Annotated in this window: 134 protein-coding genes and 1 tRNA gene (2 of these 135 cut by a window edge); 107 read left to right on the top strand and 28 right to left on the bottom strand. The window is 31.6% G+C overall.

What is annotated here, in order from left to right; all coding sequences use genetic code 11:
- The 4 genes from AC2TDS_RS06095 to ettA all read left to right on the top strand — a co-directional run.
- Window positions 1–691: the 3' end of an oxidoreductase gene (locus AC2TDS_RS06095; protein WP_484738228.1), read on the top strand. The gene continues 1,337 nt to the left of window position 1, outside the view; 691 of the gene's 2,028 nt are visible here — the last part of the coding sequence; its start codon lies beyond the left edge, outside the window; the stop codon is at window positions 689–691.
- Between the two features lie 577 nt (window positions 692–1,268).
- The gene (locus tag AC2TDS_RS06090) at window positions 1,269–3,893 is read left to right on the top strand and encodes a response regulator (protein ID WP_484738227.1); all 2,625 of its coding nucleotides are present in this window, start codon (window positions 1,269–1,271) and stop codon (window positions 3,891–3,893) included.
- A gap of 165 nt (window positions 3,894–4,058) precedes the next feature.
- Complete coding sequence (locus AC2TDS_RS06085) at window positions 4,059–4,235, top strand: CAL67264 family membrane protein (RefSeq protein WP_484738226.1); 177 nt, start codon at window positions 4,059–4,061, stop codon at window positions 4,233–4,235.
- 29 nt (window positions 4,236–4,264) lie between these two features.
- Entirely contained in the window at window positions 4,265–5,956 is a 1,692-nt protein-coding gene (ettA, locus tag AC2TDS_RS06080) for an energy-dependent translational throttle protein EttA (RefSeq protein ID WP_484738225.1), read from the top strand.
- A gap of 37 nt (window positions 5,957–5,993) precedes the next feature.
- Here the strand turns inward: ettA and AC2TDS_RS06075 are convergent, their stop codons facing one another.
- From AC2TDS_RS06075 to AC2TDS_RS06065, 3 genes are all read right to left on the bottom strand, one after another.
- Window positions 5,994–7,235 (bottom strand): radical SAM protein, encoded by a 1,242-nt coding sequence (locus tag AC2TDS_RS06075; RefSeq protein ID WP_484738224.1) that lies wholly within the window; start codon window positions 7,233–7,235, stop codon window positions 5,994–5,996.
- Between the two features lie 73 nt (window positions 7,236–7,308).
- Entirely contained in the window at window positions 7,309–7,536 is a 228-nt protein-coding gene (locus AC2TDS_RS06070) for a tumor necrosis factor receptor family protein (protein ID WP_484738223.1), read from the bottom strand.
- Window positions 7,537–8,855: 1,319 nt separating this feature from the next.
- A tRNA-Ser gene (locus tag AC2TDS_RS06065) sits at window positions 8,856–8,940 on the bottom strand.
- A 289-nt stretch (window positions 8,941–9,229) separates the two neighbouring features.
- Here AC2TDS_RS06065 and aroC point away from each other — a divergent pair.
- From aroC to AC2TDS_RS06045, 4 genes are all read left to right on the top strand, one after another.
- Complete coding sequence (gene aroC, locus AC2TDS_RS06060) at window positions 9,230–10,303, top strand: chorismate synthase (RefSeq protein WP_484738222.1); 1,074 nt, start codon at window positions 9,230–9,232, stop codon at window positions 10,301–10,303.
- Window positions 10,304–11,062: 759 nt separating this feature from the next.
- Window positions 11,063–13,876 (top strand): glycoside hydrolase family 19 protein, encoded by a 2,814-nt coding sequence (locus AC2TDS_RS06055; RefSeq protein WP_484738221.1) that lies wholly within the window; start codon window positions 11,063–11,065, stop codon window positions 13,874–13,876.
- A 92-nt stretch (window positions 13,877–13,968) separates the two neighbouring features.
- Window positions 13,969–14,505 (top strand): Crp/Fnr family transcriptional regulator, encoded by a 537-nt coding sequence (locus AC2TDS_RS06050; protein ID WP_484738220.1) that lies wholly within the window; start codon window positions 13,969–13,971, stop codon window positions 14,503–14,505.
- Between the two features lie 52 nt (window positions 14,506–14,557).
- On the top strand, window positions 14,558–15,106 hold the full coding sequence (locus AC2TDS_RS06045) for a DinB family protein (RefSeq protein ID WP_484738219.1): 549 nt from the start codon (window positions 14,558–14,560) through the stop codon (window positions 15,104–15,106).
- Window positions 15,107–15,433: 327 nt separating this feature from the next.
- Here the strand turns inward: AC2TDS_RS06045 and AC2TDS_RS06040 are convergent, their stop codons facing one another.
- From AC2TDS_RS06040 to AC2TDS_RS05995, 10 genes are all read right to left on the bottom strand, one after another.
- Entirely contained in the window at window positions 15,434–17,068 is a 1,635-nt protein-coding gene (locus AC2TDS_RS06040) for a pyruvate dehydrogenase complex dihydrolipoamide acetyltransferase (RefSeq protein WP_484738218.1), read from the bottom strand.
- 25 nt (window positions 17,069–17,093) lie between these two features.
- Window positions 17,094–18,083, bottom strand: a complete 990-nt coding sequence (gene pdhA / locus AC2TDS_RS06035; protein ID WP_484738217.1) for a pyruvate dehydrogenase (acetyl-transferring) E1 component subunit alpha — start codon at window positions 18,081–18,083, stop codon at window positions 17,094–17,096.
- Window positions 18,084–18,226: 143 nt separating this feature from the next.
- The gene (locus tag AC2TDS_RS06030; RefSeq protein WP_484738216.1) at window positions 18,227–18,898 is read right to left on the bottom strand and encodes a hypothetical protein; all 672 of its coding nucleotides are present in this window, start codon (window positions 18,896–18,898) and stop codon (window positions 18,227–18,229) included.
- A 66-nt stretch (window positions 18,899–18,964) separates the two neighbouring features.
- Entirely contained in the window at window positions 18,965–19,630 is a 666-nt protein-coding gene (locus AC2TDS_RS06025) for a M15 family metallopeptidase (RefSeq protein WP_484738215.1), read from the bottom strand.
- Window positions 19,631–19,674: 44 nt separating this feature from the next.
- A complete protein-coding gene (locus tag AC2TDS_RS06020) occupies window positions 19,675–19,812 on the bottom strand; it encodes a hypothetical protein (protein WP_484738214.1) in 138 nt (45 codons plus the stop codon).
- A gap of 238 nt (window positions 19,813–20,050) precedes the next feature.
- Window positions 20,051–20,503 (bottom strand): ankyrin repeat domain-containing protein, encoded by a 453-nt coding sequence (locus tag AC2TDS_RS06015; RefSeq protein WP_484738213.1) that lies wholly within the window; start codon window positions 20,501–20,503, stop codon window positions 20,051–20,053.
- Between the two features lie 29 nt (window positions 20,504–20,532).
- Window positions 20,533–20,997, bottom strand: a complete 465-nt coding sequence (locus AC2TDS_RS06010; RefSeq protein ID WP_484738212.1) for a nuclear transport factor 2 family protein — start codon at window positions 20,995–20,997, stop codon at window positions 20,533–20,535.
- A 74-nt stretch (window positions 20,998–21,071) separates the two neighbouring features.
- A complete protein-coding gene (locus tag AC2TDS_RS06005; RefSeq protein ID WP_484738211.1) occupies window positions 21,072–23,045 on the bottom strand; it encodes a PspC domain-containing protein in 1,974 nt (657 codons plus the stop codon).
- A 7-nt stretch (window positions 23,046–23,052) separates the two neighbouring features.
- Window positions 23,053–23,382, bottom strand: a complete 330-nt coding sequence (locus AC2TDS_RS06000) for a PadR family transcriptional regulator (protein WP_484738210.1) — start codon at window positions 23,380–23,382, stop codon at window positions 23,053–23,055.
- Between the two features lie 18 nt (window positions 23,383–23,400).
- The gene (locus tag AC2TDS_RS05995) at window positions 23,401–23,829 is read right to left on the bottom strand and encodes a DUF4870 domain-containing protein (protein WP_484738209.1); all 429 of its coding nucleotides are present in this window, start codon (window positions 23,827–23,829) and stop codon (window positions 23,401–23,403) included.
- A 155-nt stretch (window positions 23,830–23,984) separates the two neighbouring features.
- Here AC2TDS_RS05995 and AC2TDS_RS05990 point away from each other — a divergent pair, with 155 nt between their 5' ends.
- Together AC2TDS_RS05990 and AC2TDS_RS05985 are read left to right on the top strand one after the other, a co-directional pair.
- Window positions 23,985–24,440 (top strand): DUF4442 domain-containing protein, encoded by a 456-nt coding sequence (locus AC2TDS_RS05990; protein ID WP_484738208.1) that lies wholly within the window; start codon window positions 23,985–23,987, stop codon window positions 24,438–24,440.
- A gap of 43 nt (window positions 24,441–24,483) precedes the next feature.
- Window positions 24,484–25,284 (top strand): TIGR00266 family protein, encoded by an 801-nt coding sequence (locus AC2TDS_RS05985; RefSeq protein WP_484738207.1) that lies wholly within the window; start codon window positions 24,484–24,486, stop codon window positions 25,282–25,284.
- Between the two features lie 97 nt (window positions 25,285–25,381).
- Here the strand turns inward: AC2TDS_RS05985 and AC2TDS_RS05980 are convergent, their stop codons facing one another.
- On the bottom strand, window positions 25,382–26,764 hold the full coding sequence (locus tag AC2TDS_RS05980; protein WP_484738206.1) for a TlpA family protein disulfide reductase: 1,383 nt from the start codon (window positions 26,762–26,764) through the stop codon (window positions 25,382–25,384).
- A gap of 1,184 nt (window positions 26,765–27,948) precedes the next feature.
- On the bottom strand, window positions 27,949–28,098 hold the full coding sequence (locus AC2TDS_RS05975) for a hypothetical protein (RefSeq protein ID WP_484738205.1): 150 nt from the start codon (window positions 28,096–28,098) through the stop codon (window positions 27,949–27,951).
- A gap of 2,497 nt (window positions 28,099–30,595) precedes the next feature.
- Between AC2TDS_RS05975 and AC2TDS_RS05970 the strand changes: the two genes are divergently transcribed.
- The 7 genes from AC2TDS_RS05970 to AC2TDS_RS05940 all read left to right on the top strand — a co-directional run bounded on the left by AC2TDS_RS05970 (window position 30,596) and on the right by AC2TDS_RS05940 (window position 37,493).
- Window positions 30,596–30,814 (top strand): RDD family protein, encoded by a 219-nt coding sequence (locus AC2TDS_RS05970; RefSeq protein WP_484738204.1) that lies wholly within the window; start codon window positions 30,596–30,598, stop codon window positions 30,812–30,814.
- A 1,282-nt stretch (window positions 30,815–32,096) separates the two neighbouring features.
- On the top strand, window positions 32,097–32,636 hold the full coding sequence (locus AC2TDS_RS05965) for a helix-turn-helix domain-containing protein (protein WP_484738203.1): 540 nt from the start codon (window positions 32,097–32,099) through the stop codon (window positions 32,634–32,636).
- Window positions 32,637–32,756: 120 nt separating this feature from the next.
- On the top strand, window positions 32,757–34,403 hold the full coding sequence (locus AC2TDS_RS05960) for a serine hydrolase domain-containing protein (RefSeq protein WP_484738202.1): 1,647 nt from the start codon (window positions 32,757–32,759) through the stop codon (window positions 34,401–34,403).
- Window positions 34,404–34,605: 202 nt separating this feature from the next.
- Window positions 34,606–35,190, top strand: coding sequence for an RDD family protein (locus AC2TDS_RS05955; RefSeq protein ID WP_484738201.1), 585 nt, complete (start codon window positions 34,606–34,608; stop codon window positions 35,188–35,190).
- A gap of 129 nt (window positions 35,191–35,319) precedes the next feature.
- The gene (locus AC2TDS_RS05950; protein ID WP_484738200.1) at window positions 35,320–35,904 is read left to right on the top strand and encodes an HXXEE domain-containing protein; all 585 of its coding nucleotides are present in this window, start codon (window positions 35,320–35,322) and stop codon (window positions 35,902–35,904) included.
- Window positions 35,905–36,063: 159 nt separating this feature from the next.
- Window positions 36,064–36,498 carry a hypothetical protein gene (locus AC2TDS_RS05945; protein ID WP_484738199.1) on the top strand — a complete coding sequence of 145 codons (435 nt, stop codon included), beginning with the start codon at window positions 36,064–36,066 and terminating at the stop codon, window positions 36,496–36,498.
- A 101-nt stretch (window positions 36,499–36,599) separates the two neighbouring features.
- A complete protein-coding gene (locus AC2TDS_RS05940; RefSeq protein WP_484738198.1) occupies window positions 36,600–37,493 on the top strand; it encodes an alpha/beta hydrolase fold domain-containing protein in 894 nt (297 codons plus the stop codon).
- A 127-nt stretch (window positions 37,494–37,620) separates the two neighbouring features.
- Here AC2TDS_RS05940 and AC2TDS_RS05935 read toward each other — a convergent pair whose 3' ends face one another.
- Window positions 37,621–37,809, bottom strand: coding sequence for a hypothetical protein (locus AC2TDS_RS05935; protein WP_484738197.1), 189 nt, complete (start codon window positions 37,807–37,809; stop codon window positions 37,621–37,623).
- Between the two features lie 2,000 nt (window positions 37,810–39,809).
- On the opposite strand from AC2TDS_RS05935, the gene AC2TDS_RS05930 reads away from it, so the two are divergent.
- Window positions 39,810–40,928, top strand: coding sequence for an aminotransferase class I/II-fold pyridoxal phosphate-dependent enzyme (locus tag AC2TDS_RS05930; protein ID WP_484738196.1), 1,119 nt, complete (start codon window positions 39,810–39,812; stop codon window positions 40,926–40,928).
- 247 nt (window positions 40,929–41,175) lie between these two features.
- Here the strand turns inward: AC2TDS_RS05930 and AC2TDS_RS05925 are convergent, their stop codons facing one another.
- Window positions 41,176–41,388 (bottom strand): hypothetical protein, encoded by a 213-nt coding sequence (locus tag AC2TDS_RS05925; protein ID WP_484738195.1) that lies wholly within the window; start codon window positions 41,386–41,388, stop codon window positions 41,176–41,178.
- Window positions 41,389–42,782: 1,394 nt separating this feature from the next.
- Between AC2TDS_RS05925 and AC2TDS_RS05920 the strand changes: the two genes are divergently transcribed.
- From AC2TDS_RS05920 to AC2TDS_RS05890, 7 genes are all read left to right on the top strand, one after another.
- Window positions 42,783–43,163, top strand: coding sequence for an outer membrane beta-barrel protein (locus tag AC2TDS_RS05920; protein WP_484738194.1), 381 nt, complete (start codon window positions 42,783–42,785; stop codon window positions 43,161–43,163).
- 116 nt (window positions 43,164–43,279) lie between these two features.
- The gene (locus tag AC2TDS_RS05915; RefSeq protein WP_484738193.1) at window positions 43,280–43,609 is read left to right on the top strand and encodes a hypothetical protein; all 330 of its coding nucleotides are present in this window, start codon (window positions 43,280–43,282) and stop codon (window positions 43,607–43,609) included.
- 184 nt (window positions 43,610–43,793) lie between these two features.
- Window positions 43,794–44,096, top strand: coding sequence for a hypothetical protein (locus AC2TDS_RS05910; protein ID WP_484738192.1), 303 nt, complete (start codon window positions 43,794–43,796; stop codon window positions 44,094–44,096).
- A gap of 95 nt (window positions 44,097–44,191) precedes the next feature.
- Window positions 44,192–44,413, top strand: coding sequence for a hypothetical protein (locus AC2TDS_RS05905; RefSeq protein ID WP_484738191.1), 222 nt, complete (start codon window positions 44,192–44,194; stop codon window positions 44,411–44,413).
- Between the two features lie 537 nt (window positions 44,414–44,950).
- Complete coding sequence (locus tag AC2TDS_RS05900; RefSeq protein WP_484738190.1) at window positions 44,951–45,598, top strand: SLATT domain-containing protein; 648 nt, start codon at window positions 44,951–44,953, stop codon at window positions 45,596–45,598.
- Window positions 45,599–45,940: a hypothetical protein gene (locus AC2TDS_RS05895; protein ID WP_484738189.1), complete on the top strand. Its 342-nt coding sequence runs from the start codon at window positions 45,599–45,601 to the stop codon at window positions 45,938–45,940.
- Window positions 45,941–46,147: 207 nt separating this feature from the next.
- The gene (locus tag AC2TDS_RS05890; RefSeq protein ID WP_484738188.1) at window positions 46,148–46,849 is read left to right on the top strand and encodes a hypothetical protein; all 702 of its coding nucleotides are present in this window, start codon (window positions 46,148–46,150) and stop codon (window positions 46,847–46,849) included.
- 125 nt (window positions 46,850–46,974) lie between these two features.
- On the opposite strand, the gene AC2TDS_RS05885 is transcribed toward AC2TDS_RS05890, so the two are convergent.
- Window positions 46,975–47,181, bottom strand: a complete 207-nt coding sequence (locus AC2TDS_RS05885) for a hypothetical protein (protein WP_484738187.1) — start codon at window positions 47,179–47,181, stop codon at window positions 46,975–46,977.
- A 320-nt stretch (window positions 47,182–47,501) separates the two neighbouring features.
- Here AC2TDS_RS05885 and AC2TDS_RS05880 point away from each other — a divergent pair, with 320 nt between their 5' ends.
- From AC2TDS_RS05880 to AC2TDS_RS05845, 8 genes are all read left to right on the top strand, one after another.
- Entirely contained in the window at window positions 47,502–47,912 is a 411-nt protein-coding gene (locus tag AC2TDS_RS05880; RefSeq protein ID WP_484738186.1) for a hypothetical protein, read from the top strand.
- Between the two features lie 9 nt (window positions 47,913–47,921).
- Window positions 47,922–48,380, top strand: a complete 459-nt coding sequence (locus AC2TDS_RS05875) for a hypothetical protein (RefSeq protein WP_484738185.1) — start codon at window positions 47,922–47,924, stop codon at window positions 48,378–48,380.
- Between the two features lie 629 nt (window positions 48,381–49,009).
- Complete coding sequence (gene ltrA / locus AC2TDS_RS05870; protein WP_484736656.1) at window positions 49,010–50,380, top strand: group II intron reverse transcriptase/maturase; 1,371 nt, start codon at window positions 49,010–49,012, stop codon at window positions 50,378–50,380.
- A 159-nt stretch (window positions 50,381–50,539) separates the two neighbouring features.
- The gene (locus AC2TDS_RS05865; protein ID WP_484738184.1) at window positions 50,540–50,914 is read left to right on the top strand and encodes a hypothetical protein; all 375 of its coding nucleotides are present in this window, start codon (window positions 50,540–50,542) and stop codon (window positions 50,912–50,914) included.
- Window positions 50,915–51,166: 252 nt separating this feature from the next.
- Window positions 51,167–51,715 carry a hypothetical protein gene (locus AC2TDS_RS05860; RefSeq protein WP_484738183.1) on the top strand — a complete coding sequence of 183 codons (549 nt, stop codon included), beginning with the start codon at window positions 51,167–51,169 and terminating at the stop codon, window positions 51,713–51,715.
- Between the two features lie 187 nt (window positions 51,716–51,902).
- Window positions 51,903–52,676 (top strand): hypothetical protein, encoded by a 774-nt coding sequence (locus AC2TDS_RS05855; RefSeq protein ID WP_484738161.1) that lies wholly within the window; start codon window positions 51,903–51,905, stop codon window positions 52,674–52,676.
- 188 nt (window positions 52,677–52,864) lie between these two features.
- The gene (locus AC2TDS_RS05850) at window positions 52,865–53,314 is read left to right on the top strand and encodes a DUF4844 domain-containing protein (RefSeq protein WP_484738182.1); all 450 of its coding nucleotides are present in this window, start codon (window positions 52,865–52,867) and stop codon (window positions 53,312–53,314) included.
- On the top strand, window positions 53,307–53,627 hold the full coding sequence (locus tag AC2TDS_RS05845; RefSeq protein WP_484738181.1) for a hypothetical protein: 321 nt from the start codon (window positions 53,307–53,309) through the stop codon (window positions 53,625–53,627). The genes AC2TDS_RS05850 and AC2TDS_RS05845 overlap by 8 nt, the downstream gene beginning before the upstream one ends.
- A gap of 182 nt (window positions 53,628–53,809) precedes the next feature.
- On the opposite strand, the gene AC2TDS_RS05840 is transcribed toward AC2TDS_RS05845, so the two are convergent.
- Window positions 53,810–54,016: a hypothetical protein gene (locus AC2TDS_RS05840; RefSeq protein WP_484736598.1), complete on the bottom strand. Its 207-nt coding sequence runs from the start codon at window positions 54,014–54,016 to the stop codon at window positions 53,810–53,812.
- A gap of 324 nt (window positions 54,017–54,340) precedes the next feature.
- Between AC2TDS_RS05840 and AC2TDS_RS05835 the strand changes: the two genes are divergently transcribed.
- The 10 genes from AC2TDS_RS05835 (at window position 54,341) to AC2TDS_RS05790 (ending at window position 63,066) form a co-directional block, all read left to right on the top strand.
- On the top strand, window positions 54,341–54,616 hold the full coding sequence (locus AC2TDS_RS05835) for a hypothetical protein (RefSeq protein WP_484738180.1): 276 nt from the start codon (window positions 54,341–54,343) through the stop codon (window positions 54,614–54,616).
- A 267-nt stretch (window positions 54,617–54,883) separates the two neighbouring features.
- Window positions 54,884–55,303: a hypothetical protein gene (locus AC2TDS_RS05830; protein ID WP_484738179.1), complete on the top strand. Its 420-nt coding sequence runs from the start codon at window positions 54,884–54,886 to the stop codon at window positions 55,301–55,303.
- A 294-nt stretch (window positions 55,304–55,597) separates the two neighbouring features.
- Entirely contained in the window at window positions 55,598–56,017 is a 420-nt protein-coding gene (locus tag AC2TDS_RS05825) for a hypothetical protein (RefSeq protein ID WP_484738178.1), read from the top strand.
- Between the two features lie 104 nt (window positions 56,018–56,121).
- Window positions 56,122–56,331, top strand: coding sequence for a hypothetical protein (locus tag AC2TDS_RS05820; RefSeq protein WP_484738177.1), 210 nt, complete (start codon window positions 56,122–56,124; stop codon window positions 56,329–56,331).
- Between the two features lie 10 nt (window positions 56,332–56,341).
- A complete protein-coding gene (locus AC2TDS_RS05815) occupies window positions 56,342–56,503 on the top strand; it encodes a hypothetical protein (protein ID WP_484738176.1) in 162 nt (53 codons plus the stop codon).
- A gap of 369 nt (window positions 56,504–56,872) precedes the next feature.
- Window positions 56,873–57,310, top strand: a complete 438-nt coding sequence (locus tag AC2TDS_RS05810) for a hypothetical protein (RefSeq protein WP_484738175.1) — start codon at window positions 56,873–56,875, stop codon at window positions 57,308–57,310.
- Between the two features lie 666 nt (window positions 57,311–57,976).
- Window positions 57,977–58,846 carry a hypothetical protein gene (locus AC2TDS_RS05805; RefSeq protein WP_484738174.1) on the top strand — a complete coding sequence of 290 codons (870 nt, stop codon included), beginning with the start codon at window positions 57,977–57,979 and terminating at the stop codon, window positions 58,844–58,846.
- A 532-nt stretch (window positions 58,847–59,378) separates the two neighbouring features.
- Window positions 59,379–59,870 (top strand): DUF4274 domain-containing protein, encoded by a 492-nt coding sequence (locus tag AC2TDS_RS05800; protein ID WP_484736624.1) that lies wholly within the window; start codon window positions 59,379–59,381, stop codon window positions 59,868–59,870.
- A 1,047-nt stretch (window positions 59,871–60,917) separates the two neighbouring features.
- Window positions 60,918–61,352, top strand: coding sequence for a hypothetical protein (locus tag AC2TDS_RS05795; protein ID WP_484738173.1), 435 nt, complete (start codon window positions 60,918–60,920; stop codon window positions 61,350–61,352).
- A gap of 199 nt (window positions 61,353–61,551) precedes the next feature.
- Window positions 61,552–63,066 carry an IS1182 family transposase gene (locus AC2TDS_RS05790; protein WP_484737691.1) on the top strand — a complete coding sequence of 505 codons (1,515 nt, stop codon included), beginning with the start codon at window positions 61,552–61,554 and terminating at the stop codon, window positions 63,064–63,066.
- A gap of 268 nt (window positions 63,067–63,334) precedes the next feature.
- Here the strand turns inward: AC2TDS_RS05790 and AC2TDS_RS05785 are convergent, their stop codons facing one another.
- Complete coding sequence (locus AC2TDS_RS05785) at window positions 63,335–64,189, bottom strand: IS3 family transposase (protein ID WP_484738920.1); 855 nt, start codon at window positions 64,187–64,189, stop codon at window positions 63,335–63,337.
- A gap of 41 nt (window positions 64,190–64,230) precedes the next feature.
- On the bottom strand, window positions 64,231–64,542 hold the full coding sequence (locus AC2TDS_RS05780) for a transposase (RefSeq protein ID WP_484735911.1): 312 nt from the start codon (window positions 64,540–64,542) through the stop codon (window positions 64,231–64,233).
- 184 nt (window positions 64,543–64,726) lie between these two features.
- On the opposite strand from AC2TDS_RS05780, the gene AC2TDS_RS05775 reads away from it, so the two are divergent.
- The 3 genes from AC2TDS_RS05775 (at window position 64,727) to AC2TDS_RS05765 (ending at window position 68,160) form a co-directional block, all read left to right on the top strand.
- Entirely contained in the window at window positions 64,727–66,097 is a 1,371-nt protein-coding gene (locus tag AC2TDS_RS05775) for an IS110 family RNA-guided transposase (RefSeq protein ID WP_484738172.1), read from the top strand.
- Between the two features lie 135 nt (window positions 66,098–66,232).
- Window positions 66,233–67,342, top strand: coding sequence for a pyridoxal phosphate-dependent aminotransferase (locus AC2TDS_RS05770; protein WP_484738171.1), 1,110 nt, complete (start codon window positions 66,233–66,235; stop codon window positions 67,340–67,342).
- A gap of 236 nt (window positions 67,343–67,578) precedes the next feature.
- Window positions 67,579–68,160, top strand: a complete 582-nt coding sequence (locus AC2TDS_RS05765) for a hypothetical protein (RefSeq protein WP_484738170.1) — start codon at window positions 67,579–67,581, stop codon at window positions 68,158–68,160.
- A 108-nt stretch (window positions 68,161–68,268) separates the two neighbouring features.
- Here AC2TDS_RS05765 and AC2TDS_RS05760 read toward each other — a convergent pair whose 3' ends face one another.
- Window positions 68,269–68,475, bottom strand: coding sequence for a hypothetical protein (locus tag AC2TDS_RS05760; protein WP_484736598.1), 207 nt, complete (start codon window positions 68,473–68,475; stop codon window positions 68,269–68,271).
- Window positions 68,476–68,734: 259 nt separating this feature from the next.
- On the opposite strand from AC2TDS_RS05760, the gene AC2TDS_RS05755 reads away from it, so the two are divergent.
- The 4 genes from AC2TDS_RS05755 (at window position 68,735) to AC2TDS_RS05740 (ending at window position 71,371) form a co-directional block, all read left to right on the top strand.
- Window positions 68,735–69,304 carry a hypothetical protein gene (locus AC2TDS_RS05755; protein ID WP_484738169.1) on the top strand — a complete coding sequence of 190 codons (570 nt, stop codon included), beginning with the start codon at window positions 68,735–68,737 and terminating at the stop codon, window positions 69,302–69,304.
- Between the two features lie 168 nt (window positions 69,305–69,472).
- A complete protein-coding gene (locus AC2TDS_RS05750) occupies window positions 69,473–69,973 on the top strand; it encodes a hypothetical protein (protein ID WP_484738168.1) in 501 nt (166 codons plus the stop codon).
- 217 nt (window positions 69,974–70,190) lie between these two features.
- Entirely contained in the window at window positions 70,191–70,640 is a 450-nt protein-coding gene (locus AC2TDS_RS05745) for a hypothetical protein (RefSeq protein WP_484738167.1), read from the top strand.
- 179 nt (window positions 70,641–70,819) lie between these two features.
- Window positions 70,820–71,371 carry a hypothetical protein gene (locus tag AC2TDS_RS05740; RefSeq protein ID WP_484738166.1) on the top strand — a complete coding sequence of 184 codons (552 nt, stop codon included), beginning with the start codon at window positions 70,820–70,822 and terminating at the stop codon, window positions 71,369–71,371.
- Between the two features lie 116 nt (window positions 71,372–71,487).
- On the opposite strand, the gene AC2TDS_RS05735 is transcribed toward AC2TDS_RS05740, so the two are convergent.
- The gene (locus AC2TDS_RS05735; RefSeq protein ID WP_484738165.1) at window positions 71,488–71,694 is read right to left on the bottom strand and encodes a hypothetical protein; all 207 of its coding nucleotides are present in this window, start codon (window positions 71,692–71,694) and stop codon (window positions 71,488–71,490) included.
- Between the two features lie 222 nt (window positions 71,695–71,916).
- Here AC2TDS_RS05735 and AC2TDS_RS05730 point away from each other — a divergent pair, with 222 nt between their 5' ends.
- The 6 genes from AC2TDS_RS05730 to AC2TDS_RS05705 all read left to right on the top strand — a co-directional run bounded on the left by AC2TDS_RS05730 (window position 71,917) and on the right by AC2TDS_RS05705 (window position 77,092).
- Complete coding sequence (locus tag AC2TDS_RS05730) at window positions 71,917–72,576, top strand: hypothetical protein (protein ID WP_484738164.1); 660 nt, start codon at window positions 71,917–71,919, stop codon at window positions 72,574–72,576.
- Between the two features lie 406 nt (window positions 72,577–72,982).
- Window positions 72,983–73,402: a hypothetical protein gene (locus AC2TDS_RS05725; RefSeq protein ID WP_484738163.1), complete on the top strand. Its 420-nt coding sequence runs from the start codon at window positions 72,983–72,985 to the stop codon at window positions 73,400–73,402.
- Window positions 73,403–73,413: 11 nt separating this feature from the next.
- Entirely contained in the window at window positions 73,414–73,908 is a 495-nt protein-coding gene (locus AC2TDS_RS05720) for a hypothetical protein (RefSeq protein ID WP_484738162.1), read from the top strand.
- 175 nt (window positions 73,909–74,083) lie between these two features.
- Window positions 74,084–74,857: a hypothetical protein gene (locus AC2TDS_RS05715; protein ID WP_484738161.1), complete on the top strand. Its 774-nt coding sequence runs from the start codon at window positions 74,084–74,086 to the stop codon at window positions 74,855–74,857.
- Window positions 74,858–75,043: 186 nt separating this feature from the next.
- Window positions 75,044–76,036, top strand: coding sequence for a hypothetical protein (locus tag AC2TDS_RS05710; RefSeq protein ID WP_484738160.1), 993 nt, complete (start codon window positions 75,044–75,046; stop codon window positions 76,034–76,036).
- Between the two features lie 186 nt (window positions 76,037–76,222).
- Window positions 76,223–77,092, top strand: coding sequence for a hypothetical protein (locus AC2TDS_RS05705; RefSeq protein ID WP_484738159.1), 870 nt, complete (start codon window positions 76,223–76,225; stop codon window positions 77,090–77,092).
- A gap of 184 nt (window positions 77,093–77,276) precedes the next feature.
- Here AC2TDS_RS05705 and AC2TDS_RS05700 read toward each other — a convergent pair whose 3' ends face one another.
- Window positions 77,277–77,483 carry a hypothetical protein gene (locus tag AC2TDS_RS05700; protein ID WP_484738158.1) on the bottom strand — a complete coding sequence of 69 codons (207 nt, stop codon included), beginning with the start codon at window positions 77,481–77,483 and terminating at the stop codon, window positions 77,277–77,279.
- A gap of 473 nt (window positions 77,484–77,956) precedes the next feature.
- On the opposite strand from AC2TDS_RS05700, the gene AC2TDS_RS05695 reads away from it, so the two are divergent.
- The 4 genes from AC2TDS_RS05695 (at window position 77,957) to AC2TDS_RS05680 (ending at window position 79,828) form a co-directional block, all read left to right on the top strand.
- Window positions 77,957–78,223, top strand: a complete 267-nt coding sequence (locus AC2TDS_RS05695; RefSeq protein ID WP_484738157.1) for a hypothetical protein — start codon at window positions 77,957–77,959, stop codon at window positions 78,221–78,223.
- 517 nt (window positions 78,224–78,740) lie between these two features.
- Window positions 78,741–78,920 carry a hypothetical protein gene (locus AC2TDS_RS05690; RefSeq protein WP_484738156.1) on the top strand — a complete coding sequence of 60 codons (180 nt, stop codon included), beginning with the start codon at window positions 78,741–78,743 and terminating at the stop codon, window positions 78,918–78,920.
- 19 nt (window positions 78,921–78,939) lie between these two features.
- Window positions 78,940–79,638: a hypothetical protein gene (locus tag AC2TDS_RS05685; protein ID WP_484738155.1), complete on the top strand. Its 699-nt coding sequence runs from the start codon at window positions 78,940–78,942 to the stop codon at window positions 79,636–79,638.
- Between the two features lie 19 nt (window positions 79,639–79,657).
- A complete protein-coding gene (locus AC2TDS_RS05680) occupies window positions 79,658–79,828 on the top strand; it encodes a hypothetical protein (RefSeq protein WP_484738154.1) in 171 nt (56 codons plus the stop codon).
- 112 nt (window positions 79,829–79,940) lie between these two features.
- Here the strand turns inward: AC2TDS_RS05680 and AC2TDS_RS05675 are convergent, their stop codons facing one another.
- Window positions 79,941–80,342: a hypothetical protein gene (locus AC2TDS_RS05675; RefSeq protein ID WP_484738153.1), complete on the bottom strand. Its 402-nt coding sequence runs from the start codon at window positions 80,340–80,342 to the stop codon at window positions 79,941–79,943.
- A gap of 99 nt (window positions 80,343–80,441) precedes the next feature.
- Here AC2TDS_RS05675 and AC2TDS_RS05670 point away from each other — a divergent pair, with 99 nt between their 5' ends.
- The 41 genes from AC2TDS_RS05670 (at window position 80,442) to AC2TDS_RS05470 (ending at window position 109,445) form a co-directional block, all read left to right on the top strand.
- On the top strand, window positions 80,442–80,606 hold the full coding sequence (locus tag AC2TDS_RS05670) for a hypothetical protein (protein ID WP_484738152.1): 165 nt from the start codon (window positions 80,442–80,444) through the stop codon (window positions 80,604–80,606).
- Between the two features lie 30 nt (window positions 80,607–80,636).
- On the top strand, window positions 80,637–80,858 hold the full coding sequence (locus tag AC2TDS_RS05665) for a hypothetical protein (RefSeq protein WP_484738151.1): 222 nt from the start codon (window positions 80,637–80,639) through the stop codon (window positions 80,856–80,858).
- 151 nt (window positions 80,859–81,009) lie between these two features.
- Window positions 81,010–81,216, top strand: coding sequence for a hypothetical protein (locus AC2TDS_RS05660; RefSeq protein ID WP_484738150.1), 207 nt, complete (start codon window positions 81,010–81,012; stop codon window positions 81,214–81,216).
- Between the two features lie 266 nt (window positions 81,217–81,482).
- A complete protein-coding gene (locus AC2TDS_RS05655) occupies window positions 81,483–81,629 on the top strand; it encodes a hypothetical protein (protein ID WP_484738149.1) in 147 nt (48 codons plus the stop codon).
- 232 nt (window positions 81,630–81,861) lie between these two features.
- Entirely contained in the window at window positions 81,862–82,134 is a 273-nt protein-coding gene (locus AC2TDS_RS05650; RefSeq protein ID WP_484738148.1) for a hypothetical protein, read from the top strand.
- Window positions 82,134–82,877 (top strand): hypothetical protein, encoded by a 744-nt coding sequence (locus AC2TDS_RS05645; RefSeq protein WP_484738147.1) that lies wholly within the window; start codon window positions 82,134–82,136, stop codon window positions 82,875–82,877. The genes AC2TDS_RS05650 and AC2TDS_RS05645 overlap by 1 nt, the downstream gene beginning before the upstream one ends.
- 13 nt (window positions 82,878–82,890) lie before the next feature.
- Window positions 82,891–84,261 (top strand): replicative DNA helicase, encoded by a 1,371-nt coding sequence (locus AC2TDS_RS05640; RefSeq protein WP_484738146.1) that lies wholly within the window; start codon window positions 82,891–82,893, stop codon window positions 84,259–84,261.
- On the top strand, window positions 84,261–84,569 hold the full coding sequence (locus AC2TDS_RS05635) for an HNH endonuclease signature motif containing protein (RefSeq protein ID WP_484738145.1): 309 nt from the start codon (window positions 84,261–84,263) through the stop codon (window positions 84,567–84,569). The genes AC2TDS_RS05640 and AC2TDS_RS05635 overlap by 1 nt, the downstream gene beginning before the upstream one ends.
- Window positions 84,570–84,672: 103 nt before the next feature.
- The gene (locus AC2TDS_RS05630) at window positions 84,673–85,164 is read left to right on the top strand and encodes a P27 family phage terminase small subunit (RefSeq protein WP_484738144.1); all 492 of its coding nucleotides are present in this window, start codon (window positions 84,673–84,675) and stop codon (window positions 85,162–85,164) included.
- A gap of 6 nt (window positions 85,165–85,170) precedes the next feature.
- Window positions 85,171–86,904: a terminase large subunit gene (locus AC2TDS_RS05625; protein WP_484738143.1), complete on the top strand. Its 1,734-nt coding sequence runs from the start codon at window positions 85,171–85,173 to the stop codon at window positions 86,902–86,904.
- 42 nt (window positions 86,905–86,946) lie between these two features.
- Window positions 86,947–87,579, top strand: a complete 633-nt coding sequence (locus tag AC2TDS_RS05620; RefSeq protein ID WP_484738142.1) for a recombinase family protein — start codon at window positions 86,947–86,949, stop codon at window positions 87,577–87,579.
- Window positions 87,580–87,605: 26 nt separating this feature from the next.
- The gene (locus AC2TDS_RS05615) at window positions 87,606–87,899 is read left to right on the top strand and encodes a hypothetical protein (RefSeq protein WP_484738141.1); all 294 of its coding nucleotides are present in this window, start codon (window positions 87,606–87,608) and stop codon (window positions 87,897–87,899) included.
- Window positions 87,900–87,910: 11 nt separating this feature from the next.
- Window positions 87,911–88,039 carry a hypothetical protein gene (locus AC2TDS_RS05610; RefSeq protein ID WP_484738140.1) on the top strand — a complete coding sequence of 43 codons (129 nt, stop codon included), beginning with the start codon at window positions 87,911–87,913 and terminating at the stop codon, window positions 88,037–88,039.
- An 18-nt stretch (window positions 88,040–88,057) separates the two neighbouring features.
- The gene (locus AC2TDS_RS05605) at window positions 88,058–88,780 is read left to right on the top strand and encodes a DUF2786 domain-containing protein (RefSeq protein WP_484738139.1); all 723 of its coding nucleotides are present in this window, start codon (window positions 88,058–88,060) and stop codon (window positions 88,778–88,780) included.
- A gap of 380 nt (window positions 88,781–89,160) precedes the next feature.
- Window positions 89,161–90,003 (top strand): hypothetical protein, encoded by an 843-nt coding sequence (locus AC2TDS_RS05600; RefSeq protein ID WP_484738138.1) that lies wholly within the window; start codon window positions 89,161–89,163, stop codon window positions 90,001–90,003.
- A gap of 69 nt (window positions 90,004–90,072) precedes the next feature.
- Window positions 90,073–90,717, top strand: a complete 645-nt coding sequence (locus tag AC2TDS_RS05595) for a hypothetical protein (RefSeq protein WP_484738137.1) — start codon at window positions 90,073–90,075, stop codon at window positions 90,715–90,717.
- Window positions 90,718–90,885: 168 nt separating this feature from the next.
- Window positions 90,886–91,092 (top strand): hypothetical protein, encoded by a 207-nt coding sequence (locus AC2TDS_RS05590; protein WP_484738136.1) that lies wholly within the window; start codon window positions 90,886–90,888, stop codon window positions 91,090–91,092.
- Between the two features lie 10 nt (window positions 91,093–91,102).
- Window positions 91,103–91,321 (top strand): hypothetical protein, encoded by a 219-nt coding sequence (locus AC2TDS_RS05585; RefSeq protein WP_484738135.1) that lies wholly within the window; start codon window positions 91,103–91,105, stop codon window positions 91,319–91,321.
- A 9-nt stretch (window positions 91,322–91,330) separates the two neighbouring features.
- Window positions 91,331–91,486 (top strand): hypothetical protein, encoded by a 156-nt coding sequence (locus AC2TDS_RS05580; protein ID WP_484738134.1) that lies wholly within the window; start codon window positions 91,331–91,333, stop codon window positions 91,484–91,486.
- 499 nt (window positions 91,487–91,985) lie between these two features.
- Complete coding sequence (locus AC2TDS_RS05575; RefSeq protein ID WP_484738133.1) at window positions 91,986–92,300, top strand: hypothetical protein; 315 nt, start codon at window positions 91,986–91,988, stop codon at window positions 92,298–92,300.
- A gap of 3 nt (window positions 92,301–92,303) precedes the next feature.
- Entirely contained in the window at window positions 92,304–92,474 is a 171-nt protein-coding gene (locus AC2TDS_RS05570) for a hypothetical protein (RefSeq protein ID WP_484738132.1), read from the top strand.
- Window positions 92,475–92,721: 247 nt separating this feature from the next.
- Window positions 92,722–93,942: a phage portal protein gene (locus tag AC2TDS_RS05565; RefSeq protein ID WP_484738131.1), complete on the top strand. Its 1,221-nt coding sequence runs from the start codon at window positions 92,722–92,724 to the stop codon at window positions 93,940–93,942.
- 1 nt (window position 93,943) lies between these two features.
- On the top strand, window positions 93,944–94,528 hold the full coding sequence (locus AC2TDS_RS05560) for an HK97 family phage prohead protease (protein ID WP_484738130.1): 585 nt from the start codon (window positions 93,944–93,946) through the stop codon (window positions 94,526–94,528).
- 1 nt (window position 94,529) lies between these two features.
- Window positions 94,530–95,801: a phage major capsid protein gene (locus AC2TDS_RS05555; RefSeq protein ID WP_484738129.1), complete on the top strand. Its 1,272-nt coding sequence runs from the start codon at window positions 94,530–94,532 to the stop codon at window positions 95,799–95,801.
- Window positions 95,802–95,874: 73 nt separating this feature from the next.
- Window positions 95,875–96,060, top strand: coding sequence for a hypothetical protein (locus tag AC2TDS_RS05550; RefSeq protein WP_484738128.1), 186 nt, complete (start codon window positions 95,875–95,877; stop codon window positions 96,058–96,060).
- A 7-nt stretch (window positions 96,061–96,067) separates the two neighbouring features.
- Window positions 96,068–96,619: a head-tail connector protein gene (locus tag AC2TDS_RS05545; protein ID WP_484738127.1), complete on the top strand. Its 552-nt coding sequence runs from the start codon at window positions 96,068–96,070 to the stop codon at window positions 96,617–96,619.
- Complete coding sequence (locus tag AC2TDS_RS05540; RefSeq protein ID WP_484738126.1) at window positions 96,619–96,960, top strand: phage head closure protein; 342 nt, start codon at window positions 96,619–96,621, stop codon at window positions 96,958–96,960. The genes AC2TDS_RS05545 and AC2TDS_RS05540 overlap by 1 nt, the downstream gene beginning before the upstream one ends.
- Window positions 96,961–96,964: 4 nt before the next feature.
- Window positions 96,965–97,423, top strand: a complete 459-nt coding sequence (locus tag AC2TDS_RS05535) for an HK97-gp10 family putative phage morphogenesis protein (protein WP_484738125.1) — start codon at window positions 96,965–96,967, stop codon at window positions 97,421–97,423.
- A 1-nt stretch (window position 97,424) separates the two neighbouring features.
- The gene (locus tag AC2TDS_RS05530; RefSeq protein ID WP_484738124.1) at window positions 97,425–97,790 is read left to right on the top strand and encodes a hypothetical protein; all 366 of its coding nucleotides are present in this window, start codon (window positions 97,425–97,427) and stop codon (window positions 97,788–97,790) included.
- A 28-nt stretch (window positions 97,791–97,818) separates the two neighbouring features.
- Window positions 97,819–98,199, top strand: coding sequence for a phage tail tube protein (locus AC2TDS_RS05525; RefSeq protein ID WP_484738123.1), 381 nt, complete (start codon window positions 97,819–97,821; stop codon window positions 98,197–98,199).
- 1 nt (window position 98,200) lies between these two features.
- Window positions 98,201–98,560 (top strand): hypothetical protein, encoded by a 360-nt coding sequence (locus AC2TDS_RS05520; RefSeq protein ID WP_484738122.1) that lies wholly within the window; start codon window positions 98,201–98,203, stop codon window positions 98,558–98,560.
- Window positions 98,561–98,583: 23 nt separating this feature from the next.
- A complete protein-coding gene (locus AC2TDS_RS05515) occupies window positions 98,584–98,886 on the top strand; it encodes a hypothetical protein (RefSeq protein ID WP_484738121.1) in 303 nt (100 codons plus the stop codon).
- Window positions 98,887–98,901: 15 nt separating this feature from the next.
- Window positions 98,902–101,514, top strand: coding sequence for a phage tail tape measure protein (locus AC2TDS_RS05510; protein WP_484738120.1), 2,613 nt, complete (start codon window positions 98,902–98,904; stop codon window positions 101,512–101,514).
- Entirely contained in the window at window positions 101,514–104,459 is a 2,946-nt protein-coding gene (locus tag AC2TDS_RS05505; RefSeq protein ID WP_484738119.1) for a hypothetical protein, read from the top strand. The genes AC2TDS_RS05510 and AC2TDS_RS05505 overlap by 1 nt, the downstream gene beginning before the upstream one ends.
- Before the next feature lie 133 nt (window positions 104,460–104,592).
- Window positions 104,593–105,531: a hypothetical protein gene (locus tag AC2TDS_RS05500; RefSeq protein ID WP_484738118.1), complete on the top strand. Its 939-nt coding sequence runs from the start codon at window positions 104,593–104,595 to the stop codon at window positions 105,529–105,531.
- Window positions 105,532–105,555: 24 nt separating this feature from the next.
- On the top strand, window positions 105,556–105,735 hold the full coding sequence (locus AC2TDS_RS05495) for a hypothetical protein (protein WP_484738117.1): 180 nt from the start codon (window positions 105,556–105,558) through the stop codon (window positions 105,733–105,735).
- Entirely contained in the window at window positions 105,735–106,028 is a 294-nt protein-coding gene (locus AC2TDS_RS05490; protein ID WP_484738116.1) for a DASH complex subunit DAD2, read from the top strand. The genes AC2TDS_RS05495 and AC2TDS_RS05490 overlap by 1 nt, the downstream gene beginning before the upstream one ends.
- The gene (locus AC2TDS_RS05485; RefSeq protein WP_484738115.1) at window positions 106,006–106,422 is read left to right on the top strand and encodes a TIGR02594 family protein; all 417 of its coding nucleotides are present in this window, start codon (window positions 106,006–106,008) and stop codon (window positions 106,420–106,422) included. Before AC2TDS_RS05490 ends, AC2TDS_RS05485 begins: the two co-directional genes overlap by 23 nt.
- Complete coding sequence (locus tag AC2TDS_RS05480; RefSeq protein ID WP_484738114.1) at window positions 106,419–106,685, top strand: hypothetical protein; 267 nt, start codon at window positions 106,419–106,421, stop codon at window positions 106,683–106,685. Before AC2TDS_RS05485 ends, AC2TDS_RS05480 begins: the two co-directional genes overlap by 4 nt.
- Window positions 106,682–107,311: a hypothetical protein gene (locus AC2TDS_RS05475; RefSeq protein ID WP_484738113.1), complete on the top strand. Its 630-nt coding sequence runs from the start codon at window positions 106,682–106,684 to the stop codon at window positions 107,309–107,311. Before AC2TDS_RS05480 ends, AC2TDS_RS05475 begins: the two co-directional genes overlap by 4 nt.
- A gap of 133 nt (window positions 107,312–107,444) precedes the next feature.
- Complete coding sequence (locus tag AC2TDS_RS05470) at window positions 107,445–109,445, top strand: NACHT domain-containing protein (RefSeq protein ID WP_484738112.1); 2,001 nt, start codon at window positions 107,445–107,447, stop codon at window positions 109,443–109,445.
- 124 nt (window positions 109,446–109,569) lie between these two features.
- On the opposite strand, the gene AC2TDS_RS05465 is transcribed toward AC2TDS_RS05470, so the two are convergent.
- Complete coding sequence (locus tag AC2TDS_RS05465) at window positions 109,570–109,752, bottom strand: hypothetical protein (protein WP_484738111.1); 183 nt, start codon at window positions 109,750–109,752, stop codon at window positions 109,570–109,572.
- A gap of 368 nt (window positions 109,753–110,120) precedes the next feature.
- Here AC2TDS_RS05465 and AC2TDS_RS05460 point away from each other — a divergent pair, with 368 nt between their 5' ends.
- Window positions 110,121–110,777, top strand: a complete 657-nt coding sequence (locus tag AC2TDS_RS05460) for an SH3 domain-containing protein (RefSeq protein WP_484738110.1) — start codon at window positions 110,121–110,123, stop codon at window positions 110,775–110,777.
- Window positions 110,778–110,911: 134 nt separating this feature from the next.
- Here the strand turns inward: AC2TDS_RS05460 and AC2TDS_RS05455 are convergent, their stop codons facing one another.
- Together AC2TDS_RS05455 and AC2TDS_RS05450 are read right to left on the bottom strand one after the other, a co-directional pair.
- Window positions 110,912–112,171, bottom strand: coding sequence for a tyrosine-type recombinase/integrase (locus tag AC2TDS_RS05455; protein ID WP_484738109.1), 1,260 nt, complete (start codon window positions 112,169–112,171; stop codon window positions 110,912–110,914).
- 243 nt (window positions 112,172–112,414) lie between these two features.
- Window positions 112,415–113,137, bottom strand: a complete 723-nt coding sequence (locus tag AC2TDS_RS05450) for a S24 family peptidase (RefSeq protein WP_484738108.1) — start codon at window positions 113,135–113,137, stop codon at window positions 112,415–112,417.
- A gap of 168 nt (window positions 113,138–113,305) precedes the next feature.
- Here AC2TDS_RS05450 and AC2TDS_RS05445 point away from each other — a divergent pair, with 168 nt between their 5' ends.
- The 5 genes from AC2TDS_RS05445 to AC2TDS_RS05425 form a co-directional block, all read left to right on the top strand.
- Window positions 113,306–113,665 (top strand): hypothetical protein, encoded by a 360-nt coding sequence (locus AC2TDS_RS05445; protein WP_484738107.1) that lies wholly within the window; start codon window positions 113,306–113,308, stop codon window positions 113,663–113,665.
- A 25-nt stretch (window positions 113,666–113,690) separates the two neighbouring features.
- Window positions 113,691–113,969 (top strand): hypothetical protein, encoded by a 279-nt coding sequence (locus AC2TDS_RS05440; RefSeq protein WP_484738106.1) that lies wholly within the window; start codon window positions 113,691–113,693, stop codon window positions 113,967–113,969.
- Between the two features lie 213 nt (window positions 113,970–114,182).
- Window positions 114,183–114,554 carry a hypothetical protein gene (locus AC2TDS_RS05435; protein WP_484738105.1) on the top strand — a complete coding sequence of 124 codons (372 nt, stop codon included), beginning with the start codon at window positions 114,183–114,185 and terminating at the stop codon, window positions 114,552–114,554.
- Window positions 114,551–114,817, top strand: coding sequence for a hypothetical protein (locus AC2TDS_RS05430; protein WP_484738104.1), 267 nt, complete (start codon window positions 114,551–114,553; stop codon window positions 114,815–114,817). The genes AC2TDS_RS05435 and AC2TDS_RS05430 overlap by 4 nt, the downstream gene beginning before the upstream one ends.
- Before the next feature lie 312 nt (window positions 114,818–115,129).
- Window positions 115,130–115,343: the 5' end (the start) of a hypothetical protein gene (locus AC2TDS_RS05425; protein ID WP_484738103.1), read on the top strand. 284 nt of this gene lie beyond the right edge of the window; only the first 214 of its 498 coding nucleotides appear in the window; it begins with the start codon at window positions 115,130–115,132; its stop codon lies off the right edge, out of view.

Below are 115,343 nucleotides of genomic sequence, written 5' to 3'. Positions count from 1 at the left end.
CAATACAAGAGTAACGGCAGAAGATCTAGCAAAAGAGAATTTTGACGAAATTATTCTAGCAACAGGAATTCTTCCAAGAACCCCAAAAATTCAAGGAATAGAGCATGAGAAAGTGCTAAGCTATATTGATGTGATAAAGCATAAAAAGAACGTAGGGAAGAGAGTAGCAGTAATTGGAGCTGGAGGAATCGGGTTTGACGTATCTGAATACTTATCTCATGAAGGTGAAAGTACGAGTCAAAACATTGATGCTTGGCTTCAAGAATGGGGTATTGATAAAACGATGAATTCAAGAAGTGGTATTGAAGGGTATACTAGTAAGATAGATCCTTCTCCTCGGGAAATTTTTATGTTTAAGAGAAGTAAAGGTAAATTTGGTGGAAATTTAGGGAAAACCACGGGTTGGATTCATAGAGCAACGCTAAAAAAGAAGAAAGTACAGTTTATAAATGAAGTTCAATATACTAAGATTGACGATAAAGGATTGCATTATATACAGAATGAAGAAGAGAAGATCTTAGAAGTTGATAATGTCATTATCTGTGCAGGTCAAATACCTTTTAAAGCATTGTATGAACCTTTAATGGACAAACAGGCAACAGTACACGTTGTAGGTGGTGCGGACGTTGCCTCCGAGTTAGATGCGAAAAGAGCCATTAACCAAGGAAGTAGATTGGCTGCTAAGCTATAAAACGTTTGTTTATAGCGGATTGCCTAACGTTTATTATACGGCATAATTTTCATAAAAAAAGCCCCCATCGTACCGTTCAATAAAGGTAATGATGGTGGGCTAATTGCACTTGGGGGGAACAATTATATGTAACTATTGTCATTTTGTTTTCGATTACAAAGAAACTACCATTATACTTTTTTCCATATCTCGTTTACGACAGATTTTTCAATGATTCGGATTATATGTGTTGCAAATACGTCATTTTTTTATCAAGACTGTGAAATGTTATAAAATGTGTGTGAAACTCTTTAAATAGCTATGGTATTGGTTCATATTTTAATATAGAGGAGTGGATTTATACAAAAACACTATAGATATATAAATCACTACTTTGTTGATGTAGCTATGGTTGTTTAATGAGTTTCAAGTCAATGGTTTGAGTATGTTTATGCACCTATTTGAACTATTGTTTTCAGTTTTTACAAATAGTTATTGTTTCAAAAACGACAAATCGTATCTTATTTTGTTAATTATTTGTTATTTTGCTGGTTTAAAGCAAGTTAAAACATTGTTTTTGAATTTTAAAAGAACGCGCATGAACTTTATACAAATAAGGAATAAACTATATGTTCATCATAACTTAGTGGTGGTAGCATGCACTCTGTTATTAATGAGTTGTCAATTTAGTAGTGAAAAAGTGAGAGCAACTAAAAATAGTATCGAATTAAATGAAAAAGAGTTTGATTCGATACATAATATTCTCCTCGGAAAAAATAAACCTTCCCAAGTATCTGAAACCATCTACACATTAATTAAAGAAACAGAACAGCTAAAAGATTCAGAAGACCTGATTAAGCGCTACCGTCTGATAGTACCTTATTATATGCTGATTTATGATTACAAAAATGCAGATAGATATATAAATAAATTAAGAACTATTTACAAAGAACATAATACTTGGAAGGAATACGTAAGCCTAAGTAAAAGCATAGCGATGTCGTATCGAGATCAAAAAAGATACGATGAAATGGAACGCATTTTGAAAGATGGAATTAGAGTTGCACGAGATAAAAATGTTAAAGTGTATGACTTATTACCTATTCATGAATTGGCTGTTTTTTATAGCTATGATGTAAATGATCATAATAAGGCAATCAAGTATGGAGAGATGTTTTTTCAAAAGCTTAACGAATATGATTCTTTAAACATTGAAAGAAAAATAATAAATACCATAAAGAAGGAAGAACCCTATGTAATGAATCTTGTATTAGGGAAGTCCTATATAGAAACGAATCAATTAGATAAGGCGTATTTAAACTTATCGAAAGCAAAAGAAGAGTATGCCAAAAGAAGAGATTATGAAAAGTTAGAACGTGTTCATAGTAACTTTATCGATTATTATTTAAAAGTTAATAATGTTATAAAGGTAAGTGAACATAAACGTGAATATATTCAATTTCATAGAAGACATAAAGATTCATTAATATCAAGTTTTAAGAAAATAACAGAAGCAAAACTGAATTTGGCAGAGTCAGAAAGAAAAGTTTTTGCATTAGAGGAAGAAAATAAGAGAGAACTTCTTCTAATTGGTTCTATTGGGGCATTCTTAATACTAATAGTAATATTTCAGAGATACTTTTTAAAATTAAACTATCAAAAGAAAAAAATTACTATGGAACTTGAGAAAGAACACGAATTCAATAAATTTAGAGCATCATTGTTTATTAATATTGCTCATGAAATAAGAACACCTATTTCATTGATTTTAGGGTATCTAGAGTTGTCTTCGCAAAAAGGAGTGGGAAAAGGTGAGGTTCAGAGATACTTTAATGAAATTAAAAGAAATAGTAATAAGGTAATAAACAATATATCAGATATCATCTATTTATTGAAAGAAGGAAAGGATAGTGAGGATTTAAAACTTGAGAATATTATCATAGAGCCATTTTTACAACAACAATTTTTCTCTTTTGAAAGTATAGCAAAAATTAAAAATATAGAATTGAGTTATAAAATTAAACTTCCATCAAATTATGTTCTGAAAACAAACGCAGGCAAACTTGAAAGTTTAATTAATAATTTAATAAGTAATGCTATTAAGTTTTCTCCGAAAAATACGAAAGTTACTTTTTTAGCATTCCTAAATAATGAATATTTAAATATAAGAGTTTTAGATGAGGGTAGAGGAATTAGTTTGGAAAATCAGAATACTATTTTTAGCAAATTTTACCAAGAAAATAAAACAGGTAAATCTGAAGGATTTGGTATTGGGTTGGCCATAGTTAAAGATATTGTAGATAAGCTTAATGGAAAAATTACCTTAGACAGTAAGCCGAATGAAGGAACAACTTTTAATGTTTTACTGCCAATATATAATAAGGAAGACTATGACGAACCTGAAGTAATAACTAAAAAGTATAAAAGTGATTCGAGTATGGAGGTTACACATCATAAATTTTCGAAGAAAGATTATAAACTATTGATTGTAGAAGATAATCCTTATATGGTTGATTATTACGAAAAAATATTGACGCCATTATATGATTGTGAATTTGCTTTTAACGGAGAAGACGCCTTAGTTGTATTACAAGATAAAACTTTCGACATGGTTATTTCTGATGTGATGATGCCTAAAATGAATGGGATTGAGTTTAGAAAAAGATTGAAACAAATGCCTGTTTATGATGATATACCTTTTATTATGATTACTGCGCTAGGATATGAAAAAAATAAAATAGAAGCTTTTAATATCGGAGTTGATGACTATATCGTAAAGCCTTTTGGTAAGAATGAATTGATCGCAAGAATTAACTGTTTGATTGATAACAAGAAAAAAAGACAAACTTGGAAGGAGACACAACCTGAAAACGAAAATGAGAAAGAGATTGAAACTTTCGATCAAAAAAATATTAATAGATTACATACAATAGTTCTTGATAATATTGAAAAGGAAGATTTTTCGGTAGGAAGCCTGGCAAAAGAAGTTAATTTTAGTCAGAGAAAACTGGAAAGAATGATTAAAAATTTAACAGGGCTAACCCCTGTTAAGTTCATCCTTGAAGTGAGATTACAGGAAGCTTATAAAAAGATTAAAAATAGAGAAGAGGCAGATATTAACAGCGTAAGATATGCGATAGGAATAAAAAGTGCTTCGTATTTTTCAATTAAGTTTAAAAGTCGTTTTGGAGTGAGTCCTAGAGATTTGTTAAAACAAAATTAAATTGTTTTCTCCTAGAAAAATGCGATAACACCAGTGGTGAAAAACTAAATATTAGCTTTTCTATTTTTCTTGTTTAAATAATTACGATATTTGCGTTTCACTTTATGCAAAGAGATTCTAATAAAATGGATCTTTTTACGATTAAAAATCTAAATAATTATGGCAATGAATAAAAACACAGTTCTTGGTTGGGCTACATTAATAATGATTTTGATGGGGATTTTACTTGTGGTCTTGGCAGTATTTAAATATGATGAAATAGCAGGATATGGATTTGGTGCTGTTGGTCTTGGTTTTTTTGCAAATGCATGGGTGTTTAATGCCCTTAAAGGAAGAGTTTAATAACGTAGAGAAAATTAAAGAATACAATAATGAGTGACGATAAGAAAGTCATCTTTTCGATGAATAAGGTTTCTAAGACCTATCAAAGTACAGGAAAACAAGTTTTAAAAGATATCTACCTAAGTTTTTTTTACGGAGCTAAAATAGGAATTTTAGGACTTAATGGATCGGGAAAATCTACACTGTTGAAAATTATAGCAGGAGTAGAGAAGAATTATCATGGAGATGTTGTTTTTTCACCAGGGTATAAAGTTGGATATTTAGAACAAGAACCCCAACTAGATGAAGAGAAAACGGTTTTAGAGGTTGTTAAAGAAGGGGTTGCTGAAGTTGTTGCTGTATTAGATGAGTACAACAAGATAAATGATATGTTTGGTTTGGAAGAAGTGTATTCTGATGCAGATAAAATGCAGAAGTTAATGGACAGACAAGCTGAACTACAAGATAAAATTGATGCTTCTAATGCATGGGAGTTGGATACAAAGTTAGAAATCGCCATGGATGCATTACGAACACCTGACTCCGATAAAAAAATAGGGGTTTTATCTGGAGGTGAGCGTCGTAGAGTCGCTTTGTGTAGGTTGCTACTACAAGAGCCAGAAATTTTGTTGTTAGATGAGCCTACAAACCATTTAGATGCTGAATCAGTTCACTGGTTAGAACATCACTTAGCACAATATAAAGGCACTGTAATTGCGGTAACTCACGACCGTTATTTCTTGGATAATGTAGCTGGTTGGATTTTAGAGCTAGATAGAGGTGAAGGAATTCCATGGAAAGGAAATTATTCATCTTGGTTAGATCAAAAGTCAAAAAGATTAGCACAAGAAAGTAAAACAGAATCTAAAAGACAGAAAACATTAGAACGAGAGTTAGAATGGGTTCGTCAAGGAGCAAAAGGACGTCAAGCAAAATCAAAAGCTCGTCTTAAGAATTATGATAAACTTTTGAATCAAGATCAAAAGCAAATAGAAGAGAAATTGGAAATTTTCATACCCAATGGACCTCGTTTGGGAACGAATGTTATAGAAGCTAATGGGGTTTCTAAAGCATACGGAGATAAATTACTTTATGAGAATTTAGAGTTTAATTTACCTCAAGCAGGGATAGTTGGTATTATTGGTCCTAATGGAGCTGGGAAAACTACTATTTTTAGAATGATCATGGGAGAGGAAAACCCTGATGCAGGAACTTTCTCAGTGGGTGAAACGACCAAAATAGCCTATGTAGATCAAAGTCACTCGAACATTGATTCAAATAAAAGTATTTGGGAGAATTTTTCTGAGGGACAAGATCTAGTAATGATGGGAGGTAAGCAAGTCAACTCAAGAGCCTACTTAAGTCGCTTTAATTTCTCTGGAAATGAGCAGAATAAGAAAGTTTCCGCCTTGTCAGGAGGAGAGCGTAATCGATTGCATTTAGCAATGACTTTAAAAGAAGAAGGGAATGTACTTCTCTTAGATGAGCCAACGAATGATTTAGATGTAAATACCTTAAGAGCTTTGGAAGAAGGTTTAGAAAATTTTGCTGGCTGTGCCGTAGTTATATCGCATGATAGATGGTTTTTAGACAGAATATGTACACATATTTTAGCGTTTGAAGGTGATAGTCAAGTGTATTTTTTTGAGGGATCATTTTCTGAGTATGAAGAAAATAAGAAAAATCGACTCGGAGGTGATTTAATGCCTAAACGAATTAAGTACAAAAAACTAATAAGATAATAAAGAAAAAAAGCGGTCGATAAAAAGATCGCTTTTTTTATGAGCTTAGGGTATCCTGTAAATGTGTCTGTGAAAAAGATTCTAATTCATTCACTGTTGATTTTTCTGGTTTTTCGGATAGCGAATTTAAATATTCGATAACTTTTGTAGCATCGATTGCTTCAATATTTTCTTTTTCATGTAAATCTGGTAGACGCTTCATAAAGTAATTTTGTAGATGAGCTATGAGGTAAACTAGGTCATTGCAATATATAGAAGGGTTGTTGAACCCATTTTTCTTACTATACCTGTGTACAAGCCTTCCTCCCATACAAATTTCATTTAACGGGCATTGTGTACACTTGTAGCATAATTTGTCGTTATAGTTTCCAAAATATAAGTTTCCAAGCGGGGAGTTCTGTATATCAGAAAAATAGTTTTTATTTATATTTAAACCAGTTTTTGTGAAGCCATTGCCACAAGCTTTTAATGAATCAACCGCTTCGATTTCTCCGTTAGTTTCTATAATCAATACTTTTGATTCGTTTTTAACCTGTTCATTAACTCTTAAAAGACTATTTAAAAACCCAACGAACATTGGGATTTTGAACCTATCAATATCATTGATCCAAATGTCAAATAATGTAATGAGCCAGTTAGCCATTATGTTTTTATCTTTTTCGAATGGAAAATTATCATGAGTATAGTCGGGAATAAGAAAGTTAACTGAAGTGGCATTCATTTTTTTAAAACTGTCGTAAATTTCTTTAGGGCTTTCGGTTGTATTGATAACGCAAGCAATATCTGCATGCCCCAGTTCTTTTTTTAGTAATGAAACACCTTTAAAAACAGTATGGTAACTTCCATTGCCTTTGTGGTCAACTCTGTACATGTCATGGGCTTTCTCAGTCCCATCTACACTAATACTCGGATAAATATTTAGTTGTTGGAAGAGCTGCAACCAAGAATTGTCTATGAGTACTCCATTTGTTTGCATTTCATATGAAAACGTTACATTATTTAGCTCTTTCTCTAGTAAGTTAGCATTTTTGATAAAATAAGAGTAAAAGTCTTTAGGTGCTAATAGAGGTTCCCCTCCATGGAAAATAAATGAAAAATGATTTTTGTTATATTTTTGGATATATAATTTAACCTTTTCTAAAATAGCATCAACGGTAGTGTACGACATAAACTTTGGCTGTTTTTTATACGTTGTATCGCCAAGGTTGTACATAAAACAATATGAACAGTTTAAGTTGCACCTGCTAGCAACTTTTATAATTAGAGCATCAAAAACCATAGTGTAAAGAATTATATGAAAGGAAAGGAATTATATCAAGTTGTTAGACAAGATATAATTCCTGTGTGTTAGTTTATACAGACAAAGAGTGTGCTCTTGTATCTGCAACAGCAATCGAAATGCATTTACCTAATCTGTCAGACCATACTTGACCATTAGGGCAACGTTTCCCGCCTCCTGTTGGATAATAGATGTCATCAACTGGTATATCTTGGGCCCCGCCTTTAACATTCTCTAAATTTTCAATTTGTAAATCAGAAAATTTCTCTAATCCTTTTGGTAAAAAAAAGTTAGTTTTCATTGTTTAATATTTAATAATTATGCCTACTCTATTATGATTTTCGGCTTCCTCAGTTATTATGATACGCGCATCTAAATAACTCATGTTTTTTATGTAGTGTTTATAATAGGTAATCATTACCCAAAAAAAATATGGAGATGTATTTTATATAGTAAAGTTTACGAGTATATACCTGTCTTTCTTTGAGAGGATTATGATTGATTGCATGTTGTTAATGTGCAGTATGTGAGTGTTTAGTGGGGTTTTGTTATAGGTTTGTTTTATTATTTAGCATTATTTGTTTAGGAGACCTTTACTTTAGCTTGTTGGTATCATGTCATGTTTTGGTTCCGTTTTATTTGCCGCGATATTGGTATTTAACTATAGTAGTAGTAGCTTTACTGTGTATTGGGTTTTGTAATTAGAGAATACGCAGTTTTTAGTCTTACGCTACTTTAATTAGTATTGAATGATGTGTTTAATTTGGTAGTGCGTGGAGTAAAATTTCTAATTATTAGTTAAATGAAATAACGAATTACTTGGATATGATTATTTAGATTTTACACTATTTGTAAGTGTCTCAAATTAATACCTTTTGACTATTTCTATTCCTGTTAACAATGGGTTAAATATATGTTGTAGTGGGCTAGGTTATTTTTCTAGAGATTTGTTTTTTCTAGAATATCAGTCATTTTTAGACCTGAAGTTTTATTCTTTTAAGAATTTATTGTATCTTTGAAACCTCTTAGGAGACGTCCTAAGATCTTTTTCATAGCAATTTTCCCACTCAATCTTTGAGTGGGTTTTTTTATATAGGTCGATTATGTTAAAAATGGTATTTACTAACGTGTATTATAATGGTTTATACTTACTTAATTTTTAGTATTTTCACCTATTGTTTATTACGATTTAATGTTGTAATATCGTGAACCGGTTATAATGAGATTTAAAATAAGCATAAGATAGATACTTATAAAGCTATAGTATATCTTCAATATTCAATTATAAAGGGTTTAAAGGCTGTTTTTGTGATAGCCATTAAAAGAGTAGGGTTGATACAGGTTTAGCGTATTCTCTTTTTAGTTTTATTGACAAAGAATTAAACTTACAAAGTAAGATCATAAACAAACCATAAAAAATATTTTATTTTTTTGGAAAAGAAAGTTTGCTCCTTCGGGAGCATTTTTTTAGTGAAAGAGTTGGCTAAAAATCAATCTTGAAAAATTGTTGCTAAACCACAATAACGGATCTTGATGTAAAAACAGCGCATAAAAAAACTTGCTTTCACAAGTTTTTCTTTAATCCCCTAAAAAAAATCCGAAGCCTTCACTTCGGATTTGCGGAGAAAGAGGGATTCGAACCCCCGGTCCTGTTACAGACAACGGTTTTCAAGACCGCCGCATTCGACCACTCTGCCATTTCTCCTTTTTGCCTCATCAGATATTTCCTGATTGCGGGTGCAAATATAGAACCTTTTTTTAATTATCAGGAGTTTTTTTAGGCTTTTTTTTTGATTATTTTTAGTGTTACAGTATAATCGTTTTACTATCAGGTAGTTTTAGGTTTAAAAAAAATATGATTTTATTTTATATAAATAAAGAAGTTAGAATAGATACACTAAAAAGAAAACAGAAGAGAAAATGAGCTGTAATTATTGCCATTTAATTGTGTACTTCTAATAAATAATTCTACTTTCGTTTCTAAATTAGTTGATATGTTTAATTCATTCGGAAATATTTTAAAATTGACCACTTTCGGTGAGTCGCATGGAGCTGCAATTGGAGGGATAATAGATGGTTTCCCTGCAGGGGTAAAAGTAGATTTTGAGGCAATTCAAAATGAATTAAACAGACGGAAACCAGGTCAATCAAAGATTGTAACCCAACGAAAAGAACCAGATCAAGTTGAGTTTTTATCTGGTATATTTGAAGGGATTACTACTGGAGCGTCAATTGGATTTAGAATTCAAAACACCAACCAAAAGAGTAAAGATTATAATCATAATACGAATGTATACCGTCCATCTCATGCAGATTATACCTACGACAAGAAATATGGATTTAGAGACCATAGAGGAGGAGGAAGAACCTCTGCTAGAGAAACGGCAAATTGGGTGGTAGCAGGAGCTTTGGCGAAGCAATTAATAGCACATATAGATATCAATGCGTTTACATCTTCCGTTGGTGATATTTTTATGATGAAACCTTATCAGGAGATTGATTTTTCAAAGACAGAAAGCAACATTGTTAGATGCCCTGACAATGCAGTAGCCCAGACAATGATCGAAAGAATTAAGCAGATAAGAAAAGAAGGAGATACCATTGGAGGAACCGTCACATGTGTTGTTCAAAAAGTACCTGTTGGATTAGGAGAACCAATATTTAATAAATTACATGCAGAGCTTGGGAAAGCAATGCTGTCTATAAATGCTGTTAAAGGATTTGAATTTGGTAGTGGATTTTGTGGTGCCAAAATGAAAGGGTCTGAACATAACGATATATTTAATTCAGATGGAACTACACAATCGAATTTATCTGGAGGTATTCAAGGTGGAATTTCAAATGGAATGGATATTTATTTCAGAGTGGCTTTTAAACCAGTGGCAACTATCATGCAAAACCAGTCAACAATTGATTCGGATGGAGAGACAACCGAAATACAAGGAAAAGGAAGGCATGACCCTTGTGTTGTGCCAAGAGCCGTTCCTATCGTAGAAGCATTAACGGCATTAGTTTTAGCTGATTTTTGGTTGCTTCATAAAACGAGAACAAATAACGAGAGTTTTTAGTTAGCTCTTTTCTGTTATAATTAGCGCTTAAAGCATTTTATTCCGATGACTAAGCACATAGGTGTAGATCGTTCCAGAAAGCGCTTATATGCGCTTAAAATGGCGTTTAGAAAATCCAGTAGTTCTTTTTGTGTCAATAAAATTAACTATAACTCAGGAAACTTCTATTTCTGAAGTTGATGTATAGTATATTGCCAATAAGTTAGGAGGTTTTCTAAAGTTTCAAACGAATACATTTGAGACATCAAATACAATAGGCCTTATACCGTATTTTAGGTAAAATTACACAATTATTTCCTTGCGGTCATGCTTCTGTTTTATAGTGTTGGTCATTTGAAACTAATAGAGAAGTCAGTATTAAAATACGATCACCTATAGATCGGCATTTACCATAAATAATTATGGTTGGTAAATAAACCTCAGAATTGTATTATTCCATTTACCATTTTCTTTTACAGTAAGTTCAAACAATTACTGGTATAAGATACTCAACAACCTTACAATAGTAATCACATGATTCTTTTAAAACTTCGAATAATTGTTTTGAAAATACGATAGAAAAAGTAATTCTAAGAATTTACAAAACGGACTTCTTGTCTTCTGGAGGTGTATTAAGGTTCTTTAGCTATTATTTTTTCGTAAACAAAAAACTAATAGGTATTTCAATGATTGTTAAGTAGTAAGGTGTTTGTTTAGAGTGATATAGTTCATTTAGATATAGCCTTTACAACTTAAAAATAACCTTCTAAAACTTTAAAGATGATACAAAAATTGAAAGTACCGTTGCTCATACTAATATTTTTATTAGTAAGTACTAATTATTGTGTGCATGCACAGCGCGACATAAGCAGTAATTCCGTTGAAAAATGGAAAAAACAAAGCTTAGATTTACATAAAACAAAGAGATTTCGGAAAATCGAAAACCTAGATAAAAAAGAAAGTAACAAAGTTGTAGATGCCCATCCACTAGTGACTAAGAGCCTTTGGGATACCTTATTTCCTTATCGATTCGGTGCTAGGGATATTGGAGGGGGAGTATGGGTATTGGATCCTAAAGATGATTTTTACACTTATGAGTCTTTTGTAGAGGCGATTCATAGAATGGGAAAAATTAAAGTCAATTTTGAGAGAAGATGTGGTACTAATGCCTACAAAATTACTCGTATTGATAAAACCACTGGGGAATCAAAGCTAATTAGATTTGATGCTGATTTTGAGGCTCCAAGAAATGTGGACAAAGAGATTATAACGGAGGAAGTAGATTATGGTTCGTTTTTAGAACTCGGAAGTATTGAAATTCGGAAAAGGGAGCTTATGGCATTTTTTGCTAATATATCACATGAAACCACAGGGGGGTGGGAAACAGCTCCTGGAGGAAGATTCTCATGGGGTTTACATTTTAGAGAAGAGCCAACGATGGCCTCATATGCATACCCTGATATAAACTATCCACCAACACCAGGGAAATCGTACAAAGGAAGGGGGCCTATTCAATTGTCGTATAATTATAATTACGGTCCTGCAAGTGAATTTATATTTGGCGATAAGCAAGTTTTATTAGATAACCCAGAAAGAGTTATAGAAGATGCAGCACTAGCCTTTCAAACAGCTATATGGTTTTGGATGACACCCCAGTATCCAAAACCATCAGCTCATGATGTTATGACAAAGAAATGGATACCAAATGATTTGGATAAAACTAAAAATAGAGTAGCTGGATTAGGAATGACGGTGAACATTATTAATGGAGGCGTAGAATGTGGGCAAGGAGCAGAGAAACCACAAGTTATTGATAGGATCGGTTATTACGAGCGTTATGCTACAATTTATAATGTTGGTACAGATATGGATGGTGTTCATGATTTATCTGATTGTGGTTGCAAAGACATGAGCAAATACGGTGGAGATTCTTCAGATTTAACCGCTGAACCTTGCGCCCAAATACCTAGAGTTACATTTATTTCACCCATAGATAATCAAGTAGTGAAACAAGAGGTCTTTTCAGCTATTAATGTTAGTTTGGAAGTGGATGAGAAAAATTCAGTATTACAAACATTAACTACTAAAATCGGAACTGATATATTCAATGGAAAATTATTTACTTGGATACCTGACAGCTATGGAGTTCATACGTTGGCAACCAATGCTAATTTTAAAAACGGAGACAGTGCATCTGCATCGGCAAAACTTATTATATGGGATGGTGTAACTATTGATTGTGCAGGTATTCCTGAATGGAAATCCACGAAAATTTATGATACAGCAGATAATTATGTAAAGTACAACAATGTAATCTATAGAAATAAGTGGTATGCTGCAAATGGTTCAGTACCTGAGAGCAATGAAGTTTGGGAGAAAGTTAAAGATTGTGAAATCAATACTGGAAATCCACCTGTTGTTACTTGGCAAACCCCAACGCAAAATCAAGTGATAGAAATGACAACTTTATCACCAATAGCATTAAAAGCAGAGGCTACTGATAAAGAGGGTTCAATAGTGTCTTTTTCATTTAAATACGGAACAGTGATAATTTCATCTACAAAAATAGGTAATGAATATATAGCCGAATTCACACCTGCTGCCTTCGGAGAAGCTACATTAATTGCGATGGCTACCGATAATAATAACACAACAACGAGTAAAGAAGTGTCATTTACTATTCAAAAAACAGGACGGAATACAACACCAGTAATTTCTGGTATTATACCGAAAGATGTTGCCGTAATTGAACAAAATGAATTGACAGCTATAGACCTAAAAGCAAAAATAATAGATAATGTTTCTGTAGAGTCAGTTGAATTTATGGTTAATACTGAGGGAGTATCGGTCACATCAGAAGCATCTGATATCTACTCAGCTGTTTGGATGCCTGCTTATTTTGGGAGTGCTACCTTTAACATAGTTGCAGTAGATAATGAAGGAGCAAGTGTTTCGAGTACTACTACTTTCGTTATTAAAAAGAAAGGTGTTGGAACTATTTGTGATACTATTCCTGCTTGGGAAGCAAAGATATACGCAAAGGCTGGTACGGAGGTCGTTCATGATGGAATTAAATACAAAAACAAATGGTATGCTTCAAGTACAGAAATTCCGGGTAGTAGTGATGTTTGGAATTATGTGCAGTCATGTAGTGATGCAGGTACTACGTATTGTGGCTTATCGGCTTGGGTTGCCAGTAAAATCTACGATACTGGTGATAAAGTGTACTATGATCAAAAAATATATAGAGCCAAATGGTGGACACAGAGTAGTATTCCGAGTGAAGTAAACGAATGGAGTTTTGTATCTGATTGTATTCAGAATAGAGAGAAATCAAGTGTGAAGAGATTCGAATTTTCAACCTTAGTAAAGGACAAAATTACTATGAAGATTGATATAGAAGAACAATTAATAGTGAGAGTAGAGTTGCATAATCTTTCCGGTCAATTAGTGAAAACTTTAATAAGAGAAAAAAGTTTTAAAGGTTTGAAAGAATTTGAAGAAAGTGTATCGGATTTAAAAAGAGGGTTTTATGTGTGTAGAATTCGGATAGGGAGTGAGGTGTTCACAGAAAAAGTGATATTAATAAAGTAATAATTGAAGTTCAAATGTAAAGACGGTAAGGAATTACCGTCTTTTTGTTTTAAAATAAAAATCAAATTGTTAAATTCGAAAAAAGGAAAGAAATGAGTGGTTACGAGCGAATATTGGAAATTTTAACCGACAACTGGGAAAATGAAATTTCGATTAAAAGGAATGAGTTTCTTGTTAATGCTGGCGATATTGAAACCAATTTATATTTAGTAACTAAAGGAAGTATACATGTTTTTATTGATGATGGAATCGAGCAGCATACCATTCGGTTTGGATATCGCAACTCGGTGATTACCGCACTCGATAGTTTTTTGACCGAGAAGCCAACAACATTTTATATACAAGCGATTAAACAAAGTGAACTGAAAGTAATATCGAAAAAAACATATTATAATTTAATAAACTCTCAAGAAGAGTACCTAGTTGTATGGAATAAGTTATTAGAAGAATTTGTTTGCCAACAAATAGAAAGAGAAATTGATTTAATTACGTTTTCACCACAAAAAAGATTTGAGCGACTTATCAAAAGAAGTCCACAAGTATTTCAGGAAATTCCTCAAAAATACATTGCGTCGTATTTGCGAATGACGCCTGAAACTTTGTCTAGAATAGTTAAAAGTCTTGATTAGAATCAATAATTATGTAATTTAAAATAGTCATTTTTGACCCAAACAGTATATAATGATTTTTACAACGAACCAACTAATAGCAACATTAAAAGGTCATACGAGGGCACATATAGAATATGTGATTTCGTTAAAAACAGTACCAGAAGCAGTATTACAACAAAAGGAAGCGGTGACTGTATGGTCTGTATTAGATTGCGTGGAACATCTAAATAGGTACGCTAAATTTTATAATAGAGAAATCAAAAAAAGGATTGAAACGGCTAATGGGGCAACATCTACATCATTTAAAACAGGGTATTTTGGAAATAAATTTGCATTAGCTATGCTGCCAAAAGAAGGAATGACGAAAATGAATACCTTTAAAAGTAAAAACCCAATCTACTCAAAATTAAGTAAAGATGAGGTGCTGAGTGATTTTGTCAATTATCAAAATGAACTACTTTGTTTACTGGAATTAGCCAAAGAAAAGAATCTATCAAAAATAAAGACCTCGATTACCTTACCACTTTTGAAATTTAGATTGGGAGATACTTTACGTTTTGTTATTTATCATAATGAGCGACATATTGAGCAAGCGAAGAATATATTATGCCATGTCTAATACGATTTACAAATAAATATTTCGCATATCTATTATTTCTTTTGTAGGTATTTTTGCGTTATAAAACTTAACCATAGCTTGGCTATGCTAAAGTTTTATGCCTTAAACTAACTTAAAATAATTCAATACCTATACACGAAATATTTATCTGTAAATCGTATAATATTAATTTATCGACCGTAGTTGTTTATGGTAACTGCTGGTTTATAGGTAAGACAAAAGCGTGACTGAAAGGAAACAATAACCTGCATAACTTAAGAATCGGTATTACAACAAATAAAAAAAGCCAGCGTTTTTACGCTGGCTTTTTTTATTTGTTTGTAAATATTAGGCTAGCATTGTAACCGGGTTTTCTAAATACATTTTTAACGTTTGTAAGAATTGAGCTCCTACAGCGCCATCAACAGTTCTATGGTCACAAGCTAAGGTTAACTTCATGGTGTTACCAACTACGATTTCTCCATTTTTAACGACTGGCTTTTCTACAATAGCACCTACCGATAAAATGGCAGAATTAGGCTGATTGATTATAGATGTAAAGCTCTCAATACCAAACATACCTAAATTAGAAACCGTAAAGGTACTTCCTTGCATTTCATTTGGAGCTAATTTTTTATTTCTTGCTCTAGTGGCCAAATCACGAACCCTAATGTCAATTTCATTAATGTTCATATAATCAGTGTGTTTTAGCACTGGCACAACTAGACCATCGGGTACGGCTACGGCTACGCCGACATGAATGTGTTTGTTATATATAGTTACATTCTCATTCCAAGTAGTATTTACTTGCGGATGTCTTTTCAATGCCATAGCACAAGCCTTCACTACCATATCATTAAACGACACTTTAGTTTCAGGCATTTGGTTAATGATTTTACGTGATTCTATAGCGTTGTCCATCGTTACTTCTATATTCAAGTAGAAGTGAGGCGCACTAAATTTAGAGTTGCCTAGCGATTTAGCAATAGCCTTACGCATTTGAGAGTTTTTAACTTCTTCTGTGCTTTCTTCTCCAGCAATAGCAAAGCTTGTAATTCCAGGTGTAGTGTTTGCTACTTGTTTAGGTGTCGCTTCTGTTTTCGCTACAGGTGTAAAGTTTTCGACATCTTTCTTTATGATTCGTCCATTTTCACCAGAACCTTTGATGTCAGCTAAATTGAAACCTTTGTCTTTTGCTATTTTCTTAGCTAAAGGAGAGGCTAAAATACGTCCATCTACCGAAACAGTAGGAACTGTTTCTTCTGAGGGGGTTTCAGTAGCTGAAGAAACGGGAGTGTTATTTTGTGTGTCTTCTTTTTTATCTGAAGCCTCAGTAGTATTACTAAAGCTTCCAGATTTATAAGCATCAACCAGTGCACTCACATCTGTTCCAGTAGTGCCAACAATGGCTAATAAACTGTCAACAGCAGCTGTTTCTCCTTCCGCTACACCAATGTGTAAAAGCGTTCCTTCATAAAAAGACTCGAACTCCATGGTAGCTTTATCTGTTTCGATTTCAGCTAAAATATCTCCTTCTTCAATCTTATCTCCAACTTTTTTTAGCCATGAGGCCACGGTTCCTTCGGCCATCGTATCACTTAAACGAGGCATGGTTATCACTTGAATTCCTTCAGGAATAGTCACCTTTGTGGTTTCTGCGTTAGTTTCTTTTTCGCTAGGAGTTGTGTCTTCAGGTTGTGCAGCGTCAGTAGTATTAGGACTTAATAATGACGAAAAATCTTCACCTTCTTCTCCAATAATAGCTAATAAGCTATCAACGGGAGCTGTTTCGCCTTCCTGAACACCGATATGTAATAAAGTACCTTCATGGAACGATTCGAACTCCATAGTAGCTTTATCTGTTTCAATTTCAGCTAAAATATCTCCTTCTTCAACCTTATCTCCAACATTTTTTAACCATTGTGCCACAACACCTTCTTCCATAGTGTCGCTTAAACGAGGCATGTTAATTACTGTAGCCATATTTTAATAAGTTTTGTTGGATTTATTATTTTATAAATGGATAATCTTCTTGTTCGTACACCATATCATGCAATAGATTCAGGTCTGGGTACGGTGAATCTTCTGCGAATTTTTCACATTCTTTCACTAAATCTTTCACCCCTTTATTAATTGCTTCGATCTCTTCGTTTGAAGCATATTTTTTATCCTTTATAATATCAAGAACTTGAGTTATAGGATCTATTTTTTTATATTCTTCTACTTCTTCTTTTGTACGATAGTGTTGTGCATCAGACATAGAGTGACCTCTATATCGGTAGGTTTTCATTTCTAGGAAAGTAGGACCATCACCTCTACGAGCACGTTCTATGGCTTCGTCTACGGCCTCAGCAACTTTTATAGGGTTCATGCCATCTACAGGTCCGCATGGCATTTCATACCCTAAACCAAGTTTCCATATATCAGTATGGTTGGCTGTTCTTTCAACAGAAGTACCCATAGCATACCCATTGTTTTCAACAATAAATACTACTGGTAATTTCCAGTTCATTGCCATGTTAAAAGTTTCATGTAAAGAGCCTTGACGCGAAGCGCCATCACCGAAATAACATAAGGTTACGGCATCACTTCCTTTATATTTGTCACCAAAAGCAATACCTGCTCCTAGTGGAATTTGCCCTCCAACAATACCATGACCACCATAGAAACCATATTTCTTTGAAAATATATGCATAGAGCCTCCCATGCCTTGCGAAGTACCAGTAGCCTTACCATACAATTCAGCCATAACCCTTCTTGGGTCTTCTCCCATACCAATTGGTTGAACATGGTTACGATAAGCGGTAATCATTTTGTCCTTACTTAAGTCCATTGCATGAATTGATCCCGCCAAAACAGCCTCTTGACCGTTATATAAGTGTAAAAAACCTCTTACTTTTTGTTGAATGTAAACCGCAGCCAATTTATCTTCAAACTTTCTCCAAAATAACATGTCTCTATACCAGTTGATATAGGTATCTTTGGTGATTTCCTTCATTATATATTAGTTGTTTATTTATAGTTTGTTTGTTTTGATTGTTTCAAAACGTAACCACAAAAGTAGTAGTTTTTAATAATTTAAAAAAAGGTTCTTGCTAAAAGTTGCTTAAAGGGTTTCGTTGTTTTAAATTAGGGGCGCGACTATTTTTCTTTTGCTATGATAATAGACGCTTTGGCTCCAGTTGCCAAATTCCATTCATTGGAAGATATTAGCATACCAGTATCATTATAAATTTTAAAGGCAGCCGTATTTGGCCCTGAAGTTCCTTGGTTTAAGGCTAAGATTTCAATGGTGTTAACTCCTTCGTCAAGAGGGATATTGAATGATTGGAATCGTTGTCGAAGTGTAATATTAGAAACTACGGGTATGCTATTGATTAAGATAGTAACTTTATCTCCATCTGGGTATTGAAAGTCTCTACAAATAATAGTTACACTTTTTGATTTGGTGCTAAAGCTTCCTAAATCTTGATCTATCACAGGATATTGAAACAAACCATTTATTTTCTTAAACGATTTTAAGTATTGCTCTTCAGCCACTTTTGCTTTTGTTAAAATACCTTTATTCTTATAGGCTTCATCCGCTTGTTTTTGCTTTCGTTTTTTTTGTTGTTCTGTGTGGGCATTTTTAAAACCAGCGTCATTCTTAAAGTCCAATGCTTTTGGCTTTTGAACTTCTTTTGCGGGAATATTAAAGTTGCCTAAAGATGTATTTCCTTTGTTATTTCCACCTAAAGAACCATCTAATTGAGCAAAACTCATGGTAGATATACCCATTAAAAGCAACGAAAAATATTTAATTTTCACAATCATAATTTATAGCTAAGCAAAGATAATGCCGATTTTATACGGTTTGTCCAAATAAATCGTTAAAAAGTACTATTTTATTTTGAAATCAAAATAAGTACTAGGAAAAGGCTCGTTTCGCAAAGTAAAGTGCCACCATTCACTTTTATAGGGACGAAATCCGTGTTTCGACATAACCTTTTGTAACAGTTTGCGATTTTTTTGCTGTTTGTATGTTAGGTTTTTAAAGTTTATATGTGATGAAATACCAAAAAAATCATATGGACTCCCCATATCCAATTCTTTACCAGTGGTTAAGTTAACAATGGTTAGGTCAACGGAACTACCTCTTGAATGCCCAGATTTAGAGGCTATATAACCCAGTTTAAATAAATGGCGTTTGTTTACATTCGGATAGTATTGTTTTTTCATTAATGTATCCGTTGTAACTTTTGCCCATCTCACAAAATGATTCACAGCGGTTTGCGGGCGGTAGGCATCATAAATTTTTAGGCTTAATTCTTTTTGTAAAAGCTCATTCTGAACTTTTTTTAAAGCCTGGGCGGTTAGTGTAGAAGTTACAACTACATTATTTTCATAACCATCAATGGGAACACCGACAAAATTATTGTGATTGCAATAGCGTAATTCACTTAATATACTTGGAGCAACATCGTTTAAATAAGAAAAGCCTTCAGGTAAATTTTGACTTTGAACAAATGAGATGAAGAATAAAAACAAAGGAAGTACTCGTATCATGACGTAAAAATACGAAATCGAATAAAATTCAATGTGTGAAATGGTTATATTTTAATTAATACCATTTTACCATTTGAATTTACCGAAGTAAAACGTCCTTTTTCCCTTTTTATTTCAATATAAAAAGAAATCATAGCTACTGCTATTATTGACTTTTCTTTCTTATATAAAGAAAAGAACACTCATTTTCTTTTATAGTAAATCCAAACAATAACTAGTATAAAGCAAAAAAACAGGTTCTTTACATAATTATATGATGAATACACAAAAGCCAAAACTTTTCAGTTTTGGCTCGTAAACTAATAAAACCAAGTATTAGTGTCACTAGATGTTAGCTAGCTAATGCACTAATGTTTTTCATGTTAAATGTTGTAATTAAAGCCTTAAGCTTGAAGCAACTTTTTAACATTTTTATTACCGCTACATTTTACTGTATTGGATGAGATATTTTTCTATTTCTGATTGTTCGTATTTCTTAGCATAATCTAAGGCTGTTCGTCCATTGTTTTTAGTGTTTAAGCTTGCTCCATTTTTAAGTAAGAGCTTTACGGCTTTGAATTGCCCGTACTTCACTGCATACATTAGGGGTGTTTTACCGGTGCATTGTTTTTCTAGATTGACATTCCTTCCAATGAAATATGCAAGAGACTCAAGTGATTTCATTTTTATAGAAATAGCCAAATAATTATATGAACTTCCTCTAACTTCATGGCATTTGTTGAGGTCGTCATTGGAAATAAATTTATTTAAAGATTCAATATTAGATTCCTTAATTGCCAGAAGTATGTCCTTTGAGGTCTCTTGTCCAAATGTAATATTACTAGAACTTAATGTAAGTAGGAGTATGGTGATTATTTTAAATGTGTATTTCATATTTTGCTCGTTTGTTTTTGATACTATCTTTAGTGTAGGCTTACAACCTTTGTCATTTTCCATTGATGATTGTCTTTTTTCCAAATGGCAACGAATTTACTTGGGTTGGCTTTCGCATTGGGCTCTAGTGAATTAAAAAACGTATGGTATCCTATTTCGACAGCCCCGTAGTCATGAATTGGATAGACCTCGATACTTCCTTCAATTAAGATGCGTTTTACCTTGTTGCAAATATTCTTTTCTATAGAAGATAAAATATTCTTTTTAGAAGTTAATAGCCCGCCTTTGTCATGAAAAAACTCAATATCCTCGCTTAAAATTTCAGCTTGTGTTTTCATGTCGCAACTATTATAGGCAGTAAAGTAAAGGTTGTCCATTTTTACAATTTCATCATGTAATTGAATGTCAGTAGGGGTGTATTTCGGGATTTCTTGAACTTGCCCATTCATAACCCATGAAACCAACAAGGCCCAAACCAATGATAAAAGCTTCATAAAAAAATTACCTTTAAAAAAGAAGTCGAAGAAAGAAGTCATAGTTTTATTTTAAGTATTTATTTTTAAGTTGATTACCAGATTTTAAAATCTATCGTGCCGTCATTGTCATAACTCCTAACGAAGCCATGTTTACCGCCATCAATAGTAAAACCTTTAGAGGAAGACTTTCCTTTAAATCCGTCATTACAGTTAACTTCAATAGCATAGTGCTTTATTTTTCCGTTGTCATAAAAGGTAGATTCAGAGAAATCGATATCAATATTTTTACGTTTTTTAAACCAACTAGTTAGTTTTACTAACTCGTTTTTGGTAGTTTCTTTGGTGATGGTAAGCTCTGCTTTGATATCGTTAATGGTACTGTCAAATAAAAAGCTAATTTCATCATCATTATCCGAATCTCCATCATCATGAGTCTGGTTGTTTTTTGATTCATTTTCATTATCGCAATCAATACAGTCAAGACCTCTCGATGTCATTTTAAAATGGTGGTTGGCCATATTTCTATCGTATATATTGTCAATATTATCGATATCGTATAAAAAATTTCGAGAAGACCCTTCAAAATAAATGGTAGTTCCTTCAGGAATAAATATGGTGATGGTAACTTCTTCATTTTTCCACATATTTTGAAAATCACTTAAAAAGAAAGCATCAAAAACAATGATGTTGTTATTGGATCTAAAGTTATATTGAATAGCATCGGCATTTTTATTTGCTTTAGTGCGCTTTCTTCCTTCTGAGGTTTTCTTTACTTGAATATATGCATTGCCAGTTTCACTTTTGGTTACATCAATATGTACATCATTAGAGTACTTCATATCCTTATTATCAGCTTCAACAGTTATAGCATTATTTCTATTGCGTAGATTGTGCAGGTAATAAAGATTATCATCATTTACGACTCTAATTTTTAAAGGACTTTCTTGATTGTAAACAATACTGTGTTTATCAACATTTGTTCCATTATAAGCTCTAGAAGTTTCAAAATCGATAGCAGAAAAGACAACCCCTAAAAGAGCGACTAACCAAAGTCCTAATAAGGTTAAGCCGGCAAATGTGCTTAGTTTTTTTACATTTGGAGATATAATTCGCAAGCCTAAAATAAACAGTACAACAAAAGGAATACCGATGAGAACAAAAAAGAGCATCCCTAGTAACCATTTTGGTAAAATGGAATCATAAAAGAAGGGCGGGTACTGCGTAATCTCATTATCAAAACTTAATATTTCAAAACTTCCTATAGAAAATGTGGCTATTAATAAAGAAACAAGAGTAACTCCCGCAATAAATATTAAAAGAACGCCCATGAATTTCCCGAGAACTTTAAATACGGCTAATAAAATTTTACCCATAGTATCTATAAAGTCTTGAATTCCTGATTTCGTTTGCGTACGCAATTTGTCGTAATCAGCGCTAGAAATTTTGTCGGAAAGTTCATGGGCACCATCTTTTATTTTAGTTGATAAGCTTTCAAACTCGTTACGAATTTTTTTTTCAATGTTATCGATATTTACAGCTTCACCTTCCATTTGTAGTTTTTCGGAAGTAGTTTTGGCTTCAGGTAGTAAAACCCAGAGAATGATGTATACCAAAGGAGAGAAGCCGCTGGCCAATAATATAATAAAAGCTAATCTAATCCAAATAGTATCAACACCGATAAAATGCCCTAATCCGGCACATACACCGCCTAAAAATTTATCATCTCCATCTCTAAATAATTTTTTAGAGTTACTTCTTTTACGTTTTGTATAAGAAGTATCGTCATTGTATATTTCTTCGGTTTCTGCATAATCTTCTGGTTGTCCCATGATTGCAATGATTTCTTCAATATCGCCTTCATTTACCACTTGACGGGCATCGGTAATTCTTTCAGATAAAAGTTCACTAATACGAGCTTCAATATCTGCAATTATTTCATCTTTTCCTTGCGGGTCGTTACTTAGAGAACGAGAAACAGCTTCTAAATAACGCTTTAATTTTTGATAAGCAGTTTCATCTATGTGGAAAAAGAATCCGCCTAAATTTATGTTGATTGTCTTATTCATGATTAGTTTATTTTGTACTTGTTACTTGGTTTACTGCATTTACTAAATTATTCCATGTTTTATCTAGTTCTTTTAAAAACAATTGACCATTTTCCGTTAGAACATAATACTTTCTTGGAGGGCCAGAGGTTGATTCTTCCCATCTATAGCTTAATAAGCCTGCGTTTTTTAATCGTGTGAGTAATGGGTAAATGGTACCTTCAACCACAATCATTTCTGCATTTTTTAAGGTTGAAAGAATTTCTGAAGTGTATGCATCTCCATTTTGTAGAATAGATAAGATACAGTATTCTAACACACCTTTACGCATTTGAGCTTTTGTGTTTTCTATCTTCATTGAGCGTGGTTTAAGTGGTTATTTTATAAAATTTATAGTGAAAGGATACTTATAGTTTTCTCCTTTGTTTGCTTTCATAGCGGCAATAATAACAAGAGCTATTTTAATTAAACTTACAATACTTACTAAAGAGGCGATTCCTAGAAAACTAAAAAAACCTCCAAAAGAACGGTGACCTCCAAAATCGATATTGATTCCATTAAAAACATCTAAAATGTTACCAAAAAAGAAAGAGAAGAAAGAAGCACTTAATATAAAAATATACAAGCCAAAGCTAATATTAAAATTGACAGCTTCTTTTCCATGTTCATCTAAAAAAACACTCTTATCTTTTAACGTTTGCCATATAATAAGTGGTGTTATAATACTTCCTAAAGGAAATAAATATCCTGTAAAAGCGGATATATGTATTAAAAAAGCATTGGTGTTGTCGTTGTTATGTTGCATAAATAAATAGAGTTATATAATACCTTACAATGCAAATATATATCTTTTAGATAGTATTATGTAATACATAGTACTATAATTAACATTTTTTTAACAATTAAAACAATATACATTATTGCTTAAAATGTTGTAAATTGCCCATAAACACTAACTAAATGAAGTTCACACCACTAAAGATTAATACGTTTTTATTTTTCAAACTTCCATCGGCTTTTTTAACTGGAATAAGAGTAAAATCAATTTCAGAAGACTGTTCAAGTGTCTTTGTTAAGTACAAATGGATAAATAAAAACCCTTTTAAATCAATGTTTTGGGCTGTTCAAGGAATGGCTTCAGAGTTGTCAACCGGAATATTAGTAATGAAGGCAATAAGTGATTCAGGTAAAAATTTATCTATGCTGGTCACTAATATGAACGCTGTTTTTACTAAAAAAGCCATAGGGAAAATTCGATTTGAATGTAATGATGGAGAAATGATAAGAATAGCTATTAATAAGGCTATTGAAACAGGAGAAGGGCAAACGGTCCTTGTGAAGTCTGAAGGTATAAACGAAGAAGGAGTTTCGGTGTCTAGGTTTGAATACGAATGGAGTTTAAAGGTGAAGTCGTAACAAAATAGGATTGTTTGAGTCTAATAAAAAAAAACTAATTAATATGAATGCACACGAAATTGATTATTGCATATATGGTGAAGAAATGCAATACGTCGAAATTGAGTTAGACCCACAAGAAGGTGTAGTTGCCGAGAGCGGTAGTTTTATGATGATGGATACCGATGTAAATATGAATACCATTTTAGGAGATGGTTCCAATCAAGAGAAAGGTCTTTTAGGGAAGATTTTTTCTGCCGGAAAAAGAATCCTTACGGGTGAGAATTTATTTATGACAGTGTTTACAAATATTGGTCATGGTAAAAAACAAGTGTCTTTTGCTTCGCCCTACCCAGGGAAAATTATACCCATTGACTTAACCGAGTTTGGAGGCAAGTTTGTTTGTCAGAAGGATGCTTTTTTATGTGCTGCAAAAGGAGTCTCAATCGGAATAGAGTTTTCTAAAAAAATTGGTAGAGGATTGTTTGGAGGAGAAGGGTTCATTATGCAAAAAATGGAAGGAGATGGAATGGGGTTTATACACGCTGGTGGAACGATGGCGAAAAAAGTACTGCAACCTGGAGAAGTTTTAAAAGTTGATACAGGTTGTATCGTTGGATTTACGCAAGACATTGATTATGACGTCGAATTTGTAGGTGGAATTAAAAACACCATATTTGGAGGCGAGGGGCTGTTTTTTGCTTCTTTGCGCGGACCTGGAACGGTCTATATCCAATCATTACCCTTTAGTAGGTTAGCGGGTAGAGTTTTGTCGATGGCACCTCAAACAGGAAGAGGTGATAGAGGAGAGGGAAGTATTTTAGGTGGAATTGGAGATCTTTTGGATGGAGATAATCGATTTTAAACAAATGGTTTTCATTAATAGAACATAAAAAAAATCCGCAAATTTGCGGATTTTTTTTATGTTCTATATATTTTCTACAATCTAGAAAGAGTGAGTGTTAGATCCCTAATTCATCCAACATATTTATTAATTTTTGCCCATCTGATGGTCTAGGAGCATTTCGACTGACGATATTACCATCAGGATCAACCATTATAAATCTCGGTAATCCTTTTATGGCAAATTTCTTTATAAAGTCAGATCCAAAAGACTTATCTGCAAATAGTTGAACTCCACCCATTTCTTTTTCCTCAATTGTTTTTTTCCATTTATCCTTAGCGTTAAGATTGTCTACACTAATACTAACAAATTCAATATTTTTATCGTGATATTGTAATTCAAGTCTTTTTAATAATGGGGTCTCACGTTTACAGAACCCACACCAAGTAGCCCAAACATCAATATATAAATACTTCCCTTTATTTAATAAATCATCTATGGAGGTACTTTCTCCATCGTAGTTCTCATAATTATCAAATTTAGGGCAAGGTTTACCTTTTGCTGTTAATTTTAAAGAATTGTATATATCAGCAATTCTATCTTTATGGGTTTTATTAGTAGAGTATGCCATGAATTTTTTATAGTACTCTTCTAGGTCATCAGCATAGGTAATGCCGTTTTTACCCGTTTCATGAAATAATAGATCGTTCTTAATTAAAGTGTCAGTGATTTCGGTTTGAATCGTTTCTAAATAAGTCAGATAAAAATTATCGTTTTCCGTCGTTTTTTTATTTACTTTTTTCTTTAATTCATCAATTAAAATAGTTCTGTAATATTCAAAATTAACGTAGTCATTGGCATTGTTGAAATTTATTTCATCTAAAATTGAAGGGAAATTTTCCGAAACAACAAACTCTTTATCTCCACTTAACACAGGGTAGTAAGTAGGATAATAATTTAAATCTCTTAAATATTCATATTCGATGTTCTTTATTTCTTTTTTTAAGAAAGATTCGGGCAGTTTACTATCTATAGCTAAGTCTGTTAAATAGTTTTTGTAGTTTTCAACTTTTTCCAAGAAACTATCTTCTTCATGAGCTAACAATTCTCTAAGATTACCAAATTCAGTTTTGAAAACTTCGGATTTCTTAATGAAATAATTATTGATAGCTGCATTTGCTCCCTGAAATATAATATTGTCAGGATTTTTATAATCAAGTATCACTTTTAGATCATCGGTTTTTGTCAAGTAAACCTTAAACTTCCTTTTGTAAAATGTAAGGGTGTAATACCCGTCCTTGTCAATTTTTAAAGTATCGACAAATGTTTTTGTTTTTTTATCGAATTTGATTTTTTTTTCAAAACGAAAGCTCTCCAATTTGACATCTCTTTTTTTAAAGTTGTCAATAGAACCAGAAATAACTAAATAATCTTTAATCGGCTCTTTTTTACATGAAAGCATAATACCTCCTATGAGGGCCAAAAGTACTAATTTTTTCATTCTTGTGTATTTAAGTAAATGTAGTGTTCAGAAGCCGAAAGTACTTTATTTCGTCATTTTTTCAAAGAAATAAACCAAATATTTCAGGTCTACCCTACAATTAACGTTCTTTTCGGGTTTTTTTAGATACTAAAAAGAAATATTTTCACGATAAAGAGAAGAAGTAGGCGTAACAGATTAGGGGGCAAAAAACAAAAACTGAAGTTAATACTTCAGTTTTTACTTTCTTTTTCAATAACAATTATCCCCTCAAGATTTTCTTAATAAATAGTAGATGTTTTTTCATATTGAAAATATTTAATTGTTGAGATTCTTGATTACAAGAATTATGCCGAAATTTTGTATTTTTAAATGTAAAAATGATTGCTGTGCTTTTTTTGGGGGAGTTGGATATGTTGTGTAAAAGAAGTTATGCCTATATTTTATGGGCTCTATATAGGTAAATAAGGCTGCGTGATTTGTGTCAAAAAAAATGGGAGCTTCATAAAAGCTCCCATACTATGTACTTAAAAACCCTTCTTACAAATTAATAAGTTAAATAGTATGACAAAAGTCGGTATAAAAATGGTAATTACCTATGCGTAAAATACCTAGGATTGCCTTAGGGATTTTACGTATAGGTTATACGTAATAACCATTAACTAGATCATATTATTTTTCTACTTGGTACTGTAGTAAAGTGAAATGATACAAGGCTTAAAAACTAGATTAATAAAAATTGTGATACTGGTTAGTATAAAAATTAATTAGATATTTTATTGAAATGATGCGTGTTGTACATGAAAGTGTTTACAACGGCAATGAGCAAATTTTTTAACTATATTGTAATTGTCTTCTTAGGATGAATTGTGATATATTTGACCAAAAGCCAGTGAAAGAATGAATAAACTTAAGGAAAAATGATAAATTTAGGTTTGATCTTTTTGCAAATAAGTAGAATGGAATTAAAAATTCCTACTCGTATTTGAGTAGGAATTTTCCCCTTGAAATATTAAGCTGTCCGAAATATAGATTTCAAACTTACTGCAATTTAAAACAAATCTATATCACTGGCAATAAGGGATACCCCTAGACACAATCTAATGGTTTTTATCGTGTTAAATGAATGTTAACCATGAGTGTGTTATTGCTGGAACTTCTGTTAAAGAGTACTATTGTTTCAGTAAGAAAATGGTTGGTTTATTTTAAATAAACTTAAATTCCTTAGGGCTATTGACCATTTTTTCATAGTAATATCTATCTATAGTTAATGGTTCTTTTAGATTAGGGAATTTGATTTCGTATTGATTACCATAACTCTTTATGAATTTAACGATGGTAAGTTTAGGTTTCATGATAATTAACATTTGATATGCTAAAGTTAACAAGCTTTTTAGGTTAAATGTTGATAATTATTTAAAATCAAAAAAATTGTCGATGAAATAATAAGAAACTAAGTTTAACTGTGTTTTATATGGTTAACCATAGTTCCATAAGCTTACGTATTAAAAAAGTATTCTTTTTTCAAAGAATACTTTTCTATTCAAACTAACTAAACAATGTAAATAAGCTTTTATGCTCAGTATAAATTTACTTTATGTATGAACAAATAATACAGTAAAAAGGTAAAAGGTAGAAAAAGTGAGGTTTATTGACTCTAAACCTGCGATCAGTGTTTTTGTATATCTTTCGGAAAGAGTATTGATTGGTATATACCATCAGCATCCTGTGAATAATTGTAAATAAAAAGCTCACAAAGTTAATGATAAGGGGGGTGTCACTGGGGGGAACTTTGGAAGCTTGTTATTTTTGAGACACAAAAAATAATAAAGGTCACATATTTCAAGAATTAGAATAAATAAATAGTTTAGAGGAATGATCAAAAATGTGTCTGATAAATAGTTTAAAATGAGTTTGTAGGGGGTGTTTTAAAGTTGTTATTGGGGCAATAAAAAAAACCGTCCAAAAGATTGAACGGGAAAATTGCTATGAAAAAGAACTTAAGACGTCTCTTAAGCGATGACAGATATAAATTAAATAAGTGCAGTAAGAAAATGAAATATAAAAAATAAAATAAATTGATATTTTGAGATAAAAACTAACTGCGCTTATTTAAAACAAATAGAATGAAAGACTGAAAAAAAATAAGGTAACGCAGTTAGCTATACACTAATGTTTGTAAAAATTATGGTGTAAAAATAACACATAAATACATTTAAAGAAATAAGTGGAGGCCCTGAAACTTATATCAGGGAAAACCATTAAAACAACGATGCCAGAAGTGTATGTTTTGTTTTTAAGGTGTTGTTATATAGTGCTTTGACTTGTTTTTGGGTTTTGTTTACCAATATAATATTTTGTCAAATAGATGTAAGATTAAGAGTATTGAAAGAAGAAAGGAGCTTTTAAAAGCTCCTTTCAAAACGAACAATTAATTTATTTAATTTGATTCAAATTAAAATAAACAATACGCATATGTGTTTGGAAACAATTAATTCTATAAGTCACATTTAGAAATTGTGGCATAAGCTACAATGGCATTTTTGATGTTAATTTAAGAGGCATAATCATTAATTCCATTTACCATTTTCTTTTACAGTAAATTCAAGCTATAACTGGTATAAGGTAAAGGTCGATCTATAGATGATAGTATTTTAATTTTGACTGCAAGGAAATGGTTGTGTAACTTTAGTTAAGAATCGGTATAACTAGTAAATATTATTTTTTTTCTTGTATAGAGAATTAGTAAGGTTTAATAATTGACTTATAAAGTACTTATTAAAAATAAATTTACGGTATGTTAGGGAGATATAAAAAGATAGCTCCTGTGAAGGAGCTATCTTAAAGTATAATAAAATTATTTTAAATGCAGAAAAAAGTAAATTAATCGTTATTTCTTGTGCTTTTTTCTTCAAACGTCAAATAGACATGATAAAGGTAATTATTTTTAGACACTATAAAACAGGAAAAATCCTGAGATCAAGTTTCGATAAAATAAAAAGAAGCATTCCTTTCAGAATACTTCTTTTCTCCAAACTATTTACTACAAATGAAAAATCGAGTTTAAAACTATATCGGAAAGATATTTTAATAAAGGGAAATAAAAATAAGAATTAGATGAGGTGAGTGTTCGTTGGGATAGATGGTATGATACTGCCTTTAAAATGAGAAAAATAAGATAATCTTTTTAAATAGATCAATATTTTGATATGAGTAATGAAGTATTGTAAAAAATAGAAAGAGGAAAGGCCAACTCTTAGTAAGAAAACCTATCCTCTCAAAAATGTCTTTATATCTTAAAGAAGAATAACTCTTGATTTTGTTACAAAGGGTATATATTAAATAGTAGTAGAAAGTGAATTAAGCGAGTTATGTTTTAATGAAATTCAATTTTGATCGTATAGAGAAAAATGAATAGGAGTGCCTTGATGCTAATAATGAAATATCGTAAAAATAGAAAGAGGAAAGGCCAACTTCTAGTAAGAAAACCTATCCTCTCAAAAATGTCTTTATATCTTAAAGAAGAGTAACTCTTGATTTTGTTACAAAGGGTATATATTAAATAGTAGTAGAAAGTGAATTAAGTTAGCCATAGTTTTAACAAGATATAGTAAAATGAATTGTATTAACTAGTTGTACTAAATTATTAGGGAGACATTAAAACAACGTATAAAAATGTGTGAAAATAATCTATTGGGTTGCTTTTACTTTTTTACACTAAATAATATTAAAATATGAAAAAGACAGATTATATCGTGGGAGTAACAGATTTGTTTTCATGATTTTAGAATGTGCCAGACTGCGCAAAAATGATTGCGTTCACATTAATTTTTATATTAATGTGATCCATTGATGATTTCATTGATTGGATCAACGGTTGGTCACAGATTTAGCAGGATAAAAGTTCAACAATTAGATAACGGTAAAAGAGTACATATTGGATTAGCTATGGTTCGATTTATAATAAAGGTAGCTCTGGGGAGGGTGTCCTTTTTTACAGTTTCAACAAATGAAAATAAACAAGCGATTCACGATTGGATAGTAAATTCGGTTGTGGTTTATGATGATTAAATGAATCATATATTGAATAAAAAGATATGAAATAAAAAGAAGCTCCCTAAAGAGCTTCTTTATCCACATAACGTTATAAGCCCCCCAACTTATAATAATGCAATGCAAACATAGGGCGTTATTTGAGATTAAAAATAAGAAAGGAATAGATATCTCTTATTCCTAAATAAGGAATTAATATTGAGAATGTTAGGGGGTGTGCATATGAAAATTAAAGATATTGTCTCAGAGGTAATATGTATATAAGAAAGAAACAGAAAAGGTAAAAAAGGATTGAATTATTTTTTATCTTGTATAGTTTGCCTTTTAAAGGTTTTTCTTTTTTCATATAATGTGAGTTCAACGTAATTTCACGTTACATCTTTTTGAAAACCTGCTAGTCAATTCGAAAAAACGTAGTATTATGCAGTTTTTGTGTTAGTATCTTCATGCGAAACGATTGCTTTAGCCTGCAAAAGAATTCGTAATGATTTGTTTTATTGATTTTTTAGTTGTTTTATATCGAAGTCAGCTTTGTAAGAAGCATACTGTAATTAACGTATTAATTCCGAAAGCTCGATAAAGAAATCTATCGGTAAGCTTATAAGGGGAAATTCACGTACGGTTTGATGAGGCGGCACTGATAGCTAGTTTGTTTTTGTATATTTGGTAAAACAAGTAACACAAAAGCATAGAGATGGTTATTAGGCTCTATTTTACGTTGAAATCAAGAAATATACACAAATAATTGGAAGTCAAGATAGAAATTATTGAAACCATAGGTAAGATTGTTGTTTTTATAATGATACTTCTTTTTGTTTTTCTTTTTACAGTTAAAACAAAAAATAAACAATCCAACAGGCTTTTTGGCATTTATTTACTGGTCATCGCATTTGACTTAATTGGTTTTTTTACAAACCAGACTTCAAAGTATCCGATTATCCAAAGCATAAAAGTTTCTTCTAGTCTACTACAATTACCTTTATTTTATCTATACGTATTATCAGCCTGCTACTCCAATTTTCAGATTAAAAAAACACACATACTTCATTTCATATTATTTATATTATTTCTTATTATTTTCAATATAACAAACCTCTCAAGTCAAAGCTTATTTCTTTATGAAGTAGTTGGAGAGGTACAATACATAATTTATATTGTCGCTATATTTATCGTTTTAGAAAAATATAAAACTGTATATCTTGAAAATTATTCAAATGCAAATTATGCTATTTATAAATGGTTATTTCAGATAACAACTTTCTCTTGTATAGCGCATTGCTTTGTAATTATAAGATGGTATATGTCTAATTCTATGCTTCAAGAGTATGTTTTAAATATAAACATCTTAATAAGTTTTTCTGTTTTATCGATAACTGTATTTTTTGTTCTGAAAGCGTTATACCAACCTGCGCTTTTTACAGGTATAGATATAGAGTTAAATCCAGTAAAATCATTTCTTGAAAAGAAAACCACTAAAACTAATACCCAAATAAATAAAGCTGAAAATGAATATCTAGAAAAACTAACTTTAGTAATGGAAAAGGAAAAGCCTTATTTGGATTTTGGGTTAACATTACAAAAATTAGCTCTTCAAGCCGATATTCCAGAAAAAGAATTATCACTATTAATCAATCATCATTTAAAGAAACATTTTTTTGACTTCATTAATGAGTATAGAATAAATGATGCAAAAACACTACTACAAGACCCTACCAAAAGAGAACTTACTGTTTTAGAAATCTTGTATATGGTTGGTTTTAATTCTAAATCTTCTTTTTATACAGCGTTTAAGAAAGTAACAGGGCAAACACCTACAGGGTACAGGAAATCCAATAGTTAACTTTAGTTCGACTTTAACTCGAACTCATTATTTAGTGTAAAATCAGTCCTACTTTCTTTATTCGGACTTTTATACCATTGAAATGATTCAAATTTGGATAAAATAAAAAATAATACAACAATGAATTATATTTTAAAGATCGTAAGCATCATTATAATCTTATTATTATCGCAATCAATTTGTGGACAATCTGAAACTCTAGATAAAAAAACAATTAGAAAAATCGACTCTGTATTTAACGCTCATCATCAACAAGGTCAAACGGGGTCTATTATATCTATTATTCAAAATGGAAAAACGGTTTACAGCAATCAAAAAGGTTTAGCCAATATAGAGCACCAAGTTCCAATAACTAGTTCTACTGTTTTTAACATCGCATCTGTTTCTAAGCAATTCACAACTTTTGTTGCATTGATGTTAGAAGACGAAGGAAAACTCTCTTTCAATGATGATATAAGATTATACTTAACAGAGCTTAAAGATTTACCCAATAAAATAACAATTAAGCAACTTACTAATCATACTCACGGTTTGCCTAATCCAGATGAATTAGCGCAGCTAAAAGGTGTTGAAACTATGAATCATAAACAAGTGCTAAAAATGTTATTAAACATAAATCAAATGAATTTTGAAACTGGCGATAAACTTGAATACAACAATACAGGATTTATATTATTATCAGAAATTATTGAACGAGTAGGAAAAAAGCCATTTAAGAAACAGCTACAAGAAAAAATATTCACCCCTTTAGCAATGAATAACACAAAAGCTGTTGGTTATAATGATGATGTTATTAAAAATAAAGCGTATTCCTATAAGAACTGGGCTGATACCTATATTAATTTTCCTGTCAGACTTGCAACTATGGGTTCTTCAGGTATATATACAACCATAAATGATTTAGGTTTATGGGCAAAAAATTACCAAAACATAACTGTAGGCAAACCTGAGTTTCGTGAAAAAATGCAGGAGAGAACTATTCTTAATTCTGGAAAAAAGACAAACTACGGTTTAGGACTACAGGTTGATAGTTACAAGGGCATTGATGTTGTATTTCACGGAGGTGGTACTGAAAGTTATCGCTCGTATATACTTCACGCTCCAAAGCACCGATTATCATTACTTTTTTTATCAAATAAAGGAGGTATGTTAGGCATAGATGTTATGTATAAGTCATTGGAAATTATTTTAAAAGAAACGATACAAGAGAAGAAAGTAAACAAGGTGCTAAACAATAAAGTACTAAAGAAATTTGCGGGAACTTATGAAGTATTTCCTGGTACCTATTGGACATTTATTGAAGAAAAAGGGAACTTGTATTTTCAGGAGTTTGGAGCAACAGGTAAAACCTTACTTCCAAGGCTTGATAAAAACGTATTTAATTTTCCATCTATCTCACATTCCAAGTTTGTATTTTATGATGATAGCGTTGATTTTCATATTGCTGATATGACTTATAACTCTAGAAGAGTCGTTATAGATATACCAAAATCACAGGATATAAATTTAAATGATTTCACTGGGATATTTATAAATAAAGAATACAATACCTTCTATGAATTGGTAATAAAGGACGATAAATTAACGGCTATACATAATAGTATAGATTATGATATACAACTACACCTTATTACAAAAAATAGCTTTTATTCGAAAGAACCCTTCTTTGGAAAAATTGATTTCATGTGTGATTTAGACGAGGATATTATTGGATTTAAATTATCTGGACAAAACTTAAACAATATAATTTTTTTAAAAATTATATAAAGCAAAACTTTTTAAATTATACTATGCACACAAACTTATACCAGTTATTGTTTGAATTTACTGTAAAAGAAAATAATAATTTTTTCTAATGTAGAAAAAAGGACGTTTCAGTACGGGAATTTTAATTTGTAAATAGAATTACTGTGTGCACTAGTTATGAAAAAGCAGCGTTTTTACGTAGATTCGCCTTAATTGGAATTTAATGAAAATCACAAACAAAAAATATAAAAACCTAAATTTAGCAAGCGAAGAAGAGCGTGGAGAAATTTTTATGATTGACTTCATTATTTCTTCACTAATTGGAATTGCAGTAGCCTTTCTGACGTATAAAAATTTTACTTTGACAATTATAATTTACTTACTTGTTAGATTTGTCTATTATTTTAGTTTTGAATTTTTATTTAGTAGAACGCCAGGGAAATACCAAACTTGTACAATGGTTGTTGATGAAAATGGAGAAAAACCAACGGTATTACAGCTTATCAAGAGAAATTTTGGTCGATTTATTAGCCTAACGTCTGGTATTAGTGACAGTGAAAGAGCTATTCATGATAATCTTTCAAATACTTTTGTAATAAGGGATGCGCAACTATGGCGAATTGAGTTTAAACAACCACTAATTTTGATTTTCAATGTCAGTTTGCTTGGGTATTGGATCTATTTTTTCATTACCAAACCTGAATTAAAAATAATGGACATTATTTCATTAAGTATTTTGGCTTTGGCATTTGTTTTTGGATTAATATTCGGAATAAAAGGAATTAAAAATTCAGCTAAAAGAGGGTAAAAATGTATTAAAAACGAATTTCACATAAAACAAATAACAAATAACAAATAACAAGTAACAAATAACAAATAACAAATAACAAGTAACAAGTAACAAGTAAAGTAGTAAAAATAAAAAACAGTAAGTAGTATGAAATGGTTATATGATAATTGGTGTAAATCGACTATATTTTTGGCAATTTACTTGCTCGTACTTTTAATCATTTACGTTTTAAAAAGTGATGTTGCCTTATTTCTTATTTGGTTACAAACAGTCGTATATCTTTTACATCAATTTGAAGAATATATTTTACCAGGAGGGTTTGTAGAATTTTTTAACACAAAACTATTAGGGTCAAAAAAGGGCGATTTCCCTTTAGATAAAAAAGCGTCATTTTGGATTAATATTCCTATCATTTTTATTGGGTTTCCTCTTTCAGCAATTTTAGCGAACTATATTGATATTTCAATAGGAATATGGACGGCCTATTTTTCAATTATTAATGCCATCTCGCACGTTGGAATGTATTTTAAATTTAGATATAATCCAGGGCTTGTGGTCAGCCTGTTTTTAAATATTCCTATAGGTGTATATACGATCTATTATTTTGCCGCTAACAATATAGCTTCTTTAAGTGTGAACTTAATAAGTTTAGCTATCGGACTTCTAGTGCAAGCGACACTTATGATTTATGGCTTTGGTGTATTAAAGCCTAAAGTCAAAAAAGTAAATTAAATTTGTTGTTAATAACTAACAATATGTTTCTTCTAGACTGGTTCATAATAGTATGGGGTACTGATAAGTTAGTTAAATATGTATATTTGATAAATAAAGAAAAGAAGGAGCTATCAGGTTATACGCTACGCAATAATTAAAATTAAAACCAGAAATAGAGTGACAAAAATAAAAAGTCTATTCATCTTAACGCTCTTTATTATTTGTTGTTCTTGCAAAGAGAAAAATCCAAATAAAAAACTAAGTTCAAATGGATTTTGGGAACAAGTTGGTTATGAAAATATTATTGAGCTGAACGACACTATTATAGGTGTTTACAATATTTCAAAGCAAGATTGTTATTTGTCTTTTAAAGAACATATTTTGAATTTTGGAAAAGTTAAAAACTATTCAAAAGACACATTGAGAATTCAACATGGTATTAATGAATGGATATTTACTAAATTAAAGAGATTGCCTAGCCTTTGCACAGCATCAAAAGATTTAGAAAAAGACCCAAAACATAACTTTCAAGTATTTTGGGAAACTTTCAACGAACATTATGCATCATTCAATGTTAAAGGAATTGATTGGTTTCAGGTTTATAAAAAATAAGACAATAAATAAACGAATCGGCATCGGAAAAAAGTGTGTATTGAAAACCGGGGTACTGCAAATAACGAATGACCTTGTAGTTAATTAAAAGAAAACAACAAATGAAACAAAGCATAACATACTATATCACATTATTTATAATAAAATTAAAAGGCGTAAAAAAAGATTTTAGTAAAGACCCAATAGATTTCAAAAAAATAAGAAGAGAAGACATTCACTATCCTAAGGGGATGTTTTTTAGACAAAAAGAAGTGAGAAATTTTAAGATATCCAATACTTTAATAACGGAAGTAAAACGAAATCGAACTTCCGATAGGTTGTTAATATTCATTCATGGAGGTGCTTTCATTTCTGGGCCAGCAAAACATCATTGGGATACAGTAAAGGAAATTGCTAAACAAACTAATCATACCATTTGGATGTGTGATTACCCAAAAGCACCTGAAAATAAGATTTCGAAAATATCGGAGAATATAGATTTGGTATACAAGGCAGCTTTAGAAAAATACCAACCGAAACAAATTACCCTTATCGGTGATTCAGTTGGGGGAACCTTAGTAACGGCTCTCATTCAAAGATTAATTCAACGAAATATAGAATTACCCGTTAAAATCATCCTTATTTCTCCTGTAATGGATGCTACGATGTCCAATCCTACAATAAGTAAAATTGATATAACAGACCCTATGCTGTCTAAACTAGGAGTACTTAGTGCAAAGAAAATGTGTGCTGAAAACGATGATTTGAAAAATAGAATGATTTCACCAATAAATGGAAGTTTCGACAAATTCCCAGCCACCATGTTATTTTTAGCTGAAAGGGATATTACGTATCCTGATCAACAACTGGTAGTAGAAAAGTTAAGTAAGACTACCACCAATGTTGAGGTAATTATAGGAAAAAACATGCCGCATATTTGGCCTTTTCTTCCAGTTATGAAGGAAGCAAAAACAGCGTTAAAAGAAGTAGTAAACAGATTAAATAGCGAGCAATAACCAATTTACAGTGGTTCTTATAATACAGTTTGAGTAGATTGTATACAAATTATACATTTCACACCAGTACCTTGTACATGGTATAAGGTTTCAGATTAAAAAGGAGGGAGGTTGTTCTATAACAGAATTATTCTGATGGAGCTACTACGGGTTCAGTGATCCAACACCTTTTAATTGGTTTTTTAGTTAATGGATCTATTTCCCATTTGCATACTTCAAAGAGTACAGGCTTTTCCTTTAAAAGTTCAAGAATAGCTTTAGGTACAACTAAATCTGTATTAAAATCTCTAGTTTGATCTTGATGTTTTTTATTCATAATAATAAATTTAAAAGTTAAAACACTACTGATTACTTAAGAGTACTGCAAAATACAACAAGTCCAATAGCAAGAAGAAGGAGTTGTACTCATTTTTACAGAGGTAAATCACTGAATAAAAAATAGTGTTTTACCTGTTGAATCATGTTTGTGATTGGTACATGAACGGAACATATACGATCAACCTGACTTCGATTTATTTTTCTTCCGCAGAAGCCTTATAAATAGCGAGGCAGGATCTAATGTTATTTTATTATTTGAAATTAGGGTAATTTTGATTTGTAAATAGTTTTAGGTAGATGAGATATGCTCCCGAAGGAGCATATCTATTAATGATTGTTAATAAGCTCTGAGATAAAGCTATATAAACGTCAAACAAACAGCCTAAAATTAAAATAGTATAACTATAAATCAAAGAGGAAAACCCCTAAAATAAACTTAGCAAGAAGTTATAGTTACGAACACTTTTATACCTCAATAGTGACGCATACTGTCATCTATGAACTGAAAAAATAATAATGATAATAACTTAAAGAAGTAAATAAAATTTAACTGCGCATTTCAGAGATGCAGAATGAAAAAATATATTGAAACACGCAGTTAATGATTAACTATTATACTTGTTGATAATGTTAAATCTATTATATAAAATGTTAAATCTAACTACTACAAATCTAAATATTAAATAGTAAAAACAAACAGGAAAAACCCTGAAAAAATACTGATTTTAAGTGTTTTAAAAGATGTGAAGTGCAGTTTGTTGTAATTTATTAATAGCTATTATTGCCTACTTTTAATTGAATACACTAACCTGTTTAAGTTTTTTAGTGCTGTTTTTCAGTGTGTTATGTGTGTTGATGAAAGTAAAAGCTAGCATAGAAACTTCTACCTACCGAGTAAATGATACTAAGTTCAACCATTCCATAATGTTATAAAAAAAATCGAAAAAGTAAATAATTACAATAAAAATAAGAGTTTCTTTGGTTTTAGTATTGTTACGATGAACTTAACGTTTGATAATTGAAACGAATACACACCATTTCTCATATTAATTTATTGATCGTGCTTGTTTATGATATATGCCAATCTATAGGTGCTCGTATTTAAATACTTGCTTTTCTCTATTAGTTTCAGGCTATCATGCCGATGGTTATTTGAAATCTTTTAATGAGCGAAGCCAAATTAATCGGTAACTTAGAATTCCAATCGGTATGAGGCATGAACATAGCTAACAGGAAATGGTTGTGTAACTTTAACTAAGAATCGGTATGATAGATTTTCTATGGTATAATTCAGGTTAAATACAGATGTGAGTGCAAGGGAATAATTTCTGTTTTTACCATAGTGCTATTGAGCTATATAATGTATTTGGTATTTATAGAATAAGTAGAACAAGAGAGAAAATAGTACTCATAGTTTATTATATTTTGTGTTGTGTTTGAAAAACAGGCGCTTATGTTTTTTAGAATAAAAAATATACTTACATTTGTCTTAGGAGAATTTTTAGACACAACCTACTGTGTTGTTCTTATTTCTAACGTTAGAGAAGAGTTTGGGAAATAAGTTTCGTTCTTGTGCAGGTATTGTACTACTCTAATAAAATTTAAAAATTTTATTAGGATGACCTCAAAAGCACCAGTTAAATTATCACTACCACAAATTTCGAAAAATGGATTTCGCTTAGATTTAATTGCGAAAATTAAGCAATGTATTATTGAGCCGTTAGTAAACAAATTGATAATTCTTGGAATAGCTAAATTACTATTTAAGAAGTCTATAGATAGAATTCATAGTAAATATAAGCACATTTTAAAAACTTCTTGTTGGGTAATAAAATCCCCTTCCGGTCTAATGATGCTCCCAGGCAGAGGGAAATGTCTAATCGTAGTTTGCGGTTGTTTACTAAGGATAAAATTGGAGGACTAATAAATTAATCATCAAATACATAATGTCGAAAAATAGATCATCGGCTATATTTAATAACTATAAATTACAATAATATGAACATCAGAATTTTTGATTTAGAGCGTATTCAATCTTTATATGAAAATACGGTACCCGTTAACCTCACAGAAAGCGGATTTCATCCATATACATTGGAAGAATTGCTTTCAGAAGAACAATTAAAAATGCTAACATCTACAGTACTTGGTTATGGGCAAACAAACGGTTCCATTCCTTTACGTCAAACCATTTCTAATTTATATCCAGGTTGTAATGAAGATAATGTATTAGTTACCAACGGGTCTGCAGAAGCTAACTTTATTGCTTGCCATACTTTGTTAGAACCAGGAGATGAGGTAGTAATGATGGTTCCTAACTATATGCAAATTTGGGGAATTGTTGAAGAAATGGGATGTACACCAAAGAAGTTTCATCTAAAAGAAGAGGACGCATGGAAACCAGATTTAGAAGAACTGCAATCTATGATGAGTTCAAAAACTAAAATGATAGCCCTGTGCAATCCAAACAACCCAACAGGTTATGTACTCACGAATGACGAAATGAAAGCCATAGTTGAGATTGCTAAAAAATACGATGCTTGGATTTATTGCGATGAAGTATATAAAGGAGCAGATCTAGATGGTGTTGAGAAACCAAGTTTTTATGGTATGTATGACAAAGTACTTGTAAACGGAGGACTTTCCAAAGCTTATGCGCTTCCAGGCTTACGATTAGGGTGGTTAACTGGTCCGAAAGAAATTATTGCTGATACTTGGGCGTACCATGATTATACCTCTATAACAGCGGGTATTTTAAGTCATAAAATTGGTGAAATAGTTTTACAGCCAGAAATGAGACAATCAATATTGTCACGTAATATTAAAATGCTTAATGAGAATCTAAAAGCCACTATAGATTGGGCGGCGCAATATGGAGATCTTATTGAGTTTACACCACCAAAAGCTGGAGGTATGGTGTTTTTAAAATATAAATTCCCAATAAACTCCACTGAATTATCCGATTGGTTACGTAAAGAAAAAGGTGTTTTTATTTTGGCTGGTGATGTATATGGGATGGATCATCATTTCAGAATAGGTATTGGTGCTGAAAAGAAAGACTTGTTAAGAGGTTACGCAATACTAACGGAAGCACTAAAAGAACGATTTGACATTTAATATTAATCCGTAGTCGTTAACTATATAATTTAAAAATGAGTACCCGTGGTATTTAGGGGGTTTTCTTTGGAGAATTTGTATGTTCTTGCTCAGGGATTACTTACCATTTTACCACGGCAAAAGTTTGTCCGTGTGACGATACTCCTTATACCAGTTATTGTTTGAATTTACTGTAAATTCAAATGGTAAATGGTAGTTATTGATACAATAAAGAGGGGATTTTTAATTGAGAATAGAATTGCTATTACTAGTTTTTTGAAAGCTCAATCATTTCCTGCAGTAATTCATCAGGAGGTAAATTTTTGGTTAGCTTATCCAGTTTAGATTTTTCTCTATTGTATTCTAGAAAAACACTTGAAATCAGGTGTTTTAACGCTTCAATTTTTGTAATGTGATACTCAATAGCCGAAATATTTTGAAATCTGCGCCATTGATCACTATTTAAATGGGGTACTCCCATATTCTTTAGAACTTGGGCGAAATAGTTAAGATACATATACTAGGGTAAGGTTTAGACCTTAAATTACCGAAAATTTAATCGTATATGAAAATTGTAAATCGTAAAAAGTATTAATAGAATCCAACCACCCATTTCACTTCAAAATTGATATGCGTTTTTAACCAGAGCTATACAATAGAACTACCTCATGAGAGAGGTAAGCAGCCTAAAATAAAATGCTTTCTCAATTTTAGCATAGCATCATTACGGTTAAATGTACAAGTACAACGAAATGGTAGTGTAACTTTACTAAGAATCGGTATAATAGATTTTCTATTGCATAATTCGGGTTTAATGAATTACTCCGTATAGTTTTGTTTTATGGAGCCCCTCCTTTTGTATAAAGTAGTCGGAAGTAATATGAATTCTTCAAAACTAGATGCAAGGTGCTTTGTGTATACTGATAGTTTATAAAAATAAAAAACCAACTGCGTTTATTTAAAATACGATGGTGAAAAGAAATGCTTAAATAAAGTGACGCAGTTAGTTATTTACTAAATGTTTGTGCACTGTAAATGTAAAGGATAATTAAGTTAAATGAAATGCGTAGAAACCCTAGCAGTTCCACTAGGGAAAACCATTAAAGTAATAGATAGTGTAAAAACTAACTACGCTAATTAAATAGTATACAGATAATGTTATTTAAACGGATCATAGCGTAGTTAGAAATTTAATGTTACGAATTAAAGTAAAAAAAAAGGAAAGTTGAAAAAAGTTAGATAAAACAACAGATTTACAGAAATAGTTAAATAATTAATTACAGCTTGTGAGTACAGTAAATCCCATTTGTAATTTCAGGCTGTTAATGGAATGATGTAAAAAATCTTGTTTTATTATATAGTATTTAAGTAGTTGAAGATTAGCTTGAAAAGCTAACTGCGCTTATTTAAAATAGGATGGTGAAAGGATAAGTTTAAATGGAGTAGCGCAGCTAGGTCTTCACTAAATATCTGTATGCTACAAATATAGTAGATTACTAACTTATATAAAATAGGTAGAAACCCTATAATTGATATCAGGGAAAACCATTAGAGGAGGAGTAAATGAGAAAAAATATAATGATACCATTTATGATTTTTTTTTGTAAAAGATTTCGTTTTAGTTTACAAAAAGTCTGTTTTGGTTCGTTTACTACGAGATAAAACGAAAAGAGACCCGAGAAAGTAAGGGCGAACCTTACCTTTAGTAAGGCTTGCCCTTACCTATGTTAATTTTTAAAGCTATAACTTTGATAATGAATAAATTAGAAAAATTATAAACTATTTCAATACTATTTATGCTTTTTATAGCTTCATAGTTTAGCCCCCAATAAGTTCGGAGTGTTCTTTTAAATTTCAAACTAATATATTTGAGATATGAAATACAAGAAATGGAGTTTAGCTTCTGATTTTAATGTTGTTTCTGAGGTAAAACCGTTTGAATTTAAGGCAAATGAATCAGTTATTTACCTTCCGATCTCATTACAATATTATATACTGGATAAAATTTATTTAGATGGAGGAGTTCAATTGGGATATGTAATAAATGGTCAAGCAATACTCGAGTATAGTTTTGACCCTGATCCGATTAATGAACTTGATTCTCATGGTAGAATCACTTTAGGTTTTAATTTGGGGACCGGATATAATTTGATTGAAAAGTTAAGAATTAATGCAAGGTATTTTCATGGCTTTATAGAGATGAAAAATAATCTTCAACATTCTGTTTTTAGTGTAGGACTTGAATATACATTATAGATAAATTATTTGTATAAAAACCGTTTTTCAAAAATAACACGCTTACTACAAGACACCTTAATTAAGATGTTTTTTTATGTCCAAGATTTAAGGAAATGAATTAAAAAAAAAATGTGGTGGTTTACACACTTGATACCATACCAGCGAAACTGTTTTTTAAGATAGATGAAATAGGAAATTTAGGTTTACTGAGTAATAATAAGTTATCTGAGGATGAACTCCAAGAGATTTGGCAACCTATACAAGCCTATTATCAAAAACAGAGAGGGGAAACGAAAAGGGATAATAAGCTTTTGTTGTATAAAAAAATACAGAGTTTAAGCAGTCGGTTTACAGCGATTAAAAATGCAATTTCTTCGCTAAAGGTAAAACGAGATCAGGAGGTAGAAGCCTGCCTGATGAGTATAGAATTACAAAACAGATTAACCCTAAGTTTGACAAGTTAGCGCACTTCTTTTGGGGGGTTTTGTACGTTGTTTTCGGGAGTGTCTTACTAATCATTTTACCATGTATTATTGTTGCGGGGCTAAAAGAATATTGGGATAGTAAAGGAAATGGAAAAGCGGAATTTTTAGATTTCGTTTTCACAGTTATTCCAAGCTTGGTTTTTTTAATTTTAATGTTGATGCTGTGAGAATTTTTTTTATTTATTTAGGAACTATAATTATCATATTTTTATGTTTCTGGAATGTAGGTTTTTTAAAATTTGCTAAACAAAGGGTAATTATTGATAGTGTTTTGGTAATAAAAGAAATACCTGCTAAAAGCGGTAGTTTTAAAGTAGCTAAACCGAAAGAAAAAATAATAACTAAGTATAAATATATTTCCAACGATCAGAAGTATAAAGAACTAATAGCACAGCTTGAAAAGAAATACAACCAAAAAGCCGACAGTATTGCAATTTTACGTGACTTTTACAGGCTAGACAAATAAATGAATATGAAGAGGTATTTAAAGATAGTGTCATTACCGCTAAAGTAAAAGCAACTACCAGGGGGACACTTGAAAGTTTAGATTTTAGTTATTATTTGGCTCTAAAATACTATGAAAAAACAATCACTAAAACACTTACACCTAAATACTCCTTGCTAGTAGGAGGTAAGCTCAACACTTCAACTGATTTCAATAGAACCTCGTTTGAGTTAAACACAGGATTTCAAAATAAAAAAGGCAATATTTTTGAATTAGGCTACAATACAGACAAACAGTTTACAGTAGGATATAAATGGAATATATTAAGAAGGTATTAAAAAGATTTAGGATTATAGCCATGTTCATTTCATAAAAAACACTTTTAATCTCAGTCCTATTTACTTATATTTGAAAGGTAGATATGCGCAATTGTGCATATACACTAGTTATGTATGACCGCTCTGAATGGTTTTGAAAACAAATAAATTCCAATTTGGGTGGATAGAGGATAAGAACAAAAACTAAAAATTGCTTACTATAATGAATGAGAATAAGACTGTGATTTTGTAAGCATTTATAAAGATTTTAGGATTGATATTAAACGATAAAAATTATAGGTCAGAATTATAAAACCTATTTTTTATCTTTGGTTGAGTTAGTTTTGTATAAGCCAAGTGTAGGCTTCGGCTTTTGTACAAAGCTTCTTTAAAAATAAATTAAAAGTTATGTGTGTATTTGTCGCCAAGCAATACGTGTCGCTATCCATACATAACAACATGTAAAACCAATGCCTGCCTTTGCGCGCTAAGTTCCAGCCGCATTTTACGGCACTGTTATTACACAAACGTTACCACACATTTGAGTAAAAACGAACATTGGAGAAAAAAAAATCATATAAAGATTATTTAGACAAAACATTTCTTGAGGAATTGAATTATAAAATTTGGTCTACTAAAGGCAGTAGATTTAATGCAAGTAAAAGACTTTTGAAAGTGGCTGACTTATCAAACTTATGTTTAAGTATGTTATCTGTCTATTTAATAGCTGTCGGACTTTTATCAGTTTATAACATATATTCAACTGAAACGATTGACGAAAACTTAATTGCATATTCAATTACTTGTCTTTCTATATTATTATTAGTATTTGGACAAATAGAGAACGCAAAAGACTTCAGCACAAAAGCAAAACAATTTCATACTTGCGGACTTGAATTATCAAAACTGTATAATGATTTAAGGATTTTTAAAACTCTGAAAGAGAAACCAAAATTGAGTGAAAAGAAAGAATTTGCAGAAAAAATATCTGACAAATATGAACGAATTTTAGAAAGACACGAAAATCACGAGCCAATTGACCATAATATGTTTAAAGCATCAAAAGCAGATTATCACGAATTAAACAAAATAGATGTTTACAAAATAAAAGCTGATTATTACATTAAAACAAGTTTGATTTATCACACTTTAATAATATTACCACCAATAATCATAATTGGACTTTTAATTAAAACTAACTTATAAATGACAATTAAAGAATTTGAAGAAAAATCTAAAATAATTAGAAAAGAAATTTTTGATGAGAGTCTATTAAAACAACCAAGCATTTACTCATTAAAAAGAGTTGGAAATCAACTTCTAGATATTGTAAAAACAATGAAATCTGAAAATTCCGAAATGATTCCTACTCTTCAATCATTGAAAATGGACTTAGACATATATTTAGCTGATTTAGGTGGAGAACTTCAGCACGATTATGATAAAAATAATAAAAGGTACAAAGGAAAATGGTCGAATGAGAGTAGAAAAATAAGTGGATTTATTTCTCGACTAAAAACATATATTTTGGAAAAAGAAACGAAATAAAAACGTGTGGTAATAACTAAGCATATGGCGTGCCGATAGGCTAAGGCTATATGTCCTGTTGACTGATCCGTTGATAACAAGGAGCAAAAAAATAAGTTTGCGCTGTTTTTGTATATTTGGTAAAACAAGTAATACAAAAATATAGAGATAGCTATCAGGCTCTACTCTACTATGCCATTTAAGATAAATATTCTGCATTAAAGAAAAATGATATTTACTTCTGATAAAGATTATAAATCAACCAAGAAAATAAAGCAAGGGATTTCAAAAATCAAGGATGAATTTGAGCCACTTGCGAAATGGATTGATAAAAAATATAGTGTAAAAACACTAAATTTAGTTTTTGATTTTATGGATAATAACAAGTCCAATCCACGACTACAAGTTTGTCTTGAATATGCAAAAGACAAAGGGAAGTTTATGGACAAACGAACTTATAATTTTGACAAAACAAAGCAAAACGAAATTGCGGAAAAATTTGGAGAAATAACTTCAAATTATGAATTGAAAAATAAGCCGAATTGGATTAAAAAACTACTTGGACTGACTTATAAATCGAATAATCTATTTGTTTATTTCTCTGACTTTGAAACAATAGCAAAAGATGAGGCGAATGAAAAAATACCTGAAAAGGAAATCAAAAATCTGAAATCGGAAATAAATAATCCAGAAATCTGGATGATTGACAGAAGATTTAATAGTGCAACTATCTTTTTATATACAGACGAGCAATTAAAGAAATATCAAGATTCGGAATTACATAAAAAATGGAATGAACAATATTTTGACATACTAAAAAAGTATGACGAATTTGGATATTTTAAGAGAGGCTTTTATTCGGTTTTTTTGGATAGTAAAGAGAATTTTGATACCAATTATGAAAGTAACTGGTACTATTACTATAAATAAAAAACGGCATACAATAACTAAGTATATGGCGTGCCGATAGGCTAACGCTATATGATTTGTTGGGCACATAAGGAATAAAAAACAAAAAAAAGTCACATAACCAGTAGGTTGCAATTGTTAGGCGCTTAACTATTTGAAAGATCAATCATTTCTTGTAACAATTCTTCAGGAGGTAGCTTTTTAGTTAGCTTATCTAGTTTAGACCTTTCTTTATTATATTCTATAAAAATAGTAGAGCTAAGATGTTTTAATGTCTCGATCTTACTAATATGATACTCTATAGCTGATATATTCTGAAATCTGCGCCATTGGTCATTATTCAAATGTGGCACTCCTACGTTCTTTAGGACTTGGGCGAAATATTTAAGGTACATGTTGCAAAATTAATAAGAGTATGATTTACTCCTTGCTTGCGTTTGTAGTATTAAAAAGATTTAGGATTATAGCCATGTTCATTTCATATAGAAGCATAAACACTGGAAAAACCAATAAAATCTTAGTAATGAGGTGTTAATCTTAAAACTAGATATACAATCAACCCTAAAAACAATTTTAATCTCAGCCCTATTTACTTATATTTGAAAGGTAGATATGCACAATTGTGCATATACACTAGTTGCCAATCATTTGAGAAAAACGCTCTGCATTAAAAATGGAAATACAAAAAGACATTCAAAATATTATTGATTATTCACACAACTTTGCGGAAACAATGCTGAATAATGGAAAGGAATACTATCCTTTCGGAGCTAAAATTGATAATAATGGAGAGTTAATCGCAGTTGGATATAAAGACAACGAAACGGATTGTCCTGAAAGTCAAAAAGTGATTGACGAGTTGACAGCGGGATTTGAGCAAGAACTGAACAACGGACAAATAAGAGCTTACGGACTAACTTACGACGTGAGAGTCCAAACGGATAGTTTAAAAGACAAAACTGATGCAATTCTGATTGACATTTATCATCGTAATTCAAATGAAATACCAAAATACTATTTCACATATTTTTGGAATGACAAGAATAAATTAGTTTTTGGAGAAAGTTTCGGAATGAAAAAATAAAATAAGCTAATGGCAAATAACGTAGAGTTTAACCAAGAACTAGTTGATGTTTACTTCACAAAATGGGTTGGAGTTTCGGCAATAAACACAGAAGATTATGAAAAAGGACCTTCTGTTTTTGGACTATACTTTCCAGATAGAAAAACTGCTAGTAAATCATATCTCTTTTTGCAAGAATGGCAGAAATGGAAACCAGAACTTCAGATGGTTTTATCAATCGTACAGGAGAGTGAAGAAAAATATTCATTTTACATCTATAAAGAAAGTCGGGATGAATTCGTTAAAGGAACTTTTGACCATAATTTGGACACCAATGAATTGAAAATATTTTTGGCAAATGAAATCAATCACATATTTGTTGTTTTAGCAAGATTTCCTGACTCAAACAATAACATTGTAGACAACCCTTCTCAGCAATTTATGACAATGAAAAACTTGAAATTTAAAAAAAGGGCTGAAGTTGAATAGATGGAAATTCAAAATAATTGAAAAAAACGATTGGCAACACCGTATAAAATTAATTGCTAGTAATTATCTACTTATGAAAGTCCTTGCAGAATTATTATCTGTGATTTATTTGCTAACTTTAATGCTTAAATACGCAACTAATCTTATACAAACACGTTAGTGTGCCACGAAGTTGTGTAAATCCAGTGGGTGTAAATCCCACCAGAGTAATTGGCTGTTCACTCTGAAGGAATCTAGACAGTTAGACTCGTGAGGGTTTTGCTGAAGCTCTAGAGGACAAATAATCAAGCCGTAATGTGTAATACGTGAACCCATAGTAGCTTCGATAGGTGTACTCGCAATTTGGGGAGAGTTTTGACGGTCTTCGAACCCTGTCACTTCCATAGGATAAACAGTCGCGAGACTATGGAAGAGTTGCCGGAGTCATAGGGATGGCGTGATTATAGATGGATTTATACGGAACGTGGGAGGTCTCTTATAATAAGCATTGGCAAGGCAAAACATGCTGGTATAAGTATTACGAAATCCAGCAATGGTTATAAGAGAAGTCGGAGGAGCTCATAGTACCGATAATTATAGGGACAACATAACCCTATTTAGGAAAGGGGCTCTACTTTAGAGAAGCTTATATGAAAAACAGAACGACCTATATTGATGAAAATCTATTAGTAAGTCCATCGCAATGCGATGAGAAAGTTCGTGTTTTTCAAAGGAAGCTATACATTACAGCCAAGAGAGATAGCAGTTTTGTAGCACATAGTTTGTATGATAAAATATGTTTAGACTATTTTCTAATCACTGCATTCTATCGAGTTAAACAAAACTACACAAAAGGAATGGGAGTAGATGGTGTTAGTATTGCTAGTATCGAGCAATCAGGTCTACAGACTTACTTAACAAACTTACAAAATGAATTAAGGGAGAAACGGTACCGAAGCAATTTAATTAAACGAGTTTTGATACCAAAAGAAGAGAAAGGATCTTTTCGGTCATTAGGAATACCTACCATAAAAGATAGGATAGTTCAAATGGCAGTAAAAATGGCCATAGAACCGCTATGGGAAACTGAATTTATAGCTACGTCTTATGGGTTCAGGCCCAAGCGAAGTGCCAAAGACGCAATAAAGCAGGTAAAGACAAATATCTACGAAGGGTATCAATTTGTACTGGATGCAGATTTATCGAAGTACTTTGATAGTATCCCTCATGACCGCCTGTTTATTTGCTTAAAGCGAAAGATTTCAGATACTTCGATACTTGGATTAATTCACCAATGGGTAAGAGCTCCTATTCAATTAGAAACAAAGGAGTTATTAAAGAGTAAACAAGGAAGCCCACAAGGAGGGGTAATCTCTCCACTACTATCAAACATCTACTTGCATGAATTAGACAAAATAGTAACAAATCCAAAAGGTAAATTTGCCCACTCACAAATTCGTATAGTACGTTTTGCAGATGATTTTCTTCTAATGGGGAAATGGTATTTCAGTAAAGATATACTAAGTTATCTAGGTAAAATAGTATCGAATATGGGATTAAGATTAAACCCGAATAAAACCAAGTTATTACATACGAGCAAGAGCAGTCTCTACTTTCTAGGATTTGAAATTAGGAGTATACGCTCGAAATTTAGTTGGAACAAAAAGAAGTATACCAATATTCGTCCTAGTAATAAGTCACGGAGTAAACTATTCCGAAAGCTTCGGGATACATTATATAAACGACGGCATTGGACTATACCCTGGATTGTATGGAAACTAAATAAGGTAATTCTAGGTTGGTTGAATTATTACTCAATAAGTAAAACGACCCATATTTGGGAAACGATCAAGGTTATAAAGAAACAATTGGATTACCAACTGTTTAAATGGATGAAAAGAAAAGGTCGAAAAGCACATCGGAAGCTTCGCCAGCGTCCCTATGAGACATTAGTAAGATTGTATAATCTTCTAGACATAGAAAAGTATGCTCGCTTAAAGACACTCTCGAAAGCGGAATGAAGAACTCTATTCGGTAAGCCGTATGAGGGAAAACTTCATGTACGGTTTGATGAAGGGGGCACTGATAGCTATTTTGTTTTTGTATATTTGGTAAAACAAGTAATACAAAAATATAGAGATAGCTATCAGGCTCTACTCTACGCTTTAATGCGAAACAAAATGGAAATAATTACTTGGAATAAGGAAAAAGAACTTAGGAAAAAGTGGTGGAATGAAAGAAGAGGAAAATATAATGTTGGACTTATTCTAAGTGGAATAACTGCTTTCATTATTTATGCACTTGTGGTTGAATTTATAGTTCCTTCAAGTGCAGATATTGAAATAACAATATTTACAATTATTTTTCAAGGAATTGGATATTTATTTATGATTGGAATTGCCAATGTTTTTTACAATTTTGGAGCTATTATTGAAAAAATGATTGAACCAAAAAATGCGGAACAGTTTCGGAAATTGACTTATAATATTGGATTTTGGTTCTCTTGCGGACTTCCGTTTTTAATTCCGTTAATTTTATTGATTACCTATTTTTAGAGAGTTGAAAATTAAACTGAATGAATTGAATATCAAACTGAATAAAAAACACTAAAGCTAATAACTAAGCATATGGCGTGCCGATAGGCTAACGCTATATGTCCTGTTGACTGATCCGTTGATAACAAGGAGTAAAAAGATAAGTTTGCGCTGTTTTTGTATATTTGGTAAAACAAGTAATACAAAAAAAATATAGAGATAGCTATCAGGCTCTACTCTACTACATAATTAAAAACGAACTCAAAACTTAAAGTGAGTAAAAGAATACAAAATAATAAAAAAAAGAGGAAAAATAAGGTAACTAAAAAATCTGACAAACCATTTGTAATCGGGTTTGGAATATTTATGATTTTATTTTTTTTATGGGGTCAATTTTCAAATAACGGTGATATAAATGAATCTGAATTATTAACTATCAGTGGAAACCTGAATTCCGAATTAATTCAAGAGTCTACTGGTGGAACTAAAAAAACATATTTTTGGACTTTTTTAATAGAAAATCAACCTGTTAAATTTTCAATTGGAGGTTTTGCTAAAATGAGTTTTGACTCAAAGCTATTTAAAAATACGGAATCAAATCAGTCTGAAATTACTGTAAAAGTGGATAAAGAATTTTACGAAAAGTCAATTAAGGAATCAAGAAATAAAACTATTGGAATTAAATACTTGTCATCAAAGAATCGAAGATATTTTGACTTAAAAGACTATAATGAAAACAAAAAATCAGATATAAAATTCTTATATTTATTTCTAATAACTGGCATTGGAGGAATAATGTATGGTTTAAGAATGAAAAAATAACTATGTACAACTAAGCATATGGCGTGCCGATAGGCTAACGCTATATGATTTGTTGACTGATCCGTTGATAACAAGGAGTAAAAAGATAATTTTGCGTTGTTTTAGTATATTTGGTAAAACAAGTAATGCAAAAAAAAAATATAGAGATAGCTATCAGGCTCTACTCTACGGCTTCATTAAAAAACATATGAAAATAATTAAAAGAATAATTCTACTCATTCTCTTCATCACTTTTGGTGGAATCATTCTTTTATACATATTTCATAAACCGAATTATAGTAGAGAAAAATATATAGATTTATTTATAGCTGAAAAGCTTATAACAAAACCAGATTCGATAAAATATTTTAATGACCTATGGGATAGTACAAATGTTAATAAAACTAGTGTTTGGAGCTCAGTAAAGAAACAGGAAAGAAGACCTTTAAAATGGAGTTTTATAAAAACCGAATTTGAAAAACTAGATACTATTTCTTTGAAATTAACAAATATATCTGGTGAAAGAATGTATTATATGAGTTGGGGCTCTCCTTTTTCAAGAGTAAGAGAAAACATAATAGTCTACAAAAATGGAAAAGGTTATTTAATTCCGTTTGGTGGATTTGGATGTGGAACTGGAATATATCTTGAACAATTGAAAAATAATGAAACAATTAGTGCTAAAAACTGGAACCCACTCTTGTTCAACCCCTATACAAATTATCAACTACCTTTGAAAAGTAAAAAGTTTCCTAAATTATTTAAAACATTATATGGAGATTCTGTCAAAATTATATATGAGCAAGCAACTTATGGAAATCCTTGGGGAAAATACCCCTCTCAGATGATATTCTCTCAATCAATCTCAGTATCAACTGATAAGATATTACAAAACTGGAAAAAAGGAATCCATACTAAAAACCCTGAATTTGATACTGATAAAAATGATAATGATGGAGCTTTTGAAATTTATAACGAATAATAACGAAAGCCCAATAACTAAGCATATGGCGTGCCGATAGGCTAACGCTATATGTCCTGTTGACTGATCCGTTGATAACAAGGAGTAAAAAGATAAGTTTGCCCTGTTTTTGTATATTTGGTAAAACAAGTAATAAAAAAAAATATAGAGATAGCTATCAGGCTCTACTCTACGCAACAATTTGAGAAATGACGAAATACATTCAAATTTTTATAATTTTTTTGACATTATCTGCTTGCGGACAAAATGCGAATGAAATGAAAACACCAGAAAATGCGAATGAAAAGTTTGCCGAATTTATTGCAAAGAAAAAGTTCGTAGAGGAAAATCATTATCCTGAAATTGCGGACGAAAAAATGCGGCCAGTTTTCACAGAAAAAATTAATAAAGTCGCAACGGATTTTAAGACTGTTTCGAAATCAGAAAAACCAACCGACAAAAAATATCAAGAAAAAATCGGAATCGGACTTTCGAGATTTTCGGATGTTTATATGGAATTAGATACTGAAGACCGAGAGCGAGTTTGCACGTATTTTGAGGAATTAATGGATATTGTCGGATTGGAAAGTTCAGGTGGACAATTGAACAAATTTATGTATGGTTTTGACCTTAATAAAGCGAATAAGAAAAATGAATAGTGTTGAAAAACTATATGATTATCTGAATCAAAAACTACCAAATTCTGTGAATTATGAAGATTTGCATAATTTATATTATTCGTTGTTTTGTACTCTAGATATTCTACCTGAAAATTTAAAATCCCTAAAACTTACAAAAGAAGTTCTAGCTCTGACGTTTGCGAAATTATCATCGAGAAAAAATATTACCAAATTAGTATCTAATAACAACATTACGGACGAAAATTATTGGATTGAACAAATTGCTGTTTCTATGAGAACAGATAAATGGCCGAATCACGAAAACGCAAGAATATTAATCGGAAATAAATAAAAACTGTTGCCAATAACTAAGCATATGGCGTGCCGATAGGCTAACGCTATATGATTTGTTGGGCACATAAGGAATAAAACATATAATATACTTACCACAAACACTTTTTTCAAGGTGTTTTTTTATGTTCAAGATTTAATAAACGAATTATAAAATAATAGTAGGTTGCAATTGTTAGGCGCTTAACTATTTGAAAGCTCAATCATTTCTTGTAACAATTCTTCAGGAGGTAGTTTTTTAGTTAGCTTATCGAGTTTAGACCTTTCTTTATTGTATTCTATAAACACAGTAGAGCTAAGATGTTTTAATGTCTCGATCTTACTAATATGATACTCTATAGCTGAGATATTCTGAAATCTGCGCCATTGGTCATTATTCAAATGTGGCACTCCTACGTTCTTTAGGACTTGGGCGAAATATTTAAGGTACATGTTGCAAAATTAATAAGAGTATGATTTACTCCTTGCTTGCGTTTGTAGTATTAAAAAGATTTAGGATTATACCCATGTTTATTTCATATAGAAGTATAAACACAGGGGAAATCAATGAAATTTTAGTAATTAGATGTTAAACTTAAACCTAGATATACAATCAACCCTAAAAACAATTTTAATCTCAGTCCTATTTACTTATATTTGAAAGGTAGATATGCGCAATTGTGCATATACACTAGTTGGCTTTAATGCCCAAACCAGAATATAAAACTAATTTGAATGGATAGGAAAACACTTTCTGAATTATCGAACGAAGAATTGATAATTGAAAAAAAGAAGCTGAAAAAGAGAAAAGTAACTAATGCATTAATAATTGGTTTTTTGACTGGAATTATTGCGGTTGGATTTATGGCTTGGTTCTTAGGTTCAAAAAAGAACTTTATCGCTTTTCTTCTTCCAATGATTTTTCCGATTTACTTCATATACTTAATTATCAAAAATTCTAAAAAATATAAGGAGTTGGAAATAGTTCTAAAAGAACGAAAACTAAGTTGAGAAATTGATTAATGATATCCATATTGGATTATTATGCAGAATTTGAAAGAAAATGGAAAAACATAAAATTAAGTCTGACTTGCACTCGGATGTAAAAAGAGAAAAGCACTAAAAGCCAACAATGTTTATAGTGCATAGCACCCTCCGGGATGCTACGACACCATACACGGAACGTTGTGTTTCATTAAAAATTGAATCAATAAATTTATAACATTGAATGATAATCAACAGGTGATAGAAGTGATCGTTAATTTTCTTCGCTCAATTATGATCAAGGTAGTTGAGAAGGAATTATCAAATGACACGTTTCTACCAGGACTAAGCATTACTGGAAATACAATTTTAATGGACTTAGAGAAATTAAAATATCCAGGAGACTTATTACATGAAGCTGGTCATATAGCTGTAACTGACGAAAAAAATAGGCCACTTATAGGTACTCCTGAAATTAGTGATAATTGGCCGACTGATAGTGACGAAATTGCAGCTATTCTTTGGTCTTTTGCCGCATCGTATCATTTAGAACTTGATTTAGAAATTGTCTTTCACCCAGACGGATATAAAAATGACTCAGAATGGTTAATTGAACAATTCAAAAGCAAAAACTATATAGGATTGCCTCTCTTGGAATGGATGTCTCTATGCAGTAAAGAGGAATTTCCTGTAATGAAAAAGTGGTTAAGATAAAAATACACTAAAAATGAAATCAATACTAACAAACGAAAACACAATAACTAAGTATATGGCGTGCCGATAGGCTAACGCTATATGATTTGTTGGGCACATAAGGAATAAAACATATAATATACTTACCACAAACACCTTTTTCAAGGTGTTTTTTTATGTCCAAGATTTAATAAACGAATTATAAAATAAGAGTAGGTTCTCCGATACCGTTAAAAACGGAAAAACGTTCTTTGATACAATTGTGGTAAGTGAAAAATAAATACTTAGATTTGCGTCTCACTTAAAAATTTTAATATGAAAAAATCCATATTTACACTATTTGCTTTATTAGTAATCTCTTCTTTTTCTTATTCCGTTTTTTCTCAAAAAATTAAGTTAAAAAAGAAAAAAGTTCTATTAGATAAAGAGGTTATTCTAAAATACGAAAGATTACGAATGGGGAATGATCTATCCTTATATGACTTAAGAGATAATGAAATTCTTTTTGTAAGAAGAGAGGTTCATAGTAATCCAGAAAAAAGTTATGCTGTAATAACATTTTTAGATCTCGATTTGACAATAGAAACAAGAGATTTATATACGTTTAAAAGAATTATAAAGCGATTGGTAAAAGATAAGGTAATTAAAAAGGATGGTACAATCAATAAAGATAATGCCAAAAAGTTTAAAAGAAAATACGATCAAAATATCTCTAATAGAACAATTCTTCATTAACATTAAAAATAATTCACTTACCATAAGAGCTTCAAATTGAAGCTCTTTTTTATTGTCAAAGATTTGGTTAAACCGACATCTACGGATGTCAAAATAAGAGTAGTATGATAAGTATTGAAATCATTTCAAATGGAATAATAAGCGATTTTCCAGATGGGGAAAAAACTTATTACAAAGACACAGAACACTTAATTAAATGTGTGACAGAAGATGAAATTCAAAGAATGAATGATTTACAGAAACATCATGATTCAGTAGGTCAAGTTTTCACAATGGAATTTTCAATCAATGAACAAAAACCAAATAAACAGTAATAATTAGGATATGAGATTATTTAAAGTAACAAAGCTATTTAAGTCAAACCCCCGAGGAATAACTTGTAAAGGAAATACTTGGGTAGTTTCTGATTCAATCGAAAAAGTAGCAAAAGAAAATCCTACGTCTATTTGTATACTAGATAAAGGAAAAGTTAAAATTATAAAATAATAGTAGGTTCTTCGACACCTTAAAATCGGAAAAGTTCTTTGACATAATTGTGGTAAGTAAATTACAATAAGCGTTTATAGACGTTTATAAACGTCTATAAACGTTTATAAAACGTTTATTTGTAAACATATTATTATCTTTTAACATGATAAATTCTTTGGGATGATATTCATGTTTATTTCATATAGAAGTATAAACACAGGGGAAATCAATGAAATTTTAGTAATTAGATGTTAAACTTAAACCTAGATATACAATCAACCCTAAAAACAATTTTAATCTCAGTCCTATTTACTTATATTTGAAAGGTAGATATGCGCAATTGTGCATATACACTAGTTATGCGCAAGTGTCAAAAACAACAAATCAATGTTCGGAATAGGAAAACTCTTATTTGGTGAAAAAGTAAAAATCAAGACAGATAGTTTAGGTGTTTTTGTAGCAAGAGTGAAAAATGTAAATCAAAAAGATATCATTTGGACTGGAAAAATAGAATCTAAACAACATGAATTAATTTTACTTCTATTAGGAGGTTCAAGTGGTCCATATAAACATCAATTAGAGGCTACTATTCACATAATTGACGAATTAGACAATATTAAAAATCAAATTGTTCAATTGATAAATAATGATTCAGAATTAAAAGATAAATTTCAAAATCAAAATATTTCTGATTTTCATTTAGTATGCATAAACCCATGGTTGAAAAACGAAACAAGTTATGAGTTATCATTTGATTCAGCTAAAAATGATAAATATGTAGGTGCGATTTTTAAAAATGGAATAGTATCAGATGTAAATGTTTAAAGTTAAAACCAGCGCATAACAACACCTATAAAATAATACGGGTTTTGGCCTTTAGTCCTCAGGTTTGTGTATATTTAGACTTACGCCAAATCTTTTAATTTGGCTTTTTAGAAAACAAAAAAATTAAAAACAAAATAAAAAGCGTTTGGCCTTTGTCTACTTGAAAATCAACGGATTTTTTGCCCCGTACTATTCATAGCCAAACCGTTATGTATGACCGCTCTGAATGGTTTTGAAAACAAATAAATTCCAATTTGGGTGGATAGAGGATAAGAACAAAAACTAAAAATTGCTTACTATAATGAATGAGAATAAGACTGTGATTTTGTAAGCATTTATAAAGATTTTAGGATTGATACTAAACGATAAAAATTAAGGTCAGAATTATAAAACCTATTTTTTATCTTTGGTTGAGTTAGTTTTGTATAAGCCAAGTGTAAGCTTCGGTTTTTGTAGAAAGCTTCTTTAAAAAAAAATAAAAGTTATGTGTGTATTTGTCGCCAAGCAATACGTGTCGCTATTCATACATAACAACATGTAAAACCAATGCCTGCCTTTGCGCGCTAAGTTCCAGCCGCATTTCACGGCACTGTTATTACACAAACGTTGGGTGGCATTTAAAAAAGACAGAATAGCATGATACTTTTTACCATATTAGTTTTAATTATGTTCTTCTCATCCAAACGGGTTGATTGGATTTCTGATTGGTACAAAAGGATTATTTCTCAGCCTAACAGTTACTATATTTTATTAGCATTGCTTGTAATCGGATTCATAGGACAACTGGATTATACAGACAGATGGGGTTGCTTTGTTAGCGGTGAATCTATTTTTGATACTAAAAACATTCTTTTCTCATCGATTTCTATTATTCTAATTCTGACTTCATTATTTCTCAGATCAAAGGTTTTAAAAATTATCGTAATTCTTGTTGAATTAATATTTTGGATTATTAAGCTATTCTATTTCAAAGGGGGATATGTTGTTTCAATTGCTGCAGCATCAGACCCAATAATATCGTTTTATGATTCCGTGACTTTGGCATTACGACTTTTTATTATAAGCGGATTATTACGGGTAAACATCAAGACAATTTACATTTTAATTTGTACTCTAGTAATTATGGCGATTAAGGTATTTGTATTCCCTACTCAATTTAGTATGATTGCAGAAGAGAGAAAGAGCTTGGAGAGAGCTGAACTAACCAAAGAAAAGCTTGTCGGAGAATGGTTTGGAACCTATGAGTACGATTCAACAACCTTTAATAAGACTATACAGCTAATTGATTCTGCAACTATAAAGTTTGATACTAACAAGATTACTTTACTTGATTTTCGGAATATTGATAGTATAAAATTATTTCTGGACTTTAATTCTGAGTTTCGGGGGTATATTCATGAACGGAGAAAGGGTAATTGGGAAAACTATTATGATTTCTGGATTCGAAATATATCAAAAGATTCACTGGAGATAACATTTACACATTCTTTTGATGACTATAGATTTAAGATGAGAAAAAACGCCACCCAACAATAAATATAGGTCATTTGGCGGGTAGTGTTAAATTTTAAAATGAGTATAATTAATAAAATATATGGCGGTTTGATATGTGGAGCTTTGAAATGCCAAACGCCCCATATTCTTAACGTTATGTATGACCGCTCTGAATAGTTTTGAAAACAAATAAATTCCAATTTGGGTGGATAGAGGATAAGAACAAAAACTAAAAATTGCTTACTATAATGAATGAGAATAAGACTGTGATTTTGTAAGCATTTATAAAGATTTTAGGATTGATATTAAACGATAAAAATTAAGGTCAGAATTATAAAACCTATTTTTTATCTTTGGTTGAGTTAGTTTTGTATAAGCCAAGTGTAGGCTTCGTCTTTTGTACAAAGCTTCTTTAAAAATAAATTAAAAGTTATGTGTGTATTTGTCGCCAAGCAATACGTGTCGCTATCCATACATAACAACATGTAAAACCAATGCCTGCCTTTGCGCGCTAAGTTCCAGCCGCATTTCACGGCACTGTTATTACACAAACGTTGTACATAATGCGGAAAAAATGATAGTCCGACCACATAAAATATTGCTGATTAAGAAAAATTTCATCGAATTCTCATTCAATGAGAGCGAAGATGATGATGTAGAAGTAATGCCTGATTTTGAGAAATTTAAAACTCTGAATTCAGCAGAACAATATTTCCTTGCTGACAATTATAACTGGGACGATGGAACAATTGTATTGGACTGGATAATTGACAGCCCAAAATGTGACAAAGGAACTGCTTCATTAATATTCTGGAGAGCGGAACCTGACTTCTATTTTGACTATACAGCGAAAACAATCGAAGATTATGAAAAACCTGTTTGGAATTTATTGCAAAAGATTGTGAAAAAATTTAAGGAAAACGGATTTAAGAATAAAAAACTAAAATTTGATCCAATAGGAGAAGGATATAAAACTGATTGGAAAACGGAATTGGATATTTGGGAAATACCTGCGGAATTAAAAACTGCGACAAAAGGGAAAAAACCCTTCGTATTGGGAATTTGAAAAATGAAAAAAGCACTATGTACAACAATGTATAACCGCAATTACGGCGGATTAGACTTCGTTCGAATCCACTCGGAATTGCAAAAGTCCGTGCCAAACCGAAAATTAACGCATATAAACCCGTAACTGACGGTTATACTAGACCGTTATGTATGACCGCTCTGAATGGTTTTGAAAACAAATAAATTCCAATTTGGGTGGATAGAGGATAAGAACAAAAACTAAAAATTGCTTACTATAATGAATGAGAATAAGACTGTGATTTTGTAAGCATTTATAAAGATTTTAGGATTGATATTAAACGATAAAAATTAAGGTCAGAATTATAAAGCCTATTTTTTATCTTTGGTTGAGTTAGTTTTGTATAAGCCAAGTGTAGGTTTCGGCTTTGTACAAAACTTCTTTAAAAAAAAATAAAAGTTATGTGTGTATTTGTCGCCAAGCAATACGTGTCGCTATCCATACATAACAACATGTAAAACCAATGCCTGCCTTTGCGCGCTAAGTTCCAGCCGCATTTTACGGCACTGTTATTACACAAACGTTATGTATGACCGCTCTGAATGGTTTTGAAAACAAATAAATTCCAATTTGGGTGGATAGAGGATAAGAACAAAAACTAAAAATTGCTTACTATAATGAATGAGAATAAGACTGTGATTTTGTAAGCATTTATAAAGATTTTAGGATTGATATTAAACGATAAAAATTAAGGAGAATTATAAAACCTATTTTTTATCTTTGGTTGAGTTAGTTTTGTATAAGCCAAGTGTAAGCTTCGGCTTTTGTACAAAGCTTCTTTAAAAATAAATTAAAAGTTATGTGTGTATTTGTCGCCAAGCAATACGTGTCGCTATCCATACATAACAACATGTAAAACCAATGCCTGCCTTTGCGCGCTAAGTTCCAGCCGCATTTCACGGCACTGTTATTACAAAAACGTTGTATGCAAGCTGAAAAATGAAAGACCAATTGAATAATATACTGACTGTAAAGCCTTGGATTATGTTTTTGTCAATAATCATACTATCAATCTTTTCTGAAACAATGATTGGAATTGTACTAATGATAATCTGGTTATGCTTATTCACTTACTGGACTTTAGGAGTTGGAGAGAAATTGCACAACAAACTGAACGATAAATCTATTTTGAACCTAAAAAGATTTAAAATTCAAATTGGTTTCGTTGTTACATATCTTTTAATTATTTTCTTGACTGTAGGTGGTTATGAAATAAATAATGAAAACATTGCTGAATATGGTTGGAAAGCTTGGTTAATTATTCCTCTTCATCTGATTTTAATGTATTCTATGATTCACACAATCTACTTTTTATCAAGATGCATTACTACGTTGAGAAATAAAAAAGAAGGTTATGGTTGGTATATGTTAGGATTTTGGTTTTTTCCAATTGGAATATGGATAATTCAACCAAAAATAATAGAATTACTGAATGAAAAGCCAGCATACAACAATGTATAACCGCAATTACGGCGGATTTGACTGAGTCCGAATCCACTCGGAATTGCAAGTGTCAGTGCTTAACCGAAAAACAGTGACTTTAAACCCGTAACTGACGGTTATACGAGACCGTCAGACTGCGCAAAAACTCTTACTATAAAGGTTTTAAATTTGATTAACTATTCGTATTTTAATAGTGTAATTAAACACTAATTTTTATATGGATTTTATTCAAGGATTTGACCGAAATCAATTACAAATGATATCGTTTGATGAATTTGTAAAACAAGACTCTTGGGCTAGAATAGTTGATTTGTTTGTAGCGTGTTTACCAATAGATACTTTAGGTTTTAAGCATGAACATGCAAGTCAGGGACGTCCACCATATGCCACAACAGACTTATTGAAACTATTGTTGTACGGCTACAAAAATCATTTACGATCATCACGCAAGTTAGCACATGCCTGTCAGGTTAATATGGAAGTGATTTGGCTAATCAAAGGACTCAAACCATCAGCTCGTAAAATTGCTTACTTTAGAAAAGATAATTCAAAAGCATTTAAACAGGCCTTTAGATATTTTGTACTAATGCTTAAAGACATGGAGCTTATTGATGGTCAAACTATAGCAATAGATTCATTTAAAATTAGAGCTCAGAATGCACTCAAAAACAATTTTAACCAAAAGAAAATTGACAGGCATATCAAGTATATTGATGATAAAATAAATGAATACCTAAGTCAATTAGAACAAGAAGATGAGCTCGATAAACAAGAAAAAATCAAACATAAAATAGAGTATCAGCATAATAAAAAACTTAATTATATAAACATAGAAAAGCAACTTATTGATAGTGAACAAACACAAATAAGTTTAAGCGATCCAGATGCCAGAAGTGTGGTGCTACACCGAAACATCATCAATGTAGGTTATTGTATACAGGCTGGATGTGATAGTAAACACAACCTATTTATTAATAACGATACGGGAACAGTAAACGACACTCATGCGCTGTCTCCAATGGCTTTAGATGCAAAAAAAATACTAAAATTGAAACAGATGAATGTTTTGACAGATAAAGGTTATACAACAGGGAAGCACATTGATATTTGCACCAAAAATAACATTACAACATTTTCATCACCAAAGGCACATTCTTCTCAAAACAACGGCTTGTATGATATGCAAATTTTTAAATACAATCCACAACAAGACTATTATACCTGTCCTGCTAATAAACTACTTAAAACCAACGGAACTATTTACAATAAAAACAAGCATAAAGTAAAACATTATAAAAACCGACAAGCCTGTAAAAATTGTGACCTTAGAGCACAATGTACCACCAATAAAAACGGACGATTTATTGAACGATCCATTTACCAAGAAGCCCTTGAGAATAATAAAAAAAGAGTAGATTCAAATCCAGACTATTATAGGTTAAGGCAACAAGTAACCGAACATCAATTCGGCACTTTAAAACGACAATGGGGATTTACCTTTACACTTATGAAAGGCAAAGAAAACGTACTTTCAGAAGTTAATTTGATGATGATGGTTTACAACCTTAGAAGACTTATGTCTATTTTTACTCCAAACGATCTAAAAAACAAGCTAAAAGCGCTTGACCGACATATTTTGCACCTATACAAGCTATTTTTAGACTTTACAAGACCCTATTTATTTAAAAGTAACTTCCTCGTTGTAAATCCACTAATAATTAAGCACCCTTAGAACAAGCTAAAAAAGAAATAATAGCTACTTTTACAATAATAATCAGAGTTTGTGCGCAAACTCCCGTTGTGTGCAATTCCCCTCTTTTCCGAAAAATAATCTCTTTAAGGTAACGTTTTGTATCTTATTAGGGTTCATTGTTAGACCGATTTTTAATTGATGCCTTCAAAGCTCTCGCGCAATTCTGGTTGGAATGTAAAAAGCCTTTGATATACCAGTGTTTTGACCCCTATAAAACAAGAGTAATCTTTTAAATTTCGATTATTAATTAAGCTACTGTTTTTTGCATTAAAATTAAGCGTTTGTCTTGGTTCCATTTTTCCATAGGAGTTATTCTTCCTAATAGCCCATGGTGCCTTGTGTTGTTATAGAAAATCACGTACCTTTTTAGTATTTGTTCTATTTCTCCGAAAGTTCTATACTCAAATCGTTGAAAGACTTCTTTTATCAGTATTCCATGATACGCTTCTACATGTGCATTTTCTTCTGGTGTAGCTACATGAGTAAACTCCTGGCTCACACCTATTAATTCTAAGTACTCACGAACACTTTTAGCTATAAATTGACTTCCATTATCACTTCTAATAACAATTTTTTCAGGATATTGGTATTGTTCAAGCATAAGGGAAAGGAGTGTTATTACTTGTTGTTGTTTTATAGAAAAAGAAAAATAGTCTTTTAAGATTCTACGAGTATGTACATCAATTATCGAGAGTAAATAAGCATTTTTACCTACACTAGGAATCCATACCATCTTTATATCCATTTCTAAACACTCCATTGGACGTGAGGTCATTACTTTTCTATATTTCACAAACTTCCGACCAGAACCACTTCTGTTTATTCTGTGTTCTAATTTCAACATATTAGCTTGTTTCATTATTCGATACAGCTTTTTATGATTTATCATATAACCTTCTTTCTTTAAATAAGAACACATTAATCGATATCCACAGTCTATAAATTCATGACTTAAAATATTTTTAATTGAAGTTATAACGTCTGCTTGGTCTACCAGCCCTTTAGTGTTATGATAAGTAAGTTTAGAAGGTTTATTTCCTTTCTGACCACCACTAGGTGTTCTATAATAACTACTCTCTACCATACCAACCATTTTAATGATTTTAGTTTTACTACACTTATGCTTTTTATAAGTAAGATCTACTAAATCTTTCTTGGATCTGACGTCCCAAACTTTTTTTTTAAAAGTTCTCGTTGCACTTCTAGTTCAATCTCTCTATCGCTAAGTAATTTACGGAGTACTCGATTCTCTTCTTCTGCAGCTCTTAATTCTTTACTCTTAGTCTCATAAGTAACTTTTAAACCTGCTTCTCCTTGGTGGTCAAACTTCTTTCTCCAACTATAAAAAGTACCTGTACTAACTCCATACTTTCGACAAGCTTCTACTATACCTATCTCTTCTGAACTAGATAGTATTTCCAACTTCTGAGCTAAACTCCATTTCTTGTATTTCATATCTCAAATATATTAGTTTGAAATTTAAAAGAACACTCCGAACTTATTGGGGGCTAAATTAACCAGTATCAAAGGCTTGTGATAATCTCATTGATGAATCCTTTATGGATATCTCGTTCAGAATATTTTCTTGATTACAATATACATTCTCTTTGGACATTTTTATTCATTTAAACCAAAAAGAATGGCAAAAAGAATGGCAAAAAGAATGGCAAAAAGAAAATTAAAAATGGATATCATTAATCCTAATGCAGCTGGAATTGATATTGGAAGTCGCTCACATTTTGTAGCAATTAATCAAGAACACTCTGATGTAAAAGAGTTTGGAGTTTATGCTCAGGACATGAAAGAATTACTCAAGTGGTTACTTGAAAATGATGTAAAAACTGTAGCTATGGAATCTACAGGTTCGTATTGGCAAAATTTATATACTGAATTACAGAATTCATCTATTGAGGTAATTCTAACAAATGGAAAATTCACCAAAAATATCAAAGGAAAAAAAACAGATGTTTTGGATTGTATGTGGATTCAAAGACTACATACTTTAGGGCTTTTAAGTGGAAGTTTTTTACCTGATTTAGAAACAGAGCACCTAAGAACTTTGGTTAGACACCGGGGTAATTTAATTCAGACTACTTCAAAAGCATCCAAAAGAATGGCTCAAAACATGAGGCTAATGAATTTAAGATTAGACATTGTGGTAAAGGACATTGTTGGTTTAACTGGTTTACGAATTATTAATAAAATTTGTAATGGAGAAACAAGTGGAAAAGAACTCGCTAAATTAAGACATGGGAATTGTAAAAAATCAGAAGAAGAAATTGCTAAAGCTTTACAAAGTAATAATCGTCAAGATTACTTATTTGTTTTAAAACAAGAGTTGCAAAAATACCAAGACACTCAAAAATTAATAATAGAATGTGATATTGAAATAAAAAATATTTTAGAGCAATTTGTGAATCAAGATGAAGTAAAAAAATCACTTTATATTGATAAGAAAGTACATAAAAGAATAAATAAAAACACGCCTAAAAACATAGATTTGAACCTTATTTCATATCAATATTTTGATGGTGTAGATTTATATGCTATAGAAGGATTTAGTCATGGGACTATCCTTACATTAATGAGTGAACTTGGTGAAAAAGGAATACTAAAATTCCAAAATGCTCAACATTTTACATCTTGGTTAAGACTAGCTCCCAACAATAAAATTTCTGGTGGACGTATTCTTAGCAGTAGAACCCCTAAAGGCAGTAATAGACTTAAAATAGCGCTCAGGCAAGCCGCTAATTCCATCGGTAATCTTAAAGACACTCATCTTTCAAACTTCTTCAATAGAATAGCATACAGGAAAGGTAGAGCTGTTGCTGTTTCTGCTACCGCAAGAAAATTAGCTACAATACTCTGGAATATGCTACACAAAAATATACAATATAATCCTCCAACAGTTTATGAGTATCTTGACCAGAAAAGAAAGAGAAAAGTTATGGAACTTCAAAAACAAATCGCTAATTTAGACGCTAGAATGAGTAAAACAAAACCTATTTAAAAGCTAGTAAAATCAATGGGCGTAGAAAACGTTACTCAGAATTCCCAACAAATCTTTAAATTTAGTTAAAATTAAATTAAGAGAAGTAACATTTAAAAATTCTTGCGTCATATAGAGTGAATTAGAATAATGCATATGGAAAATAATAGACGAAATTGGTTAAAAAAAGTTGGTTTAGGATTAGCTGGTTTAAGTATAGGACAACTTGATACTTTTGCCAATCCAAATACAATAATTGACAATATAAATCTTGAATCAAATGATTCTCGGATTTTATTAAGGTCTAACGAAAATCCATATGGACCATCACCTTTAGCAAGAATTGCAATGAAGGAAAGTGTTAATATTAGTAATAGGTATGGCTGGACTTTGACACCAGAATTGGTTAAAATTATCGCTAAACAAAACAATGTAACTAATAAAAATATTCTTTTAGGAGCGGGATCGACAGAAATTTTAGATTTAGTACTTCGATTTACGGCTTTAAAAAAAGGTAGCTTTATTTTACCTAAAACATCATACAGTTATTGGACTTATCCAGCAAAACAATTAGGACTTAAAAAAGTTACTGTTCCATTAACAAAAAATAAAAAACTTAATTTAACAGAAATGTTAAAAGCTATTAATCTAGATACAAGAATGGTTTATATTTGTAATCCAAATAATCCTACAGGAACAATTTGTGAAAGGGAAGAGCTTATTTCGTTTATAAAAGAAGCTTCAAAAAAAGTAATTGTATTAGTAGATGAAGCATACATTGAGTTTACAACTCAACAATCATTAAGTAATCTTGTTGCTGAAAATAAAAATTTAATTATTGCTAAAACTTTTTCAAAAATGTATGGGTTAGCGGGTGGAAGAATAGGTTATGCTGTAGCAAATGAACATACTATTAATGAAATTAGTCAATTACAATCTTGGCCAAACGGAAGTGTTAGCGTTGTATCAATAGCAGGTGCTTTAACGTCATTAAAAGATGAGGACTTTAAAAAGGAAGTTTATGCAAATAATGAAAAAGTAAAAAAATATACAATTGAGAACCTAGAACTTCTAAATATTAAATGTATCCCATCAAACACAAATTTTATTTATTTTTCATTTTCAGGTTATAGAAAAGATTTCTTTAAACAACTGGAAAAGAATAATATTGTAGGAACTAAAATTTATGAAGAAAACGGAAAATGGTCGAGAATTACAGTCGGGACTATGAAGGAAATGGTGCGATTTATTAATGCTCTAAAATAAAAAAACTGCACACAACAATCTGTATAATTAATGGCTATATTTTACTAAATTCAAAGTTCAGTTTATTCAATTAAATTCTTTAATAAACTAAAAATTTCGACACTTTAATACGCCACTAACCATACAGTTTAACGTTGTAGCACATTAAAGTTGAATATTGAATTACAAGATTAGTCGTCTTTTTTCATAAAGTGTAACATTCTTTTGGAACAGAAGTCTTATAAGGGAATTTAATAATGAACTCAAATACAAAAACCGAAATGACATATAAGATATTTTTTATCCTTGGACTTATTTTCCTATTAACAGGACAACTTTTGATAGCGCAAGGCAATGATTTTGTATATAGCCAAAAACCTATTGATTTTGCTCATTGGTTTTTGTTAATTGGAGTGGTTTGTCTTATTCCTCAGGTTGTCTCATTTCCTAAAAAAGTTTATAGCATTATTGGAATTCCATTAACTCTAATTGGAATAGCCTGTATCGTTGGAATGTGCATTTTGGATTTTATTTGGTGGAGTTTTCCTAATGAAGAAATGCGAATTGAATTTACAAATCATATTTCACAGGTTCCGTCAATCTGGATAACATTTATTGTAATAGGACCAAGTGCAAAAGTCTTTAATCTTGGCTTGCTGATTTTAAGCCTTAATTACTTAAACAAAGAGAAAATAGGAATAGGTATTCTTCTTATAGCTACTCTAATTTTATGGCATATTATACCTGTACCCCTTAGATTAGTTTCTGGATATTCTTTAACGCTAATTGCCTTTACAATAATTTTATTTGGAAAGAATATAAAAAACGTGCTACAATAACTAAGCATATGGCGTGCCGATAGGCTAACGCTATATGATTTGTTGGACACATAAGGAATAAAAAACAAAAAAAAGTCACATAACCAGTAGGTTGCAATTGTTAGGCGCTTAACTATTTGAAAGCTCAATCATTTCTTGGAGTAATTCTTCAGGAGGTAGCTTTTTAGTTAGCTTATCCAGTTTAGACCTTTCTTTATTATATTCTATAAACACAGTAGAGCTAAGATGTTTTAATGTCTCGATCTTACTAATATGATACTCTATAGCTGATATATTCTGAAATCTGCGCCATTGGTCATTATTCAAATGTGGCACTCCTACGTTCTTTAGGACTTGGGCGAAATATTTAAGGTACATGTTGCAAAATTAACAAGAGTATGATTTACGCCTTGCTTGCGTTTGTAGTATTAAATATATTTAGGATTATAGCCATGTTCATTTCATATAGAAGTATAAACACAGGGGAAATCAATGAAATTTTAGTAATTAGATGTTAAACTTAAACCTAGATATACAATCAACCCTAAAAACAATTTTAATCTCAGCCCTATTTACTTATATTTGAAAGGTAGATATGCGCAATTGTGCATATACATTAGTTGTGCTTCATGCAGAGAAAAATATGAACAAGAAAAATAAATACGGATTTCTGATTATTTCTTTCATCTTGCTGATTGGTTGTTCTAAAAATGACAATCAAATAATAGTAGAGACAAATGATGGTCTATCAATAGACAAAGTTGAAATTAGAAAAGGATTTACTTCAATTAATAGAGAAAATGACCTTGAACTATTTTCGACAAACTTAAAAACAGTTTTTAACGGAAATGACAAAGGAAATCTTGAAACCGACTTTGGGGAAAATGATTTCTTGGTCATTTATGATGACTCATACTATTACTCATTTAGACATTTTATTTATACTGACTTCAAAAGTTCATATCCTGAAGGACATGAATATAATTTTGAGTTTTTTAGGCGAAATGACTCTATATTTATGGCTGTGGATATTAAAGGAGAACAACCAATGGAGTTTACAAGACCTTTAATAAATAAAAAGTATGCTGAAAAATTTGTATGTAATACGCCTATTGATGAAGCAGGAGTAATGTTCAATATGAAAGAAATGGAAAAAAAAGAATAAGCACGAAAGCACAACAAAGGCTATACCCAATAAGGGTTTTAGTAGTAATTTGAAAGTAAATGCCTGTAATGAAAACTAGTAATAAATTGAAACGGAAGTGCTTTGAAATCCCTTACTGGGCATAGCCAAACCGTTAACACCAATTAAAACTGAATATTTAACTTAGAAATGAACTTAAACAAGCTATTTCCTTTTTTTTATCTGGCTGTTTGGCTTATAATACTATTTGTTCTACCAAAAGATGTTTTCTATTCCGGAAGTGGAATAATGAGATGGATTGTTTTCGGAGCTATATTCCTTGTTTTACCATATTTCTTATATAAATCACTGGAATTAACTTCTCTTGCTAAAAAAGTAAGAACTGGAATTGCATATATTTCTGTCTTTCTGGGAATTCCTTTTGGTTTATGGCTTGGAGTGCAAAGCGATATGGAATTAAAAAACAATGGAAAACGGACTTATGGAATAATTGAAAAAGCTTGGCTAGTTAAACGAAAAAGTAGAGCTGACGTTTGGTCTGTTAAAGCTAAGTATTCAGTGGATCATAAATTATATTACACATCAACTAAAGAAAACCCTGAAAAGACACTAACTATTGGAGACACAATAACAATATTATACTCCAAAACAACTCCTCAAATGAGCGAAATTTTAGAATTGAAAAAATAAAAGGTGTTAACACTATATATAGCAAATTGGGCAATTAGTGCTTAATCGAAAGATTGTTGTCTATTTGCAAAGTCGCCAAATCTTTTGATTTGGTATTAAAAGAGAAAAATTAAAACAAAATAAAAAGATTTGGCTTGTGGCTAAACCGAAAATAATCGCTTGTTTTCTGCCCAACTTGCCATATATTTAACGTTGTACAACATTATAGAAATCTGGAATGCTGAATATCTTTAGAACAAAACGGACTAAAACAATAGACGATACTCTTGGTGTTTTAACGTTCAAAAAATCAAGTAAGTTGGACGAAGCATACTGGAATGTTAACCGAAAGATTGACTCACTAAATGAAAAGGTTGAGTTTTATGTATACAATAATAAGACTGGAATAAGTGATATACAAAGAAAACTCATTTTAGAAATTGAAAAGAAATATCCTGAACTGGTTAATAATTTGGAAAATTATCTAAATAAAGAAATACAGGAAATTGACAGAAGCAGTTCAAAAATATCAATTCAAAAGGATTTGGATGTAAGTTTTATAAATATTCCTAAAAATCCGACTGAACTGAATAAATGGGAAATCAACTTTATTGAAAAAAGGGGATTTACTATTTATGGAATTGATATTGAAAACTGGAAACCTATTGATTTAGGTGTTTCAGCATAAAAACGGTGTACAATAACTAAGTATATGGCGTGCCGATAGGCTAACGCTATATATCCTGTTGACTGATCCGTTGACAGTAAGGGGTAAAACGATAAGTTTATGCTGTTTTTGTATATTTGGTAAAACAAGTAATACAAAAATATAGAGATAGCTATCAGGCTCTACTCTACTACTACATTATGAGAAAACAGTTTCTAATTATAATTTTACTTCTAATTTCAAGTCTAACTTTTGCTTGTGATTGTGAATGGGGAGGGAATTTTATAAAATCTTCTAAATATTCTGAAGTAATAATTAAAGCCAAGGTTGTTGAAATGTTATGGCATTTTGAAGATGGAAAAACATTAAGTAGTGAAGAAAGTTTTGGAGATTATTTAATCAAGACAGACAAAGAATACTATCAATCAATAAAAGTTGAAGTTATTGAATTAATAAAAGGAAAAGAAGAACGGAAAATTTTTGAAATTTATGGAAGTGACGGAGTTGATTGTCGGGAAAGTATTCACTTATTTGAAATTAATAAAATCTATATTTTCGGAATTTACAAAACTCGAAAAACCGATTATAGTCAACCTAATGAAGACGAAAATGATTATGCAATTGGTGGATGTTCTGAAAAGTGGTTAGAATACTTTCCTGAAACGAATGAAGTTAAAGGTTATATAAGAGGAATAAAAAAAAGAGCAAAAAGAAAATATAGTTACGAAAAACTTCTGAAAAAAATAACGTAGCACAATAACTAAGCATATGACGTGCCGATAGGCTAACGCTATATGATTTGTTGGGCACATAAGGAATAAAAAACAAAAAAAAGTCACATAGCCAGTAGGTTGCAATTGTTAGGCGCTTAACTATTTGAAAGATCAATCATTTCTTGTAACAATTCTTCAGGAGGTAGTTTTTTAGTAAGCTTATCCAGTTTAGACCTTTCTTTATTATATTCTATAAACACAGTAGAGCTAAGATGTTTTAATGTCTCGATCTTACTAATATGATACTCTATAGCTGATATATTCTGAAATCTGCGCCATTGGTCATTATTCAAATGTGGCACTCCTACGTTCTTTAGGACTTGGGCGAAATATTTAAGGTACATGTTGCAAAATTAATAAGAGTATGATTTACTCCTTGCTTGCGTTTGTAGTATTAAAAAGATTTAGGATTATACCCATGTTCATTTCATAAAAAACACTTTTAATCTCAGTCCTATTTATTTATATTTGAAAGGTAGATATGCGCAATTGTGCATATACACTAGTTGTGGCTAATTAAAAAAATGAGAACAGCATTAAAATTATCTTTTATTTTTATTCTGACAATTCAATGCAAAAGTGTTGAGGAAAATAAGCATTCAGAAAATGATTGGGTAGAAACTAAAAAATCAAGAGAATATTTTGATTATGCCGCATATATCCAAAAGTACCCAAAATCACAAAATATTGAGAAAGCATTATCAGAATATTTATTTTTGCGAGATAGTGTAGCAGGTTTTTTAGGATGTGGAAAGTACAATACATCTTTAAGTATTGTAGATGACGAAAAAGTACTATTTGATGAAGAGTTAAAGAGTATAGACTCTTTGAGTTTTACAACATTTGAATATTTGAAAAACGGAATCCCTAATGTATCAACACATAAATATAATGTTCAAATTCCCGAATCAAAAATGTGGGATTCAATCTCGAAAGTTCATTTTGATATAGTGTTTTATGACAAGCCTTTTCCTATAAAATCACTTAAATTAGCGTTAAACGAAGTAAGTGATGGAATTAATTCTTATAAAAATTATTTGTCCGATAAATGGTATGGCTTACCATATAACAAATTGACAAACAAAAAGAAAAATGGTATTGATGAGCTAAATGATACGAGATTTTCATTTTTCGATTTTTCACATATGCAAGGCAAAAGAATTATCCCACCGCCACCGTCATAATTTGATATTAACGAAGAAGATAGCGGGGAATAACTAGCCACAATAACTAAGTATATGGCGTGCCGATAGGCTAACGCTATATGCCTTGTTGACTGATCCGTTGACAGTAAGGGGGGAAACGATACGTTTGTGCTGTTTTTTGTAACTGAAGCTTCGCCAGCGTCCCTATGAGACATTAGTTAGATTGTATAATCTTCTAGACATAGAAAAGTTGCTCGCTTAAAGACACTCTCGAAAGCGGAATGAAGAACTCTATTCGGTAAGCCGTATGAGGGAAAACTTCATGTACGGTTTGATGAAGGGGGCACTGATAGCTATTTTGTTTTTGTATATTTGGTAAAACAAGTAATGCAAAAATATATATATAGAGATAGCTATCAGGCTCTACTCTACGGCACAATAAGAAATGGACAGCAAAGAAGTCAAAATAGAATTCTATGACAAGAGAGAAAGGTCAACTGCAACTATGTATGTTGAACAACTAGCTGAAAATAAATTCCGTATGACTGATAATGACATTTGGAATTGCCGTTTGACCCTTGGAACTGAATTCGAAACAAGAATTAATGCTGAAGGAAAGCATGAAATTATAAGAATTACTAAGGACTCAAACTTTATTACAAGACGCTTTTTCCTAAATCCTAAATACAAAGAATCTGAATATAGAATGTTAGGTGATGAGCTTATGAAAAGAGGTGGATTCTGGCAAGTTGACTTTGGAGGAATAGCAACTGTTAACATTCCTAAAGATTTCGAATATGATGTTAATCAAGTAATGAAAGACTTAGACCTCCATTTATCGGAGATAATTGATGATTCAGAATAGACAATAAATTAGTGAGAGATATAAACAGAATACCAGAAATCCTCAAGGAACTTGAAAGAGTTTGGAGAGACAACCCAGACTTTCGTTTAGGTCAATTATTAACCGTTGCTTCAAAACCGTCTTCCCCTCATCCAACGACTTTTTATATTGAAGATGAGAAAATGCTTGAAGGTTTAAAATCTTTAGGAGAAAAGAAGACTAATAGTGACGAAATTGAACCACTCTGGATGAAGTATTCTGAGATTGGAAAGATGGAACCCGAAAGTCTTACAGTTAATCATTTAAAAGATCTGATACTAGAATTAAATGATAGAAATGAACAATTAATGTTAACACCAGAAAGTGTTTTAGGTATCATAGGAGCTCCCATTACAGATAAGGGTTGGATGAATAATCAACAGCCTAGATTAAACAAATTAAAGCAATTACTCGCCACGCTTGAATCAGAAGAAATATTGAAACCTGTTCAAGTTGAATATAAAATAAATAAAGTGCCTAATAACTAAGCATATGGCGTGCCGATAGGCTAACGCTATATATCCTGTTGACTGATCCGTTGATAACAAGGAGTAAAAAGATAATTTTGCGTTGTTTTAGTATATTTGGTAAAACAAGTAATGCAAAAAAAAAAAATATAGAGATAGCTATCAGGCTCTACTCTACGGCTTCATTAAAAAACATATGAAAATAATTAAAAGAATAATTCTACTCATTCTCTTCATCACTTTTGGTGGAATCATTCTTTTATACATATTTCATAAACCGAATTATAGTAGAGAAAAATATATAGATTTATTTATAGCTGAAAAGCTTATAACAAAACCAGATTCGATAAAATATTTTAATGATCTATGGGATAGTACAAATGTTAATAAAACTAGTGTTTGGAGCTCAGTAAAGAAACAGGAAAGAAGACCTTTAAAATGGAGTTTTATAAAAACCGAATTTGAAAAACTAGATACTATTTCTTTGAAATTAACAAATATATCTGGTGAAAGAATGTATTATATGAGTTGGGGCTCTCCTTTTTCAAGAGTAAGAGAAAACATAATAGTCTACAAAAATGGAAAAGGTTATTTAATTCCGTTTGGTGGATTTGGATGTGGAACTGGAATATATCTTGAACAATTGAAAAATAATGAAACAATTAGTGCTAAAAACTGGAACCCACTCTTGTTCAACCCCTATACAAATTATCAACTACCTTTGAAAAGTAAAAAGTTTCCTAAATTATTTAAAACATTATATGGAGATTCTGTCAAAATTATATATGAGCAAGCAACTTATGGAAATCCTTGGGGAAAATACCCCTCTCAGATGATATTCTCTCAATCAATCTCAGTATCAACTGATAAGATATTACAAAACTGGAAAAAAGGAATCCATACTAAAAACCCTGAATTTGATACTGATAAAAATGATAATGATGGAGCTTTTGAAATTTATAACGAATAATAACGAAAGCCCAATAACTAAGTATATGGCGTGCCGATAGGCTAACGCTATATGTTCTGTTGACTGATCCGTTAACAGTAAGGGATAAAAAGATAAGTTTGCGCTGTTTTTGTATATTTGGTAAAACAAGTAATGCAAAAAAAAATATCTAGAGATAGCTATCAGGCTCTACTCTACTACACAATTATGAAAAAGGTACTTTTACTATTATTAATTTTTACAATAATTCTAATAAGTTGTAAAAAAGAGTCAGTCAAGTTAAATTCTAAGAATTATCTTTCAGAATTTGATAATTCGAAGATTCAGACTTTCCTTCTAGATACACTAAATTATTTTGAAATAATAGGAGAAAAAGGAACTAAAATTCAATTTGAGCGCGAAAAATTTGATGTTCCAAAGAGTGAGAAAATTCAAGCAGAACTAACTGAAATTTATGATTTCAAAGATATTCTCTATAAAAATATTAACACAATTACAAGTAAAGGGGAACTTTTAGAAACTTCTGGAGTTATTCGAATTGATTTTAAATCAGGAGATAAATTATTAAACTTGAAAAAAAACTCTAAACTTATTGTACAGTTCCCAGAAGGGAAATTGAAAAATAACAAACTATTTACGGCTAACCTAAATAAGTTAAATCAAGTTAAATGGAATGAAGAGATTCAAAATGACACTTTATTTAGTATTCACATCGGAGGTGGTATTTGGGCTAGTAAGATTATAGATAAAGATTCAATTTTTCATTTTAAAAATGAAAATTTAGAAAGCATTGGATTTGAAACGATTCAAGAAGCATGGAAGGAATCTATAGCCTTCGAAAAAATTGAATCCGTCGGTTTGTTCAGCAATTTGGGTTTGATAAATATAGACAAAATCGTTAAACCGAATTATTTCTTAAACTTCGATTTGACAATTGAAAATGAAGATATTGATAACTTTTGTATTTACTTTATTTATGAGAATTTAAATTCTTTTATTAGTGATTTTAGAACTAGTGATAATCTAACTTTTAAAAACATTCCGATTAAAAACTCGACAAAAGTCGTAATTATCGGGGAATATAAAGATGATTTTTTTGTTGATATTATTACTTTAAATGGTTTTTCTAACCATTCAAAAATAATATCGAATTTAGAGAAAAAGACAAAGAACCAAATAAAAAATATTTTTGAGAAATAACAGTGTACAATAACTAAGCATATGGCGTGCCGATAGGCTAACGCTATATGTCCTGTTGACTGATCCGTTAACAGTAAGGGGTAAAAAGATAAGTTTGCGCTGTTTTTGTATATTTGGTAAAACAAGTAATAAAAAAAAATCTAGAGATAGCTATCAGGCTCTACTCTACTGCAATATTAAAAACCTATGAATCCAATTAATGACTTTATGAAAAATGCCAGAGGACTAACAAAAAATCCTTTGGGTATTATTGGGCTGTTCATATCCTTAATTTACGGATTTGCATGCCTTGTACTAAGTACAAGCATTTCAAATTTGAATTCCCCTGTCGAAAGAATTCCGCTTATTTGGTTTATTATAATTTTTCCTATAGTAATTCTTGGAGCATTTTTATACTTAGTTGTCAACCACCATGAAAAGTTATATGCTCCTAGTGACTTCAGGGACGACAATGCATTCATCGAAACAATGAGCGGGAAAAAGATAAAAGAGAAACAAGAAAAAGAAGCAGAGTTGTTGAGTTCAGCAGAAGAAGAGGAAGAAGATTTAACAACAAACAAAATTCCTGATCCGAAAATCAAACAAGAGCCAGTAAATCAAGAAAAAACTGAAGCCATCAAGAAAACTCCTAAACTTGACAAGCAGGAAATTGCAAAAAGATTTGCAAACTCTGAAAAGTGGGCCATTAAAGAACTTGAACTTAAGCACAATATTCCTTTTAGAACAAATCAGCGTATCGTTACTAACAATATGAAACTTGAACTTGATGCTTATGGACAAAATTCGTCTAAAGTCATCATAGCTGAAGTCAAATATTGGCATTCCCATAGAAGTGTGAAGCCTCTCTTACTTTCCATTCAAGAATTTGTATTAAAGATTGACCGATTTAAGAGCGGTTTTAGTAATAAGAAAGTTGAACTAGCTATTGTAATTGTATTTGACGAAATCACAAAAACAAACGTAGATAGAATTACTGAGTTTATAACTGAACTTGGTAAAGATGTAGGTGTCGAATTCAAACAATATTCGCAATTGGAATCTGACTATAAAGAATAAAAAAACATTGCACAATAACAAATCATATGGCGTGCCGATAGGCTAACGCTATATGATTTGTTGGGCACATAAGGAATAAAACATATAATATACTTACCACAAGCACCTTTTTCAAGGTGTTTTTTTATGTCCAAGATTTAATAAACGAATTATAAAATAAGAGTAGGTTGCAATTGTTAGGCGCTTAACTATTTGAAAGCTCAATCATTTCTTGGAGTAATTCTTCAGGAGGTAGCTTTTTAGTTAGCTTATCTAGTTTAGACCTTTCTTTATTATATTCTATAAAAATAGTAGAGCTAAGATGTTTTAATGTCTCGATCTTACTAATATGATACTCTATAGCTGATATATTCTGAAATCTGCGCCATTGGTCATTATTTAAATGTCGCACTCCAATTGTTCTTGATACCTAGGTACTATACTAAATAATTTACAGCATAAAAAAATGCGCTGGAAAGCGCATTTTTATTGTGGTGGTTACTTGTAGCGAGGAGCAGATTTGAACTGCCGACCTCAGGGTTATGAATTAAAAAGCAACTATTTTTTGTGTGTAAGTGATTGATTATTAGTAACTGCTTTTTTGATTTTTAGTAAAAAACGGGTAAAAAGTATTCGCTTTAGTATTCGACTGATTTATAATTAATATATAGATAGTTCACTTTATTTTACAAAGGTAAAGATACAAAAGTTAAATTATGGTTTTTTTATTTCGCTAATGAGCGTTTTAACCTTTCCCTTTTTTATTGCAATTTTCCCACTCAATTTATTGAGTGGTTTTTTTTTGATCTATTAAGTCTTTAATTTTTTTACTGATTTTTAAAAAACACTTTTTGATATCTTCTTTTTTGTAAATTTATCATAATTATGGCAACTAATAATTTAATAAAAACAATGGAGTATTTCGGTACTCTCTCGGAGGAAGAACGTAAATTGTTTTTGTCTGTTATCACAGCAAAAAGAGAAGAAGCGAAATCAACGACCAAAAAAAAGCGAAAGAAAAGAACATTGCCATCTGAATTTTCAGAAGAGTCATTTTATAAAAAAATCATCGAATCTAATAATAGTAAAGTTGATAGAAGATTAGCGAAATTATACGGTACAAAGATCGAAGACATTAAAACTAAGGGTTAACCCTAAAAAGAACTAGGGTTATTGGGTATTGTTAATTACAAAAAAACAATGTTTTTTTGAACTTCATTAAAAACCCCTAATACCTAGCCAAAAATGAAAAACCTAATATTTCACGCCCTATTTCATAAAACACCATTTAAGACCCTTTATAAAAACGCTTTTTGTTATTGAAATTTATAAATTTCAATAACCTTTTTTATGTTTAAATTATTTGTAATCAGTGGTTTTGTGTTCTGATATTTTTTGTAATATAATAGGGGTTAAAAAACCGTATTTGTTTTTTTATACCTTTGGAAATCAAAAAAGTAAAAGAAACTATATTCTCAAAAAGAAAAAATGACGTGTTAATTTGTGTTTTTAAACAATACTTGCTAACTTTGATGTTCTTCCCAGAATTTAAAAAGCAAACCGCTTTTTTGTTAATAATCAATAAAAAATTGAGGCACAAATCTCTAATAACTTTCATGTGTTTTTCTATCTTTATTCTATTATATATTAAACCTTAATAGAATAGAACATGAGAAAATTATTAGCATTATTAGTATTAGCATTTTCGCTAAACTTTGTGTCTTGTACTGACACCGAATTAAACGATTTAGAAAATGAACTACAAAACCAAACCGAAATCCAACTTGTCGACCCAGACGATGACGGATCAATTGAAGATACAGACCCTGACGACGACGGAGAGGGTTAAGAAAATACTTATAAATTTTGTGGCTGTTGCTTTGTTATTTGCTGGGGTAACAGCTTCTTTTTCACATAGGTTTTTCAAAACGAAAAAAGAAAACGAGAAAATTATAGCTTTAAATAACCAGAGAGGCGAATTAAAAGAGTTTTGGAGTACAACAGAGAAAAACTTAGATGAGCTTTTCTTAAATGATAAAATCAGCAAATCAGAATACTTTAAACTTAAAAACATTAATGAAAATAAGCGTATAGCTGATTTTAAGAATATAGCAAAAAAGAGAAAAATATATGCTTACGAATTTTCTTTTAATGGCAGAGGTAGTCTTAATTATTGGTTATTTATTTTCGGACTGGTATTTACATTTTTTATAGCTTCATGCTACTTGGCTGTAAAAGATAATAAGCTTAAAAAGAACAATCTTTTGAAGTGGTACGAACCTCATGTTTCTATTTGTTTTATTTTCGTTTCCTTGTTTTGGATGTATCATGTAATCTTCGCAGTAACATACGATTTTAGCTTAAGTGTATATACTGCTTATCTAGTTTGCCTATTGTTTCCTTTGTCATATTTTATTTATCACGTTTTAAGACGTTCTTTTAGTATTGAAGAAAGGTTGCTTGATAATATAAGGGATTTAGTAAACCATGTTCTCAATAATACCAAAGAAAGCCAAGAAGACGAAAAATGGATTTTATTAGATAAGATTTCAAAAAATGGAAAATAATCCCCTAAAGTTATATTCTATGACAATTGTAAAAGAAGACATTATAAGGAGGCTGAAAGACTCCAGTCAAATTAAAAAAGAAGATTCAGCAAAGCAAGAGAAGGTTGTAAGAGAGCAAGAAGAACAAATTTCCAAATACAAGAGCTTAAGCTTTGATAATATTAAAATGCAAAGTGTATTTGCTATATGATTTGTAAAAAAAAGACCCTTAAAATAGGGTCTTTTTTTTTGGGCTCTTAATTATTATGCAGAATGTTATTCAAAGCATTTTACAGATTTAATTAAATTGTTTATTTATTTATCTAGCTTGGTTTCAGGTACTCTAATAATGTTTCTTTAGAAGCTGTTATTTCCGAAATTCTTTTAGCAACTCTTACCTCAATAATATTAGAGAAAATCTTCTTTTCCATAAACTGTTCCTCGTTGCTCGCAACAAATAGAGAGATTTCATCTAAATTAAATTTTATTCCGTTTTTTTCAAGAAAAGCTTCGGATTTGTTGTTTATAGCATTAGACGTGGTGTTTGGTTTCTGTACGTTTTGTATTGTTTGTTCAATATGCTCAATATACACTTCGTCAACACTATTTCTTGTAAAAGCTACTCTCAGAGAATTGCCTGCAATAGGCAGGCCTTTTGATAGCTCATCCCATGTAATCCCAAGTTGCTTACGCTTTTTAAGTATGTTATTTATCCTGTCCTTCATAAAAAATAAATAAAAAAGTGTTTTTTGTACGAATTGTTTGTTTCATATGTACGCTTTGTGTACATTTGTATTGTTCAACAACACAAAAATACTAAAAATATGAATACCTCTAACAACAACACTGCAATTTCAAACAAACGTCTATTCAATTTATTAGATATGTGTGATGTGAGTATTGAGGTAGGTGTTTCATCAATTAACTATGATGAAATGATTGTACAGAAAATACGGAAATCACAGAGGAAGACAAAAGCTGCCTCTTGAATCTAACCAAAAAAATAAGACATTAATAAAATGGTGAAGAACACTAATATAATTGAACTGTATTCAAAAATCGAAGATAAAAATGAGTTTTTGGAACTAGTGGGCAAAGAGTTTGGAATTAAACCGCAATCTGCCAGAGTAAACTGGTTTTATAAAGGTTATCTACCTGAAACATATGGTATAGATAAACAAATAATAGAGTTTACTCAAAATTATATCAGTATTCGACAAAACAAAATTTTAGCAGAATAAAAATACAGGATTATTATGAAAGCAAAGGGAAGATGTTTTCATAATTCCGACCAACTTTTTTTTCATTATTAGTTGATTTAGTTAGTTTGATTAAGGGCGAGTGCGCTCGTCCTTTTTCCTTAAAAAATAATCAGAAAGTTTAAAAAAATTAATGACCTCGGTAGTAGATATATCATTACAAGTTATTCAGAAATTTAATCCTAGTGATTCTGAAATAGCCCTTTTGATTGAAGAGCTCAATAAAATGATTTCTTCTGATCCTTCGCCGATGCCATCAAAAATGACAGATGAGGAAATAGGTATTGAAGCCTTTGAGAAATGGTTCAAATCTAAGCTTTACCCTCCTAAAAACAACTAGAAAATGCAGAAAATTAAAGAAAGTATTAAGCAATTAAAAAAGACTATAGTTAATAAGAGTTTTTTATATGGGATTGTTTTTTATAAACCTTTCAATCCTTTTTTAAATAGTTGATAATATGATGGTTTTTGTAATAATAGTTTTGGCAGTATATGGTTGGATTATGAGTTTAATTGCCTTTCTGATTTTTAAGGAAAATTTGTTTTTACATGATAAGTTAAACCTAAATGAATTAGTAAATAAGTCAATAATAAGAGTTTTCAAAAATGAGTGGATTAAGTAAAAAAGTAAAGGAAAATTTGGAAGATAATTTAGGTTATGATTTTGCTTCTGAATTTTGGTCGGATCACATTTTAACAATGTTTGAAGAAGTTGTGGAAGCTACCAAAGAAGTCATTGAAAACACCATTTAAAAGTTAGTTTTTTTCATAGTAGTAATTTGATTAGTTGATTTTCACTGCGGATGGTGAAGTATTGTCCGCAGTGTTTTAAAAAAGTTTTAAATGGCAGAAAAAGGGAAATTAAATTGTAAAGTAAAAAAGAGTTATCCGGTAAAAAGGAACTGCAAAGAAGGGAAGTTGTGCAGTGCGAAGGGGTTTTTTGCAGGAACAGAACAGTGTCAAATATGTAAAAAAACGATATAACATGAATTCAATACAGCTTTTAGATCAGGTAGTTTTAAACAGTGGATTAGTTCCCGCAGAGCATCACCGAAAGGTTGTTGCTTTTTTGGCGGTTGTTGTCTTGGGTTCCAAGTTTACTGGACTAATATCTTTTTTTGGGAAACCTGAAAATAAAATTCGTGATGTGGTCACCAGGTACGCGGTTAAGGTTAAAAAGGATAAAAATTTTGCGGAAATTATGTTTGATTTAACGCGTAGCTTTTACGCTTCAGAATTATTAAAATCTATCGCCTAATGGAATATTCTGTTAATGTAAATCAGCAAATGTGTATAAAGTATAATTTGACTTTTCAACATGGCGCGTTACTTGAATTTTTATCTAAATTGAGTACATGGGCAAATTCTTACGTTAGCGGGAAAGAAGTATATTATAATATCACTTTTGATAAGATTGCAGAGGAATTACCAATTGTATTTTCTTCTTCAAATAAAGCGTATCGTTGTTTTTTAGAGTTAAAGAAAAAGGGATTTATTGAGCAAAAAAAGATTGGTCAAAAGCAACATAATTACATAAGATTATCAGGTAAAGGTAAGCGTGTTTTAAGGGTCGACAAAAACGTCGAACCTCGTCAAGGGTCGACAAATTTAACGACGAGGGTCGACAAAAACGTCGAACCTCAAAAAAACGCTGTAGCCCTTGATATCACTACGAATGTCAAAAGAGGTTCGACAAATCCGTCGACGTATCATAATCATAGTACTATTAATCATGTATATATAGATTTTTCTGCTTATGAATTTTTGCAAAAAAATGCTGCTTATGAATTAGAAACTTTTGAAATGCAGAATAAAAAAAGCATTCCCGATTACGATAAGTTTTTAGAGTTTTTTCAAATCAAAGTTGAGGAAGAAGAAATTGAATTTACAGTTAGGAAGTTGATGGGAAGATTAAAAAGGTTGCAATTTAGTTGGAGTGGATCAATGAAAGTTGTGAAACAACAAAATGAGTCTTTAAGAGTAAGAAAAAGAATTGGATAAAATTTATACAAATATGGAAATTAACACTGCTTTATTACCACCACAAGAAGTTCAAATTGAAAAATCAGTTTTAGGTGCATTAATGGTTGATTCAACTGCAATTGATGTTGTGGTTGATAGGTTAACTGTTCAGCTTTTCTACTTGCCAAAGCATAAAATGGTTTATACAGCAATCAAAAATTTATACGATACAAATCAGCCCATTGACTTAAATACTGTAAATACAGAACTTCAAAAACAGGATAACGTTGATAAGTCAATTACAATGTATTTAATTGATTTAATTCAAAGTGTGGCTTCATCAGCTAACATTGCTAATTGGGTTTTAATTTTGTTAGATAGGTATCTAAGAAGAAGGATTATTGAGGTATCAAATGAAACTGTAAGACTTGCAAGAGATATGAAGATTACACCTGAAGATTTAATGGAATCTTTAGGGCAAGGAGTTTCTTTTATTGATGAAGTCTTTAATAGTGAAGCGAATGAGCAAACCTGGCAACAAGCTATGATTGATTTGCCTAAGCACGTAGAAAGGTTAACAAATAATCAGGGTAAAGTAACAGGTTTACCAACGGGATTAACTGCGTTAGATAAACACTTCTCAGGGTGGCAAAATCAGGAATTTATTGTTATTGGTGCAGATAGTGGAATGGGTAAAACTGCCTTTGTAATGGGGTCAATGTTAGCAGCAGCAAAGATTGGTCATGCTGTCGGTATGTTTAGTATGGAAATGTCTGTGAAGCAATTAGCGATAAGAGCAACAGCAGTAAATTCTGACTTTCATATGAATCAGTTAATGCGTACGGGTTTTGAAAAGAATGAGTATTTCGAAACTCTTTTTTCTGTTGTTAATGAAATGAAAGATTATCCAATTTATATTGATGATAAGCCAGCACTAACTGTGGCACGAATGAAAAGAAAAGGAAGATTGTTGAAGCGAAAGCATGATATTAAATTATTGGTTATTGATTTTATTCAAATGTTTTCAGGGGATAAAGATTTGAGAATTAATATTGGTGAAGCAGCAAGGGAGTGCAAGAACTTAGCTAAAGAATTAAATATTCCTGTTATCGCTTTAAGTCAAATAAGCAGAGAGGTAAGGAAAAGTAAATATCATATTCCAAAGAAGTATCATCTTAAAGAAGCCAGTGCAATAGAAGAAGCAGCGGATGTTATTGGAATGTTATACAGACCAAGCTACTACGGATATAATCCAAATGATAATCCTGATCTATTTGAAGAGTTTGATTTACGCGATGATGAAAATACAGTTTTGATTGTAGAGAAGAACAGAAACGGATCATTGGGGCCAATAGGTTTAAAATTCATTGAAGATAAAACAAAGTATGTTGATGGTAGTATGGTTAGTGAAAATCCTTTTTAATGCCAAGTAAACCAATAGCAAAAAGAAAGCCTTGGCATGAAGAGAAAGTACAGCATAAAAGATCAGTTGATAATTCTAAAATATACAATGGAAGGAAGTGGCGCAACTTTAGAAAGCAAAGATTACAGCAGGAACCATTATGCAGAAAGTGTTCTGAAAAAGGTTTGGTTGTTCCTGCAAGGGTGTTGGACCACATTAAAAGAATTGTTGATGGTGGTGAAGTGTATTCTGTTGATAACACGCAACCATTATGCAGTAAATGTCACAATAGTAAATCAGGTAAGGAAAGCCATGGCTATAAAGGATAAATTGGGGGTATGGGGTGTAATTTCTAAAATGGAAATTGCCTGTACATCGCCTACAAGTCAGAATTTTACTTACGGTGTTTTTTAGATAGGGGGGGGGTAAATAATGAATACTAACAAAATGGAAATAGCACACAATTCAATAGGAAATGGAAAGGTAGTTGAACTACCAAAAGAAGAAAGGGATTTGTATGAGGTTTTAAAAGAACTTCCGAAACCACCAAAAGCTTCAGGGCTTAATGGATCACAAATTGGTTGGTGGTATTGGTTTGGAAAGGAGTTTTTAAAAACTAGGCAATTTTCAAAGTTAGATTTAACCCATTTACAAAAAGCAGCGTTTTGGATGGATGCAAGATGCCAAGCGATAAAGCAGGTAAATCAAAAAGGATATGTTGGTGGTTTGGTGCAGTATTTCAACAGTGGAGCCTCCAATGTTTCAGCACACGTTTCCATCATTGAAAAAGCGGATAAGCATTTGGACGAAGTTTCAGCGCATTTTGGTTTAAGTATTAAAGATCGTCAAAAATTGAAAGTGGATGAAAAGCAAGATAATCAATTAGATCTGTTTAACCAGGTAATGCAAAAAATGTATCAATAGTATCAAATGAATATTCCAAACCAAATAAAAGAATCGATTACTTTTCAGTATGCTTTTGGCGTGCAGAATGGTGATATTGTTACAGGTCGAAAAATAAAATTGGCAGTAACACGATTTTTTAATTTGATTGAACAAGCCGATGCAAAAGGGTATTGGTTGGATCATAAAAAAGGCTTTGCAGTTATTCGTTTTTTTGAATCGTTTTTGAAACATACAAAAGGGAAAGCCGCAGGAAGTAAATTTGTATTAGCACCACACCAACAATTCACTTTGTATAATATTTATGCGTGGCAAAAGAAAAATGAAAATGGCGATTCGGTAAGACTTATAAAAAATGTTTATGAAAAGGTTGCAAAGAAAAATGGAAAAACAGCAGTTGAAGCAGGGGATGGGCTTTTTGCAATGGCATTTGATATGGAGCAAGGTGCAGAAGTTTATATTGGGGCCACAAAGGAAGAGCAGGCAAAACTTTGTTTTACACAAGCTTCTGAATTTGTAAAAGCTTCTGCAATGCTTCAGAAACTTGGTTTTTCGGTATATCAAAAAGAAATAAAATTTCTTCCAACCAATTCTTTTATGAAGCCTTTGGGTGGTGATTCCAAAACACAGGATGGCATTAATTCGCACCGAACCATAATTGATGAATACCATGCGCATAAGGACGATACTGTAAAAGAAAATTTGGAATCTTCGGGAGCATCAAGAAAACAGCCATTAACAAAAACAATCACCACAGCAGGGTTCAATATCCATGGTGTTTGTAAAAAGTTTGAAGAAAGCTGTGAACGCATATTGGAAGGCGTGGATCAGGATGATTCTTTTTTCATAATGATCCATGATTTAGATGAAGGGGATGATTGGGAAGATGCAAACAATTGGATAAAAGCAAATCCAAATTTAGGGGTAACAGTTTCCATGGATTTCTTGATTGGAGAATACAAAAAAGCAAAAAACCAACCTTCTAAAATTCCAAACTTTAAAACAAAGCATTTGAATATGTGGGTGGATGCTCCCGAAGTTTGGATTGATGCCAAATATTGGGATAAGTGCCAGGATCCAATCAAGGAAGAAAATTTTGAAAAGTATGGTAATTGTGGTGCTTTGGATTTATCCACAACCACAGATATAACTGCTTATGGAATGATTTCTGAACCTGATGAAGAAGGTTTTCGAGATTTGAAAGTGTGGTGCTTTTGCCCAAAGGAAACCATTGATAAAAGAAGCAAAGAAGATGGCGTTCCATATCGTTATTGGTCCAATATGCAGAGAGAAAATGCAGTGGATGCAAAAGATACTTATTTGATAGCCACAGAAGGCAATATGGTGGATTATTCAGTTGTGGAAAGCGTCGTGATTGAAAACTATTACAAGCACAAAACAAGACACGTAGAATATGATAGAAAGTTTAGCGGTGGCTTGGTGCAAAATTTAATCCAGGAAGATATTGAACTATCACCATTCGTTCAAACACTTATGAATTACACAAGTCCAACAAAAGAATTGGCACGTTTGATAATGATGGGGAAATTACGAGTTGGTAAAAACCCAATTTTGAAATGGATGCTTTCCGGATGTGTTCCAATTTATGACACAAACGAAAATATAAGATTGGATAAAAGTAAATCCACAAAAAGAATTGATGGAATAATTGCTTCCATTATGGCATTAGCGGGAACATTAACTGTGGAAGAAAAGAATGAAAGCGTGTACAATGATCCAAATGTGCCAATTGTATTTTAAACAAATTATAAGAAACCATATTTAAAAAAGAATAGCAAAGAAATGATTTTCGGATATGTTAGAGTAAGTACAGCACAGCAGAATTATGATATGCAAGTGGATTCATTATTGAATTTCGGTGTCAAACGTCAGGATATATTTTTTGATAAAGCTTCGGGTGCAAAAGAGGACAGGAAAGGATTGGAAGCTTTAATGATGCGGTTGAGAAATGGCGATACTGTTGTGGTTTATAAAATGTGCCGATTGGCAAGGAATGTAAGGCATATTTTATCAGTAATGGATTTTTTTGATAAGAATGGAATTTCTTTTAAGAGCGTTCAGGAGCCATTTTTAGACACTCAATCAGCTTATGGGAAATTCATTTTTACATTGTTTGCAGCACTTTATGAAATGGAAAGGGAAATTAATGCGGAAAGAGTTGTTGAGGGGGTAAAATCAGCTAAAAACAGAGGTGTAAGGTTAGGAAGGCCTAAAGGATTATCAAAAAAGTTACAACAAATAGCACCTGCTGTTATTTTAATGCACAAAGACAAAAAAACATCCATACGAAAAATAAGAGAAACCTTTAATATTAGTCAGGGTTCGATTTATCGAATATTTGAGTATGAAAAATATGATTACAAAAGAAATCATAAAAATAAAGGGAATAAAAACGCTCGTATCAAAGTAGCGTAAATACTAAACAATAATAACAACAAATTATGAAACAAGGTCGCGCAAGAACTTTAAGCATCTGTGTAAGTGATATTCCAAAGTCGAGAATATTAAAACACGAAAACGGAAAAATGTACATGAACATTAGTACATGGGATTATGACGAACCTGATCAGTATGATAACGATTTTTCAGTGTCTATGTCACCAACAAAAGAAGAAATTGAACAACGAAAAAATGGGGAAAAAGTTGATCGTATTTTTATTGGAAACGGAAGGATTTGGGAAACTAAAACAATGGAACCAATATCTGAAGAAGAAGCAGATGATTTACCATTTTAAAAGCAGTAGCTGTGGTAGATAGAGAAGAGTTAATTGCGAATAATATCATTTCGGAAATGCAAGAATTTGGATTGACACATGATGAAATGCTGAATGTAATTCAGTTAGCAAAGGAAAAATATAAACTTTTAAAACAGTAATATTTAAAATACAACGATATGAGTAAGCGTGAAAAAATTAAAGGAAAAATAAAGGCTCTTTTATCAAAAACAACAGATAACGGAGCTAGCCAAGAAGAAATGGAATCTGCTTTAACCAAAGCAAATAAATTAATGATGGAGTTTTTTATATCTGAACATGATTTAAAAGACCCGTACATATCTGAAAAGTGCATTTTAAAAGAAGTTACATTAATTAAATCAGGTTACGATTTAACAGGGTTTTATAACAGCTTAACAAGATTATTTGATTGTCATTATTACTATAATAGTAAGAGAATTTCATTTTTCGGGTTTGAAGAAGACACGGAGCTTTGCGCTTATTTCTATAGTTTCATTGTAAAAAGTTGCCTTAAAGAGAAAGTAAAATACATGAAGTCTAAGGATTATAATTACTTAAAGCAGCTTTATCACGGACGTACTTTATCTGCCTCGTTTATTAAAGGATTTATGAAAGGTGTATGCTTAAAAATGAATAGAATGTATAATGACCGAAAAACTGAATTGTCATCCGAAAAATATGGTTTAATGGTAATTGAAAAGAAGTCTAAAGTTGAAAATCAATTTAAAGACTTGAATATGAAAATTAATATCATTTCTGCAAAACAAATTATAGCTGAAGAATCAGCATTTAATCAAGGTAGTAAAGTAGGTAGAAATATAAATTTAATACAAGGTGTAAATCAAAGTAAGAAACAATCAACTTTATCATTAAATCTGTAGGTTCTTCGACACCTTAAAATCGGAAAAGTTCTTTGACATAATTGTGGTAAGTAAATTACAATAAGCGTTTATAGACGTTTATAAACGTCTATAAACGTTTATAAAACGGTTATTTGTAAACATATTATTATCTTTTAACATGATAAATTCTTTGGGATGATATTCATGTTTATTTCATATAGAAGTATAAACACAGGGGAAATCAATGAAATTTTAGTAATTAGATGTTAAACTTAAACCTAGATATACAATCAACCCTAAAAACAATTTTAATCTCAGTCCTATTTACTTATATTTGAAAGGTAGATATGCGCAATTGTGCATATACACTAGTTGTACCACATACTGAGAAAATGTATATGAAAATTAAAATTCTGATATTGATTACAATTTTTATCTTACCTTATAAATCATTTTCACAGGATACAAAAACAGAAATGGCTCTCTATAATATTGGAATAAATTCAGTCTTTTCAGGAATTGGAGCATTAATAAATAAAAAGCCGAATGAAAAATGGCATAAAGTTCTATTGAAAGGTATGGGGCAAGGTGCTTTTGGTGGATATATAATCTATGAGAGTAAAAACCTTATTGGCAATATTAGTAGCAAAAAATCTTGGCAATACAGTTGGTACGGGAAGTTAGTGAATTCGGCAGGAACATCAATAGTTGAAAATGCATCATCAAATCGAAATTTTTGGGAACAATGGCATTTAAATATTGGTTTTAATAGAATCGAATTTCATACAAAGGACAAGTTCAGAGTCAAATATAAAATTATGCCTATTTCATTGTACTTAACAGTAAGTACGGCAATCGGAAATAAATTTGAATTTGAACGTACTTTGCAAACAGGTGAAATAATATTTTCGGGCAGTAATCTTTCTGGGAATGGAATTGATGCAAGAGGAATTGCAAGAGGAAATATATTATTGATTGACCAAAGGTCTTTAAATCAATATGATTTAATCTCCCACGAGATAATACATATTTATCAATATTATGATTACAATTTTGCAAATACATATTTCAATAAACCAATAGATAGGTGGAACAATAACTCGAAGACTTTTAAATTTTTAAACGATATATTTTATTGGGACCTGCAAGGGCCAATTTTGAGAGGTTTGTATCTTTATGAAAATTTGAATAGAAGCTGTTATTATGATAACTTTTTCGAAAATGAAGCAGGTTTTTATTCAAATACAATACGTTGTTATTAAAGTACGTGGTACAACACCACCTAAACTGCATTAAAACGCAGCTTAGCCAAAACGTAGCCAATTTGAGAAATGAGCAATAAAGGAAAAAGACATAACAAAAGGTGGCTGATTTCACGACTTAAAACTTCTGGAAGTAAAAGACGATATGTGAATGATGGTGACTACTCGGATACCCGAAACACGAAAAAGAATAAGAATAAGAACTGGGACGAATTGCCAACCTTTGAGGGCATGGGACAAAGTTTTAAATTCTTTAATAGTAAAATAAATTATGGACTACTTATTCGATTCTTAAGAGGTAAAAATGGTTCCAATTGGAATGATGTACAAAAAGAAGTTTCGGAAAGAATACCAAGTAACTTAAGCGAGTATAAGGATTGTTTAAAATGGTTTGTTGCCGATTTAATCGAAAAACGGGAAGACGGACTTTGGGATAAAAGAGAACAGAAATATTTACACCTTAATCCCAATGAACCATATGATTGGAATATACATATCTCTAAAGAGTTTTATGTTGACCCTGACTCAAATGAATTAGTCAAAATTGCGGATTTTCCTTCCAATAGAAAAACCAAAGGAATGAGTAGTGAAGAATTGCGGAAATTCAGAGAGACTGAAAAGAATTTGAAATTAAAAGAAAAGCAATTCAAAATATTGGAACAGAAAAAAGTTGAACGAGATGTTGAAGTAATTTTAAAAAACAAAGAAGAATAAAAACTGTCTACAATAACTAAGTATATGGCGTGCCGATAGGCTAACGCTATATGATTTGTTGGGCACATAAGGAATAAAACATATAATATACTTACCACAAACACCTTTTTCAAGGTGTTTTTTTATGTCCAAGATTTAGTAAACGAATTATAAATAAAGAGTAGGATAATGGATGTAATAATTAGATTTAAAAGAGAAGTCAATCAGGAGAAATTACGAAAATTGGTTGAGTTCTTAAACGAGAATGAAATTAAGCTATCATTTATTAGTATCGATTCCCCAGGGGGTTCGATTGGTGAAAATCCTCTAGAATTTTTAACTCCAAAAACATTAGAGTATAACGAGTTTACTCATAAGAGTAAATGTCATAAATAGTGTAGAAATAATGACAGAGCAAGAAAAAGCAAGAGCTTCAATGGAAGCATTAAAACAAACTATTAAAGAATCTAGGTATAAGGACACTCTTGGAGCAATGAAAACTATTAAAGAAGATGATAGGTCGGATTTTTTTAAAGCTTTCTATTGGGAACTAAATAACCGTTTAAGAACTGGAAATAATCAATATATCGAAGTAGTAAATAAATTGAACAAAGCATATAAATAACAGTAGAATATGCAAAAACCACCATTAGGAATATTCCCGAAAAAAATTAGAGATACGCAAAGACTTAATGAGATTATCAATGCTGTAAATAGGTACTTTGATGCTAAAACCGAAATTCCCTTAAGATGGATCGAGGAATACAATCAGTTAGTTAAAAAACAGTAGTTATATCAGTTTAATTATAAAGAACAAGGAACCAATAAAAATAATAATTGAAAATAATTTTCCTAGTGTCTTTTCGAGTTTTGAATATGGAAATTCTTTATGCCAATGTTTTTTATCGTGTCTCCATTCATAACTGTAAGAGAAAAATATATAAATAGATAAAAAAAGAAAGAAAATTAATAGGATCAACATAAAGCAAAAATAGCGAAACTAAACAAGAGTAGTAATTAAAACAAGATTAGATCGCAGGCATGACCAAATGGAAAATTAATATGCCTATAAAGAAAAGGTTCCCAACAAGTACAGCTTATCAAATCTGGTATGACTTTGTATAAAGGAGTAAAAATAAAAACTATCACCAGACCAAAGGAAATTAACTTAGTTAAAACAGATACTTTCCTTGGTTCTACAAATTCGATATTAAGTTGTTCATAGCTGTGTTCCATAAAGTAAAAATAGTAAAAACAAAATAAAGTAAAACAGTAATTAAAGCAATACCATGAAAAGAATAAAAGAAGAACTGCAAGCTGAAGAAAATTATCATTCGAATGGTTATCAATTAAAATCTAATGAAGATATAATTGATACTATAAAAGAATATGAACAGCGCATTAAATCAATGACGTATGATGTTGCAGTTAAGATTGCAACACGCGAAGGTTTTTTTCAATACTATTTCAAGGCCCTAAAAAGAACCCCATCACAAAAAGCAGCTTTTGAAGTAACAAACGAACTGCACCGATTGATATTTGGAAAAGAGAAATTTACCTACCAATATTTCAAAAAATTTAAAAACAACCATCTTAAAAATTAAAAAATGAGTTTATTAAAAGAAAAAAAAGTAATTGTATTGGATGCTTTTTTGAATAGCCAAGACAACACAGTTCCGGCAATCGTAAAAAAAACAGGAATAAAAGAAAAAGAAGTACATAAAATTATAAACGAATACATCGACACCTTATCCGTAAAATATGAAGAAATCAATTAAAAAAAATATCCAATTAGTAAGTATTATTTTAGGAACGTTCACTGTATTGTTTTGTACTTCTTTATTATTTGAAATACCATTATTTCAGCACCCTGTAAGATATATACTTATTCTTTTGTTTATGGTGGTCCAGGGCTTTGTTGGGTTTGTCATGACTAAATATTTTATAAAAGAAAATACAAAGGGATAAAATGTCCCCAATACAATGAAGTAATTACTTCAATTTTACACCATATAATTTTGGTGTATGCTTTTCGAATCTTTACAATCTGTTACTAAACGAAATTATTCTCTTTCAGGAATTGGAAGCGGAATATTTCCTTTTGTCGGAGGTTCAAAAGTAGCCCAAAAGGTAAACGATAACGCAGCGTTTACCCTTTCTTCTTTTTATAACGGAATTGAAATCCTTTGCAATGATTTTGCAAAATTACCTAAAGGTGTTTTTCGCAAGGTGAATGTTGATCGTTTAAAAGACGAAGAAAACCGCATTAACTACCTAATCAGTAAACGTCCTAATAATCTTATGACAGCATTTATGTTTGATAAGATTATGTTGATGAAGGCAATTGTGAAAGGAAATGCCTATGCGATAATCCAAAGGAATGAAGTAACGCAGGAAGTATTGGCATTTCATGTGGTTGATGAAACAGAAACCCCTGTAAAAGTTTCAATTGCAGAAGGAAGGTTGTTTTATGAAATAGGGGAAGAAATGTATTCTTCTTATGAAGTTTTACACGTTCCAGGCTTTTCATTTAATGGGATCACCGGAATTGGCATTGTTACCTTCGCAGCACAGAGCATGGGGGTAAATTTAAGTTCACAAAGTTTTGCCGGGGATTATTACGATACCAAAGGGCAAGGCGTTGGAATTGTTTCTGTGCCTAATGCAATGAATGCAGGGGTAAAAATGGAATATAAAAAGGGGTTGGCGGGTTCGTTAACGGATCCAGGGCAATGGAAAGTATTGGTTTTGGATGATGGGGCAACTTTTCAAAATGTAAGCTTAACACCGCAAGAATCTCAATTTTTACAGACAAATCAAAATGGTATTTTGGAGGTGGCAAGGTGGTTGAATTTACCGCCACATAAATTGAAAAGCTTGGAAAATGCAACCTTTTCAAATATCGAACATCAGGAAATTCAGCACGTTGGGGATTCTATTTTGCCATGGGCATTGAGGTTCCAAAACGAATACGATGTAAAACTTTTTACAGAAGAACAGATTCGTGCAGGGTATTATATAAAATTCAATACAAATTCACTTTTACAATCCGATAAACAAGCGCAGGCAGACTATTTTTCAAAGCTTATTCATGCGGGGGTTTTTACAAGAAATGAAGTAAGGGCTTTATTGGATATGAACAGAATGGAAGGTTTAGATGAACCACTAACCCCTGTAAATACACAAACCTTAAAACAGATTGAAACGAAGCTTCAGGGATTAAAAAATAGTAGTAAAAATGAATAAAATGATTACACGTAGTGCTTATGCACAAAGGGTATCTGAAGAAATGCAAGAGAAGCGGCAAGTGGATTTTGTAATTTCTTCTGAAGCGGTGGATTCTTATGGAACTATTTTCAAAATGGATGGTTGGGATTTAACCAGGTATCAAAAAAATCCAATTGTTTGCTATATGCACCGATCAGGTTCGGATGATCCGGATAATATCATTGGAACTTCCACTGTTCGTGTGGAAGGGGATAAGCTTATTGGTCGGGTAGCTTTTGAGGATGCAGAAACAAATCCAAAAGCGGAAAAAGTATTTCGCAAAGTTTTAAACGGAACTTTACAAATGGCTTCTATTGGTGCCAATATTTTGGAAGGAAGAATGGGGGATGAAAAGCTTGGGGAAGATAAAGAGGTGTTGATTTTTACACGTCAGGAGTTAATGGAGTGGTCCATTGTGGCGGTAGGATCAAATCCTGATGCACACAAAAGAAATGCGCAAACAATGCAAGAATTAAAACAAGGTTTGGAAGTGAAATCAAACCCAGGTAATAAAAATTTAACTGTGCGTGAAGCGCAAATATTAATTAATAAAAACAAAAGATAAGATGAAAAATTTACAAACCTTATTGACTGAACGTGCTTCTTTAGTTACCGCACAAGAAAATATTGTTGAAACGGCAAAAAGTGAAAAACGTGAATTAACTTCTGATGAAGAAAAACGCTTTGATGATTTGCAAGCGGATCATGATGCTTTGGAGCCACAGATTAAGCGTGCAAAGATTGTGGAAGATAGAATGAAGCAGAAGGCAAAAAGTGCAAAGAATATTGCAGCGCCTGCGGTACACACTAGGAATAAGGAAAACGAAACTTATTCCATTACAAAAGCAATCCGCTCTGTTGTGGAAGGTAAAGGTTTGGAAGGTGTGGAAGCGGAAGCAATGCAGGAAGCAAATGAGGAATTCAGAAATGAAATGTTAGTGCCATCAGCGCATTCAATTGCAATTCCTTCATCAATGATGTCAAGGGCGCAATCCGTAACAGGAGATTCAGGAAATAAAGGGGGTAATTTAGTAGTTACCGAAGCACCAAGAATGGTTGCACCTTTATTTGCAAAAAATCCGTTGAATGAATTGGGAATTACCAATTTAACAGGATTGCAAGGTGATGTTCCATTGATTTCAAATACAGATGTTTCTTTTACATGGGCGACCGAGAATCAGGAAGTTACTGATACAACAGATTCTGATTTTACAGGGCCAATTTTAAAGCCTAAAAGAATCGTTGCAATCGTGGATGTTTCACAGCAACTTATTTTGCAAAGTAGTGTTGGTGTAGAAGCAATGATTATCACAATGCTAAATGATGCTTATGGGCGTGCCATGGCTTCCGCAATTATTAATGGACCAGGTACGGAAGCACCATTGGGGATTTTAAACCTTCCAGGGGTTACAGATTTATCCGGAGCATCCGCTGTTTTACCTTCGTATGATAATATTGTTGCTTTGGAAACTGCAATTGAAGCTGAAAATGCAACCGATAAATCATTGGCGTATGTTACCAATAAAGTCCTGAAAGGAAAGTTGAAAACAACAACCATGACAGGAACGGATTCTGTAATGTTATCCGATGGAAAAACTCTAAATGGTTCAACACTTGTTTCTTCAAATCTTGTTCCAGAGTTAACAACAAACCATCCTTTAATTTTCGGGGATTGGTCGCAAGTTTTCACAGGCTCATGGGGTGGTTTATCTATTTCAGTGGATACGGTTACCCAATTACCAAAAGGTAAAATTCGTTTAGTTGTAAACGCTTATTCAGATGTGCAAGTGGTACATCCAAAAGCTTTTGCATTTAACAAAAAGTTTAAAATAGCTTAGTTTTTCGTTCATATTTGTATAGTTATGACTTCGGTAATTGTGGTGGTTACCGAAGTTTTTAAAAAATTTTATCATGTCAAAAAAAGAAGAAAATACAACTGCTTCACAAGATAAAGAAGCAACAGTTTTAGTAAGAGTTATAAAATCACCTGCGGGAAAGTTTTTGCTTCCATATAGTGTAGGGGAAGAAGTGGCTTTGGAAGTAAAAAGAGCAAAAGAACTTTTGGAAGCAGGGTATGCGGAGGAAGTAAAAAAGTAAGATAAGCATGGCGTTTTATATTGAAATAGAAGGGGAAGATCATGAAGTGATTTCCTTACAAAAGGCAAAAGAGCATTTAAAAATTGAAGATGATTTTGAATTGGAAGATGCTTTGATTTTGGGGTATTTGGAAGCTTCTATTTCTTATGTGGAAGGCTATTTGGGGATAAAGGTACAACGCCAAAAATATGAAGTATCAGGAAAATCTTTTCAGGATGTTTTAAGCTTTCAAAAAAGTAAAATTGTTAGTGTGGATAGTTTTACCTATTTGAATGATGCAGATGTGTTGTTGGACTTGGATGCTGAAAAATACGCTTTGCATAGTATTAACAAGTTTGAAAATGCGGTACAGCTTTCTTCCGATTTGCCCCAGGTAAAGCCAAACAAACCTGATGCGGTTAAAATGGTGGTTACTGTGGGGATGTTAAAAGTTCCAACGGTAATAAAGCAGGCAATTTTGTTGATGTTAGGGGATTTCTATGAAGTAAGATCCAACAGGCCTAAAGCGGTGAATGATACAGTTAAAAATTTAATTTCTACACACCGAAAGCCTTATTGATGAAGAGTAACACCTACATAGGGGAATTAAATGAACGCATTACCATTCAAAGTGTGGTGGATGTAAAATCTACTAATTCAGGTGCTACTTCTAGGCAATTAACAGTGTTGAAAGCGTGCTGGGCAAAAGTTGATGATATTTCAGGAACTGAAGAACTAGAAGGAGGAAGGGTTTTGTATTTAGATACAAAAAAATTCACTATTCGTTATGATTCTCGCTTGGTTGGTCCTGATGCTACGAAAAGAGAAATTGAATATCAAGGTTTAAAGTATAACATTGTTTCTGTGAAAAAATACGGAAGGAACCGATACTTGGAAATAAAAGCTTTGGTTCGTGAGTAGGCCAATGTTTGCAATAGAAGGCTTTTCTGATTTAGCAAAAAAGATTAGTAAGCTTGGCGATGATAAAACCAAGCGAAGGGAAGTTGAACGGATATTGCGACAGGTTGCAAAACCAACAGTCCAGGCGGTAAAACGTTTTGCTCCGGTAAGTAAGAAACCGCATATTTTAAAAAGAAAATCCCAAGCTTTCGGAACATGGGTTACACCAGGAACAGGAAGAAAGAGTATTGGAAGTAAAAGAATGCGAAGATCTATAAACCCGATGATAGTGACAAGTCCAAGGAGTTTAAGAAGTGCAGATGGATTCTATTTAAGACAGTTTGTAATTCCTGGAACAAAACACCAGGAATCAAACCCTTTTGTGGATAGAGGTTATCAGCAAACAAAAGGAGCAGTTACAGCCGATGCAGAAGTGAGGGTTGCAAAATATATTCAAAAACAAATTAAAAGATTAAGCGTATAAAATGAGTTTTGTAAAGGCTTCCAATATCGTATATAATGACTTAAAGAGTTTCCCAGGAGTAACGAATTTGTTAACGAATGGTGAAAGCGGAATTTATCCTTTGTTGGGTAGTCATGATGCAGGGCCTTGTTTTGTGGTGTATTTCATTGAGGATAATGGATTGGTATCGAAGCAACCTGCAAAACGATTTGAAGTAATTACACGATGCTATGCAAAAGAATATGACTTGTGCTGTCAAATAGCAGATGAAATTACCAATGCTTTTGCCGATTCTTCGGAAGTGTATGCGGAACTTGGTGGAAGTCCTTTTCAGGATGAAGAGGATTTTATTGCAATAGAACAAAAATTTAATATTAAAATAGAATAAAATTATGGCATTTTACGAGGGTTCAAAAATGAGATTAAAAATTGGTACAAATGAAGTGTTCCATGAAATGAATGCAACACTTTCAACAAATAGAGATTTCAATGAAATTTCTTCTAAAGATACCAATGGGGTGGAATCTACACCAGGGAAAAAAAGTTGGAGTTTAAGTAGTGATGCGTATGTAAAAAATGCAACAGGATCTGAAAATGATTTGAAAGCGATTGCTGATGCTTGGGCAGCAGGTACTTTGGTGGATGTTGAATTTACAGATGGTGTTTCAGGAAATCTTTCCTTTTCAGGGCAGGCATATATTGAAAGTTTTTCAATAAAAGCAGCAACCGATGAAACAGTTACTTTCGATTATAATTTGAAAGGAAACGGAGAAATCACAACCGCAATAAACTCTTAAAATGGTTTTACAAGTAAACGGAAAAGACTATGCAATTAAGTTTGGTATTGGCGTGATTCGTAGAGTTTGCGAACATTATAATATCAAAAAATTATCAGGATTTGATGGTTTAATTGAAGGCTTGCAATTGGATAAAATGGAAGATCCTTCTTTTGAGCAATTGGGATTCATTGGTGTTTTGGTGCAATCAGCAATAAAAAATGCAAATCCAAAAGCAACTGTTTCTTCGGATGATATATTGGATGAATTGTTAGTGAATCCTGATGTTTTTTCTGAAGTGTTTGAAGAGTTTTCAAAGGCATTGCCACAACCATCAGAAGTAAACCCTGAAAAGCGGGGAAATGTGAAGCGGGATCAATAGTATTTGATCCCGATTTTGAACAATTGGAGCAGGTTGCCTGCGGTGAAATGGGGTTGTTAATTGATTATTATTATTCGTTAACACCCCGCCAATTTTCAAATATCATTATTGGCTATCGTAAAAAGGAAGAAGCGCAAAACAAAGAAGTGTGGGAGCGCCAACGTTTACAAATGTATTTTTCATTATTGCCATACACAACAGATAAGAAGTTTAAGCCAATAGATGTTTTGGTGTTTCCTTGGGAAGAAAAAAAGGAAACGAATTTAAGCGAAATCAAAGCAAAAACACCCGAAGAAATAAAAGCTTTTTTTGATAAAACCAATTAATAAACAAGTCGTATAATGTCAGCAATTGCCAATGTTGTAGTAAAATTTTCTGCGGATTTAAAGCAGTTTTCTTCCTCGATGCAAAACGTCAACAGGAGTTTGAAAAAAATGGGGAATCGATTGCAGGGAATAGGCACTACCTTATCGATAGGGGTTACTGCTCCCTTTGTTGCTTTTTCAGCAACAGTTTCAAAGTCCTTTTCTGAATTTGAAGCGGAACTATCTAAAATATCAGATTTGGTTGGTGTTTCTGTTGGTGAAGTCAGCGAAATGGGAGAAGCAGCAAAGGTGATGGCCACCAAATATGGAGTTTCTGCAAAGTCAGCAGCGGAAGCTTTGTTTTTTATTACTTCCGCAGGATTAAGGGGTAGTGATGCAATGGCAGTTTTGGAGCAGTCATTGAAAGGATCTGTGGTTGGTTTAGGGGATATAAACACAATTGCAGATTTATCCACAAGTGCCATGAATGCTTACGGGTCGGAGGTTTTAAGTGCTAGTGAAGCCACCGATGTATTAACCACCGCAGTAAAAGAAGGTAAATTGGATGCTTCTTCTTTGTCGCAATCCATGGGTGCAGTGCTTCCTTTGGCTTCTGCAATGAATGTTTCTTTTAATGAGGTTGGTGCAACCTTTGCGGCACTAAGTAGAACCGGAACCAATGCTTCGGAAGCAGCAACACAATTAAAAGGAATTTTATCGAGTATTTTAAAACCCACCAAAGAAGCAGAAGTTGCTTTGTCAGGAATGGGATTGTCTAGTGAATATATTCGTGATGTAATCAAAAATGATGGCTTGTTGGCAGCGCTTGAATTGTTAAATGTAAAATTCAAGGGTAACGTAACCGCAACTTCCGCAGTTTTTGGAAATGTTCGGGCTTTGTCCGGAGTATTGGATTTAATGGGATCTAATGTTGCCACAACTCGTGATATTTTTGCAAGTATGAATGATACTTTAGGTGCAACGGATAAAGCTTTCGAAGGTTCGTCTACTACTGTCGGATTCCGATATAATGTTGCAGTTAAGAGGTTGCAAAACTCATTGATTGATTTAGGTAAGGTTTTTACAGATGTATTTTTGCCTTTGTTTGAAGATTTAAGCGAATTTATTAAACGTGCTTTGGAACGTTTTAATGGTTTAAGTGCTTCAACAAAAAAGATTATTGTGGTTATTTCTTCGCTTGTTGCTGTGTTAGGTCCATTACTTGTTGCTTTGGGCTTTTTAATGACAACTGTAATTCCTGGTTTAACCACTGTATTTGCAACGCTTAGTGCAGTAATGTTGGCAAATCCAATTGGAATAATTGCCACAGCAGTAATCGGTTTATCCGCTGCGGTTGTGTTGTTTAATTCTAATCTTACAGGATTAACAGATACCACTGAAGAATGGGCAAGTGTTAACGAACGAGCAACGCAAAGCATTGCAAAAGAAAAGGTACAATTACAGCAAAATTTAACTATTGCAAAGGACGAAAACAGAAGTAAAAAGGAGCGTTTAAAATCAATAAATATTCTTAAAAAGCAATATCCTGAATATTTAGGTTTTTTGGATTTAGAAACCATAAACACGGATAAAACAAAAATTGCAACAGATAAGTTAATTGCTTCTTTATTTAAGAAAGCGAAAGTACAAGCAGCGCAAGAAAAATTGGTGGATATTGAAAAGCGTTTGTTGGATTTACAGCTTGGGCAAAATAAAGCAATTGAACCAACTTTGTGGCAAAATTTAGGAAATGCCATGACTTCCTTCGGGAGTGTTGCAAAAATGCATATTGGGCAATCTCAAACCATTGCTGAAAACTTTGGAAAAGAAAAAACCGCCCTTGAAAGTCTACGTGAAGGGTTGCAAAATTACTTAGTTGATAATCAGGAATTGGTGAAAGGCTTGGTGAAAGTGAATACTGTTGCTACTGCTCTAAACAAAACTGTTTCTAATGTTGGAAAGAGGGAAGGAGCTAAAGGGATAGGTCTTGAAAGTAAGGGGGTTAAGGCTATTGATGTGGATTTGGATTTTGCAGGTTCTGTTGATACGGAAAACCAAAAATTAAGTACTTCCTTAGATGGCGTTAAGTCAACATTTGTTGATTTTTCCGCAGAAGCATCAGGAATTATTACAGGCGCAGCAAATGAAACTTTGGCGGGGTTTGGGGTGATGCTTTCCGGATTAATGAGTGGAACCATGACAATGGGTGATGTTGCAGGGGGCTTGATGCGAATTATTGGTGGTTTAGCGGTGAAACTTGGGGAAGCTGCAATTAAAATTGGTATTGGAATGTTTGCGATAAAGAAAGCCTTCAAAAATCCATGGACTGCAATTGCAGCGGGTGTTGCTTTGGTTGCGGTTGGAACCATGATTTCTTCCGCAGCGGATATTACTTCAGGTGGTGGTGGCGAGCCAAGGCCTTTTGCAAAGGGTGGAATTGTTTATGGTCCTACCAATGCGTTAATTGGTGAATATGCGGGGGCAAGTAGTAACCCGGAAGTGGTTGCACCTTTAAATAAATTAAGGGATTTAATTACGCCTGCTTCACAGAGTTTAAATGTGCAGTTGGGTGGGGTTTTATCTGCCGAGTTAGGGAAATTACGTGTGGAATTGGATCGTTATGATTCGCGAAAAACTAGAACGACCTAATGAAAGCAGAATTTTTCAATATTGAAATTGTAGATACCAAGGACAATGATAGGGCTCTAAATTTGGAAGCAGCGCAAGCGGATGCACCAAAATTGGTTTATAATGGTTCGGATGATAAATTGGCTAATTTAATGACTAGTGAATTAGCCTTTAATTTCTTGGTTGCAGATTCCGCAGATGCAAAATTTTGGCACTTATTTACAGGGGAAGAAACACGTTTCAAAGTGTATTTGAAAAAAGAATGGGAAGGAGAAGTGACTACAATTTGGGAAGGCTTTTTATTACCGGAACAATTTTCTGAACCTTATGGTGGTGGTGGTTTTTTCACAGAATTTGTCGCAACGGATGGAATTGGGAGGTTAAAAGAAAAGGTTTTACCAATTGCCTACTACGAGCAAAAGAAATCCATTATTGAAGTGTTAATGGCTTGTTTGCATTTTACAGGATTGGATCTTCCTTTGTTGTTTTCAGAAGCAATCCAGGGAACTGCTTTTGAAGTAAGTTATACCGATTTATTAATTGATTGTACCTGCTATTTTAAGGAAGAAGAAAAGAAATCTGCTTACGATATTTTAGTGGCTATTTTGGAAAGTATTGGTTGTAAGTTGATGCAAGTGAATGCGCAATGGGTGGTAATTGGTTTAAATAAAATGTCGCAAAAAGTTGTCGAATTTTCAAAGTATTCTTTTAACATTATTGATGGAGTTATTTTTGAAGAAACAGTTGCTTTGGAGCGCAGAAAAATAACAGGTGCATTTTATGCAAGGCCAATAATAACTGCCATACCACCTTTAAATAAAATCACAGTGGATTGGGAAGCAGAAAATTCCAAATGGTTACTTCCTGAAGAAGTGGTGACAGCCTTTCCAATAAACTTTGAAAATGATACTTCGGATAATTCCATGCGTTTTTGGGAGTTGAAAAAAAACGATGAGCGAATGCGTGCCGATACTTTGGCAGCATATACCGATGATCAAATTACAACTGTTGGCTTAAATGGTTTTTATAAAGGCGTGCCGGTACTGAAAAATAAAGATGCTTTTATAATTGGTCCTAATGTTAGGATTTTAAGTTTTAAAAATCCTGAACCAAGGTTGTACAATGAAAATGAATCGTTTATTAATGAAACCAATATAAACGATAATTATATTACGCTAAAAGAACCTTTTTTTGTGTATGGTAGTACGGATATTGAAAGGGATATTAGTTTGGATATAGGTTGCTTTGCGTATAAAAATGGCTATGATGTAGTTACGGAAGATATACAAAATCAAATTGAAGAAGGAGAAATGAAACTGTTGTTCAATTTCGCTATTTTTTATAAAGAGCATTTAACGGAAGATGCTTCTGAAGAAACAATGTTGTTTTCTTCGTTAGATGAAGAAATGCCTGAAGGCTTTTTTAATTTTGATTTATCAGTAGCAGGTGATGTAAAGGGTACATTGAATGTTAAAAGTGTTTTATTTGAAAAAGATGGCTTTTATACTGTTCGTTTGTATCCAGTTCTAGCAAATAATTTTATTGATGCAAAAATTTATTTTACTAAACTTCATTTAAAAATAAATATTGAAAAGAATGTTGTGTATCAAGTTAATAGTATGTTGGATTTTACTACTTCTTTTGAAAAGACAGTTTTTCATGATACTTCGCGAATGTCAATTTCTGAACGTAGGTTTTTATTTAGTGATGCCTTAAAGGCTTCCATGGATAGCGGTGATTTGTTGGAAGCTACCAAAGTGCTGAAAAAAAGATATTACAGCAGTGAAGATATTTTTAATGCAGGAATGTTTTGGTATCGAAAATTATCTATTGGGATTTTTGAAGAATCTTATTTGGCGTTAAAAGATGGATTTACACTGCTTAAAAAAGTTGGTGCAGATTTTCAGGAAGTTGCAGCGGATAAATATACATTAGAAAAAATAGGGAATAGTTGCGAAATTAAACAGGTTTCTTTTGATGCAACAACGCCTTCATGGTTTATTCAGCAGGAAGATGAATTGTTTATATCTGCAAATTCAGGAAGCGGTGAATTGCGTTATTTGAATTATTGGTTGGATAAGTTTAAGAATTTAGGGGTAGAACAATTTGAAAGCGCAACCATGGCGGGAAGCGTTGGCAATATGTATGCAGCGATAGCTAATCGAACCTTTTTGAAAATTGAAGGTGTTTTGCAAAAACTAATGGATCCTTTGTGTTTTTTTCAATTTGATTATAAAGATATAAATGATTTGTATGTGGCAAATCTAACCTTGGATTTATCCAGGGGTACATCAGAAGTCGTGTTGGTAGAATCAAATTCATATTTTGAAGCAGAAGATGGGCAATTATACAGCGGTCCAGGAATAGGAACAGGAACACCAAAAATAAGTATAACAACAGGAGTTCGTGAACCTTCTTCAATTTCTTTTACTTGGGCTATTCGTGTGCTTTATACTATTGAAAATATTATGCCGGTTAACGCGGTGATTAATTGCGTGAAGTATACCGATGATCCAGGGGCGGGTGGTGTTCCTTCAGGACTTGTTTTAACGGATAATGTGGGAAGTACTAACGGAACCAAAGAATTTACCTTTGGTTTGTCCATGCCTGATGAAAAAAGGGGTTGGTATAAAATAACCATGGAACAAAATGGAGTGCTTTCCAATGAGGAAAATGTTTTAATAAATCCAATTATTGCAGGGGAAATTCATATTTCCAAACGATCTGTAAACAATAGCACCAAAGCAATAACCATTGATGCTTCTTTTATAGATTATCAAAATGATAATTTACAATTAGTGTATCAGGAATTACAACCATATACAGGAATTATTAAAGGCTTGCCACAATATACTTCTGTAAATGAACAGGCAAATTATACTGTTGCTTTAGGAAGTGGGAATTGGAAGGTGTGGTTAATTGATGGAAATATAGTGTCTAATCAAATATCTGTGGTTTTCTTATGAAAAACAATACCATACATATATTAAAATTTAAAGTACCTAATGTAAAAGAAAATGCAGTTTCTTTTGTGTCAAAAATTACATTCGATACCGATAAGATAAAATTTAGCAGCGATAAAATTACATTGGATAAATTATGAATTTAGAGTTGATCAATATAGGCCAAGAAGCGAATGATGGTACAGGTGATAATTTAAGGCATGGCGCTGAAAAAGTAAATTCCGCAATTTCCTATTTAAATAACACCTTTAAGCAATGGAAAATAAATGAATACCTGGATGAAGAAAAAGCGCCTTTTTATCGTGTTTATAGAGGGGATTTATATGAATATATTGGTGTTTTACCAAACACAATAACCGTATTTGATAAACCTGATTCTTCTGTAATGTGGCGGAATGCGCATTTTGTTGGTTTAGACGAGGATTCTCTTATTTCAGCGCAATTTATCCCTGAATTACCAATTTCTAAGATTACAGATTTAGAAATACAGCTAAATAATTTTTACACCCAAACAGAGGTTAATGATGCGTTAATCAATGCAAAAAGTGATGTTATTTCGCAGTTGCTGAACAACTCTAATGTGTTTTCTGAAAATCAAACCTTTGGGGGCCATATTATTGCTAAAAATGGAACTTTTGGAGATAGCATTGAAGTACACAATTTAGAAGGAGGCGCAAAAATAATTCTCGATGATGCTAATGAGAGCAAGCAAAGTATTTTATTTCGAAATGCGAGTGGTATTGATTGGAGTATTTGCCATAGTGTTTTTGGCGACGGACGAGTGTTGGCTACTGAATTTTCTTTTGAGAGTTCAGGGGGGCATGTAGCTAAATTACAACAGGCATCGGGATATATCGCCCTTTTGTCTGATGTTCCTGATACAAGTGCTTTTGTGACAAAATCAGAAGCCATAATTAAAATATATGAGAATTGGGAGGAAATAGATAGTGCTATACTTAATTTACATAGGGCGAGTGATCCAGTAGGTACTATTTTGGTAAACCCAACAAGAAAAGAAATGTATGTTCGAATGTCATTGTCAGAATGGAGTATCACATCTACAACTACAATTTAACAGTTAAATACAAATTATAGTAAAATGAGTAAAGCGGAAGAAAAAGCGGAAAAGCCATTTATAAATGAAGCACAGCAAAATGCAATCAAAGTACTAATTGAAGTTGCAGAACTAGGGCAAAAAAAAGGCTTATTTTCTTTAAATGATGCAAGTAAAGTAATTGGTTCAATTGGTCATTTAGCGCCATTAATTCAAGACGAATAATGTTTGAGATTTTAAAAGAAAATTGGGAAATATTTATGGGCGTTTTTGGCTCTGTATTAGCTTTTTTCGGTGGTCGTAAGACAAAGCGAATTAACGAAAAATCGGCAGAATTAGAGAATATTGAAAAGGTTCGAGAAATGGAAAAGAACCTACTCGATGATATGAAAGAACGGATTGATGAATTGATTGAATATAATAACTATTTAGAGGGAGTCGTAAAAGAATTACGAGAGAAAGTAAAAGTATATTCTACAAAGTACGGAGAATTAAATGAAGCACATAAAATTAGCTAAATCTCAAATAGGAGTAAAGGAGATTATAGGAGCAAAAGACAATCCAGAGGTATTAAAATATTTTAGCGAAATTGGTTTTGATGGCTCAAAATTGAAAGATGAAACTGCTTGGTGTAGTGCCTTTGTCAATTGGGTTTGTAAAAAATCTGGACTTCCTTATACTGGAAAACTTCACGCTAGGTCTTGGCTTAAAATTGGGGAGAAAGTACAAGAGCCAAGAGTTGGGGATGTTGTTGTTTTTTGGCGAGAATCTCCTAAGGGTTGGAAAGGTCACGTAGGTTTCTTTATAAAGGATACAAATGATAAAATATATGTACTTGGGGGTAATCAAAATAATCAAGTTAAAATATCAGGATACCCTAAAAACAGGCTTTTAAATTACATTAGATTATGAAAAAAATTATAGAATTACAAAACAGATTAACCCCTAAGTTTGACAAGTTAGCGCACTTCTTTTGGGGGTTTTGGTATGCTGTTTTCGGTTTGGTTTTGTACGCTGTTTTCGGGAGTATTTTACTAATCATTTTACCATGTGTTATTGTTGCTGGGCTAAAAGAATATTGGGATAGTAAAGGAAATGGAAAAGCGGAATGGTTGGATTTTATTTTTACAGTTATACCAAGCTTGGTTTTTTTAATTTTAATGTTGATGCTGTGAGAATTTTTTTTATTTATTTAGGAACTATAATTATCCTTTGTGTGTGTTTCTGGAATGTAGGTTTTTTAAAATTTGCTAAACAAAGGGTGATTATTGATAGTGTTTTGGTAATAAAAGAAATACCTGCTAAAAGTGGTAGTTTTAAAGTAGCTAAACCGAAAGAAAAAATAATAACTAGGTATAAATATATTTCCAACGATCAGAAGTATAAACAACTAATAGCACAGCTTGAAAAGAAATACAACCAAAAAGCCGACAGCATTTTAATTTTAAGGGAACTTTTACAGGCTAGACAAATAAATGAATATGAAGAAGTATTTAAAGATAGTGTTATTACTGCTAAAGTAAAAGCAACTACCAGGGGGACACTTGAAAGTTTAGATTTTAGTTATTATTTGGCTCCTCAATCATTAAAATACTATGAAAAAACAATCACTAAAACACTTACACCTAAATACTCCTTGCTAGTAGGAGGTAAGCTCAACACTTCAACTGATTTCAATAGAACCTCGTTTGAGTTAAACACAGGATTTCAAAATAAAAAAGGCAATATTTTTGAATTAGGCTACAATACAGACAAACAGTTTACAGTAGGATATAAATGGAATATATTAAGAAAGTATTAAAAGATTTAGGATTATACCCATGTTCATTTCATAAAAAACACTTTTAATCTCAGTCCTATTTACTTATATTTGAAAGGTAGATATGCGCAATTGTGCATATACATTAGTTGGCAGTAAGCTGAAAAAACAAAATATGATAGATATAAATGATGCGGTTCCAGTAAAAGATATGATTTCTGCGGCAAGTCCTTTGATAAAATCGGTAGTTGATACTTTTGTCACTCCTAAACTTGTTGAGTTTAAAAAGAAATTTGACAAAATAGATGATAAATATTTTGTGCCAACCGATGAACAGTTCAGAGAATATTACCATAGAACTTATAAAAAACTAGCAATAGTAAACACTATTGTTTTTAATAATTCTCAGCGGTTTCTGAAAGACATATACTTACCACTTACATTAAGCTGTACTAACGACAGAAAAATTAGACATAAGGTGGACAGTTATCCCCATGAACTGTGTGAAGAGTATGGAAACTTACTTGTTACAGATACTGCGGGAATGGGTAAGTCTACATTAATGAAAAAAATCTTCATTGATATCATTGATAACAATATTGGAATTCCAATTATAATTGAGTTAAGGCGTCTATCAAGTAAAAAAACTTTGTTAAGCGAAATTCAAGAGCAACTCAACTCATTAAATAAAGACTTTGATTCTTCATTACTTTTGGATTTACTAAGTGAAGGAGGTTTCATAATCATACTGGATGGATATGATGAAATTTCACTAACGGACAGGGATATAGTAACAGCTGATATTCAAGATTTCATCTCTAAGGCATCTAATAATGAGTATTTTATTACTTCTAGACCCGAACAAGCACTATTAAGTTTTGGACAGTTTCAAGAATTCAAAATTGAACCATTAAATAAAAAAGAAGCTTTTGAATTATTGAGAAAGTATGATAACCAAGGTTCTATTTCAACTTTACTTATTAATAAACTTCAGGAAACGGATATGGATAGTATCCAGGAGTTTTTGACAAATCCACTTCTTGTTTCTTTATTATTTGCCGCATTTGAACATAAGCAAGCAATACCTTTCAAAAAATACTTGTTTTACAGACAAGTCTATGATGCAAATTTTGCTTGTCATGATTTGACTAAAGGAGATTCATATAAACATGACAAATACTCAAAATTAGGAACAGATGATTTTCACAAGGTTTTAAGACATCTTGGATACAATAGTTTTAAACTCCAAAAAATTGAATTCACCAAAGACGATATCTTAAGTTTAATTGGGCAAAGTAAAGAGTTTTCTATTGGTCTAAAATTTAAAGAATCTGATTTCCTTAATGATATAATTCGTACAGTACCAATTTTCACAAAAGATGGAAATTATTATCGCTGGTCTCATAAATCATTACAAGAATATTTTGCTGCGCAATTTATCTATTTAGATTCTAAGGCTAAGCAAAATTTGATTTTAGAAAAACTTTACAATCACGTTAATATTGAAAAATTCTTGAATGTTCTCGACCTATATTATGACATGGATTATAAAACGTTCAGGAATGTAATAGAAAGACTTATTTTATTGGATTATAAAGAACATGCTGAGAGAAGTTATTTAGAGGAGTATAAAAATGTAAAGAAAGAATCGATTCAAATGAGAAAAGAAATTTCTTTTTTGACCACATCTTTTATTTTTAAATCAATACGATCTGGATGCATGGACATCGACCCTAAGAAATTCGGCAAAATGCTAGACAATTACACGAAAGATAACAATTTGGATAAAAAATCGTTTACGCCCATTTTTATTCAACCTGAAATACTAGTAAATCAATTTGCGATACATTATGAGAACAGAAAAAACAATATTTTAGATCTATTAGCTGGTAAAAAAAGCCATCTAGTGAGAATGATACCTCATAATAAATTAAGAAACAACACTCTAAATTTTACTTACAATTTCAAAAATGAATTTGAACTTGTTGAAATAACTGACAAAGTGAAGGAGAGTTTTAATTTGGTCGAAAATTTCGATGAAGTTAATGAACTAATAATTAGCACTAAATCTAGTTCTGTTATTATCAATAATAGGGAAGCTTTAAAAACATTAAAAGAAATTGAAGAAAATCTTAAATCAGAAAATGACGATGATTTTTTAACCAACGGAATTTAAAGCCTACTACCAACTAAGCATATGGCGTGCCGATAGGCTAACGCTATATATGATTGTTGGGCACATAAAACAAAATATATAATAGACTCACCACAAAGCGCCTTTTACGAGGTGTTTTTTTTGTCTAAAATTTAAGTTCGCGGTACTCAGTATTGTCTTCTTGATAGTCTAATATTCTATCGTCTTCATGTGATTTAGCAATACTATCAGTTGCTTTAATATTTTCTTGTTCCTTTGCTGTATATTGTTTAGTTGATTTGCAGCAAAAACCGATAAGAACCAGCAATATAAAAATACTCTTTTTCATACTTTTTTTTAATTTTAAGAAACAAAAAACAAAAAAAAGTCACATAACCAGTAAGGCTATAAAAAAAGCTCCCGAAGGAGCTAATAGGCAATTACATGCACTCTCTGCTAAACATATAAGAGCTTTGTTATAAAAAGAGTTTAACCGTTAATCTTATAAAATAAGCTTTCACTCGCTTTATAAAGTTATTTTACATACACATAACAGATTTAAAGAGGTTATCCCTAAAATATAAATGTTAAACTTAGAAACAGGTTTTTTCATTGATTAGTGAAACAAATAAAATGTAAAATAAAATCACCTTTTATTTGACGTTTTGAAGTGTTTAAAATTTTATATTTTAGTATTCTAATTTTAATAAAATTATTGTGACGGAAAAAATAAAAGCATTCCTCTTTGTTAAAACATTACTTTTAATAACGATTTCTTCAGCGCAGGAAACATATAAATCAGAATATCGAGATCTGTTAGATTTAAAAGATAAATTAATTGCAGAACAAAGTTTGATAAACGATTCAATAGAAAAAATTGAAATAAGATTGAATTATATTAAATCTAAATTGTCAAATAAAATCGATGAAGGAAAAAAATATTCTATTTCAAAAACAAAATTAGATGCAAAAATAAGAAATGAACCTGATGGTGGTGGAAAGGTAATTGCTGTCATACCGAAAGATTCATCAGTAAAAGTCTATGAGTATAAAAATATGTTCTGGTTAATTGAGAAAGATTCAATTAAAGGATATGCAAATGAAGTCTATTTATATAGTAATAAAGAGATGTATCATATAAAAAATTCCGTAAATTATGATGAGTTAAAACAAAGGTTCGGAAAAGGTATAGCTAGTAAAATTTCAAGGAACTTAATATGGATTGGTATGACAAAAGAAATGGCAAGGTTAAGTATTGGTAATCCAAAAGACATTAATCGAACATCAGGTAGCTGGGGGAAACAAGAACAATGGGTTTATAAAAACAGATATTTGTATTTCGAAAACGGAAAGCTCACATCTTACCAGGACTAAATATATGTTTAAATTATGAAAGGAGAAACAGCATTAAAACGACCGTTTAGCCTTGACGCTATGTGCAATTTCCCAACACACGAAAAGCTTTTGATGCTTCTTCTGCCGTGACTCCGAAACTACCTATCGTAGCTTTATTTTAGAGTTTCCGACCAATCTTCAATTTTGTAATAGCCAATTTCTCTTAAGTAGTTTCTCACAGTTTGATTATCTTGATGATCTGTTATTGTTCTGATATAGTCAAGGGCTCTTTCTTCAAAATTCACTACACCTTCTTTTTTGTATTTTTCGGTTATTTCAAGGAAAATTTTACCAATAGCAGAATGTCTTAGAGAATAAATGTTATAGTCATTCGAGAATTTTAGCGGTTTTCTGATGTTTTTGGTAAATCTTTTACCCCAGTATCCTCTGCGGTTTTTTTCTTCTGTTACAGTAGGGTTTGAATTGTTTGTTGTTGGTCTCGTTAGCCATTGATTTGGTTCGTTGTCTTTAGTAAATAAAAAGTAGTCTTTTTTATATTTTGATAAATCTATTTTTGAGTAAAATTCTTCAATCAAGATATTTGGTATTTGTTTAAATTGTTTGGTAGTCTTTGTATCGGAATGAATTAATTTATTGTCTAAATTAATGTGTCCAATTTTTATTCTTACTACTTCAACATTTCTAAACAAGGCATAGTAAACGTGAGCTATGAAATAATATAACCAAATATCATTTTTCTTAGCAGTTTCAAAAATGGTCTTAACTTCCTCTTGGGTAAAGGCAGTGTTTTTCGTTGGTTTTGTTTTTAATTTTGGAATCCCCTCCTTTATAAAATTATGTTGTATAAAATTCTCTGTTACTAATTTTGTAAATAATGCGGATAAAACTGTTTTTGTATTATTTCTATTGCTAGGAGAACTTTTCCTTAAAACATAATTCAAATAATTATTTATGATTGTTTTATCAATAGATGTAATAGTTTTTTTATCTAGACCCTTTTTAGTTAAATACTCAAAAAATACATTTGCTCGATTTTCATAATCATCGTAAGAGGTTCGCTTTAGTTCGAGTTTTTTAAGTTCTAGAACGTGCTTTATTGCTGTTATTGCTGTGTATTTATTATCCTCTATTTCGTATGGCGAAAACCCTCTTTTTAAAATATCCTCAACACTATTCCTGTAATGTTTTATCCATTTATATCTAGAGTCGAAGTCTTTGAATTTTCTATTTACATTATAATAGATGGGATCTTGTCTTTCCATTTTACCCGTTTTGGGGTTTAAAAAGTCATAATATATATACCATCTAAAACCTTTTCTAGTAAGATGTTCTTTTTCTTGACTAGAAAAAGAGGATTTCGGTCTTCCTTCTATCTCCTTGGGAAAAATTTTAGGCTCTGAATATTTTTTCACACAGTATTCGATTGAGTATTCGCTTTCTAAAATAGTAAGAATTTTGCTCATAAAAAAAATGCGCCGTAAAGCGCATTTTTATTGGGTTTTTTACTTTGTAGCGAGGAGCAGATTTGAACTGCCGACCTCAGGGTTATGAATTTAACACCTATCTGCTAAGTGTTTGATAATCAGGTATTTGTATTTTGTAAATACCTTACAAAACCACTATAAACTATGCGCTTTTCTATTCGGTTAATATTATTATCTTGTTGTTCTTCTATATCCTACGACGTTAAAAATCTTTAAAACGTCGCTTATTTTTATTTCGAAATCATCATAGAAATTGTTGAGAGAATGTAGTGTTAAAACCCCATCTTTCACATCATGCTTTATTATCTGTTTAACTAGGATACCTAACTCTTTATGTACAACAACAAATTTAGAGTTATTTGTGCTTAGTTTGGTTGACCATAGGGCTTCCTTTATGTTTCTACACAGTAATATATCTCCTTCGATATATGATTCCTTTGTGTCATTATCCATTGAATCTCCTTTAACTTCAAAGCACATATAATCCTCTCTGGCTTCTTGATCATCAAGAAATGGTATTTTTGGTAATTCTTCAATATAGTTTGTATCTGAAAAATTATTTAAATACCCAGTATAAGAATATTGGTTTACGAGAGGTACAAACATAACATTAGGTTGAAAAAAGTCCGTCTCTTTAGCTTCGTTCGATGAATCGACGTTTAACATATCGCCTTTTCCATGAATTAACCATTCACCATTTAAGCTAAATACTGATGCAAACTTTCTAACAAATTCTGATGTTAGATAGTTGTTTTTATTATTCAGAGCTTGTGATACAGATCCTTTGTTGTATCCCATTGAATCAACTATATCTTGCTGGGTTGATATAGTTTGGTTTCCTTTTAAATATGCAATCGCCTTTCTTAACCTTAAAACAACTTGGTCATTGTTCATATAAACAAAATTTATATAAAAAAAATAATTATAAGTAAAAAATATAAACAATGTTCGTGTTGATATAAACAATGTTTGTATATTTGTAACGTAATCACAACAAAGTAACAATATTTACAAGAGTTATACAAGAGTACCGCACGCAATTACGAATTAATACCTACAAAAATGAAAACAATTAAAACACAAACAATATCAAACAGAAAATTATCTGATTTTTTAGACAAATGCGATGTATTAGTTGAGTTAGGTGTTTCGTCGATTAATTATGATGAAAAAGATTACAAACTAGATGCTACTCTCAAGGTTAATGAATGTGAATTTACTTGTGAGATTTACGGAGAAGATGACGAAATAGAGCTAACCACAGATCAAAGTAACTACATAGGTGCTTTTTTAGATAGAGAATACCTGAGAGAAACTCAATCGCATATCTCTAAAGATTTCAAGAGATTAGATAGTGTTATAAAGTCTTTTAATAGGACAGGAGGAATCAAACAAATACAAGGATTCAACAACGTAGCGTAAAAATATTAACGAAAAGAACAAAGAAATGAAACTAGACATTAAAAACTTCACCGGAATATTAGAGAACGGAAACAGATATAAAATAAGGACATCAATAAAGTATAATTCTACTCTTGATGAATCGAAGCTTACGATTTTACTGAATGAATTTATCTATGATGGTTGGTTTTCAAATGGTGACTATACAGTCTGCAAGTGGTTTTCTAAAGGGGGGTTCGTTAAAGCGCTTAAAGAGGGGTTAAATGAATTAGAGAGAAAAACAGGTATTGAATTTGTGAAATCCGACCTAGCTGTCGTTGCGTAGTTTCTAAGCAAGGAAATAATGGTAGCTAACACTGTATATCCAATAGTTCAAGAGCTTTCCACAGAGGAAAAGCATAAGTTACTTGAGCTTATTAAAAGAGATCTACAGATAGACAAGAAAAGTAAACTTAAAAAAATGACTGATAAACAAATTGAAATTCAAGAGATGAAGTTATGGTTTCAAAGTAAGCTATACCCACCAAAATAGAAAATTATGGAACTGATAGAGAAAAAGAAACTAAAACTAACAAAAGCGCAATTTAGAGTAACGGTCTTTATAGCAATGGGTGAGGGAGCGAAAGGCACGGCGAGGAAGTTGTTTAACTCGGTAAGAACAATTGACACTCATTTAACACAAATAAAAGCAGTGAATAATTTAAAAAACGTAGCCGAACTAACAAAGGAGTTTGTACTCCAATACGGAGACCCAAGTAAATACATTGAGAAGATAAAAAACAATGAAAAGATAATTAGGGTATTAGCAGGGGTTTTGGTCGGTACTCAGTTAATAACAGCCTTACTAAGTAAAGATATTGATATGAGGAGGTCTAGGAGAAGAAAGGATAATATAGAAATAATAATATGAACAAGCATAAGATAGAACATTTAAGCGTACAGGAAGCTCGCGAGCTTCTTATAGAGATTTGGAACGAATGTCAATTCGGCGTAAAAGAACGAGTTAAAAGGATAATATCACATAGATCTATTATTTACATTCTAGCTACTCCTAACTATAAAAACAAAGACCTTATAGTAAGATACATTCAAACAATCAGGGAGGTTTCCAATCAAGTAAAAGAAGAGGTAGGTGATATGGTTGAAAGTATTCATAGTAAGATAGAAGAGTAACAAAAATATTCGACTTCCTCTCTCTCAAACTGGGGGGCTTGAGGGTGGGGAAATAGATAGGGCAGGTTCTTTTTCATTAATAGTTGATTTTAATTGTATCGTTTGTTAATAGGGTGGTTTCCCTGCCTGAATCACCCTTTTTTTTAAAAAAGAGAAAACATGGAAGTAGAAACATTACAAGTAGTATTGTTCATAGCGGTGATTTATTCGATTCTTATAAGCCTAATAACATTTTTAGTTTTTAAGGAGAATAAAGATTTACGCAAGGAACTTAATATAAGATATACAAGGCAAGCATAAAACAACTAGAAAATGGAAGAATTAACCACAAAAAACTATTTTGAACTTATACCGTTAGACGGGAAAGGAAAGCCAAAGTATCAAACAGTAGATGAATTTAAAGTTTTGGTAAATAAACCTCCTTCAGGTAGTTGGGTAAAGGTTAATAAATACTCAAATAATGCCAAGTATTTACCTATAAGAATAGTTGAGGAACTGTTAAAAGAGTTATTTCCTTTTTGGCAGG

It is taken from the genome of Tenacibaculum profundicola (assembly GCF_057220795.1).
The sequence above is the reverse complement of the archived record's forward strand: the minus strand, read 5'-3'. Positions and strand labels throughout refer to the sequence as shown.

Bases quoted from the DNA above. Each gene is read 5' to 3' on its own strand.
- AC2TDS_RS06070 (WP_484738223.1), bottom strand. From the start codon at position 7,536: ATGAAAACTAACTTTTTTTTACCAAAAGGATTAGAGAAATTTTCTGAT.
- AC2TDS_RS05640 (WP_484738146.1), top strand. From the start codon at position 82,891: ATGGAAATTAACACTGCTTTATTACCACCACAAGAAGTTCAAATTGAA.
- AC2TDS_RS05790 (WP_484737691.1), top strand. From the start codon at position 61,552: ATGGATTTTATTCAAGGATTTGACCGAAATCAATTACAAATGATATCG.
- AC2TDS_RS05530 (WP_484738124.1), top strand. From the start codon at position 97,425: ATGAGTTTTGTAAAGGCTTCCAATATCGTATATAATGACTTAAAGAGT.
- AC2TDS_RS05665 (WP_484738151.1), top strand. From the start codon at position 80,637: ATGGTGAAGAACACTAATATAATTGAACTGTATTCAAAAATCGAAGAT.
- AC2TDS_RS05660 (WP_484738150.1), top strand. From the start codon at position 81,010: ATGACCTCGGTAGTAGATATATCATTACAAGTTATTCAGAAATTTAAT.
- AC2TDS_RS05755 (WP_484738169.1), top strand. From the start codon at position 68,735: ATGCGCAATTGTGCATATACATTAGTTGTGCTTCATGCAGAGAAAAAT.
- AC2TDS_RS05725 (WP_484738163.1), top strand. From the start codon at position 72,983: ATGGACAGCAAAGAAGTCAAAATAGAATTCTATGACAAGAGAGAAAGG.
- AC2TDS_RS05865 (WP_484738184.1), top strand. From the start codon at position 50,540: ATGGAAATAATTACTTGGAATAAGGAAAAAGAACTTAGGAAAAAGTGG.
- AC2TDS_RS06005 (WP_484738211.1), bottom strand. From the start codon at position 23,045: ATGAATAAGACAATCAACATAAATTTAGGCGGATTCTTTTTCCACATA.
- AC2TDS_RS05990 (WP_484738208.1), top strand. From the start codon at position 23,985: ATGAAGTTCACACCACTAAAGATTAATACGTTTTTATTTTTCAAACTT.
- AC2TDS_RS05485 (WP_484738115.1), top strand. From the start codon at position 106,006: ATGAAGCACATAAAATTAGCTAAATCTCAAATAGGAGTAAAGGAGATT.
- AC2TDS_RS05960 (WP_484738202.1), top strand. From the start codon at position 32,757: ATGAATTATATTTTAAAGATCGTAAGCATCATTATAATCTTATTATTA.
- AC2TDS_RS05825 (WP_484738178.1), top strand. From the start codon at position 55,598: ATGAAAAAATCCATATTTACACTATTTGCTTTATTAGTAATCTCTTCT.
- AC2TDS_RS05630 (WP_484738144.1), top strand. From the start codon at position 84,673: ATGAATACTAACAAAATGGAAATAGCACACAATTCAATAGGAAATGGA.
- AC2TDS_RS05440 (WP_484738106.1), top strand. From the start codon at position 113,691: ATGAAACTAGACATTAAAAACTTCACCGGAATATTAGAGAACGGAAAC.
- AC2TDS_RS05820 (WP_484738177.1), top strand. From the start codon at position 56,122: ATGATAAGTATTGAAATCATTTCAAATGGAATAATAAGCGATTTTCCA.
- AC2TDS_RS05480 (WP_484738114.1), top strand. From the start codon at position 106,419: ATGAAAAAAATTATAGAATTACAAAACAGATTAACCCCTAAGTTTGAC.
- AC2TDS_RS05570 (WP_484738132.1), top strand. From the start codon at position 92,304: ATGAGTTTATTAAAAGAAAAAAAAGTAATTGTATTGGATGCTTTTTTG.
- AC2TDS_RS05850 (WP_484738182.1), top strand. From the start codon at position 52,865: ATGACGAAATACATTCAAATTTTTATAATTTTTTTGACATTATCTGCT.
- ltrA (WP_484736656.1), top strand. From the start codon at position 49,010: ATGAAAAACAGAACGACCTATATTGATGAAAATCTATTAGTAAGTCCA.
- AC2TDS_RS05890 (WP_484738188.1), top strand. From the start codon at position 46,148: ATGATATTTACTTCTGATAAAGATTATAAATCAACCAAGAAAATAAAG.
- AC2TDS_RS05845 (WP_484738181.1), top strand. From the start codon at position 53,307: ATGAATAGTGTTGAAAAACTATATGATTATCTGAATCAAAAACTACCA.
- AC2TDS_RS05575 (WP_484738133.1), top strand. From the start codon at position 91,986: ATGAAAAGAATAAAAGAAGAACTGCAAGCTGAAGAAAATTATCATTCG.
- AC2TDS_RS05615 (WP_484738141.1), top strand. From the start codon at position 87,606: ATGAAACAAGGTCGCGCAAGAACTTTAAGCATCTGTGTAAGTGATATT.
- AC2TDS_RS05920 (WP_484738194.1), top strand. From the start codon at position 42,783: ATGAAATACAAGAAATGGAGTTTAGCTTCTGATTTTAATGTTGTTTCT.
- AC2TDS_RS05745 (WP_484738167.1), top strand. From the start codon at position 70,191: ATGCTGAATATCTTTAGAACAAAACGGACTAAAACAATAGACGATACT.
- AC2TDS_RS05470 (WP_484738112.1), top strand. From the start codon at position 107,445: ATGATAGATATAAATGATGCGGTTCCAGTAAAAGATATGATTTCTGCG.
- AC2TDS_RS05875 (WP_484738185.1), top strand. From the start codon at position 47,922: ATGGCAAATAACGTAGAGTTTAACCAAGAACTAGTTGATGTTTACTTC.
- AC2TDS_RS05980 (WP_484738206.1), bottom strand. From the start codon at position 26,764: ATGAAAAAATTAGTACTTTTGGCCCTCATAGGAGGTATTATGCTTTCA.
- AC2TDS_RS05740 (WP_484738166.1), top strand. From the start codon at position 70,820: ATGAGAAAACAGTTTCTAATTATAATTTTACTTCTAATTTCAAGTCTA.
- AC2TDS_RS05675 (WP_484738153.1), bottom strand. From the start codon at position 80,342: ATGAAGGACAGGATAAATAACATACTTAAAAAGCGTAAGCAACTTGGG.
- AC2TDS_RS05680 (WP_484738154.1), top strand. From the start codon at position 79,658: ATGACAATTGTAAAAGAAGACATTATAAGGAGGCTGAAAGACTCCAGT.
- AC2TDS_RS06025 (WP_484738215.1), bottom strand. From the start codon at position 19,630: ATGATACGAGTACTTCCTTTGTTTTTATTCTTCATCTCATTTGTTCAA.
- AC2TDS_RS05510 (WP_484738120.1), top strand. From the start codon at position 98,902: ATGTCAGCAATTGCCAATGTTGTAGTAAAATTTTCTGCGGATTTAAAG.
- AC2TDS_RS06085 (WP_484738226.1), top strand. From the start codon at position 4,059: ATGAATAAAAACACAGTTCTTGGTTGGGCTACATTAATAATGATTTTG.
- AC2TDS_RS05815 (WP_484738176.1), top strand. From the start codon at position 56,342: ATGAGATTATTTAAAGTAACAAAGCTATTTAAGTCAAACCCCCGAGGA.
- AC2TDS_RS05925 (WP_484738195.1), bottom strand. From the start codon at position 41,388: ATGGGAGTACCCCATTTAAATAGTGATCAATGGCGCAGATTTCAAAAT.
- AC2TDS_RS05435 (WP_484738105.1), top strand. From the start codon at position 114,183: ATGGAACTGATAGAGAAAAAGAAACTAAAACTAACAAAAGCGCAATTT.
- AC2TDS_RS05935 (WP_484738197.1), bottom strand. From the start codon at position 37,809: ATGAATAAAAAACATCAAGATCAAACTAGAGATTTTAATACAGATTTA.
- AC2TDS_RS05780 (WP_484735911.1), bottom strand. From the start codon at position 64,542: ATGAAATACAAGAAATGGAGTTTAGCTCAGAAGTTGGAAATACTATCT.
- AC2TDS_RS05940 (WP_484738198.1), top strand. From the start codon at position 36,600: ATGAAACAAAGCATAACATACTATATCACATTATTTATAATAAAATTA.
- AC2TDS_RS05505 (WP_484738119.1), top strand. From the start codon at position 101,514: ATGAAAGCAGAATTTTTCAATATTGAAATTGTAGATACCAAGGACAAT.
- AC2TDS_RS05810 (WP_484738175.1), top strand. From the start codon at position 56,873: ATGTTCGGAATAGGAAAACTCTTATTTGGTGAAAAAGTAAAAATCAAG.
- AC2TDS_RS05500 (WP_484738118.1), top strand. From the start codon at position 104,593: ATGAATTTAGAGTTGATCAATATAGGCCAAGAAGCGAATGATGGTACA.
- AC2TDS_RS05560 (WP_484738130.1), top strand. From the start codon at position 93,944: ATGATTACACGTAGTGCTTATGCACAAAGGGTATCTGAAGAAATGCAA.
- AC2TDS_RS05495 (WP_484738117.1), top strand. From the start codon at position 105,556: ATGAGTAAAGCGGAAGAAAAAGCGGAAAAGCCATTTATAAATGAAGCA.
- AC2TDS_RS05545 (WP_484738127.1), top strand. From the start codon at position 96,068: ATGGCGTTTTATATTGAAATAGAAGGGGAAGATCATGAAGTGATTTCC.
- AC2TDS_RS05975 (WP_484738205.1), bottom strand. From the start codon at position 28,098: ATGAAACCTAAACTTACCATCGTTAAATTCATAAAGAGTTATGGTAAT.
- AC2TDS_RS05805 (WP_484738174.1), top strand. From the start codon at position 57,977: ATGTTCTTCTCATCCAAACGGGTTGATTGGATTTCTGATTGGTACAAA.
- AC2TDS_RS05580 (WP_484738134.1), top strand. From the start codon at position 91,331: ATGCAAAAACCACCATTAGGAATATTCCCGAAAAAAATTAGAGATACG.
- AC2TDS_RS05550 (WP_484738128.1), top strand. From the start codon at position 95,875: ATGTCAAAAAAAGAAGAAAATACAACTGCTTCACAAGATAAAGAAGCA.
- AC2TDS_RS05605 (WP_484738139.1), top strand. From the start codon at position 88,058: ATGAGTAAGCGTGAAAAAATTAAAGGAAAAATAAAGGCTCTTTTATCA.
- AC2TDS_RS06040 (WP_484738218.1), bottom strand. From the start codon at position 17,068: ATGGCTACAGTAATTAACATGCCTCGTTTAAGCGACACTATGGAAGAA.
- AC2TDS_RS05770 (WP_484738171.1), top strand. From the start codon at position 66,233: ATGGAAAATAATAGACGAAATTGGTTAAAAAAAGTTGGTTTAGGATTA.
- AC2TDS_RS05705 (WP_484738159.1), top strand. From the start codon at position 76,223: ATGAATCCAATTAATGACTTTATGAAAAATGCCAGAGGACTAACAAAA.
- AC2TDS_RS05690 (WP_484738156.1), top strand. From the start codon at position 78,741: ATGAGAAAATTATTAGCATTATTAGTATTAGCATTTTCGCTAAACTTT.
- AC2TDS_RS05985 (WP_484738207.1), top strand. From the start codon at position 24,484: ATGAATGCACACGAAATTGATTATTGCATATATGGTGAAGAAATGCAA.
- AC2TDS_RS05540 (WP_484738126.1), top strand. From the start codon at position 96,619: ATGAAGAGTAACACCTACATAGGGGAATTAAATGAACGCATTACCATT.
- AC2TDS_RS06075 (WP_484738224.1), bottom strand. From the start codon at position 7,235: ATGGTTTTTGATGCTCTAATTATAAAAGTTGCTAGCAGGTGCAACTTA.
- AC2TDS_RS05715 (WP_484738161.1), top strand. From the start codon at position 74,084: ATGAAAATAATTAAAAGAATAATTCTACTCATTCTCTTCATCACTTTT.
- AC2TDS_RS05730 (WP_484738164.1), top strand. From the start codon at position 71,917: ATGAGAACAGCATTAAAATTATCTTTTATTTTTATTCTGACAATTCAA.
- AC2TDS_RS06045 (WP_484738219.1), top strand. From the start codon at position 14,558: ATGATTTTTACAACGAACCAACTAATAGCAACATTAAAAGGTCATACG.
- AC2TDS_RS06090 (WP_484738227.1), top strand. From the start codon at position 1,269: ATGAACTTTATACAAATAAGGAATAAACTATATGTTCATCATAACTTA.
- AC2TDS_RS05765 (WP_484738170.1), top strand. From the start codon at position 67,579: ATGAACTCAAATACAAAAACCGAAATGACATATAAGATATTTTTTATC.
- AC2TDS_RS05585 (WP_484738135.1), top strand. From the start codon at position 91,103: ATGACAGAGCAAGAAAAAGCAAGAGCTTCAATGGAAGCATTAAAACAA.
- AC2TDS_RS06010 (WP_484738212.1), bottom strand. From the start codon at position 20,997: ATGAAGCTTTTATCATTGGTTTGGGCCTTGTTGGTTTCATGGGTTATG.
- AC2TDS_RS05795 (WP_484738173.1), top strand. From the start codon at position 60,918: ATGATTGGAATTGTACTAATGATAATCTGGTTATGCTTATTCACTTAC.
- AC2TDS_RS05595 (WP_484738137.1), top strand. From the start codon at position 90,073: ATGAGCAATAAAGGAAAAAGACATAACAAAAGGTGGCTGATTTCACGA.
- AC2TDS_RS05525 (WP_484738123.1), top strand. From the start codon at position 97,819: ATGAGATTAAAAATTGGTACAAATGAAGTGTTCCATGAAATGAATGCA.
- AC2TDS_RS05645 (WP_484738147.1), top strand. From the start codon at position 82,134: ATGGAATATTCTGTTAATGTAAATCAGCAAATGTGTATAAAGTATAAT.
- AC2TDS_RS05465 (WP_484738111.1), bottom strand. From the start codon at position 109,752: ATGAAAAAGAGTATTTTTATATTGCTGGTTCTTATCGGTTTTTGCTGC.
- AC2TDS_RS05620 (WP_484738142.1), top strand. From the start codon at position 86,947: ATGATTTTCGGATATGTTAGAGTAAGTACAGCACAGCAGAATTATGAT.
- AC2TDS_RS05590 (WP_484738136.1), top strand. From the start codon at position 90,886: ATGGATGTAATAATTAGATTTAAAAGAGAAGTCAATCAGGAGAAATTA.
- AC2TDS_RS05710 (WP_484738160.1), top strand. From the start codon at position 75,044: ATGAAAAAGGTACTTTTACTATTATTAATTTTTACAATAATTCTAATA.
- AC2TDS_RS05965 (WP_484738203.1), top strand. From the start codon at position 32,097: ATGTCTAATTCTATGCTTCAAGAGTATGTTTTAAATATAAACATCTTA.
- AC2TDS_RS05970 (WP_484738204.1), top strand. From the start codon at position 30,596: ATGATTTCATTGATTGGATCAACGGTTGGTCACAGATTTAGCAGGATA.
- AC2TDS_RS05855 (WP_484738161.1), top strand. From the start codon at position 51,903: ATGAAAATAATTAAAAGAATAATTCTACTCATTCTCTTCATCACTTTT.
- AC2TDS_RS05520 (WP_484738122.1), top strand. From the start codon at position 98,201: ATGGTTTTACAAGTAAACGGAAAAGACTATGCAATTAAGTTTGGTATT.
- AC2TDS_RS05955 (WP_484738201.1), top strand. From the start codon at position 34,606: ATGAAAATCACAAACAAAAAATATAAAAACCTAAATTTAGCAAGCGAA.
- AC2TDS_RS05655 (WP_484738149.1), top strand. From the start codon at position 81,483: ATGAGTGGATTAAGTAAAAAAGTAAAGGAAAATTTGGAAGATAATTTA.
- AC2TDS_RS05650 (WP_484738148.1), top strand. From the start codon at position 81,862: ATGAATTCAATACAGCTTTTAGATCAGGTAGTTTTAAACAGTGGATTA.
- AC2TDS_RS06015 (WP_484738213.1), bottom strand. From the start codon at position 20,503: ATGAAATACACATTTAAAATAATCACCATACTCCTACTTACATTAAGT.
- AC2TDS_RS05430 (WP_484738104.1), top strand. From the start codon at position 114,551: ATGAACAAGCATAAGATAGAACATTTAAGCGTACAGGAAGCTCGCGAG.
- AC2TDS_RS05535 (WP_484738125.1), top strand. From the start codon at position 96,965: ATGTTTGCAATAGAAGGCTTTTCTGATTTAGCAAAAAAGATTAGTAAG.
- AC2TDS_RS05555 (WP_484738129.1), top strand. From the start codon at position 94,530: ATGAAAAATTTACAAACCTTATTGACTGAACGTGCTTCTTTAGTTACC.
- AC2TDS_RS05635 (WP_484738145.1), top strand. From the start codon at position 84,261: ATGCCAAGTAAACCAATAGCAAAAAGAAAGCCTTGGCATGAAGAGAAA.
- AC2TDS_RS05565 (WP_484738131.1), top strand. From the start codon at position 92,722: ATGCTTTTCGAATCTTTACAATCTGTTACTAAACGAAATTATTCTCTT.
- AC2TDS_RS06050 (WP_484738220.1), top strand. From the start codon at position 13,969: ATGAGTGGTTACGAGCGAATATTGGAAATTTTAACCGACAACTGGGAA.
- AC2TDS_RS05950 (WP_484738200.1), top strand. From the start codon at position 35,320: ATGAAATGGTTATATGATAATTGGTGTAAATCGACTATATTTTTGGCA.
- AC2TDS_RS05895 (WP_484738189.1), top strand. From the start codon at position 45,599: ATGACAATTAAAGAATTTGAAGAAAAATCTAAAATAATTAGAAAAGAA.
- AC2TDS_RS06000 (WP_484738210.1), bottom strand. From the start codon at position 23,382: ATGAAGATAGAAAACACAAAAGCTCAAATGCGTAAAGGTGTGTTAGAA.
- AC2TDS_RS05625 (WP_484738143.1), top strand. From the start codon at position 85,171: ATGAATATTCCAAACCAAATAAAAGAATCGATTACTTTTCAGTATGCT.
- aroC (WP_484738222.1), top strand. From the start codon at position 9,230: ATGTTTAATTCATTCGGAAATATTTTAAAATTGACCACTTTCGGTGAG.
- AC2TDS_RS06030 (WP_484738216.1), bottom strand. From the start codon at position 18,898: ATGATTGTGAAAATTAAATATTTTTCGTTGCTTTTAATGGGTATATCT.
- AC2TDS_RS05800 (WP_484736624.1), top strand. From the start codon at position 59,379: ATGATAGTCCGACCACATAAAATATTGCTGATTAAGAAAAATTTCATC.
- AC2TDS_RS05445 (WP_484738107.1), top strand. From the start codon at position 113,306: ATGAAAACAATTAAAACACAAACAATATCAAACAGAAAATTATCTGAT.
- AC2TDS_RS05880 (WP_484738186.1), top strand. From the start codon at position 47,502: ATGGAAATACAAAAAGACATTCAAAATATTATTGATTATTCACACAAC.
- AC2TDS_RS05490 (WP_484738116.1), top strand. From the start codon at position 105,735: ATGTTTGAGATTTTAAAAGAAAATTGGGAAATATTTATGGGCGTTTTT.
- AC2TDS_RS05450 (WP_484738108.1), bottom strand. From the start codon at position 113,137: ATGAACAATGACCAAGTTGTTTTAAGGTTAAGAAAGGCGATTGCATAT.
- AC2TDS_RS06055 (WP_484738221.1), top strand. From the start codon at position 11,063: ATGATACAAAAATTGAAAGTACCGTTGCTCATACTAATATTTTTATTA.
- AC2TDS_RS05750 (WP_484738168.1), top strand. From the start codon at position 69,473: ATGAACTTAAACAAGCTATTTCCTTTTTTTTATCTGGCTGTTTGGCTT.
- AC2TDS_RS05835 (WP_484738180.1), top strand. From the start codon at position 54,341: ATGGATAGGAAAACACTTTCTGAATTATCGAACGAAGAATTGATAATT.
- ettA (WP_484738225.1), top strand. From the start codon at position 4,265: ATGAGTGACGATAAGAAAGTCATCTTTTCGATGAATAAGGTTTCTAAG.
- pdhA (WP_484738217.1), bottom strand. From the start codon at position 18,083: ATGAAGGAAATCACCAAAGATACCTATATCAACTGGTATAGAGACATG.
- AC2TDS_RS05830 (WP_484738179.1), top strand. From the start codon at position 54,884: ATGATCAAGGTAGTTGAGAAGGAATTATCAAATGACACGTTTCTACCA.
- AC2TDS_RS05695 (WP_484738157.1), top strand. From the start codon at position 77,957: ATGGCAACTAATAATTTAATAAAAACAATGGAGTATTTCGGTACTCTC.
- AC2TDS_RS05995 (WP_484738209.1), bottom strand. From the start codon at position 23,829: ATGCAACATAACAACGACAACACCAATGCTTTTTTAATACATATATCC.
- AC2TDS_RS05930 (WP_484738196.1), top strand. From the start codon at position 39,810: ATGAACATCAGAATTTTTGATTTAGAGCGTATTCAATCTTTATATGAA.
- AC2TDS_RS05670 (WP_484738152.1), top strand. From the start codon at position 80,442: ATGAATACCTCTAACAACAACACTGCAATTTCAAACAAACGTCTATTC.
- AC2TDS_RS05775 (WP_484738172.1), top strand. From the start codon at position 64,727: ATGGCAAAAAGAATGGCAAAAAGAATGGCAAAAAGAAAATTAAAAATG.